The organism is Pseudoxanthomonas japonensis (assembly GCF_010093445.1).
In the GTDB taxonomy this organism is placed as follows: Bacteria; Pseudomonadota; Gammaproteobacteria; order Xanthomonadales; family Xanthomonadaceae; genus Pseudoxanthomonas_A; species Pseudoxanthomonas_A japonensis.
Window position 1 is genome coordinate 1 of the sequence record NZ_PDWW01000008.1, and the last position, 114,919, is coordinate 114,919.

General features: G+C 67.1%; 103 protein-coding genes and 1 other RNA gene (1 of these 104 cut by a window edge). 48 read left to right on the forward strand and 56 right to left on the reverse strand.

The window, feature by feature from the left end:
• Positions 1–576 precede the first annotated feature (576 nt).
• The 5 genes from CSC78_RS07700 to CSC78_RS07720 all read right to left on the reverse strand — a co-directional run bounded on the left by CSC78_RS07700 (position 577) and on the right by CSC78_RS07720 (position 6,912).
• Positions 577–1,233 (reverse strand): HEPN domain-containing protein, encoded by a 657-nt coding sequence (locus CSC78_RS07700; RefSeq protein WP_162337329.1) that lies wholly within the window; start codon positions 1,231–1,233, stop codon positions 577–579.
• Positions 1,234–1,323: 90 nt separating this feature from the next.
• Entirely contained in the window at positions 1,324–1,749 is a 426-nt protein-coding gene (locus CSC78_RS07705) for a DUF4124 domain-containing protein (RefSeq protein WP_162337330.1), read from the reverse strand.
• Between the two features lie 231 nt (positions 1,750–1,980).
• Positions 1,981–3,696 carry a sensor domain-containing diguanylate cyclase gene (locus tag CSC78_RS07710; protein ID WP_162337331.1) on the reverse strand — a complete coding sequence of 572 codons (1,716 nt, stop codon included), beginning with the start codon at positions 3,694–3,696 and terminating at the stop codon, positions 1,981–1,983.
• Positions 3,697–3,812: 116 nt separating this feature from the next.
• Positions 3,813–4,613 carry a formate dehydrogenase accessory sulfurtransferase FdhD gene (fdhD, locus tag CSC78_RS07715; protein WP_162337332.1) on the reverse strand — a complete coding sequence of 267 codons (801 nt, stop codon included), beginning with the start codon at positions 4,611–4,613 and terminating at the stop codon, positions 3,813–3,815.
• Positions 4,603–6,912, reverse strand: a complete 2,310-nt coding sequence (locus tag CSC78_RS07720; RefSeq protein WP_162337333.1) for an FdhF/YdeP family oxidoreductase — start codon at positions 6,910–6,912, stop codon at positions 4,603–4,605. Before CSC78_RS07720 ends, fdhD begins: the two co-directional genes overlap by 11 nt.
• A 174-nt stretch (positions 6,913–7,086) precedes the next feature.
• Here CSC78_RS07720 and CSC78_RS07725 point away from each other — a divergent pair, with 174 nt between their 5' ends.
• Together CSC78_RS07725 and hemN are read left to right on the forward strand one after the other, a co-directional pair.
• On the forward strand, positions 7,087–8,322 hold the full coding sequence (locus tag CSC78_RS07725) for an MFS transporter (RefSeq protein WP_162337430.1): 1,236 nt from the start codon (positions 7,087–7,089) through the stop codon (positions 8,320–8,322).
• A 44-nt stretch (positions 8,323–8,366) separates the two neighbouring features.
• Positions 8,367–9,782 (forward strand): oxygen-independent coproporphyrinogen III oxidase, encoded by a 1,416-nt coding sequence (gene hemN, locus CSC78_RS07730; protein ID WP_202924143.1) that lies wholly within the window; start codon positions 8,367–8,369, stop codon positions 9,780–9,782.
• Between the two features lie 9 nt (positions 9,783–9,791).
• Here hemN and CSC78_RS07735 read toward each other — a convergent pair whose 3' ends face one another.
• Positions 9,792–10,241, reverse strand: a complete 450-nt coding sequence (locus tag CSC78_RS07735; RefSeq protein WP_162337334.1) for a hypothetical protein — start codon at positions 10,239–10,241, stop codon at positions 9,792–9,794.
• 157 nt (positions 10,242–10,398) lie between these two features.
• Between CSC78_RS07735 and CSC78_RS07740 the strand changes: the two genes are divergently transcribed.
• A complete protein-coding gene (locus tag CSC78_RS07740) occupies positions 10,399–10,773 on the forward strand; it encodes a DUF4345 domain-containing protein (protein WP_162337335.1) in 375 nt (124 codons plus the stop codon).
• Between the two features lie 7 nt (positions 10,774–10,780).
• On the opposite strand, the gene CSC78_RS07745 is transcribed toward CSC78_RS07740, so the two are convergent.
• The 9 genes from CSC78_RS07745 to CSC78_RS07785 all read right to left on the reverse strand — a co-directional run bounded on the left by CSC78_RS07745 (position 10,781) and on the right by CSC78_RS07785 (position 20,848).
• Positions 10,781–12,322: a transporter gene (locus CSC78_RS07745; protein ID WP_238391197.1), complete on the reverse strand. Its 1,542-nt coding sequence runs from the start codon at positions 12,320–12,322 to the stop codon at positions 10,781–10,783.
• 52 nt (positions 12,323–12,374) lie between these two features.
• Positions 12,375–12,848 (reverse strand): hypothetical protein, encoded by a 474-nt coding sequence (locus CSC78_RS07750; RefSeq protein ID WP_162337336.1) that lies wholly within the window; start codon positions 12,846–12,848, stop codon positions 12,375–12,377.
• Positions 12,849–12,879: 31 nt separating this feature from the next.
• Positions 12,880–13,584, reverse strand: a complete 705-nt coding sequence (locus tag CSC78_RS07755; RefSeq protein WP_162337337.1) for a C39 family peptidase — start codon at positions 13,582–13,584, stop codon at positions 12,880–12,882.
• A complete protein-coding gene (locus CSC78_RS18995) occupies positions 13,581–13,997 on the reverse strand; it encodes a hypothetical protein (RefSeq protein WP_238391198.1) in 417 nt (138 codons plus the stop codon). Before CSC78_RS18995 ends, CSC78_RS07755 begins: the two co-directional genes overlap by 4 nt.
• Positions 13,998–14,113: 116 nt before the next feature.
• A complete protein-coding gene (locus CSC78_RS07765; RefSeq protein WP_162337338.1) occupies positions 14,114–15,640 on the reverse strand; it encodes a hypothetical protein in 1,527 nt (508 codons plus the stop codon).
• Positions 15,641–15,846: 206 nt separating this feature from the next.
• Positions 15,847–16,254 carry a fluoride efflux transporter CrcB gene (crcB, locus tag CSC78_RS07770; protein ID WP_379609293.1) on the reverse strand — a complete coding sequence of 136 codons (408 nt, stop codon included), beginning with the start codon at positions 16,252–16,254 and terminating at the stop codon, positions 15,847–15,849.
• Positions 16,255–16,282: 28 nt separating this feature from the next.
• Positions 16,283–17,602 carry a replication-associated recombination protein A gene (locus tag CSC78_RS07775; protein WP_162337340.1) on the reverse strand — a complete coding sequence of 440 codons (1,320 nt, stop codon included), beginning with the start codon at positions 17,600–17,602 and terminating at the stop codon, positions 16,283–16,285.
• A gap of 96 nt (positions 17,603–17,698) precedes the next feature.
• Entirely contained in the window at positions 17,699–18,322 is a 624-nt protein-coding gene (lolA, locus tag CSC78_RS07780; RefSeq protein ID WP_162337341.1) for an outer membrane lipoprotein chaperone LolA, read from the reverse strand.
• 162 nt (positions 18,323–18,484) lie between these two features.
• On the reverse strand, positions 18,485–20,848 hold the full coding sequence (locus CSC78_RS07785; protein ID WP_162337342.1) for a DNA translocase FtsK: 2,364 nt from the start codon (positions 20,846–20,848) through the stop codon (positions 18,485–18,487).
• Between the two features lie 289 nt (positions 20,849–21,137).
• Between CSC78_RS07785 and trxB the strand changes: the two genes are divergently transcribed.
• The 6 genes from trxB to CSC78_RS07815 all read left to right on the forward strand — a co-directional run bounded on the left by trxB (position 21,138) and on the right by CSC78_RS07815 (position 25,782).
• Positions 21,138–22,091: a thioredoxin-disulfide reductase gene (trxB, locus tag CSC78_RS07790; protein WP_162337343.1), complete on the forward strand. Its 954-nt coding sequence runs from the start codon at positions 21,138–21,140 to the stop codon at positions 22,089–22,091.
• Between the two features lie 24 nt (positions 22,092–22,115).
• Entirely contained in the window at positions 22,116–23,003 is an 888-nt protein-coding gene (locus CSC78_RS07795) for a metallophosphoesterase (protein WP_162337344.1), read from the forward strand.
• 11 nt (positions 23,004–23,014) lie between these two features.
• The gene (locus tag CSC78_RS07800) at positions 23,015–24,139 is read left to right on the forward strand and encodes a GNAT family N-acetyltransferase (protein WP_162337345.1); all 1,125 of its coding nucleotides are present in this window, start codon (positions 23,015–23,017) and stop codon (positions 24,137–24,139) included.
• A 42-nt stretch (positions 24,140–24,181) separates the two neighbouring features.
• Positions 24,182–24,928 (forward strand): leucyl/phenylalanyl-tRNA--protein transferase, encoded by a 747-nt coding sequence (gene aat / locus CSC78_RS07805; RefSeq protein ID WP_162337346.1) that lies wholly within the window; start codon positions 24,182–24,184, stop codon positions 24,926–24,928.
• Positions 24,929–25,013: 85 nt separating this feature from the next.
• Positions 25,014–25,232 (forward strand): translation initiation factor IF-1, encoded by a 219-nt coding sequence (gene infA, locus CSC78_RS07810; RefSeq protein WP_055943174.1) that lies wholly within the window; start codon positions 25,014–25,016, stop codon positions 25,230–25,232.
• Between the two features lie 184 nt (positions 25,233–25,416).
• Positions 25,417–25,782 (forward strand): hypothetical protein, encoded by a 366-nt coding sequence (locus CSC78_RS07815; RefSeq protein WP_162337347.1) that lies wholly within the window; start codon positions 25,417–25,419, stop codon positions 25,780–25,782.
• 67 nt (positions 25,783–25,849) lie between these two features.
• Here the strand turns inward: CSC78_RS07815 and clpA are convergent, their stop codons facing one another.
• Both clpA and clpS read right to left on the reverse strand, forming a co-directional pair.
• The gene (gene clpA, locus CSC78_RS07820) at positions 25,850–28,129 is read right to left on the reverse strand and encodes an ATP-dependent Clp protease ATP-binding subunit ClpA (RefSeq protein ID WP_162337348.1); all 2,280 of its coding nucleotides are present in this window, start codon (positions 28,127–28,129) and stop codon (positions 25,850–25,852) included.
• A 150-nt stretch (positions 28,130–28,279) separates the two neighbouring features.
• Positions 28,280–28,600, reverse strand: coding sequence for an ATP-dependent Clp protease adapter ClpS (gene clpS / locus CSC78_RS07825; protein ID WP_162337349.1), 321 nt, complete (start codon positions 28,598–28,600; stop codon positions 28,280–28,282).
• A gap of 90 nt (positions 28,601–28,690) precedes the next feature.
• Here clpS and CSC78_RS07830 point away from each other — a divergent pair, with 90 nt between their 5' ends.
• From CSC78_RS07830 to hflD, 4 genes are read left to right on the forward strand one after another with little or no spacing between them, the layout of a single operon-like run.
• On the forward strand, positions 28,691–29,170 hold the full coding sequence (locus CSC78_RS07830) for a hypothetical protein (protein ID WP_162337350.1): 480 nt from the start codon (positions 28,691–28,693) through the stop codon (positions 29,168–29,170).
• Positions 29,171–29,632, forward strand: coding sequence for an NUDIX hydrolase (locus CSC78_RS07835; protein WP_162337351.1), 462 nt, complete (start codon positions 29,171–29,173; stop codon positions 29,630–29,632).
• A complete protein-coding gene (mnmA, locus tag CSC78_RS07840; RefSeq protein WP_162337352.1) occupies positions 29,629–30,747 on the forward strand; it encodes a tRNA 2-thiouridine(34) synthase MnmA in 1,119 nt (372 codons plus the stop codon). The genes CSC78_RS07835 and mnmA overlap by 4 nt, the downstream gene beginning before the upstream one ends.
• Positions 30,744–31,355 carry a high frequency lysogenization protein HflD gene (gene hflD, locus CSC78_RS07845; protein ID WP_238391199.1) on the forward strand — a complete coding sequence of 204 codons (612 nt, stop codon included), beginning with the start codon at positions 30,744–30,746 and terminating at the stop codon, positions 31,353–31,355. The genes mnmA and hflD overlap by 4 nt, the downstream gene beginning before the upstream one ends.
• Before the next feature lie 18 nt (positions 31,356–31,373).
• Here the strand turns inward: hflD and CSC78_RS07850 are convergent, their stop codons facing one another.
• The 4 genes from CSC78_RS07850 to CSC78_RS07865 form a co-directional block, all read right to left on the reverse strand.
• Positions 31,374–32,528 carry an acyltransferase family protein gene (locus CSC78_RS07850; protein ID WP_162337354.1) on the reverse strand — a complete coding sequence of 385 codons (1,155 nt, stop codon included), beginning with the start codon at positions 32,526–32,528 and terminating at the stop codon, positions 31,374–31,376.
• A 142-nt stretch (positions 32,529–32,670) separates the two neighbouring features.
• On the reverse strand, positions 32,671–35,262 hold the full coding sequence (gene acnB / locus CSC78_RS07855) for a bifunctional aconitate hydratase 2/2-methylisocitrate dehydratase (RefSeq protein ID WP_162337355.1): 2,592 nt from the start codon (positions 35,260–35,262) through the stop codon (positions 32,671–32,673).
• 52 nt (positions 35,263–35,314) lie between these two features.
• Entirely contained in the window at positions 35,315–35,716 is a 402-nt protein-coding gene (locus CSC78_RS07860; protein ID WP_162337356.1) for a type II toxin-antitoxin system VapC family toxin, read from the reverse strand.
• Entirely contained in the window at positions 35,713–35,919 is a 207-nt protein-coding gene (locus CSC78_RS07865; RefSeq protein ID WP_162337357.1) for an AbrB/MazE/SpoVT family DNA-binding domain-containing protein, read from the reverse strand. The genes CSC78_RS07860 and CSC78_RS07865 overlap by 4 nt, the downstream gene beginning before the upstream one ends.
• Before the next feature lie 213 nt (positions 35,920–36,132).
• On the opposite strand from CSC78_RS07865, the gene acnA reads away from it, so the two are divergent.
• Entirely contained in the window at positions 36,133–38,898 is a 2,766-nt protein-coding gene (acnA, locus tag CSC78_RS07870; protein ID WP_162337358.1) for an aconitate hydratase AcnA, read from the forward strand.
• A gap of 67 nt (positions 38,899–38,965) precedes the next feature.
• Here the strand turns inward: acnA and CSC78_RS07875 are convergent, their stop codons facing one another.
• On the reverse strand, positions 38,966–41,425 hold the full coding sequence (locus CSC78_RS07875; RefSeq protein ID WP_162337359.1) for a prolyl oligopeptidase family serine peptidase: 2,460 nt from the start codon (positions 41,423–41,425) through the stop codon (positions 38,966–38,968).
• 27 nt (positions 41,426–41,452) lie between these two features.
• Here CSC78_RS07875 and CSC78_RS07880 point away from each other — a divergent pair, with 27 nt between their 5' ends.
• Positions 41,453–42,031 carry a hypothetical protein gene (locus CSC78_RS07880; protein ID WP_162337360.1) on the forward strand — a complete coding sequence of 193 codons (579 nt, stop codon included), beginning with the start codon at positions 41,453–41,455 and terminating at the stop codon, positions 42,029–42,031.
• Here the strand turns inward: CSC78_RS07880 and CSC78_RS07885 are convergent, their stop codons facing one another.
• Positions 42,032–42,472, reverse strand: coding sequence for a nuclear transport factor 2 family protein (locus tag CSC78_RS07885; RefSeq protein WP_162337361.1), 441 nt, complete (start codon positions 42,470–42,472; stop codon positions 42,032–42,034). It abuts the gene before it with no gap.
• Positions 42,473–42,586: 114 nt separating this feature from the next.
• On the opposite strand from CSC78_RS07885, the gene CSC78_RS07890 reads away from it, so the two are divergent.
• Together CSC78_RS07890 and CSC78_RS07895 are read left to right on the forward strand one after the other, a co-directional pair.
• Positions 42,587–44,266 (forward strand): long-chain fatty acid--CoA ligase, encoded by a 1,680-nt coding sequence (locus CSC78_RS07890; protein WP_162337362.1) that lies wholly within the window; start codon positions 42,587–42,589, stop codon positions 44,264–44,266.
• Between the two features lie 265 nt (positions 44,267–44,531).
• On the forward strand, positions 44,532–45,398 hold the full coding sequence (locus CSC78_RS07895; RefSeq protein WP_162337363.1) for a crotonase/enoyl-CoA hydratase family protein: 867 nt from the start codon (positions 44,532–44,534) through the stop codon (positions 45,396–45,398).
• Between the two features lie 179 nt (positions 45,399–45,577).
• Here CSC78_RS07895 and CSC78_RS07900 read toward each other — a convergent pair whose 3' ends face one another.
• From CSC78_RS07900 to prfB, 4 genes are all read right to left on the reverse strand, one after another.
• Complete coding sequence (locus CSC78_RS07900) at positions 45,578–47,773, reverse strand: ATP-binding protein (protein ID WP_162337364.1); 2,196 nt, start codon at positions 47,771–47,773, stop codon at positions 45,578–45,580.
• Positions 47,774–47,776: 3 nt separating this feature from the next.
• Positions 47,777–48,862, reverse strand: a complete 1,086-nt coding sequence (locus CSC78_RS07905; protein ID WP_238391202.1) for a response regulator — start codon at positions 48,860–48,862, stop codon at positions 47,777–47,779.
• A 405-nt stretch (positions 48,863–49,267) separates the two neighbouring features.
• Positions 49,268–50,779: a lysine--tRNA ligase gene (lysS, locus tag CSC78_RS07910; protein WP_162337366.1), complete on the reverse strand. Its 1,512-nt coding sequence runs from the start codon at positions 50,777–50,779 to the stop codon at positions 49,268–49,270.
• 103 nt (positions 50,780–50,882) lie between these two features.
• A protein-coding gene (prfB, locus tag CSC78_RS07915) for a peptide chain release factor 2 (protein ID WP_162337434.1) occupies positions 50,883–52,008 on the reverse strand; the annotation gives its coding sequence in 2 pieces (ribosomal slippage) (positions 50,883–51,932 and positions 51,934–52,008; 1,125 coding nt in all).
• A gap of 128 nt (positions 52,009–52,136) precedes the next feature.
• Between prfB and CSC78_RS07920 the strand changes: the two genes are divergently transcribed.
• Positions 52,137–54,065: a GGDEF domain-containing protein gene (locus CSC78_RS07920; RefSeq protein WP_162337367.1), complete on the forward strand. Its 1,929-nt coding sequence runs from the start codon at positions 52,137–52,139 to the stop codon at positions 54,063–54,065.
• Here CSC78_RS07920 and CSC78_RS07925 read toward each other — a convergent pair whose 3' ends face one another.
• A complete protein-coding gene (locus tag CSC78_RS07925) occupies positions 54,066–54,950 on the reverse strand; it encodes a LytTR family DNA-binding domain-containing protein (RefSeq protein ID WP_162337368.1) in 885 nt (294 codons plus the stop codon). It lies immediately after the preceding gene.
• 154 nt (positions 54,951–55,104) lie between these two features.
• Here CSC78_RS07925 and CSC78_RS07930 point away from each other — a divergent pair, with 154 nt between their 5' ends.
• Entirely contained in the window at positions 55,105–56,313 is a 1,209-nt protein-coding gene (locus CSC78_RS07930) for an acyltransferase family protein (protein ID WP_162337369.1), read from the forward strand.
• Positions 56,314–56,320: 7 nt separating this feature from the next.
• Here the strand turns inward: CSC78_RS07930 and recJ are convergent, their stop codons facing one another.
• The 13 genes from recJ to hrcA form a co-directional block, all read right to left on the reverse strand.
• A complete protein-coding gene (gene recJ / locus CSC78_RS07935; protein WP_162337370.1) occupies positions 56,321–58,048 on the reverse strand; it encodes a single-stranded-DNA-specific exonuclease RecJ in 1,728 nt (575 codons plus the stop codon).
• A complete protein-coding gene (locus CSC78_RS07940) occupies positions 58,045–58,998 on the reverse strand; it encodes a phosphoglycerate mutase (RefSeq protein WP_162337371.1) in 954 nt (317 codons plus the stop codon). Before CSC78_RS07940 ends, recJ begins: the two co-directional genes overlap by 4 nt.
• 7 nt (positions 58,999–59,005) lie before the next feature.
• Complete coding sequence (gene greA / locus CSC78_RS07945; RefSeq protein ID WP_192271214.1) at positions 59,006–59,470, reverse strand: transcription elongation factor GreA; 465 nt, start codon at positions 59,468–59,470, stop codon at positions 59,006–59,008.
• A gap of 8 nt (positions 59,471–59,478) precedes the next feature.
• Positions 59,479–62,724 carry a carbamoyl-phosphate synthase large subunit gene (gene carB, locus CSC78_RS07950; RefSeq protein WP_162337373.1) on the reverse strand — a complete coding sequence of 1,082 codons (3,246 nt, stop codon included), beginning with the start codon at positions 62,722–62,724 and terminating at the stop codon, positions 59,479–59,481.
• Positions 62,725–62,742: 18 nt separating this feature from the next.
• A complete protein-coding gene (locus CSC78_RS07955; RefSeq protein WP_162337374.1) occupies positions 62,743–64,641 on the reverse strand; it encodes a S9 family peptidase in 1,899 nt (632 codons plus the stop codon).
• Positions 64,642–64,714: 73 nt separating this feature from the next.
• Positions 64,715–65,848 carry a glutamine-hydrolyzing carbamoyl-phosphate synthase small subunit gene (gene carA / locus CSC78_RS07960; RefSeq protein WP_162337375.1) on the reverse strand — a complete coding sequence of 378 codons (1,134 nt, stop codon included), beginning with the start codon at positions 65,846–65,848 and terminating at the stop codon, positions 64,715–64,717.
• A gap of 222 nt (positions 65,849–66,070) precedes the next feature.
• Positions 66,071–66,790: a 4-hydroxy-tetrahydrodipicolinate reductase gene (dapB, locus tag CSC78_RS07965; RefSeq protein WP_162337376.1), complete on the reverse strand. Its 720-nt coding sequence runs from the start codon at positions 66,788–66,790 to the stop codon at positions 66,071–66,073.
• A 57-nt stretch (positions 66,791–66,847) separates the two neighbouring features.
• Complete coding sequence (locus tag CSC78_RS07970) at positions 66,848–68,158, reverse strand: sensor domain-containing phosphodiesterase (protein ID WP_162337377.1); 1,311 nt, start codon at positions 68,156–68,158, stop codon at positions 66,848–66,850.
• 141 nt (positions 68,159–68,299) lie between these two features.
• Positions 68,300–69,403 carry a prephenate dehydrogenase gene (locus CSC78_RS07975; protein WP_162337378.1) on the reverse strand — a complete coding sequence of 368 codons (1,104 nt, stop codon included), beginning with the start codon at positions 69,401–69,403 and terminating at the stop codon, positions 68,300–68,302.
• A 55-nt stretch (positions 69,404–69,458) separates the two neighbouring features.
• Positions 69,459–70,577, reverse strand: a complete 1,119-nt coding sequence (dnaJ, locus tag CSC78_RS07980; protein WP_162337379.1) for a molecular chaperone DnaJ — start codon at positions 70,575–70,577, stop codon at positions 69,459–69,461.
• A 94-nt stretch (positions 70,578–70,671) separates the two neighbouring features.
• Positions 70,672–72,591 carry a molecular chaperone DnaK gene (dnaK, locus tag CSC78_RS07985; protein WP_162337380.1) on the reverse strand — a complete coding sequence of 640 codons (1,920 nt, stop codon included), beginning with the start codon at positions 72,589–72,591 and terminating at the stop codon, positions 70,672–70,674.
• A 110-nt stretch (positions 72,592–72,701) separates the two neighbouring features.
• Complete coding sequence (gene grpE, locus CSC78_RS07990; protein WP_162337381.1) at positions 72,702–73,223, reverse strand: nucleotide exchange factor GrpE; 522 nt, start codon at positions 73,221–73,223, stop codon at positions 72,702–72,704.
• 42 nt (positions 73,224–73,265) lie between these two features.
• A complete protein-coding gene (hrcA, locus tag CSC78_RS07995; RefSeq protein ID WP_162337382.1) occupies positions 73,266–74,315 on the reverse strand; it encodes a heat-inducible transcriptional repressor HrcA in 1,050 nt (349 codons plus the stop codon).
• A gap of 85 nt (positions 74,316–74,400) precedes the next feature.
• On the opposite strand from hrcA, the gene recN reads away from it, so the two are divergent.
• Entirely contained in the window at positions 74,401–76,068 is a 1,668-nt protein-coding gene (gene recN, locus CSC78_RS08000) for a DNA repair protein RecN (protein ID WP_162337383.1), read from the forward strand.
• 108 nt (positions 76,069–76,176) lie between these two features.
• On the opposite strand, the gene fur is transcribed toward recN, so the two are convergent.
• Entirely contained in the window at positions 76,177–76,581 is a 405-nt protein-coding gene (gene fur / locus CSC78_RS08005) for a ferric iron uptake transcriptional regulator (RefSeq protein WP_162337384.1), read from the reverse strand.
• 103 nt (positions 76,582–76,684) lie between these two features.
• Between fur and CSC78_RS08010 the strand changes: the two genes are divergently transcribed.
• The gene (locus tag CSC78_RS08010) at positions 76,685–77,080 is read left to right on the forward strand and encodes an outer membrane protein assembly factor BamE (protein ID WP_162337385.1); all 396 of its coding nucleotides are present in this window, start codon (positions 76,685–76,687) and stop codon (positions 77,078–77,080) included.
• 2 nt (positions 77,081–77,082) lie between these two features.
• Here CSC78_RS08010 and CSC78_RS08015 read toward each other — a convergent pair whose 3' ends face one another.
• Entirely contained in the window at positions 77,083–77,331 is a 249-nt protein-coding gene (locus CSC78_RS08015; RefSeq protein ID WP_162337386.1) for an RnfH family protein, read from the reverse strand.
• A 1-nt stretch (position 77,332) separates the two neighbouring features.
• Positions 77,333–77,761: a type II toxin-antitoxin system RatA family toxin gene (locus CSC78_RS08020; RefSeq protein ID WP_162337387.1), complete on the reverse strand. Its 429-nt coding sequence runs from the start codon at positions 77,759–77,761 to the stop codon at positions 77,333–77,335.
• 41 nt (positions 77,762–77,802) lie between these two features.
• On the opposite strand from CSC78_RS08020, the gene smpB reads away from it, so the two are divergent.
• From smpB to CSC78_RS08050, 6 genes are all read left to right on the forward strand, one after another.
• Positions 77,803–78,291, forward strand: a complete 489-nt coding sequence (smpB, locus tag CSC78_RS08025; RefSeq protein ID WP_162337388.1) for an SsrA-binding protein SmpB — start codon at positions 77,803–77,805, stop codon at positions 78,289–78,291.
• 222 nt (positions 78,292–78,513) lie between these two features.
• Positions 78,514–78,867: a transfer-messenger RNA gene (gene ssrA, locus CSC78_RS08030) on the forward strand.
• A gap of 120 nt (positions 78,868–78,987) precedes the next feature.
• Complete coding sequence (locus CSC78_RS08035; RefSeq protein WP_407072268.1) at positions 78,988–79,665, forward strand: DUF3348 domain-containing protein; 678 nt, start codon at positions 78,988–78,990, stop codon at positions 79,663–79,665.
• Complete coding sequence (locus CSC78_RS08040; protein ID WP_162337390.1) at positions 79,662–81,749, forward strand: DUF802 domain-containing protein; 2,088 nt, start codon at positions 79,662–79,664, stop codon at positions 81,747–81,749. Before CSC78_RS08035 ends, CSC78_RS08040 begins: the two co-directional genes overlap by 4 nt.
• Complete coding sequence (locus CSC78_RS08045) at positions 81,746–82,387, forward strand: OmpA family protein (RefSeq protein ID WP_162337391.1); 642 nt, start codon at positions 81,746–81,748, stop codon at positions 82,385–82,387. The genes CSC78_RS08040 and CSC78_RS08045 overlap by 4 nt, the downstream gene beginning before the upstream one ends.
• On the forward strand, positions 82,387–83,019 hold the full coding sequence (locus tag CSC78_RS08050) for a DUF2894 domain-containing protein (protein WP_162337392.1): 633 nt from the start codon (positions 82,387–82,389) through the stop codon (positions 83,017–83,019). The genes CSC78_RS08045 and CSC78_RS08050 overlap by 1 nt, the downstream gene beginning before the upstream one ends.
• 84 nt (positions 83,020–83,103) lie before the next feature.
• Here CSC78_RS08050 and CSC78_RS08055 read toward each other — a convergent pair whose 3' ends face one another.
• On the reverse strand, positions 83,104–83,493 hold the full coding sequence (locus CSC78_RS08055) for an OsmC family protein (protein WP_162337393.1): 390 nt from the start codon (positions 83,491–83,493) through the stop codon (positions 83,104–83,106).
• A gap of 210 nt (positions 83,494–83,703) precedes the next feature.
• On the opposite strand from CSC78_RS08055, the gene CSC78_RS08060 reads away from it, so the two are divergent.
• Positions 83,704–84,174 carry a helix-turn-helix transcriptional regulator gene (locus CSC78_RS08060; RefSeq protein WP_162337394.1) on the forward strand — a complete coding sequence of 157 codons (471 nt, stop codon included), beginning with the start codon at positions 83,704–83,706 and terminating at the stop codon, positions 84,172–84,174.
• Positions 84,132–84,518: a nuclear transport factor 2 family protein gene (locus tag CSC78_RS08065; protein ID WP_162337395.1), complete on the forward strand. Its 387-nt coding sequence runs from the start codon at positions 84,132–84,134 to the stop codon at positions 84,516–84,518. Before CSC78_RS08060 ends, CSC78_RS08065 begins: the two co-directional genes overlap by 43 nt.
• A 13-nt stretch (positions 84,519–84,531) precedes the next feature.
• Here the strand turns inward: CSC78_RS08065 and CSC78_RS08070 are convergent, their stop codons facing one another.
• Positions 84,532–85,845 (reverse strand): exo-beta-N-acetylmuramidase NamZ family protein, encoded by a 1,314-nt coding sequence (locus CSC78_RS08070; protein ID WP_162337396.1) that lies wholly within the window; start codon positions 85,843–85,845, stop codon positions 84,532–84,534.
• A gap of 131 nt (positions 85,846–85,976) precedes the next feature.
• On the opposite strand from CSC78_RS08070, the gene CSC78_RS08075 reads away from it, so the two are divergent.
• Positions 85,977–88,028 (forward strand): N-acetylmuramic acid 6-phosphate etherase family protein, encoded by a 2,052-nt coding sequence (locus CSC78_RS08075; RefSeq protein WP_162337397.1) that lies wholly within the window; start codon positions 85,977–85,979, stop codon positions 88,026–88,028.
• A 179-nt stretch (positions 88,029–88,207) separates the two neighbouring features.
• A complete protein-coding gene (locus CSC78_RS08080; RefSeq protein WP_162337398.1) occupies positions 88,208–89,950 on the forward strand; it encodes a hypothetical protein in 1,743 nt (580 codons plus the stop codon).
• Between the two features lie 45 nt (positions 89,951–89,995).
• On the opposite strand, the gene CSC78_RS08085 is transcribed toward CSC78_RS08080, so the two are convergent.
• The 10 genes from CSC78_RS08085 to CSC78_RS08130 form a co-directional block, all read right to left on the reverse strand.
• Positions 89,996–92,359: a Tex family protein gene (locus CSC78_RS08085; protein ID WP_162337399.1), complete on the reverse strand. Its 2,364-nt coding sequence runs from the start codon at positions 92,357–92,359 to the stop codon at positions 89,996–89,998.
• 150 nt (positions 92,360–92,509) lie between these two features.
• Positions 92,510–93,184: an OmpA family protein gene (locus tag CSC78_RS08090; RefSeq protein ID WP_162337400.1), complete on the reverse strand. Its 675-nt coding sequence runs from the start codon at positions 93,182–93,184 to the stop codon at positions 92,510–92,512.
• 107 nt (positions 93,185–93,291) lie between these two features.
• Positions 93,292–94,752 (reverse strand): WS/DGAT/MGAT family O-acyltransferase, encoded by a 1,461-nt coding sequence (locus CSC78_RS08095; RefSeq protein ID WP_162337401.1) that lies wholly within the window; start codon positions 94,750–94,752, stop codon positions 93,292–93,294.
• 59 nt (positions 94,753–94,811) lie between these two features.
• Complete coding sequence (locus CSC78_RS08100) at positions 94,812–96,230, reverse strand: cryptochrome/photolyase family protein (RefSeq protein WP_162337402.1); 1,419 nt, start codon at positions 96,228–96,230, stop codon at positions 94,812–94,814.
• A gap of 30 nt (positions 96,231–96,260) precedes the next feature.
• The gene (gene alr / locus CSC78_RS08105) at positions 96,261–97,457 is read right to left on the reverse strand and encodes an alanine racemase (protein WP_162337403.1); all 1,197 of its coding nucleotides are present in this window, start codon (positions 97,455–97,457) and stop codon (positions 96,261–96,263) included.
• A gap of 42 nt (positions 97,458–97,499) precedes the next feature.
• Complete coding sequence (locus CSC78_RS08110) at positions 97,500–98,900, reverse strand: replicative DNA helicase (protein WP_162337404.1); 1,401 nt, start codon at positions 98,898–98,900, stop codon at positions 97,500–97,502.
• Positions 98,901–99,105: 205 nt separating this feature from the next.
• A complete protein-coding gene (gene rplI / locus CSC78_RS08115; RefSeq protein WP_055943002.1) occupies positions 99,106–99,555 on the reverse strand; it encodes a 50S ribosomal protein L9 in 450 nt (149 codons plus the stop codon).
• Positions 99,556–99,716: 161 nt separating this feature from the next.
• Complete coding sequence (gene rpsR, locus CSC78_RS08120) at positions 99,717–99,947, reverse strand: 30S ribosomal protein S18 (protein WP_055942998.1); 231 nt, start codon at positions 99,945–99,947, stop codon at positions 99,717–99,719.
• An 11-nt stretch (positions 99,948–99,958) separates the two neighbouring features.
• On the reverse strand, positions 99,959–100,384 hold the full coding sequence (rpsF, locus tag CSC78_RS08125; RefSeq protein WP_162337405.1) for a 30S ribosomal protein S6: 426 nt from the start codon (positions 100,382–100,384) through the stop codon (positions 99,959–99,961).
• Between the two features lie 170 nt (positions 100,385–100,554).
• A complete protein-coding gene (locus CSC78_RS08130; RefSeq protein ID WP_162337406.1) occupies positions 100,555–100,893 on the reverse strand; it encodes a HesB/IscA family protein in 339 nt (112 codons plus the stop codon).
• A 111-nt stretch (positions 100,894–101,004) separates the two neighbouring features.
• Here CSC78_RS08130 and asnS point away from each other — a divergent pair, with 111 nt between their 5' ends.
• From asnS to CSC78_RS08215, 17 genes are all read left to right on the forward strand, one after another.
• Positions 101,005–102,405: an asparagine--tRNA ligase gene (asnS, locus tag CSC78_RS08135; protein WP_162337407.1), complete on the forward strand. Its 1,401-nt coding sequence runs from the start codon at positions 101,005–101,007 to the stop codon at positions 102,403–102,405.
• A 126-nt stretch (positions 102,406–102,531) separates the two neighbouring features.
• Positions 102,532–102,837: a hypothetical protein gene (locus CSC78_RS08140; protein ID WP_162337408.1), complete on the forward strand. Its 306-nt coding sequence runs from the start codon at positions 102,532–102,534 to the stop codon at positions 102,835–102,837.
• Positions 102,834–103,142 carry a hypothetical protein gene (locus CSC78_RS08145; protein WP_162337409.1) on the forward strand — a complete coding sequence of 103 codons (309 nt, stop codon included), beginning with the start codon at positions 102,834–102,836 and terminating at the stop codon, positions 103,140–103,142. The genes CSC78_RS08140 and CSC78_RS08145 overlap by 4 nt, the downstream gene beginning before the upstream one ends.
• 7 nt (positions 103,143–103,149) lie before the next feature.
• Complete coding sequence (locus CSC78_RS08150) at positions 103,150–103,794, forward strand: FMN-binding negative transcriptional regulator (protein ID WP_162337410.1); 645 nt, start codon at positions 103,150–103,152, stop codon at positions 103,792–103,794.
• Positions 103,795–103,918: 124 nt separating this feature from the next.
• Entirely contained in the window at positions 103,919–104,704 is a 786-nt protein-coding gene (locus CSC78_RS08155; protein WP_162337411.1) for an SDR family oxidoreductase, read from the forward strand.
• A gap of 44 nt (positions 104,705–104,748) precedes the next feature.
• On the forward strand, positions 104,749–106,170 hold the full coding sequence (locus CSC78_RS08160; RefSeq protein ID WP_162337412.1) for an aldehyde dehydrogenase: 1,422 nt from the start codon (positions 104,749–104,751) through the stop codon (positions 106,168–106,170).
• 15 nt (positions 106,171–106,185) lie between these two features.
• Complete coding sequence (can, locus tag CSC78_RS08165; protein WP_162337413.1) at positions 106,186–106,860, forward strand: carbonate dehydratase; 675 nt, start codon at positions 106,186–106,188, stop codon at positions 106,858–106,860.
• Positions 106,853–107,284 carry a RidA family protein gene (locus tag CSC78_RS08170; protein WP_162337414.1) on the forward strand — a complete coding sequence of 144 codons (432 nt, stop codon included), beginning with the start codon at positions 106,853–106,855 and terminating at the stop codon, positions 107,282–107,284. The genes can and CSC78_RS08170 overlap by 8 nt, the downstream gene beginning before the upstream one ends.
• Before the next feature lies 1 nt (position 107,285).
• Positions 107,286–107,834: a 3-hydroxyanthranilate 3,4-dioxygenase gene (locus tag CSC78_RS08175; RefSeq protein ID WP_162337415.1), complete on the forward strand. Its 549-nt coding sequence runs from the start codon at positions 107,286–107,288 to the stop codon at positions 107,832–107,834.
• Between the two features lie 44 nt (positions 107,835–107,878).
• Positions 107,879–108,520 carry a nucleotidyltransferase domain-containing protein gene (locus CSC78_RS08180; RefSeq protein ID WP_162337416.1) on the forward strand — a complete coding sequence of 214 codons (642 nt, stop codon included), beginning with the start codon at positions 107,879–107,881 and terminating at the stop codon, positions 108,518–108,520.
• Positions 108,504–108,911 (forward strand): hypothetical protein, encoded by a 408-nt coding sequence (locus CSC78_RS08185; protein WP_162337417.1) that lies wholly within the window; start codon positions 108,504–108,506, stop codon positions 108,909–108,911. Before CSC78_RS08180 ends, CSC78_RS08185 begins: the two co-directional genes overlap by 17 nt.
• Positions 108,912–108,990: 79 nt before the next feature.
• The gene (locus tag CSC78_RS08190) at positions 108,991–110,001 is read left to right on the forward strand and encodes an amidohydrolase family protein (RefSeq protein WP_162337418.1); all 1,011 of its coding nucleotides are present in this window, start codon (positions 108,991–108,993) and stop codon (positions 109,999–110,001) included.
• 105 nt (positions 110,002–110,106) lie between these two features.
• Positions 110,107–111,381 (forward strand): kynureninase, encoded by a 1,275-nt coding sequence (gene kynU / locus CSC78_RS08195; protein ID WP_162337419.1) that lies wholly within the window; start codon positions 110,107–110,109, stop codon positions 111,379–111,381.
• Between the two features lie 69 nt (positions 111,382–111,450).
• The gene (locus tag CSC78_RS08200) at positions 111,451–111,750 is read left to right on the forward strand and encodes a GIY-YIG nuclease family protein (RefSeq protein ID WP_162337420.1); all 300 of its coding nucleotides are present in this window, start codon (positions 111,451–111,453) and stop codon (positions 111,748–111,750) included.
• A 57-nt stretch (positions 111,751–111,807) separates the two neighbouring features.
• Positions 111,808–113,163 (forward strand): FAD-dependent oxidoreductase, encoded by a 1,356-nt coding sequence (locus CSC78_RS08205; protein WP_379609123.1) that lies wholly within the window; start codon positions 111,808–111,810, stop codon positions 113,161–113,163.
• The gene (sbcB, locus tag CSC78_RS08210) at positions 113,160–114,599 is read left to right on the forward strand and encodes an exodeoxyribonuclease I (protein WP_162337422.1); all 1,440 of its coding nucleotides are present in this window, start codon (positions 113,160–113,162) and stop codon (positions 114,597–114,599) included. Before CSC78_RS08205 ends, sbcB begins: the two co-directional genes overlap by 4 nt.
• A gap of 59 nt (positions 114,600–114,658) precedes the next feature.
• Positions 114,659–114,919 carry the 5' portion of a DUF2461 domain-containing protein gene (locus CSC78_RS08215; RefSeq protein WP_162337423.1) on the forward strand. Its footprint extends 426 nt past the window's final position, so 261 of the gene's 687 nt are visible here — the first part of the coding sequence; it begins with the start codon at positions 114,659–114,661; its stop codon lies beyond the right edge, outside the window.

A 114,919-nucleotide genomic window follows, 5' to 3' on the forward strand; every position in this document is an offset into this window, starting at 1 on the left:
ATCGGTATGCCTGGCATGTTGAAGGCGATCGCGGCCTGAGAATCGCGATGCCATCAACCAGACAAACGTAGGTCGAGCATCGGCAAAGCGCCAGCGATCTGCCGTCGGACGTTTTTACACAGCCTCGACCAGAAGCGGACGTCACTCTTGCCACTACTGGCCGTACCAAGTTATAGGATTTGGCCAGAGGTGGTCAGGAGTTTCAGCGCTTCGTCCATTCCTGTAGAGGAAATCTAGCATCGTGCAGCATTGCGCTAGATCATCTGCGACTGGCCACGTTGAAGAACGGTCGAACAAGTGCACTACGCCCAAATAGAAACAATTACTTACTGAAACTCGACATTTCCACGGTGGACACCCCGAGCGCATGCGCGGGATCATATGGCGGATGGACGCCGAGACCCACCGGGACAATGCGCGGGCTCGCAACGCCAAAGCGAAAGTTTCGCAGGGATGCGTCAAGGTCGTTGTCGTGGAGCTTGCAGACTGGCAGGCCGGCCACTTCGGCGGCCGAGCCGGCTAAGAGCCCGCTCCTTCCTGTCCTGTTCACCGTGACAGCCAAGCCGTCACAAATGCTTACTTGTTGAGCCCCACATACTTGACCGTCGACCAAGGTGCGGCACCCACAAGGCTGACGACGTGCGCGTGTGTGGCATTGTTCGTTTTCTCGCCAAGTCTACCGATAAGCTCGGCCGCTTCGCGTACGTCCTTCTTCCACACTTTATTAGCGTGCTGGACTCTATGTGCGATGGACCCGCGCAACTCAATCAACTGCTCAAGAGCGGCTATGCACTTGGTATTGGATCGACCCTTCCAGTACCAATTCTTGGACATCTGACTTAAGCCGATTGTTTTCAAGAATAAATCATCTACTTGAGCCGGCTTGGGAGTGTTGAGCTTACCTGTCGTAGTTGAGAGAACCTCGCTAAAGTTGTCTCTGAGGGCCTGACGCCATCCATCGCCAGCAAGTTTCCAAGAATTAAGTCCCTGATTCTTGTTGGCGACTCTCTCAAGCACGTTGTTCGGAAAGACGTTGTGACGTCCTCCAGCTTCAATCATGAAAGACAATGCGGAGCTAGCGGTGTCCTCGACATACGCCTCCCAGCTGGCGACCACCAAAATGATCGCGCTTTTATTGAGAACCTCGACACCGACTTTTCTGCCTGGACCACTTCCAGCTGCTTTTTCATGAATCTTCAAAAGTGTGAGGCTTTCTTTGATATTGGCAACCAACGACGCCAGATGTGGCGCGTGCTTAGAAGACGGTTGACTCTTCCTTCTAGTAGCCATTCATTACCTCATTGAAGACGGAACGCTCTTGGATCAATTGCAGGCATCCCACACGGATTGATCGAAAGCACGAGAGCCAGCGAATGTACGGTTGTTACCCATCCGCTTGTAGTGAGCATCACGTCGGTCGCGTGCGGATTGGTACGAGGTGGTGACGCTAGGAATCGAAGCGCCGGATGCCCTGCGACCACCGGTGCCGATACCAACCGAGACAGGCTGCTGCGCGGCATTTCGCTGCCGGACCTCGCGCCGGTCACGTTGGATAGACGCCTCGGCGGCTTGGCGCCTGTAGTGATCGTCACACGTATAGTCGCGCGGCTGCGTATCCCAGCGCTTCTCAGCGTCCGGACACGGCTGTGACTGGTAGACCGCCCCACCCTTCGCATCACGGCACTTGTAAATCGACTGAGCCGACGCCGGCACCGAGGCCAGCACGGCCGCGAGAAAGATCCATTTCATTGCGCACCCCTACGCTTCCGTGGCCGAGGATAGCGCCAAATCCGCCCAGGAGTGACGAAACGGGCCCGGTGTCGGTCTTGCTGGCCTTAGCCGCGTAATCGATCGTGACGCCTGAGCGATCGGCGCTGCCTGCTTCACTTGCTACGCTCGTGCTTTCGGTCGACGAACCACACGTGGATGGAGTGACAAGGACCCTCCAGATTGGCACCGCGCCCTCTCCCGGGCGGCTCGTCAGCTCTCCACCCGGTTGCGTCCAGCATGCTTTGCCCGGTACAGGGCCTCGTCCGCCGCGATCAGTACGGTGGCCACGTCCTCACCCGCCCTGCCCTGTGCCACCCCCACGCTGATGGTCATCATGCCGGTGGCCGAATCCTGGTGCGGAATGGACAGTCGCCTTGCCGCTTCGCAGACGGCGATGCCCAGGGACGTGGCGTCAGGGCATGTCGCCGTCGGCACTATCAGGAGAAATTCCTCGCCTCCCGATCGGGCCAGACAGCCAGGGGAGTCATCCAGCAATCCGGATACGGCGCCCGCCAGTCGGCGCAGCGCGGTATCGCCCGCGGCGTGACCGTACCGGTCGTTGTAGGCCTTGAAGTGATCGACATCGAACGCGATCGCCGTGATGGGCTCGAACAGTTCTCCACGATCATCGCTCCACGAAGACAGGCGTTTCTGGAGGCCCCTGCGATTGAGGCACCCTGTCAGGGCATCCGTCTGGTTCAGTCGATCCAGCGCCTCGACCGCGGCCTGCAACTCCGCTGTCCTGGCGGCCACTTCCGATTCGGTCTGCTGCAACGAGTCCTGCAGGGAAAGCGCGAGGTTCCGCTGTTCCTGCAACGATGCCTGCAGGTCGGTGTTGGTGCTTTCCAGTCGCTGCGAAAGATCCCTGATGGCCCGGCCAAGCGGCTGGAATTCATCGGGCAGCGACGCGATGCGTGAGATGGTGTTCCCGCCATCGGCCGCCAATCCTCCCAGCGACTCGACGAGCCTCTTCAGTGCGGCGTTGAACCGCCGCATCTGCCACCGGTAGGCGAACCACACGCCCAGCAACACCAGCGTCATGATCCCGAAAGACGTCAATGCCCTGCGGTAAAGGAAACTCCAGAGTTCCGTTTCGGGAGCAAAGACGATGAGCGTCCAACCGGACTCCAGCCTTGCCTGCGACATCCAGGCACCCCGCCCGTCGCGCATGACATCGCTCATGAAGACGGCAGGCGTCGAACGCCGTCCAGACACGGGGTCCTCGAATGCCACGCGATCGCCGGCGTCCTGGAGGAACGCATACGGAATACCGTCGGACGCGTGGATGACCCGGTGGCTGCGATCCACGATGAGCAGTTCCATGCCACGTCGCTGGATCGCCGAGGTGCGTGTCGAGACGAAGGCACTGACCGGAATCGATCCCTCGACGACACCCATGAATCTGCCGTCCGCCATCAGGGGCGCGGAGACCGCGACCAGCGCGTCGTTCCCGAGGCGACGGCCCACGAAGGCATCGGACACGTAGGGCCGGTGCGAGCGCTGCGGCACGCGGAAGTATTCCCTGTCCCTGACGCCTGACGACGGCGCGTTGGCCGGTGGTTCCGGCGACGTGGCCAGGACGGTGCCATTCCCGTCGGCGACCAGCGCACTGATGAAGTGCGGATAGCGTTCACGCAGTTCGCCCAGGCGCGCCCGCCAGCCGTCCGCCTTCACCACGGTTCCAAGGTCAGCGAGCAGTGCCACGCTGGACAGCTTCGCCTGCACGAACTCGTCGACGGCGGCGCCGCTCAACGCGGCCGTCACCTCGACGCGATCGCGAAGATATTGGGTCTGGCTGCGGTACGCCGCCACCTGGTCCGCGAGTCCCAGGCCCACGGCGGGCAATACCGCGGCCAGGATGACGGCGCGGGTGAACTTGCGTTGCAGAGAGGGAGGAGGCGCTGCGTCGGGGACAGTGTCCGCCATGGTCAAGCCTTGCAGGGGTGGGATCCCGCTCGCTGGGATTATCGGCCAAGAGATCCTTACATTGAGCCCGGCGCATGCCACGAAGGCAGTGACGGGATGGGCACCACCGGGCCGGCTCAATCCACGCTGAGCCGGCCCGCATGGCTGTAGACGACATGCCGTCTGCGCCGGAGGAATCCCACCAGTGTCAGGCCGCACCCTTCCGCCAGGTCCACGGCCAGTGCGGTAGGCGCCGAGATCGCAGCCAGCAGCGGCATGCCGGCTGTCGCCGCTTTCGCCACCATCTCGTAGCTCGCGCGACTGGTGACCAGGACGAAGCCCGATGCCGCGTCGATGCCTTCGTGCAGCATCGCGCCGATCAGCTTGTCCAGCGCGTTGTGGCGGCCCACGTCCTCGCGGATCAGCATCAGCGTGCCGTCAGGCCTTGCCCAGGCGGCGGCGTGGATGGCGCCGGTGGCCGCGTTCAACGGTTGACGCGCTTCGAGTTGCGCCAGTGCGACGGCCAGCGCCGACGTCGCGATGGCACTTCCCTGCCCCACCGCGTCCGGTTGCCTGACCACGTCTTCCAGCGACCGGTTGCCGCAGATGCCGCAGCCGCTGCGTCCCGGCAGCCAGCGTTCCGGACGCGCCGCGAGCGGCTCGCGAGTCTCCAGATCGATCCGGATGCCCTCCAGCAGTGCCTGCACCGTTACGGATACCAGGGTGTCGCCGGACACGCCGAGTTCGGTCAGTGCGAAACCACGCGCGAAGTCCTCCAGGTCGCACGGCGAGCCCATCATCACCGCCAAGGGCTCGCCGTTGGCGTGGATGGCAAGCGGCACTTCTTCGGCCAGCAGGTCCTGGCGCGAGGTGGCCACGCCGCCGGTGAGATCGACGACCCCGCGACGCGCCACGCCTTCGGTGCGGTCAACCGGCATGCGGATCCGGCACGGACAGCTTGCGTACCCGCACCGGGACCGACTTGTAGGCGGGCGTGCCGGACTGCGGATCGTGGCTGTCCAGCGGCACCAGCCGGTTGCCTTCCGGGTAATACATGGCAGCCGATCCACGCGGCAGGTCGTACTCGACGGCGATGAAGCCCGACACCGTGCGTGTCGCCGCCTGCTCGCGCGACATGCACGATTCCACGTCGATGCGGTCGCCCTGCTGCAAGCCGCGCGCCTGCATGTCGTGGCGGTTCATGAACACCACGTCGCGCCGGCCACTGACGCCGCGGTAGCGGTCGTCGAAGCCGTAGATGGTGGTGTTGTACTGGTCGTGCGAGCGGAGGGTGGTGAGCGTCAGCAGATCGTCGCGGTCCTCGCGCGGATCCTCGTCCAGGCCGGGCGCCACCAGGAAGCGGGCCTTTCCGGCAGGACCCCAGTCGCGTTCGGACGCAGCGACGTACAGCCGGAAACCGCCGGGTTCGCGCACGCGACGGTTGAAGTCCCCGAACATGGGGAACACGGCCTCGATGTCGTCGCGGATGCGGTCGTAGTCGGCGACCAGGCCGTCCCAGTCCACCTTCGTCTCCGGCAACGTCGCTTTCGCGATGCCGGCGACGATGGCGGGTTCGGACAGCAGGTGTTCCGAGGCAGGCGTCAGGCCGCCCTGCGAGGCGTGCACCATCGACATCGAGTCCTCCACCGTCACCGACTGCAGTCCGCTGGCCTGCACGTCGCGCTCGGTGCGGCCCAGGCACGGCAGCAGGAAGGCCTGCTTCGCCGGGATCAGGTGCGAGCGGTTCAACTTGGTGGCGATATGCACGGCCAGGTCGAGCGTGCGCATCGCGGGGATCGTCGTCTCCGGGTCCGGCATCGCCACGGCGAGGTTGCCGCCCATGCAGACCAGTGCGCGCGAGCGGCCGTCGCGGATCGCACGCACGGCTTCCACCGCATCGTGGCCATGCGTCAGCGGGAACTCGAAGCCATAGCGTTGCCTGATGGCATCGACCAGCGCCTGCGTCGGCTTCTCGGTGATGCCGACGGTGCGGTCGCCCTGCACGTTGGAGTGGCCGCGGATGGGCGCGATGCCGGCGCCGGGCTTGCCGATGTTTCCGCGCAGCAGCAGCAGATTGGCCATCTGCTGCACGTTCTGGGTGCCGCGCCGGTGCTGGGTCATGCCCATGCCGTAGCAGAGGATCACGCGCTCCGCTTTCGCATACAGGGCGGCGGCCGCGGCGATGTCCTCGTACGACAGGCCGGAATGCTCGACGACCTCCTCCCACGTCGTGCGCGCCAGGTCGTCGCGCAGCGCGTCCAGGCCCTCGGTGTGTTCGGCAATGAAGGCATGATCGAGCACGCCGGCGCCACCGGCGGAGAGATCGTCCGCATCCGCCTGCAGCAGCCACTTCATCATGCCCTTCAGCAGCGCGAGGTCGCCGCCGATCTTCACCTGGTAGTAGGTCTGCGCGATCGGCGTGGCGGTGTTGGTCAGCATCTCCGACGGGTGCTGCGGCGAGGTGAAGCGCTCCAGTCCGCGTTCGCGCAGCGGATTGACCGCCACGATGGGCACGCCGCGCTTCGATATGTCGCGCAGCGTGGTCAGCATACGCGGATGGTTGGTGCCCGGGTTGTGGCCGAAGCTGAAGAGCGCATCGCACTGCGCGAAGTCGTCCAGCGTCACCGTGCCCTTGCCAACGCCGAGGGATTCCGGCAGGCCGACGCTGGTCGCCTCGTGGCACATGTTGGAGCAGTCGGGGAAGTTGTTGGTGCCGTACTCGCGCACCATCAGCTGGTAGAGGAAGGCGGCTTCGTTCGACGTGCGGCCGGACGTGTAGAACTCCGCCATGTCCGGATGCGGCAGTGCGCGCAGCGCCTCGCCGATGCGGGCGAACGCATCCTCCCAGCTGATCGGTACGTAGCGGTCCGCACCGGCGTCGTACACCAGCGGATGCGTCAGGCGACCTTCGTCCTCCAGCGCGTGGTCGCTCCACTCCCACAGTTCGGAGAGGGTGTGGCCCGCGAAGAATCCGGGCGTCGCCCGCCTGCCGGTCGCTTCCCACGACACCGCCTTGGCGCCGTTCTCGCAAAATTCGAACGACGAGGTGTGCTTGGGATCAGGCCAGGCGCAGCCGGGACAGTCGAAGCCGGTCGGCTGGTTGACGCGGCGCAGCGCCGACGTCTCGCGGCCGACGGCCATCTGGCTTTTCACGGCCCGTGCGACCGCGGCAAGTGCGCCCCAGCCACCGGCCGCGCCCTCGTACTCGTCGATGCCCGGAACCTTGCGCTCAGTCATCGGACTATCCCGTCATTGCGTGCGGTTGCAGATATCGCGGCAGGATACCCGAAGGCCTCCCGCAGCATGCGTGCGATGCGCCTGCGGCCACGTGTGAACCGCCCGCTCAGCATCGGATTGATAGCATGTGTGGCCTCGCTCCCAGGAAACACCTCCCGCCCCGTGCTCCGCATCGTGCTTCCCATCACCGCCCTGCTCGCCAGCGTCGCCCTGCTGCTGGGCGGCAACGGATTGCTGGGCACGCTGCTGGCGATGCGCAGCCAGGCCGAGGGATGGGGCGAACGGACGACCGGGCTGGTGATGTCGGGCTATTTCGTCGGCTTCTTCCTCGGCACGTTCACGGCACCGCCGTTGATACGCCGCGTCGGCCATATCCGCGCGTTCGCCTTCCATGCCGCACTGGCTGCCGCTGCCGTGCTGGTCTATCCGCTGTGGATGGAGCCGGTAGGCTGGATGCTGCTGCGCGTGGTGACCGGCATGGCGCTGGTAGGCCTGTGCACGGTGATCGAGAGCTGGCTGAATGCGCAGGCGGCGCCGGAGCATCGCAGCCGCGTGTTCGGCGTATACATGGTGGTGTCGCTGCTGGCGCTGGCCGCGGGCCAGTTGCTGCTGGACCTGCAGCCGCCGCGCAGCGCGGTGCTGTTCAGCGTGGTGGCGATCCTGTTCGCGCTGGCGATCCTGCCGGTCAGCGCCACCCGCCTGGTGCCGCCGGTGATGACCGTGGCGCCGAAGATCCATCTGCTGCAGATCTGCCGCGCCGCGCCGAGCGCCGCGGCGGGTGCCGTACTCGCCGGACTGGCGCTGGGTGCGTTCTGGGGCATGGGCGCGGTGTACGCCGCGTCGCTGGGCCTCGACCGGTCGGGTATCGGCACGTTCATGGCGGTCACCATCGTCGGCGGCGCCGCGTTGCAGTTGCCGATTGGCCGCCTCTCGGACCGCGGCGACCGACGCAGCACGCTGGCGCTGGTCGCCGCGGCGGGTGCTGCCACCGCGTTGCTCGCGCTGCGTTTCGATGCGCAGGCGCATGCGCTGTTCTTCCTGTTCGGTGGACTGGCGTTCGCGCTGTATCCGCTGGCGGTGGCGCACCTGCTGGATCGCCTGCCCGCGGAACAGTTGCTCGCCGGTTGCAGTGCGTTGCTGCTGCTCAACGGCATCGGTGCCGCCATCGGCCCTGCGGTGGCGGGTGCATTGATGCAGTGGTCGGGGCCCTCGGCGCTGCCGCTGTTCTTTGCCGGCACGCTGGGTGTGCTGGCGGTGGTGGCGGGCGGCCGGCGCCTGTTCAAGGTGCGGGAACTGCTGCATGCGGGCAGGTTCCATCCGATGCTGCGCACCACCCCGGCCGCGCTGGAGATGCTGCCCGAGATTCCCGATGCGCCCGAGGCCGGGTCGCACGATTCACGCGTGAATTGATCCCGATCAATGCGGCAGGACATGGCGCGCCCTAGCCTGTGCGCATGGGCATCGTCTCCCCTTCTCCTCTCTTCGACGCGGACCTGCTTCGGCGCTACGACACGCCGGGGCCGCGCTACACCTCCTATCCGACGGCGCCCCAGTTCAGCGCGCGGTTCGGTGCCGAGCAGCTGCGCACCCATGCCGCCGCCACCAACCGTCAGGACCACGCCCGTCCGCTGTCGCTGTACGTGCACGTGCCGTTCTGCACCAGCCCCTGCTTCTACTGCGGCTGCAACCGGGTGATCACGCGCGACAAGGCACGCGGCGAGCTCTATCTCGACTACCTGTACCGCGAGATCGCGCGGATGGCGCCGCTGTTCGACAGCGGACGCCCGGTGGTGCAGCTGCACTTCGGTGGCGGCACGCCGAATTTCCTGACCCCGGCGCAGATCGCGGACTGCGTGGCGGAGCTGCGCAGCCAGTTCAGTTTCGCCACCGACGGCAGCATGGACTTCTCCATCGAGCTGGATCCGCGCTTCGTCACGCCAGCGGACATCGGCGAACTGGCGCGCGTCGGTTTCAACCGCGCCAGCCTGGGCGTGCAGGACTTCGACCCGGACGTACAGAAAGCCGTCAACCGCGTGCAGGGCGTGGACGAGACGCTTGCGATCGTCGCCGCGTGCCGGGAGCACGGCATGCGCTCGGTCAACATCGACCTGATCTATGGCCTGCCGAAGCAGACGCGCGACGGGTTCGAGCGCACGCTGGACATCGTGATCGAAGCGCGCCCGGACCGCATCGCGGTGTACAGCTATGCGCATCTGCCGCAGCTGTTCAAGCCGCAGCAACGCATCGCCGCGGAAGACCTGCCGACGCCGGAGGAAAAGCTTGCGCTATTGCAGTGCGCGATAGAGCGCCTGGTCGCGGCGGGCTACGTCTACATCGGCATGGACCACTTCGCCCTGCCCGAGGACGAACTGGCGCGTGCGCAGGAGCGTGGCGACCTGCATCGGAACTTCATGGGCTACACGACGCATGCGGAGAGCGACCTGCTCGGATTCGGCGTCAGCGCCATCAGCCACATCGGCGACAGTTTCAGCCAGAACCCGCGCGACATCCCCAGTTGGGAACGCGCCATCGACGATGGGCGCCTGCCGGTCTGGCGCGGCATGCCACTGGACCGCGACGACGTGCTGCGGGCCGACGTGATCCAGGAACTCATGTGCCATGGTCGACTGGACTATGCGCGGATCGGAAAGCGGTTCGACATCGAGTTCCGGGAGTACTTCGCCGACGCCCTGCCCCGGCTGCAGGCGCTGGCCGAGGATGGCCTGCTCACCTTCAACCGCGTCGGTTTCCAGGCCACGCCGAAGGGCCGCCTGCTGTTGCGGGTGATCGCCATGTGCTTCGACCGTTACCTGCCCGCGACGCCTGCGCCGGACGCCCCGGACGCACCGCGGTTCTCGCGGACCGTCTGAACGGCGCCGTCAGCGGCAGGCGTCGTTGACGCGGTCGTCGAGCTTCCGGCTCGTCGCGAAGTCGCGTTTCAGGCCCAGTCGGGCGTAGGCCTGGTCGCGCGCCTTCTTCGCCCGCTCGCAGGCGGAAGGATCGCGATGCAGGGAGATCACCGCACCCCTGCGAGCGCCTTGTCCGCGCCGCGGTCCGGTGCGGGCCGAGCGCACCGGGCGACGTGCCGTCTCCGCTTCGCGTGTCGCCGGGCGGGAGGCCGGCGTGGCCGTTGTTGCAGCAGGCCCGGCCGGGTAGTCGCGCACCCACTCCGTGCGTTGTTCCGGCGCGCATGCCGTGGCCTGGTAGTACGACCGGCCATCGGTACCGCGACACTTGTGGACGGCGTTGCCACTCCCCGCGGCCACGCACGGCACCAGCAGGGAACCCAGCAGCAGGACGTACCGGGCGCAGGACGGAACTCGGGACATGACAGGCTCCAGCAAGGAAGTCGCCTGAGGATCCGGTACGGACTGGCACGCCTGCGATCGGCGCACGTCCCGATGGGCTGTCGGACTTCGCCGTACCTTCACCGCTCCATCACTGCGGCACATGCATGAAGGACGCTTCTTTGCTGGCGGAACGCACATGGCATCGGTCTATCTGTATCTCAACGCCGCGGTCTACCTGCTGCTGGCCGCGTGGTGCGCGGTGGCGCCGGCACGCACCGCGGCCGCGGTGGGCTACACCTCGCTGAGCCGCTCCGGGCAGACCGAATACCTGACCATCTACGCGGGACTCCAGTTCGGCCTGGCATTCCTGTTCGCGTGGTTCGCCTGGAGCCAGCAGATGCGTACGGGGCTGGTGCTGGCCCTCGCGCTTTACCTTCCGATCGTCCTCTTCCGCAGCATAGGCCTGCTGCGCTGGTGGCCGGTGGAAACCGCCACGCTGGTGCTGGCCGCCGTCGAGTGGCTGATGCTGTTGGCCGGCCTGTGGCTGTGGTGGCAGGGCCGGCCCGGGTGACGCGCCGTCAGAAGTTGATCGGCACGCGCGCAGTGAACGTCATGTCCGGCGTATCGCGGGTAATGCCTACGCCGAGTGCGACGTTGAGCGACATGCGGTCGCTGAAGCGGTAGGTGCCACCCAGCAGCAGCGTGCCCAGGGTGGTACGCACGGCGCCCGCGACTTCCTCGCCGTTCTGCCTGGTCTTGTCGACGATGCTGGTGTCGTAGCCGATGCTGATGGCCGCCTTCTCGTTGAGTGCCAGGCCCATGCCGAGGTTGAAGCCGAGGATGTCGCCGGCCTTGATGTCGCCGAGGAACTCGGTCTGGCCGCCCAGCACGCGCCGCGACACGTCGCTGCGCTTGACGTTGTGCAGGTAGCTGAGGCTGCCGAAGAACACGACCGGATCGGACGGATACAGCCAGGTGATGCCCGGCTGGATCGCGTTGAACCCGCTGCCGGTGGGCAAGTCCAGCGGCAGGCCGGTGCCCGTGGTGTTGGCGACGCAGCGCGTCACGCAGTCGGTGGTCACGTCGAACAGGTCGCGACCCGTGCGGCTCTTGTAGCGCAGCCAGGCGATGTAGAACGGCTTGTCGGCGCCGCCGCGGTTGAGCTGGTAGCGGCCGGTCAGTTCCACGTCGCCCAGGCCGCTGCCGCGCGCGTTGAACACGCGGTCCTGCGCGGAGCCGGTGAAGATCTCGCGGCTTACGGTATCGCTGTGGATGTAGACGTAAGGCAGCTTGGCTTCGACTTCCATGCGCCGGCTGACGCCGTAGCGTCCGGTCAGCGTGGCGACCGCGGTGGTGGTCTTGACCTGGCGCACGTCGATCAGGCCAATCAGGATCGCCGGAATGATGGTGTAGCCCACCAGTGCCACCCGGTCGTTCGCCGAGTAGCCGTACTGGATGGCCGGTTCCACCACCAGCTTGCCCTTGGGCGTCAGCACGCCGGGCTGGTCGAAGATCTGTGCCACCTCCGGCGGCCGTGAATCGCTCTCCGGCGCCTGCCCCACGCGCTGTGGTGCCTGTCCATCACCGGCGGTGGCCGGCGCGGTCTGCGCCTGCGTGCCCTGCGGACTGCGCGCCGGCGTGCCGGCCTGCGCCACCTGCATGCCGGTGTCCTGGGCCGGCACGACGTCGCCCGTCGCCGGTGTGGAAGCGGAATCGGAGGCCGGTGCGGGACCGACGACGAGGTAGGTCGGCGAACCCGCAGGCGCATCGCGGAACGTCGGCGCCTGGTTCAACGACGGCACGATGACCGGCGCAGGCGCGCCACGCGCACGCGCGTTGGCCAGGATCTCGTCGTTCAACGCGTTCTGCAGGCTGAAGATCTGCTGTTCTTGCGCCTGCATCAGCTCGCGCATCTGCTGCAGGCGCTGGGTCTGTTCGTTGAGCTGGCGCTGCAGAGCATCCAACCGCGCGTCGGCGGTGATCTCGTAGGGCTGGGTCGGAACCGGGGGTGCCTGTGTCGCCGGCAGCGGGACGTCCTGCGCCCTCGCCTGCCCGGCCTGCACGCCCAGTCCGACCGCCAGCGCCAGCGGTGCGACCTCGATCAGAGACGTCCCTTTCATGATGTTCCCCTTGTCGTGTGCGATGGTCGCGGTGGACGGCGCGAGACGCGCGTCAGGGCCCGCCGGGCGCGCGGATCAGCGCGTCGGTGAGCGCGCCGCTCGCATTGAGGTTCTGGTATGCCCCCAGCGTGTCGACGCCGACGTCGATGCGGGTGACGGTGCGGATGTCCTGCCCGTCGAGGGTGTTCTGGATGACCAGCCCACCGGCGACCTGGGCGGGATCGAAGCGGTTGCCGTCGCCGATCTGCACGACGAGTCCCCGATTGAAGTCGGCCAGCGCCTGCGCCTGTTCCGGTGTGATGCGCGCCACGTCCGGGACCTGCACCGCGATGCGCGCGGTCAGTTCGCCATTGAGGAAGACGACGCGTTCGATGCCGAACGACAGCATCATGCCGGTCGGCATCTGGAAGCCGCCGCGCATCTGCGCCAGCCGTGCCGGATCCACCGGCTGCCAGTCGCTGCCGAGGTCGCCGCCGTGCCCACGCGCGCCGAGCGGTGCCAGCAGGATGGCGAACAGGAGTGCCATGCGTCGTGGCGCGCGTCGTTTTCCGTCCATGTCAGATGTCTCCCGGACCGCGCCTGGGCACGGTGATGTTGCGCAGGCCATCGCGCTGGATTCCCATGTCGAGCGGCGCCGGAGGTGCGGTCTTCCAGTCGCTGGCCTGGTTGAAGCGCGCGCGTTCGCGCCGGTTGTGCACCACGAACATCACCCGGTTGTCCCACAGTGTCTCGAAGCGCGAACGCGGCATCGCGCGCGTGCCGCGGGCCGGATCGCCCAGCAGCACGCGGCCGTCGCGCAGGCCTTTCACCACCACGAAGTGCCGGTAGCCGCGGTCGTTGAGCAGCACGATGGCGGGCACGTTCTCTTCCTGCAGCTTGTCGAGGGGCAGTTCGAAACCGTCGGCTTCGTAGCCCTTCGAGCGCAGGTAGCGCCGCATGTCCAGCAGCGAGAACCCTTCCTTGCGGATGCGTGCCTGGTCGCCGTTGTTGTACATCTGCACGAACACGTCGACCTCGCTGACCGGATGGCCGTACTGGTGCGTCAGCAACGTCGCGGTGGCCGCCGAGCCGCAGCTGAAGTCGTACTGCTGAGGCAGCGTGGTCTTGAAGCGGGCTTCCTTGAGGCTGGTCAGCCGCACGCTGTAGGCGCCGCCGGGCACGCGCAGGTCGCTGGTCGCGGCCGACGCGCCGCCCAACCCGGCGAACGCGCAGGCCAGCGCGGCGTAGACGGGCCAACGCCAGCGTCGCGTGCCGGGTTTCATTGCGGGCCGCCGACGAAATCGACGGTCACGATCATCGCGTTCTGGATCAGCACGTTGCTGCCGGTGTTCTGGATCACCGTGTTGATGCCGCTGGCGTTGTTGAATGCGCCGTCGGCGATGCTGTTCGACCCGCTGGTGATGTGGTGGGCGGTGTTGTCGTCGACAGAACCGTCGACATCGATCAGGTTCTCCGTCTGGCTCGCGTCGCCCCCGCGCATCGCCGACAGCCGCCCCATCGCGACGGGATGCCCGAGCTCGCTGATGGCGGCAACGGGCACGTCCGGCGCCGGCATGGCGACGGCGAGGCGTGGCGCGTCGACCGGTATGGCGGCGTCCTGCGCCGCTGCGCCGAACACGACGGCGAACATTCCCCAGGTGGCGAAGCGCAGCCTGGCCTGCTGGTGCGTAAGCATGGTCGGTCTCCCTCGACATGCGTCCGCCGCGCAGCCGTGCGGTGTCCCGCGTCCTGCAGGACACCGTCGCCCACGCGGAACGTCCCGGTCGTGAAGCCGGGACGTCTGCGGAGCGCTTATGGGCCTACGGTCAGGTTCGCCTGGACGGTGATGCCCTGCTGGATCAGCGAGGCCATACCGCTGTTCTGCGCGGCCACCATGATGCCGGCGGCGGACTGGCCGACGCTCGACATGGTGTTGGACATGTCGAACGCACCGGCATCGACCGCGACGGAACCGCCTGCGCCACCGGCACCGCCGGTCGCGCCGTTGCCGACGCCGCCATTGCCGTCGCCGCCCATGCCGTCGCCGCCGTTGCCCACGCCGCCTGCGCCGCCGGTCGCACCGACCGCGCCACTGGCACCGTTGCCGGCCGTGGCATCGCCATTGCTCGCGCTGGACGAGGCGCTGCCGTTGCTGGCATCGCCATTGCTGGCATCGCCGCCGTTACCGCCATTGCCAGCCGTCGCGGTCACGCTGCCACCCGCACCGCCCCAGCCGTTGCCGGCACCGCCGGTCGCGGTCGCGTCCCCGCCCGTGCCGGAACCTGCGCCGCCGGTCCCGGAACCTTCACCACCGGAGCCCGTGCCGTCGCCGGAGGTGCCTGCACCTGCCGTGGCGGTGCTCGCCCCGCCGGTCGCGGTGGCATCACCGGACGTACCGGCTCCACCCGTTGCCGTGCCGTCACCGCTGGTGCCATCGCCGGCGCCGCGTTCGCGCACGTTGCCGCTGCCTGCGCCGGCATCGCCACCCGATGCGCCTGCCATCGCGCCACTGTCGCCGCTGACGCTGCCGGCGTCGCCGCCGGACGCCCCGCTGGCGCCGTCGCCGTCACCGCCCCAGCCACCGGCATCGCCACCGCGGCCACGACCGTTGCCGGCGGTCGCGTTGCCGTCCGCGCCCCAGCCGCTGCCGTTGCCGCCGTTCGCGCCGCCGGTATCGTTGGCGTTGCCGCCGCGCCCGCCGTTGCCCGCGGTCGCATCGCCGATGCTGGCGCTGCCGTTGGACGAATCGCCCGCGGTCGCATCGCCGATGCTGGCGCTGCCGCCGCTGCCGCCGTCGCCGCCGGCTCCACCGTTGCCACCGTCGCCGCCACTGCCGCTGCCGCCACCGGCTTCGCCGCCATAGCCGTCGCCGCCGTGGCCGGCACCGCCGCGACCACCGCTTCCGCCATTGGCATTGCCCCAGTTCTGGGCGACGTTGCCGATGTCGTGCACGGTCACGCCGGACACCGAACCGATCAGCTTGGTCTCGGCCACCGCCTTGCTCTGGTTGAACGAGTTGGAGAAGGTCGAAGTCGCCGTGCTGCCGTTGTTCGCGGCCGTGGAGCCGTAGCCTTCCGCAGTCGCGTGTCCGCGGTTGTCGCGGTTGTCGCCATCGTAGGAACGGTTGTCGCTGTTGTCCGAACTGTCGGAATTGTCCGAGTTGTCGCTGTTGTTGGAGTTGTCGGTGTTGGTGCTGTTGTTGCTCATATCCGCAGCGAGATTGACCAGGATGTCATCGCCGGTCCCGTTCTCGGTGTTGGTCTGCTGGGCGAAGGCCTGTCCCGTCATGCCGAGCGCCAGCAGTACCGCTGACGCGATCAGAGTCTTGCGTGTGCACATGTTGAGTCTCCTTGTGGCCGCTCCGGAGCCCAGGGGAAGCCCCTAAAAAGCGACGCGGGTCACACTTGCACACGATTCGTTAGCGCGTTCCGGCACGCAGGTTAAAAATTCATTAGCGCCATGACCGTCCGTCCGCAGGTAATCGGGACTGTCACAAGGCGATTGCCGCGAAGGCAGGAAGGCCCGGACATCGTCCCGGGACAGGCTCACCAGGCCGGAGGACGGATCGCCCCTGCGGTGCGCGCGCCCAGCCAGACCAGCAGAAGGCCCAGTACCAGCGTCACGGCAAGATAGCCGAGGGCGGCAACCTGCCGCTCCGACCGCGCCAACATCAGGCACTCGAGCATCAGCGCCGAATAGGTGGTCAGCGCACCCAGCACGCCGACGATGAGGAAGGCGCGCCAGTAAAGCGCCGAGGGTCCGCGTCCTTCGAGCCAGAGGGCGAGGAAGCCGACGGCGAACGAACCGATCATGTTCACCGCGAACGTGCCCCACGGAAATCCGCTGCCCAGCTGCCGCAGCAGCAGGCCGCCCAGCCAGAACCGTGCCGCAGCCCCTAACGCGCCGCCCGCCATCACCAGCATCAGCTGTTGCCACCACGTCCAGGTCTGCACCGGCATGCGTCGTATCCCGTCGAAAGGCTCAGTCGCCGTGACCGGCCTGCTTGCGCGCCAGCCTGCGCGCCTCGCGCAGCCTGTCGAGTTTTTCCTTCAGCTTGATTTCCAGCCCACGATCGACCGGCGCGTAGTACACACGCTCGCCCATCGCCTCCGGGAACGCGGTCTGGTCCAGCGCGATGCCGCCCTCCGCATCGTGGTCGTACTGGTAGCCGGTGCCGTAGCCCAGCGACTTCATCAACTTGGTCGGTGCGTTGCGCAGATGCATCGGCACATCCTGCGTGCCGTACTCGCGTACGTCCGCCTTGGCGGCATTGAAGGCCATGTAACCCGCGTTGGACTTGGCGGTGCTCGCCAGGTAGATCACCAACTGCGCCAGCGCCAGGTCGCCCTCCGGGCTGCCGAGGCGGTCGTAGGTGTCCCAGGCATCGATTGCCATCTGCAGGGCGCGCGGATCGGCCAGGCCGATGTCCTCCACCGCCATCCGCGTCATCCGCCGTGCGAGATAGGCCGGGTCGCAGCCGCCATCCAGCATGCGCGCGAGCCAGTACACGGCGCCGTCGGGATTGGAGCTGCGCACCGACTTGTGCAGGGCCGAGATCTGGTCGTAGAACTGTTCGCCGCCCTTGTCGAAGCGGCGCGTGCGGTCCGCCAGCACCTGCGCCAGCGTCTGCGGCGTGATGCGGCCACCTTCGTCGGCCGCCAGTTCCGCCGCGATTTCCAGCAACGTCAGCCCGCGACGCACATCGCCGTCGGCGGCGGTGGCGATTTCCAGCAGTGCTTCGTCATCGACCGTCACCGCCAGATCGCCGAGTCCACGCTCGGCATCCGATAGCGCCAGCCGCAATGCATGCCGGATATCGTCCGGCGACACCGCTTCCATCACGTGCACGCGACAGCGCGACAGCAACGCGGAGTTGAGCTCGAACGATGGGTTTTCGGTCGTCGCGCCGACGAAGATGATCGTCCCGCGTTCGATATGCGGCAGGAAGGCATCCTGCTGCGCCTTGTTGAAACGGTGCACCTCGTCGACGAACAGCACCGTGCGGCGACCACCTGCGAACCGCTGCGCGGCCTCGGCCAGCACCTGGCGCACCTCGGGCAGGCCGGACAGCACGGCCGAGATCGCCTTGAATTCGGCATCGGCATAGCGCGCCAGCAGCAGCGAGAGCGTGGTCTTGCCGCACCCCGGCGGACCCCACAGGATCATCGAATGTACGTGGCCGGATTCCACCGCGCGCCGCAGCGCGCTGCCCGGCGCCAGCAGGCGCCGTTGCCCGACCATCTCGTCCAGGGTGCGCGGCCGCATGCGCTCGGCCAACGGCCGCAGAGCGTCGGTGTCCATGCTCAGCAGGTCGACCTGCGGTTCAAGAGGGGTACGTGTCCTGGCCACGCTTCATTGTAACGTCGCGGCCCTTCGGGTCCCGCCCCCGCTTACCGGTCAGGGACCGCCGACGACATCCACGCCCTTCGCGGGCGCGTACTTGAAGGTGCCGCCAGCGAACGCCGGGTTGCGCTTCCAGCCGCTGAAGCTGATTTCGGTACGCTGACCGACGGCGTCCTTCACTTCCATCTTCACCAGCGTGCCGCCCGAGAAGGCGAGCCGCGCGGTCTGGAAGCTGGCATCGCCTTCCTGCTTCGGCGTCAGGGTGAGCCACTGCACGCCACCCTGCCCCGCCGCTTCAGCCACCTTGAACTGCTGGTCCAGCTTGCCCGGATCGATCAGGGCCGCGAGCGGGCTGTTCTCTTCTTCGATGCCCTGCTCGCGAACGGTGGCCTGCTGCAGGTCCGGGTCGTATACCCACACCTGCTTGCCGTCGGCGACGATCAACTGCTCGTACGGCTTGTTGTACTCCCAGCGGAACAGGCGCGGCGCCGACAACGCAACGCGACCGTTCGAGGTCTCCTTGAGCTTGCCGCCACCGTCGTAGACCTTCTGGGTGAACTGGCCATCCAGCCCCTTCAGGCCGGTGGTGAAGGTCTTCAGTTCGTCACGCGCACCGGCAAAGGCGCTGGTGGCGAGCAAGGCGATGGCGAGGACGGCGTAGCGTGCGGTGCGGAGCATGGTGCGTTCCGGAGGAAGGACGTTGGGCGGAGTGTGGCCGGGCGAAACTGAACGGGGGGTGGGCGTCCGCCGCTTGTGGGAGCGACGTCATCCGCGATTGAGTCCCGACGACGTGCCATCGCGACTGACGTCGCTCCCACGACCAGCCTCCCCTGCGCCGGATCAGCGTGGCGGAGGCGGCGCCAGGACCTGGCGGTCGCCGTTGTGTTCGGGCGGACTGACCACGCCGGCGGCTTCCATCGCCTCGATCAGGCGTGCCGCACGGTTGTAGCCGATCTTCAGGCGACGCTGCACGCCGGAGATCGAGGCGCGCCGGCTCTCGGTGACGATCTTCACCGCCTCGTCGTACAGCGGATCGGACTCGTCGCCGCCACCGCCCCCGGATTCCGGCAGGCCGGTCGGACCGACGACGATGCCGTCGCCCATCGTCTGGATCTCTTCCAGCACGCCCTCGATGTAGTCGGCGCTGCCGCTGGCCTTCAGGTGTTCGACCACGCGGTGTACTTCTTCGTCGCTGACGAAGGCGCCGTGGATGCGCTCCGGCATCGCGGTGCCCGGCGGCAGGTACAGCATGTCGCCGTGGCCGAGCAGCGTTTCCGCGCCGGACTGGTCGAGGATGGTGCGCGAGTCGATCTTGGAGCTGACCTGGAAGGCGATGCGGGTCGGGATGTTCGCCTTGATCAGGCCGGTGATGACGTCCACGGAGGGACGCTGGGTGGCCAGGATCAGGTGGATGCCGGCGGCGCGCGCCTTCTGCGCCAGTCGGGCGATCAGTTCTTCGACCTTCTTGCCGACGATCATCATCATGTCGGCGAATTCGTCGATGAAGATGACGATGAACGGCATCGGCTCCAGCGGACGCGGCGCTTCGGCCAGGTCGGGGTTCGGCTTGAACAGCGGATCCATCAACGGCTGGCCCGCGTCCATCGCATCCTTGACCTTCTTGTTGAAGCCGGCCAGGTTACGCACGCCCACCGCGCTCATCAGCTTGTAGCGGCGCTCCATCTCCGCCACGCACCAGCGCAGGCCGTTGGCGGCCTCCTTCATGTCGGTGACCACCGGCGCCAGCAGGTGCGGGATGCCCTGGTAGACGCTGAGTTCCAGCATCTTAGGGTCGATCATCAGCATGCGCAGGTCTTTCGGCGACGCCTTGTACAGCAGGCTCAGCACCATCGCGTTGACCGCCACCGACTTGCCCGAGCCGGTGGTGCCGGCGACCAGCAGGTGCGGCATGCGCGCCAGGTCGGCCACGGTCGGACGACCGGCGATGTCCTTGCCCAGTGCCAGTGTCAGGACGCTGCCGGACTTGTCGTATTCCTTCGAGCGCAACAGCTCGGACAGGAAGATCATCTCGCGGCTGGTGTTCGGGATTTCCAGGCCGATCACCGACTTGCCCGGGATCACGTCGACCACGCGCACCGACTTCACCGACAGGCCGCGGGCGATGTCCTTGTCCAGCGAACTGATCTGGCTGACCTTCACGCCGGGTGCGGGCTCCATCTCGAACCGGGTGATGACCGGACCCGGATAGGCACCGACCACCTGCGCGTCGATGCGGAAGTCCTTGAGCTTGAACTCGATCTGCCGCGACAGCGTTTCCAGTGTCTCTTCCGAATAGCCCTTGGTCTGCGGCTTCGGATCGTCCAGCAGCGACAAGGGCGGCAGACCGGATTCGTCGCCGCCGGTGCCGTGGAACAGCGGGATCTGCTGCTCACGCTTGGCGCGTTCGCTCTTCTCGATCACGGCCGGTGCGGGAGGCTCGATCTTCACCGGTTCGCGCTTGGCACGCGCCACGGCATCGGTCTTGCGGACGATCTCGCGTTCCTCGCGCATCGCGCGCGTCTGCTGCCACTCGTTGGCCTGCTGGCTGCCACGGCGGAACAGGTCCGGCAGCATCAGCACGTACTTGCCGATGCGCTCCATCACCGCGAACCACGACAGACCGGTCGCCAGCGTCACCGAGGTCAGGAACAGCACGAGCAGGAACAGGTTGCCGCCCAGCCCGCCGAACAGCTTCAGCAGCGACTTGCCGACCAGCGTGCCGAGGATGCCACCCGCGCCGGCGGAGAAATGCTCGGCCGGCACGCCACGGAGATGCAGCAGGCCAGTGGCCGAGATCAGGAAGCCCACCATGCCGATGAGGCGCAGCGCAGGTCCGAGGTCGGCTTCGCCATCGCCGTCGGTATCCATGCCGAACAGCGCGATCCACGCGACCGCGCCCAGGATGACCGGCAGCAGGAACGCCACGTAGCCGAACAGCCACAGCAGCAGGTCAGCTAGATACGCACCTGCCAGCCCGCCCATGTTGTGGACCGATGCGGTCAGGCTGCCCGACTGCGACCAGCTGGGATCGCTCGACGAAAAGGTGAAGAGACTCGCCAGCAGATACAGCAGCAGCGGCGCGATCGCGATCAGCGCGAGATCGCGCCACAGGCGCTGCCGGCGCGGATTCGGCGGCGACGCCTGCTTGCGCGACGCCGCATTACCACCCTTGGATTTGCCGTTGTCCGGGAGCTGCTTCGCCACCTTTGGACCAGACCTTAGGAAATTTCTGTTAGTGATTGATAGTAAACGAATCGTGTGCGCCGCAACAGCAGGACCTTTGGGCCAGGGCCAACGATTGGCGGACGCCGGATAGCAAAAACGCCGCGCAGTCGCGCAGCGTCTTCGTTTGATCGGTCCCGGCCCCGTTCTGCATCACCGCTTTCCATCTGCGCGCCTTGATTCGCCGGATACGCAACGCCACTCTATGTGCCTGCGGACGATGCGGAAGCGCGTCGTTGCCTGCCCGATCACCACCTTTTCGCGAGTATACATGAGCACTTCGAAGCACTGCCGCCTGTTGATCCTCGGCTCCGGCCCCGCCGGCTGGACCGCGGCCGTCTATGCCGCCCGCGCCAACCTCAAGCCTGTCGTGGTCACCGGCCTGCAGCAGGGTGGTCAGTTGATGACCACCACCGAAGTCGACAACTGGCCCGGCGACGCGCACGGCCTGATGGGCCCGGATCTCATGGCGCGCATGCAGGAGCACGCCGAGCGCTTCGAAACCGAGGTGATCTTCGACCATGTCCACACGGCCGACCTGTCCAAGCGTCCGTTCAAGCTGATCGGCGACAGCGGCGAGTACACCACCGACGCGCTGATCATCGCCACCGGCGCCACCGCCAAGTACCTGGGCCTGGAGTCCGAGGAGAAGTTCAAGGGCCGCGGCGTGTCGGCCTGCGCGACCTGTGACGGCTTCTTCTACCGCGACCAGGACGTGGCGGTGATCGGCGGCGGCAACACGGCCGTGGAAGAAGCCCTGTACCTGTCCAACATCGCCCGCAAGGTCTACCTGGTGCATCGCCGCGACACCTTGCGCGCCGAGAAGATCATGCAGGACAAGCTGTTCGCCAAGATCCAGGCCGGCAAGATCGAGCCGGTGTGGCACCACACCGTCGACGAGGTGCTGGGCAATGATGCGGGTGTCACCGGCATCCGGGTGAAGTCGGTGCAGGACGGCAGCACGCGTGACATCGACGTGCACGGCTTCTTCGTCGCCATCGGCCATACCCCGAACACTGGTCTGTTCGAGGGCCAGCTGGACATGAGCAACGGCTACCTGAAGATCCGTTCCGGTATCGAGGGCAATGCCACTGCCACCACGATTCCCGGCGTATTCGCAGCCGGCGACGTGACCGACCAGCACTACCGCCAGGCGATCACGTCGGCGGGCTTCGGTTGCATGGCAGCGCTCGATGCGGAACGTTTCCTGGACAAGGACGCCTGACCCGGAGGCAGGCATCCGCCTGGGATGGACAAGCTGCTGATCAAGCACTGCCTGTTCTACGGGAGTTGGCTGGTCTGGCCGTTCATCGCATGGCTGGTCTGGCGGCTGCGGAAGCGCCGTGGCCGCACGCTGGTCGTCCTTCTGCTGGCCGGCTGCCTGTTGTTCGCGTGGGCACGGTTTGTCGAACCGCAGCGCATCCGGGTGCAGGAGACCGTGCTGGCCGGCACCGGTGCGCAGGCGCGGCTGGTACTGATCAGTGACATCCATCTGGGTGTGTACAAGGACTCGGCCTATCTGCAGCGGCTGGTTGAGAGGATCAATGCGCTGCAGGCCGACGCCGTGGTGATCGCGGGCGACTTCACCTACGAACCCCAGGGGCATTCGCTTGCCCGGCTGTTCGCCCCGTTGTCGGCGCTGCGCATGCCCGCCTACGCAGTGTTGGGGAACCATGACCAGCAGGCGCCCGGTCCCGATGTCGATGCCGAACTGCGGGCTGCATTGGCGAAGCACGGTGTCCGCGTGATCGAAGGTGAGGTCGTCGCGGTGCGTGGATTCCGCCTCGCCGGCCTCGGCGACCGCTGGGCCGGTCGGGACGATCCGGGCGTCCTGACGTCCAACCCTTCGTCGCTCCCCACCCTCGTGCTGACCCACAACCCGGACAGTGCGATCGACCTCGCCCCGGACATCGCGACGCTGGTGCTGGCGGGCCATACGCATGGCGGCCAGATCCGCATTCCGTGGCTGTACCGCTACGCGATTCCCAGCCGGCATGGCTTCGATCGCGGCGAACAGTTCCTGGCGACGCCGCGCGGACCCGTGCGTGTCTACACCACGGTCGGTACGGGCGAAGTCGGCCTGCCCATGCGCTTGTTCAATCCCCCCACCGTCGACGTGCTGGACCTGCGTCCGTAGCATCGGTGCCGATGGCCGTCCGCTTCCTTCCCTCGCTCGCCGACGTGCCCGCACCTGCCTGGGATGCACTGCACGACGGCCGCAATCCCTTCGTTTCGCACGCGTTTCTGCATGGGCTCGAGGTCCATGGCTGCCTGCGTGAAGACTGGGGGTGGACACCGCACCACGCCACGTTGTGGGAACGGGACCGTCTGCTGGCCGCAGCCCCTGGCTACCTGAAGGACAACTCGCACGGCGAGTTCGTGTTCGACCACGCATGGGCGCACGCGTACGCGCAGCACGGCCTCGACTACTACCCGAAATGGCTGGGCGCCGTGCCCTACTCCCCCGTCACCGGCCCGCGTCTGCTCGCACGCGATGACGCGGCGCGCGATGCCCTGCTTGTCGCGATACAGGAAGAGACCGGGCGGCTCGGCCTGTCATCCGCGCACGTCAATTTCCCCATGCCCGCCGAGGATGCCGTGTTTCCCGGTGCCTGGCTGCCGCGCATCGACGTGCAGTACCACTGGCGCAACCCGGGGCACTGGCACGACTTCGCCGGCTTTCTGGCCGACTTCGACCACAAGCACCGCAAGAACATCCGCCAGGAGCGCGCGAAGGTGCAGCGCGCCGGCGTGACCTTCCGTATCGTGCACGGCGACGAGGCCAGCGAGGCCGACCTGCAGGCCATGTTCGGCTTCTACCTGCAGACCTTCCACGAGTACGGCAACCCGCCGGCACTGACGCTCGATTTCGTCCGGCACCTCGCACGCGCCATGCCGCGCAACCTGGTGATGTTCCTGGCGGACCACGATGGGCGAACCGTCGCTGGCGCTCTGTGCCTTCGCGGCTCCGACACGTTGTACGGTCGTTACTGGGGAGCCACGGCGAGCATTCCCGGCCTGCACTTCGAGACCTGCTACTACCAGGGCATCGACTACTGCCTGCGCGAGGGGCTGGCCGGGTTCGAGCCCGGCGCGCAGGGCGAGCACAAGATCGCGCGCGGCTTCCTGCCGACCTTCGTGCACTCGCGGCATTGGATCGCCCATCCGGACTTCTCGGCGGCACTGGCCCGCTGGTGTGCGGAAGAGACCACGGCGGTGCGTCGCTATGCCCGCACGCTGCACGCACATACTCCCTTCAAACACCGCGAGTGAGTCCCGCGATCACGGTCGCAGGATGCCCCCTACAATCCCTGCATGCGCCAGCGGCCATTCGTCCTCTCCACCGATCCCCATGCCCCCTTCCCGCCCGCCGACAGCGCGATGCGTGACCCGGACGGCTTGTTGGCCATCGGCGGCGATCTCTCCCAACCGCGCCTGCTCAATGCTTACCGGCATGGCATCTTCCCGTGGTTCTCGGCGGGACAGCCGCCGCTGTGGTGGTCGCCAGACCCTCGCATGGTGTTCCGCACGGACAGCGTGCGCCTGTCATCGCGGTTCCGACGCGAGCTGAAGCGGAGCACCTGGCGGATCCGCGCGGATACCTGCTTCGAGAAGGTCATCACCGCCTGCGCGCAATCGCCGAGACCGCGCCAAGATGGCACGTGGATCACGTCAGGCATGCGGCAGGCCTACATCGACCTGCACAGGCAGGGACACGCGCACTCGGTGGAGGTTTTCGATGGCGACCACCTGGTCGGCGGCATCTATGGCGTGGCCATCGGCCGCATGTTCTTCGGCGAAAGCATGTTCAGCCATCGGTCCGGCGGCTCGAAAGTCGCGCTCGCCGCATTGGCCGCGCGCTTGTGCGAATGGAGCTGGCCGCTGATCGACGCGCAGGTCGAGAACGACCATCTGCACTCTCTCGGCGGTTGCCTAATGCCCCGACAGACCTTCCTGGAACAGATCGGCCGCCTCGTCGACCAGCCCTCCCCCGAAGGCGCCTGGACCCACCGGTTCGGAGTTCTCGCAGCCGCCTCGCTGTCGCAAGCCTCGGTGCCATAACGGAATTTTTGCACCATGGGCGCGGCTGGCGTACAATGCCCGGCTTCATGGCACCCGCCATTCTCGCGGCACAGCACAGGCATACATGTCGAAAGACGATTCCATTGAATTCGAAGGCACCGTTGCCGAGACGCTGCCCAACACCATGTTCCGGGTCAAGCTGGAGAACGGGCACGAAATCATTGCCCACATCTCCGGCCGCATGCGCAAGAACTACATCCGCATCCTGACCGGCGACAAGGTGAAGGTCGAAATGACCCCGTACGACCTCACCAAGGGTCGAATCACCTATCGCATGAAGTAATGCAGCTAAGGCATTGAAAGTAAAGCGGCCGATGGCCGCTTTTTTTCGTTTTTCCCTAGCCTTGGCGCCATGACCTCACGTTCAGGCGGACCGATCGTCATGGCCACCAACGGCAGATGCCCCGCCATCGCCCGGCTCCTAGAGTGCGCACGACCACTTCCGGTCGCCCTATCGATGGACCGCCATGAACGCACGACACGCAGCGCTCTCCCTACTGTTCTGCCTTTGCCTGAGTCCGGCACTCGCCTCGGCCCAGGAACCCGTGACGGAATGTGTCAGCCTGGGCGACGATCAGGAGATCGTCCGCGGCGGTGACGGAGAGGAAGTGTTCCTGCGCAACGGCGACGCGCACTACCGCCTGGGCTTCAGCCGCAACTGTGGCGCGGTACTGATGACGCGCACGATCACGATCAGCACCGACGATCAGGCCGACAGGTTGTGCCCGAGCGGCAGCAAAGTCCGCGCGCGCCAATCCACATGCCAGATTGCCACGGTCGAGACCATCACTTCAGACGATTTCGCCAAGCACAAGCAGCGGCATCGCCGCTGAGCCTCGGCATGACGTGATAACAGGGGCGGCCTGGAGCCGCCCTTTTCGTAGCCGGTATTCTCTCGTATCAAACGGTCGCAGGCAGCAGCTTCGCGGGCTCCGCCTGCGCGTCGACGACCAGCTCGCCATCGCGCACGTCGATGCTGACCCGACCGCCGTTGACCAGCTTGCCGAACAGCAGTTCGTCGGCCAGCGGGCGCTTGACCTTGTCCTGGATCAGGCGGGCCATCGGACGCGCGCCCATCAACGGATCGAAACCGTGCTGCGCCAGCCAGTCCCGCGCCGCCGGCGTGGCCGACAGGCTGACGTGCTTCTCCTGCAACAGCATTTCGAGTTCGATGACGAACTTGTCCACCACCCGCAGGATGTGGTCGAAGCCGAGGCCCTGGAACTGCACGATGGCATCCAGCCGGTTGCGGAACTCCGGCGTGAAGCTGCGGCGGATCACTTCCATCGCATCCGTCGAATGGTCCTGCTGCATGAAGCCGATGGTGCGGCGCGACGCCTGCGCGGCGCCGGCATTGGTGGTCATCACCAGGATGACGTTCTTGAAGTTCGCTTCGCGTCCGTTGGTATCCGTCAGCACGCCGCGGTCCATGACCTGCAGCAGGATGTTGAAGATGTCGGGATGCGCCTTCTCCACTTCGTCCAGCAGCAACACGCAATGCGGCGTCTTGACGATCTTCTCGGTCAGCAGGCCGCCCTGGTCGAAGCCCACATAGCCCGGAGGCGCGCCTATCAGGCGGCTGACCGAATGCGGCTCCATGTACTCGGACATGTCGAAGCGCACCAGCTCGATGCCCAGCTGCAGCGCCAGCTGCTTGGTCACCTCGGTCTTGCCGACGCCGGTGGGGCCGGCGAACAGGAAGTTGCCGATCGGCTTTTCGGGATTGGCCAGGCCGCTGCGCGCCAGCTTGATCGACGACGCCAGCGTCTCGATGGCGGGATCCTGCCCGAAGATGACCATCTTCAGGTTGCGCTCCAGGTGCTGCAGCACGTCCTTGTCGGACGAGGACACCTGCTTGGCCGGGATGCGCGCCATCTTGGCGACGATGGTTTCGATCTCTTCGACGTCGATCAGTTCCTTGCGGGTGCCTTCGGGCAGCAGGCGCTGCCGCGCGCCCGCTTCGTCGATGACGTCGATCGCCTTGTCCGGCAGCAGGCGGTCGCCGATGTGCTTCACCGACAGGTCCACCGCCGCCTGCAACGCGTCGTCGGCGTAGGTGACACCGTGGTGCGACTCGTACTTGGGCTTCAGGCCCTGCAGGATCTCGTAGGTCTCGCCCACTGTCGGCTCGACGATGTCGATCTTCTGGAACCGGCGAGCGAGTGCGCGATCCTTCTCGAAAATGCCACGGTATTCCTGGAACGTGGTCGAGCCGATGCAGCGCAGCTCGCCCGAGGCCAGCGCAGGCTTGATGAGGTTGGACGCATCCATCGTGCCGCCACTGGCCGAACCGGCGCCGATGATGGTGTGGATCTCGTCGACGAACAGGATGGCGCCGGGGATCTTCTTGATCGCCGCCAACACGCCCTTCAGGCGCTTCTCGAAGTCGCCGCGGTACTTGGTGCCGGCGACCAGCGCGCCGAGGTCCAGCGAGTAGATGACGGCGTCCAGCAGCACGTCCGGCACCTCGCCCTCGACGATGCGCTTGGCCAGGCCCTCGGCCAGCGCGGTCTTGCCCACGCCGGCCTCGCCGACGTAGAGCGGATTGTTCTTGCGGCGGCGGCACAGGACCTGGATGGTCCGCTCGATCTCGTCGCCACGACCCACCAGCGGGTCGATCCGGCCCTGGCGCGCCATGTCGTTCAGGTTACTGGCGAATTCGGTCAGGGCATCGCCCTTGCCTTCGCCCTCGGCGCCCTCGGCCTTGCCCTCGCCTTCCGGCTGGCCACCCGCTTCGTTCTCTTCACCCTGCTTGGCGATGCCGTGGGACAGGTAGTTGACGATGTCGAGGCGGGTGACGTCCTGCTGGTTGAGGAAATACACCGCGTGCGAATCCTTCTCGCCGAAGATCGCGACCAGCACATTGGCGCCGGTGACTTCCTTCTTGCCCGAGGACTGCACGTGGTAGACGGCGCGCTGCAGCACGCGCTGGAAGCCGAGGGTCGGCTGCGTATCGCGGCCATCGTCCTCCGCGAGGCGCGACACCGAGGCCTCGATCGCCTGCTCCAGGTCGGCGCGCAGGCGATTGGCGTCCGCGCCGGTCGCTTTCAGGACGGCCTGGGCCGACGGGTTTTCGAGGAGCGCGAGCAGCAGGTGCTCGACGGTCATGAATTCGTGCCGAGCTTCACGGGCGCGCTTGTAGCACTGGCCGATGGTCTGCTCGAGGTCTTTGCTGAACATGGTTGCCTCCGGGGCCTATGCCGACAATATGCGGCTTGGCGGGCGGTTTTCCATCACCCTACCGGATTTCAGTGTTCAGGGATCGTTGACTTGCGTCGAGCTGATGACGCCCCCACACCGTAACCGGTCCGGCGTACCCGTGCCGGCCCCTCAGGACTTCTCCATCGTGCACAGCAGGGGATGCTGGTTCATACGTGAAAACTCGTTGACCTGGGCCACCTTGGACTCGGCCACCTCGCGGCTGTACACGCCGCAGACGCCGCGGCCGCGGGTATGGACATGCAGCATCACCTGGGTCGCCTTCTCGAGGTCCATCGTGAAGAACTGCTGCAGGACGGTGACCACGAAATCCATCGGGGTGTAATCGTCGTTGAGCAGCAGGACCTGGTACAGGGGCGGCGGCGCGACCTCGGGCCGGCTGGTCTCCACCATCAGGCCGTGGTCGCGTTCGTTTTCGTTCTTGCGTGACATGCCGTAATTATAGGCGCCAGCCGCCCTCGCCCGCATGGACGCCATGCGTGACCCCCGCCACAATGCACGCTCCGAACCCAAGAGCCGATCATGAAGCCGATCCTCCCCCGACTGTCTCCCGCCCTCCTGTGCGCCGCCGCCCTCGCCTTCCCGGCATTCGCCGCCGATGCGTCGGTGGAGGCGCGCCTGCAGGCCCGCGGCGTGCAGTTCGAGGTGGACGGGGACGGCGACTACAAGGTCACCTATTCGTACCAGCAGGAGAACCGTACCCAGCTGGTCTTCGTGTCCGGCCGCACCGAACAGGTCAACGGCATCACGGTTCGCGAAGTCTTCTCGCCCGCCGGCCGCGTCGCCGCCGACCAGATCGACGGCGCCAAGGCGCTGGCGCTGCTCGCTGACAGCCGTAGCAAGAAGATCGGTGCCTGGGAGATGTCGGGCGACGTCCTCTATTTCGTCATCAAGCTGCCGGACAGCGTCGACGCCGCCGCGCTGGAAGCCGCGATGGATATCGCGTCGGAAACCGCGGACAACAAGGAGATCGAACTCTCCGGCGACAAGGACGAGCTGTAAGTGAGCTACCGCGAGGGACGCTTCTGGCAGCCTGACGTCACCGTGGCCACGGTCGTGGTGCGTGACGGCAGATTGCTGATGGTGGAGGAGCGTGCGCAGGGTCGCCTGGTCTTCAACCAGCCCGCCGGACACCTGGAGCCGGACGAAAGCCTGCTGGAGGCCGCCCTGCGCGAGACGCTGGAGGAAACCGGCTGGGAGGTCGCGCTCACCGCCTTCATCGGCGCCTACCAGTGGAAGGCCGAGACCGGTCGCCATTACCTGCGTTTCGCCTTCGCCGCCGAACCGGTACGCCACCTGCCGGAGCGCCCGCTCGACGATGGCATCGTGCAGGCGCTGTGGTTGACGCCGGCAGAACTGCAGGCGCAGTCCGGACGCCATCGCAGCCCGCTGGTATGGCAGGTCGTGCAGGACTATCTGTCCGGGCGCCGCCTGCCGCTGTCGACGCTGCAGCAGATCGGATGAGTGCGCCACGCGTCATCGTCGGCGTCTCCGGGGGTGTGGATTCGTCCGTCGCCGCCCTGCAGCTGGTGCAGCAGGGCGAGCCGGTCGCGGGCCTCTTCATGCAGAACTGGGCCGATGACGGCAGCGGCGACTGCCGCGCCGAGGACGACCGCCGCGATGCCGTCGCAGTCTGCGGTCGCCTCGGCATCCCGTTCCACTTCCGCGACTTCTCCAGCGAGTACTGGCAGGGCGTGTTCGAGCACTTCCTTGCGGAGTACGCCGCCGGCCGCACGCCCAACCCCGATGTACTGTGCAACCGTGAAGTGAAGTTCAAGCACTTCCTCGATGCTGCCCGTGAACTGGGTGCCGAGAAGATCGCCACCGGCCATTACGCGCGTGTCGACCGGCACGACGGCCGGTGGCGCCTGCTGCGCGGCGTGGACCGCGGCAAGGACCAGAGCTATTTCCTGCACCAGCTGGGACAGGCGCAGTTGTCGGCCACCCTGTTCCCGATCGGCGAACTGCAGAAGACCGCGCTGCGGCGCATCGCGCGCGAGGCCGGGCTGCAGACGCACGACAAGAAGGATTCCACCGGCATCTGCTTCATCGGCGAGCGCGACTTCCGCGAGTTCCTCGGGCGTTACCTGCCGGCGAAGAAAGGCGAGATGCGCGACCCGTCTGGCCAGGTGATCGGCGAGCATCCCGGCGTGTTCTATTTCACCCTGGGCCAGCGCGAAGGCCTGCAGATCGGCGGTGTGCGCGGGCGTCCGCAGGCGCCGTGGTACGTCGTGGGCAAGGACGTGGCGGGCAACGTGCTGTACGTCGACCAGGACACGCAGAGTCCCCATCTGATGTCGACGCAACTGCGGACCGAAAGCGCCCACTGGATCGCCGGCGACCCGCCCGCCGCACGCTTCACCTGCACGGCGCAGACGCGCTACCGCCAGCCCGATGAGGCGTGCGAGGTGCATGTCCTCGACGACGGCACGGTGTCCGTGCAGTTCCCGCACCCCCAGCGCGCCGTCACGCCAGGACAGTCGCTGGTCCTCTACGCTGGCGACGAATGCCTGGGGGGCGCCGTCATCGCGCGGACGAACGCCCCCCTCGAACTGAAACTCGCGGAGCAAGCAGCTTGAGCAACCGATATTCCGACCGCGTGCTGGCCCTCGCCGGGCTGGCGCAGGCCCTCCACCAGGTCCGCCGCATCGCGGAGACCGGCCAGTCCGAAGGCGCGGCCGTGCAGGCATCGCTGGACAGCGTGTTCCGCATCGACGCGGCCACGCCCTTGGCCGTGTACGGTCGCGTGGGCGATGTCGCTCCCGGCCTGCGCGTGTTGCGAGGCTATCTTGCGAAGGAAGCCCAGGACGGCGGCCTGTCGCGGCTGGCGATGGCCGTGCTGCAACTCGAGCGCCGCTTCGTGCGCGAAGAGAACACCGTGCATGCGGTCACCCGCGGGTTGACCGAGATCGCGCCGCGTGCCGAGCAACAAGGCAGTACGCATCCCGATGTCGTGTCGGCACTGGGTGGCCTGTACGCCGACACGATCAGCCACCTGCGCCCGCGCGTGATGGTCCAGGGCAACCCCCACTACCTCGGGCAGCCGGGGGTGGTCGCGGAAATCCGCGCGATCCTGCTCGCCGCCGTGCGCTCGGCGGTCCTGTGGCGCCAGATGGGCGGCACGATGTGGGACTTCGTCTTCAGCAGGCGGCAGATGCTCGAGGCCGTGGACGGCTGGCTGGACTAGGCCGGTGACGCCGCCGCATCATCCCGCGGACGGCGCTCGTGCTTTTCCGGGCTGGTACCGATGCCGCAGCGAAAGCCAGGGCGTCTCCCAGTAGCGCCAGCTGAGCTCGGCCAGCACCATGGTCAATACGGCCGTGATGACCCACGTGGACAGGATGCCGTCCAAGGGGTCTGAGCCGTGCGCTTCCAATACGCGCTGGGTCCCGATGGCGATCGGGAAATGGAGCAGATACGCCGCGTAGCTGCGCGCGCCCAGCCACCGCATCACCGGGTTGACGAAGAGCGCCCGCACGATCGGTCCGTTGTCGCGGAATGCCAGCAGCGACAGCAGGCCCGCGCCGAACACGATGTTCGCGGTGTAGCCGAACATCTGCACCACCGGGTCGAGCAGCCAGTACTTCCCACGCACGGCCCAGATCACTGCGACGCCCGCGAGACCTGCCAGCATGAGGCGGTACGCCCAGCGCGCCAGCACCTCCCGGCCTGCCGCCGAACTGGCGATCAGCGCCAGCAGCGAGCCGGCCGCCAGGTCGTCCAGACGCGTGAACAGCAGTACGTAGATGGCGACGCCCGAGAAACCGGTCAGCACCATTGTCACGCGCAGCAGGATGGCCAGGAAAAACAGGCCGATCAGGATCCACCACAGTCGCCGGACCGGCAGCATCAACACCAGCAGGGGCCACAGCAGGTAGAACTGCTCCTCGACCGCAAGCGACCAGAGGTGCGTGACGGGGCGGAAGTCGCCCCACCCGTTCCGTGCAACGTAGAAGTTCTGCAGGTACACCCAGAACGACAGGTGCGATTTTTCCGTCATGGCCCTGATGCTGCCGGCTTCCCACACCCACCACACCGCGAGCAGCGCCAGCACCAGGTAGTAAGGCGGGAAAATCCGCAACGACCGGCGAAAATAGAACGTGCGCGTGGCATAACGGATACCGCGCATCTGCAGCAGGATGCCGGTGATCAGGAAGCCGGACAGGATGAAGAACATGTCCACGGCCATCCACGACCACTGCAGGCCCGCATAGGCCAGCCCGAGGACGGAAGGCAGCGGAAGATGATTCCAGACCTCCAGCACATGCAGCGACAGGATGCACAGGAAGAAGATCCCGCGCGCGCCGTCCAGCGCAATGTAATACCTGCCCTGTGGTGCAGGACCTGGTGCGGTGCCCATCTTTTCCCCTGAGGTTCCCCTGCCTCAGGTCACGTAAATTGAGTTCTGAAAAGGACAAGCGGATCGCGCCGGACCGCGGCCGGCCCCCAAACGCAGACGAGCCCGGCAATGCCGGGCTCGTCGTTGCTGGTGCACCTCGGGGTCAGGCCGCGACGGTCTTCGCCACGTCCTGGTACTCCTCGATCTGGTCGAAGTTCATGTAGCGGTAGATCTCGGCGCCCTTCTCGTTGATCACGCCGATGTCGGCCATGTACTCGGCCTTGGTCGGGATCTTGCCCAGGCGCGAGCAGATCGCGGCCAGTTCCGCCGAGCCCAGGAACACGTTGGAGTTGCGGCCCAGGCGGTTCGGGAAGTTGCGGGTCGAGGTGGAGAACACCGTCGCGCCCTCGCGCACCTGCGCCTGGTTGCCCATGCACAGCGAGCAGCCCGGCATTTCCATGCGCGCGCCGGCGGTGCCGAACGTGCCGTAGACGCCTTCCTTGGTCAGCTCCGAGGCGTCCATCTTGGTCGGCGGCGCGACCCACAGGCGGGTCGGGATGTCGCGCTTGCCTTCCAGCAGCTTGGCGGCGGCACGGAAGTGGCCGATGTTGGTCATGCACGAACCGATGAACACTTCGTCGATCACCGTTCCGGCGACGTCCGACAGCGTCTTCACGTCGTCCGGATCATTCGGGCAGGCCAGCAGCGGCTCGTGCACGTCGGCCAGGTCGATGTCGATGATCGCGGCGTACTCGGCGTCGGCATCCGGCTCCAGCAACTGCGGGTCGGCCAGCCAGGCTTCCATCTTGGCGATGCGGCGGGCCAGCGAACGGGCGTCGGCATAGCCTTCGGCGATCATCCACTTCAGCAGCGTGATGTTGCTGGTCAGGTACTCGATGATCGGCTCCTTGTTCAGGCGCACCGTGCAACCGGCGGCCGAGCGTTCGGCCGAGGCGTCGGACAGCTCGAACGCCTGCTCCACCTTCAGGTCCGGCAGGCCTTCGATCTCGAGGATGCGGCCGGAGAAGATGTTCTTCTTGCACGCCTTGGCCACGGTCAGCAGGCCGGACTTGAGCGCGTAGTACGGAATCGCGTTGACCAGGTCGCGCAGCGTCACGCCCGGCTGCAGCTCGCCCTTGAAGCGCACCAGCACGGATTCCGGCATGTCCAGCGGCATCACGCCCGTGGCCGCGGCGAAGGCGACCAGGCCCGAGCCGGCCGGGAACGAGATGCCCACCGGGAAGCGGGTGTGGGAGTCGCCGCCGGTACCGACGGTGTCGGGCAGCAGCATGCGGTTGAGCCAGCTGTGGATCACGCCGTCGCCCGGACGCAGCGAAATGCCGCCGCGGGTGGAGATGAACTCCGGCAGCGTGTGGTGCGTCTTCACGTCGACCGGCTTCGGATAGGCCGCGGTGTGGCAGAAGGACTGCATCACCAGATCGGCGGAGAAACCCAGGCAGGCCAGGTCCTTCAGCTCGTCGCGGGTCATCGGGCCGGTGGTGTCCTGCGAGCCCACCGAGGTCATCTTCGGTTCGCAGTAGGTGCCCGGACGCACGCCCTGACCTTCCGGCAGGCCACAGGCGCGGCCGACCATCTTCTGCGCCAGCGAGAAGCCCTTGCCGCTGTCGACCGGCTGCTGCGGCTGGCGGAACAGGTCCGTCGCCGGCAGCTTCAGCGCTTCGCGCGCCTTCGCGGTCAGGCCGCGGCCGATGATCAGCGGAATGCGGCCACCGGCGCGCACTTCGTCGAACAGCACGTCGGACTTCACCTGGAACTCGGCGATCACCTGCCCGTCCTTCAGCGCCTTGCCGTCGTACGGGCGCAGTTCGACCACGTCGCCGTGGTTCATCTGCGACACGTCGAGTTCGATCGGCAGCGCGCCGGCGTCTTCCATCGTGTTGTAGAAGATCGGGGCGATCTTGCTGCCCAGGCAGACACCGCCGAAGCGCTTGTTCGGGATGAACGGGATGTCCTCGCCGGTGAACCACAGCACGCTGTTGGTCGCCGACTTGCGCGAGGAACCGGTACCGACCACGTCGCCGACATAGGCGACCAGGTGGCCCTTGTCCTTGAGCGACAGGATTTCCTGGATCGGGCCGCGCTTGCCGTCTTCTTCCGGCAGGAACGGTGCGTCGGGGCGCTTGTTCTTCAGCATCGCCAGCGCGTGCATCGGGATGTCCGGACGCGTGGTGGCGTCGGGCGCCGGCGACAGGTCGTCGGTATTGGTTTCGCCCGGCACCTTGAACACGGTGATGGTCAGGCTCTGGGGTACTTCCGGCTTGCTGGTGAACCACTCGGCGTCGGCCCAGCTCTGCAGCACGGCCTGTGCGTGGGCGTTGCCCGCCTCGGCCTTTTCCTGCACGTCGTGGAAGCTGTCGAACATCAGCAGCGTGTGCTTCAGGCCTTCGGCGGCGGTCGCGCCCAGGTCGGCGTTGTCCAGCAGTTCGATCAGCGGATGGATGTTGTAGCCGCCCAGCATGGTGCCCAGCAGTTCGGTCGCGCGCTGTGCGGTGATCAGCGGGGTCTTCTCGGTGCCGAAGGCGACGGCGGCCAGGTACGACGCCTTGACCTTGGCGGCATCGTCCACGCCGGCGGGGACCCGGTTCGTGATCAGGTCGACCAGGAAGGCCTCTTCGCCGGCCGGCGGGTTCTTCAGCAGCTCGATGACCTCGGCCGTCTGCTGGGCCGACAGCGGCAGCGGCGGGATGCCCAGCGCGGCGCGCTCGGCTACGTGGTGGCGATAGGCTTCCAACATGGGTGGCTCCGGTCGTTCGGTGGTGCGGTGGAATGGGAAAACGGGGTGATGCTTATTCGTTCGCGGGCACGATCAGCTTCAGGCCCTTGAAATAATCGCGGTGGAAGGCGGTGTCGAAGGTGATCAGGCCATCGCACTGCAGCAGCGCGTGCGCGCCGACCAGGAAATCGGAGATCGGTCGCGCCTCGCCGTCGCGCTGGCGATGCCGGCGTTGCATCTCGCCCGCACGCAGCGCGGACTTGGCCTCGACGGCGCTGAAGTGGACGCCCATCTCTTCCAATGCGGCCAAGGCGTCGGCGCCGTTGCGCAGGGAGGCGCACAACTGCGCCAGCGCGGCATCGCAGACGACCACGCGGCCACTGCCCAGGCTCTGGCGCAGCCCGGCTTCGACCGCATCGGCGCGCGCGCCATCGGTCAGCAACTCGATCAGGACGGGAGCGTCGACGGCGATCATTCGTTCGTGGCGCCCGGCGTGCCGTCGGCATCAAGGGCGAACTTGCCGCGCACGCGCGAAATCGCGTCGTCGACGCTCTTCCGCAACACGATGCGGCTACCTTCCAGTTCGACCTTCAGTACGCTGCCCTTGGTCAGGCCCAGCGCATCGCGCACGGCCTTCGGCAGGGTGATCTGGCCGCGCTCGGCAACGGTGGCTTCCATCAGCGGGCCCTCTTGAGTATGGAGGAATTATACATACTTTACTTGGCATACCCCAACTTAGAGGCCTACCATCGTGCGGGTTGCCTGCCCCTTTGGTCGGATCACCGCCGTCTCACTCATGACGGATAATCCGGGCAAGCCTCGACAAGACACGCAGCGCCGGCCGCTTATGCTCGTGCCCTGCCCCTTCCCCCAGCTACAGGAGCCTCCGCGATGAGTGATTCCTTCGCCACCCGCCGTTCCCTGGACATCAACGGCACGTCCTACACCTACTACAGCCTGCCGGTCCTGGCCGAACGGCTGGATCCGAAGGGGGGCTTCGCCCGCCTGCCCTACTCCATGAAGATCCTGCTGGAGAACCTGCTGCGCTGCGAGGACGGCGTGACGGTCCTGCCGGAGCACATCCAGGCCGTCGCCAATTGGGAAGCGGCCAAGGAGCCGGATACCGAGATCGCGTTCATGCCGGCGCGCGTGGTGCTGCAGGACTTCACCGGCGTGCCCTGCGTGGTCGACCTGGCCGCGATGCGCGACGCCGTGGTCAAGCTGGGCGGCAGCCCGGACCAGATCAACCCGCTGATCCCGTCGGAGCTGGTGATCGACCACTCGGTGCAGGTGGACGTGTTCGGCAGCCCCGATGCGCTGGACCTCAACGGCAAGATCGAATTCGACCGCAACAAGGAACGCTACGGCTTCCTGCGCTGGGGCCAGAAGGCGTTCGACAACTTCAAGGTGGTGCCGCCGAACACCGGCATCGTCCACCAGGTGAACCTGGAAAACCTTGCCCGCGTGGTGATGACCGGCGAGAAGGACGGGCAGGCCATCGCCTACCCCGACACCGTGTTCGGTACCGACAGCCACACCACGATGATCAACGGCATCGGTGTGCTGGGCTGGGGCGTGGGCGGCATCGAGGCCGAGGCCGCGATGCTGGGCCAGCCGTCGTCGATGCTGATTCCGCAGGTGGTCGGCTTCAAGCTGACCGGCAAGCTGCCGGAAGGCGCCACCGCCACCGACCTGGTGCTGACGGTCACCCAGATGCTGCGCAAGCTGGGCGTGGTGGGCAAGTTCGTCGAGTTCTACGGCGACGGCCTGCAGCACCTGCCGCTGGCCGACCGCGCCACCATCGGCAACATGGCGCCGGAGTACGGCGCGACCTGCGGCATCTTCCCGATCGACCACGAATCGTTGAACTACCTGCGACTGTCCGGCCGCAGCGAGGAACAGATCGCGCTGGTCGAGGCCTACGCGAAGGCACAGGGCCTCTGGCACACGCCCGAGAGTCCGCACGCCGAGTACAGCGCCACGCTGCACCTGGACATGGGCGACGTGAAGCCGTCGCTGGCCGGCCCCAAGCGCCCGCAGGACCGCGTGCTGCTGCAGGATGTGAAGCAGAACTTCCGCGACAACCTGGTGCCGTTCGCCGATGCGCGCCGCAAGCGCATCGATCTGGTACAGGAAGACCGCCTGAAGAACGAAGGCGGCGGGGGTACGGCCGTCGGCGCACAGGAAGCCTCTCGCGAATCCGCACCCGATAGCGGCACCAAGAAACTGCGCGACGGCGACGTGGTGATCGCCGCCATCACCTCATGCACCAACACCTCGAACCCGGCCGTCATGCTGGGCGCCGGTCTGCTCGCCCGCAATGCGGTCGCCAAAGGGCTGAAGGCGCAGCCGTGGGTGAAGACCTCGCTCGGCCCGGGCTCGCGCGTGGTGACCGATTACCTCGAAAAGGCCGGCGTGCTCGACGACCTGGAGAAGCTCGGCTTCTACGTGGTCGGCTACGGCTGCACCACCTGTATCGGGAACTCCGGCCCGCTGCCGGACGACGTGTCGGCGGCGATCGCGGCCGACGATCTGGTCGCGGCATCCGTGCTGTCCGGCAACCGCAACTTCGAGGGCCGCGTGCATCCCGAAGTGAAGATGAACTACCTGGCCAGCCCGCCCTTGGTGGTGGCCTATGCCATCGCCGGCACCACCGACATCGACCTGACCACCGAACCGCTGGGCACCGGCAGCGATGGCAAGCCTGTCTTCCTGAAAGACATCTGGCCGACCAACAAGGAGATCGGCGACTTCATCGCCCGCACGGTGGGGCCGGAGATGTTCGCCAAGAACTATGCCGACGTGTTCAAGGGCGATTCGCGCTGGAACACCATCGCCTCGCCCGATGGCGACCTGTACGCCTGGGATGGCGACTCGACCTACATCAAGAACCCGCCCTACTTCGACGGCATGTCGATGGAGGTCGGCAGCATCGACGACGTCCACGGTGCGCGCGTGCTCGGCCTGTTCAGCGATTCGATCACGACCGACCACATCTCGCCGGCCGGCAACATCAAGAAGGACTCGCCCGCGGGTCGCTTCCTGATCTCGCGCGGTGTGCAGCCTGCGGACTTCAACAGCTACGGCAGCCGCCGCGGCAACGACGACGTGATGGTGCGCGGTACCTTTGCCAACATCCGCATCAAGAACCTGATGTTCGGCGGCGAGGAAGGCGGCAACACGCTCTACTTCGGCAGCACGCCGCCGGAGAAGATGTCCATCTACGACGCCTCGATGAAGTACCAGGCCGAGGGCGTGCCGCTGGTCGTCATTGCCGGCAAGGAGTACGGCACCGGCTCATCGCGCGACTGGGCAGCCAAGGGCACCAACCTGCTGGGCGTGAAGGCGGTGATCGCGGAAAGCTTCGAGCGCATCCACCGCTCCAACCTGGTCGGCATGGGTGTGCTGCCGCTGCAGTTCAACGACGGGGACAACGCGCAGTCGCTGGGCCTCGACGGCTCGGAGGTTTTCGATGTCACCGGGTTGCAGGACGGCGCCTCGAAAGTCGCCAAGGTCACGGCGCGCAAGGCCGACGGCAAGACCGTCGAGTTCCAGGTCAAGGTGCTCATGCTGACGCCGAAGGAAGTCGACTACTTCCGCCACGGCGGCCTGCTGCACTACGTGCTCCGCCAGCTGGCTGCACGCAAGACCGCCTGAGAAGCGGAGAGCGGAATGCAAAGAAGAAGGCCGCCCGAGGGCGGCCTTCTTCTTCAACAACGCACGCTCATCGATCCGCTGTGGCGGGTGCGGATCCGCCGCCCTGCCCCTTGTGCTTGACGTAGCGTTCCAGCCACTGGTCCTGCTCCCACAGCAGATGCAGGATCGATTCCTTCGCTGCATAGCCGTGGCTTTCCTTCGGCAGCAGCACCAGCCGCGTCGGCGCGCCAAAGCCCTTCAGCGCATTGAAGTAGCGCTCGCTCTGCATCGTGAACGTGCCGGAGTTGTTGTCCGCTTCACCGTGCACGAGCAGCAGGGGCGTCTTCATCTTGTCCACGTGCATGAAGGGCGACATGCCGTTGTACACCTCTGGCGCCTCCCAGTAGTTGCGCTCTTCCTGCTGGAAGCCGAACGGCGTCAGCGTACGGTTGTAGGCGCCGCTGCGCGCGATACCGGCGGCGAACAGGTCCGAGTGCGTCAGCAGGTTCGCGGTCATGAAGGCACCGTAGGAGTGCCCGCCCACCGCCACGCGCGTGCGGTCGATGTAGCCCAGCGCATCCACGGCATCGATCGCCGCCTTCGCGTTCGCCACCAGTTGGGTGACGAAGGAGTCGTTCGGCTCCTCCTTGCCCTCGCCGACGATCGGGAACGCGGCGTCGTCGAGTACCGCGTAGCCGCGTGTCACCCAGTAGATCGGCGAACCGTAGCTCGGGAAGATGAACTCGTTCGGGTTCGTGGTGTTCTGGCCCGCGCTGTCGCGGTCCTTGTACTCGGCCGGATAGGCCCACATCACCAGCGGCAGTTTCTGCGACTTCGTCGTGTGGTCGTAGCCCGCCGGCAGATAAAGCGTGCCGGTCAGCGGCAGGCCGTCGGCACGCGTATAGGTCAGGACTTCCTTGTGCACGCCCTGCAGGCCCTTGAACGGATTCCCGAAGCGCGTCACCGGTACCGGCGCGATGCGCTGCTTGAGATGGCGGATGTAGTAGTTCGGGAATTCGGTCGGCGACTCCAGCCGCACAAGCACGGTGCCCGCCTCCGGATCCAGCAGGGCCTGGATCGCTTCCTTCTGCCCGGTCAGGCGCGAGGTATACACGCGCTCCTTCCTGCCGGTCGCCAGATCCATGCGGTCGATGAAGGGGAACTGGCCCTCCGGGGTGAAGCCGTCGCCGATCAGGTGCGCCTGGCCGTCGTCCAGCGCCAGCACGCGCTGGCCCGCCGCGTTGCGACGGGTCTCGAACTCACCCGGATCGCTGTACTGGTCCTGGTAGTTGCGGCTGGCGAGTTCGCGCAGCGGCTCACCGGCTTGCGATGGATCGAACAGGTAGGTGCGCGTGTTGCGCGTGTTCCACCAGTAGTCGGTGACGATGGCATGGCGATCATCGCCCCACAGCACGCCCTGCACGCGATCGATGGTCTTGAAGATCGTGCGCGGCGCCGCGGTGAACGGCGCTTCCCAGGCGTAGGCTTCGTCACGGAACGGCACGTCCACCGACGGGTCGCCCTTGTCCAGCGCCTCCACCCACACCAGCGTCGCCGGCTGGTCCGCGCGCCATTCGATATCGCGCCGACCCGCGCGCACGGCCATGAAGCCTTTCGGCAGGTTCTCGGCGAGCGGCGCGTCGACGACCGTCACGACCGGCTTTCCGGTGGTCTCCACGACGTCGGCGCTGAACGGGAAACGGCTGTAGGGCACCAGATACGAGAACGGCTTCTTCAGCGTCCGCAGCAATACATAGCGACCGTCCGGCGAGAACGACTCGCCGGTGTACATGCCGGCGCCGCGCCACAGCGTCGCACGGCCCTTCAACGGCACGCGATGGAGTTCGGATGTCGCCAGCACGGCGAAGTTCGCTTCGTCCTGCGGGTTCTTCAGCAGGTCCTGGTAGGTGCGGTTCTGCGCCCTGCTGCCATCGCTGACGGACACGGTGGGGCCGGTCGGCACCTGGCGCGAGGTGTCGACCAGCGCAGGACGTTGCGCGGGCAGCATGCGCACCAGCAGCGCCTGGTTGTCGCGGAACCAGGTGAGCGGATTGCCGGCGTTGCCATTCACGCGCGCCTCGGTAAGCCGCGTGGCGCGCGCGGAGGCCAGTTCCAGCACCCACACTTCCACGCCGGTGCGCGTGGTGTGGGTGAAGGCGAGCCGCGTTTCATCGGGCGACCAGACGAAGTTGGCCAGGCGCGGCGCGGCCGGCAGGCCGGTCACCTGCAGCGGGCTGCTTCCCGCAAGCTCCTGTACCTGCAGGTTGTTGAAGTAGGTGGCCGTGCTGGCGATGTTGGTGCGCGGATTGACCCGCAGGCCACCCAGCCGCAGCTCCTCGTCGGACAGTTCCGCCAGCGACTTGAACGCATCGCGATAGAACAGCACCAGCCGCGTCTTGCGGCTGTCGGTCACCACGCTGGGCGGTCGCTGCACGTCCGCCAGTTGCAGGATCTCCGCAGGCGGCGTCTGGTAAGGCAGCGCGTCCTGCGCGAGGGCGGTGCCGGCGGCCAGCCATAGGCACGCCAGGAGTGTCCAGCGAATCGACATGGAGGTGTTCCCCTGTTGGATATCCCGATGATCCCGTCCCTGTCGCGCCACGGCAACCCGACCGGTTGCCGGTTCCGTGCTTTCCCTGCGTTGCGGGTCATGAAGGCCTTCTTCCGGAGGCCATGGGGAACGGCCATGAACCGACGTATCCCGCGTTTGCCTGCGCAGTGCGCCGGACTGTGCGTTGGGGTGCTGATCGCCACCAGCGGCATCGCGGCACCACCCGCGGCGGACCAGGCGAAACGGATCGCCGAGCAGTTCGTCACCGGCAAGCAGCCCGATGGACAGGAGAGTTACGAAGCGACGGAGGTGGTCACCAGCGACTTGAACGGCGACGGTCAGGATGAAATCGTCGTGCTGTGGACCCTGTATGGCCCGACCTACTGGAACCATGGCGTCGCCGTGCTTGAAAAACAGGGAGCGCGCTATGTCCCCGCCGGCGAAACACAGGATGCGCTCGGACTCGTGGAAGGGATGACCGTCGCGGATGGCATCATCCAGCTGAAGACGAAATGGCCCGGCCCCAACGATGCACGCTGCTGCCCCACCGTGGCCAAGACGCTGCGTTATCGATGGACGCCAGGGAAGCTCACACCGGCGAAGTGATCACTGCCCGCGCCGCCAGCGGGCGTGGTACACGCGCCAGTCGCCATCCTCGCGTCGCCATGCCGTCGTGACGCGATAGGTGCCGGCCTGGTTCGGCAGCAGGCGTCCGCTGCTGGAGGTCAGCAGCACGTCGAACGCGACCTCCGCGTTCTCGCCATCCACCCTCACGTCGAGCGGCCCGGTGGTGGCGCCGATGCGCGCATTCATCAGCGTGTGCGCACGGATCATGTTGTGCAACGCAGCACGATCGAGCCCGTCCTCACCCGTGAAATCGGGACTGACGCCCTCGATGAAATCGCCCGCCTTGCCGGCCTCCACCGCTGCCTGCATCGCATCGAACTGCTGCCGCAACTGCGCTTCCGGCGTACCGCCGGCACAGGCAACCAGCGCCAGCATGCAGGCGAACAGGCAACCACGCGCGATGAACCCGGTCTTCCTCATCGAAACCTTCGCCTTTTCCATCCGGAACGGTATGCTCCCGACAGGCGCCATCTCCGGCGTTTGCCCATTGAACGCCGCGAGGCGACCCGAAGACCCTGGGGAGGGATTGGAACGATGAGTCAGGAACGTCCGTGGTTCAAGAGCTATCCGCAAGGCGTACCGCAGCAGGTGGACCTGGAGCAGTACCGCTCCATCGTGTCGGTCTTCGATGAGGCGATCAGCAAGTACCGCGACCGTCCTGCGTTCCGCAACTTCGGCAAGACCCTGACCTACGGCGAGGTCGACACGCTCAGCCGGCAGTTCGCGGCGTACCTGCTCGGCGAGCTCAAGCTCAAGAAGGGCGACCGCGTCGCCATCATGATGCCGAACTGCCTGCAGTACCCCATCGCGATCTTCGGCGTGCTGCGCGCCGGCCTGACGGTGGTCAACGTCAACCCGATGTACACCCCGCGCGAGCTGAAGCACCAGCTGGTGGATTCGGGCGCCAGCGTGCTGCTGGTCGTCGACAACTTCGGCAAGACCGCGCAGGAAGCCCTCGCCGGCACGCAGGTCAAGCAGGTGGTCACCACCGCGCTCGGCGACATGGTCGGTTTCCCCAAGGGCGCGATCGTCAACTTCGTGCTGAAGTACGTGAAAAAGATGGTGCCGGACTACGACATCCCCGGTGCCGTGCGTTTCAAGGACACGCTCACGCTGGGCCAGTTGCATACGTTGCCCGAGGTCGACATCGACTCCGGCGACATCGCCTTCCTGCAGTACACCGGCGGCACCACCGGCGTGGCCAAGGGCGCGATGCTGACGCACCGCAACCTGGTGGCGAACATGCAGCAGGCCGGCGTGTGGGTCGGCACCGGACTGGATTACGGCAACGAGGTGATCATCACCGCGCTGCCGCTGTACCACATCTTCGCGCTGACGGCGAACTGCCTGGTCTTCATGAAGCTGGGCGGCCTGAACCACCTGATCACCAATCCGCGCGACATGCCGGGCTTCGTGAAGGAACTGAAGGCCACGCGCTTCACCGCGATCACCGGCGTCAACACGCTGTTCAACGGCCTGCTCAACACGCCGGGTTTCGACGAAGTGGATTTCTCCAACCTCAAGATGACGCTCGGTGGCGGCATGGCCGTGCAGCGCGCGGTCGCGGAGAAGTGGAAGAAGGTCACCGGCGTGACGCTGGTCGAAGCCTACGGCCTGACCGAAACCTCGCCTGCCGCCTGCATCAATCCGATGGACCTGCACGACTACAACGGCGCCATCGGCCTGCCCGTCCCGTCCACCGACGCCTGTCTCAAGGACGACGATGGCAACGTCGTGCCGGTTGGCGAGGTCGGCGAGTTGTGCATCAAGGGTCCGCAGGTGATGAAGGGCTACTGGCAGCGTCCCGAGGAAACGGCGAACGTGATGGATGCCGATGGCTGGCTGCACACCGGCGACATGGCCAAGATGGACGAGAACGGCTTCTTCTACATCGTCGACCGCAAGAAGGACATGATCCTGGTGTCCGGTTTCAACGTGTACCCGAACGAGGTCGAGGACGTGATCGCCGGCCTGGACGGCGTGCTGGAAGTCGCCGCGATCGGCGTGCCCGATGAAAAGTCGGGCGAAGCGGTGAAGGTCTTCATCGTGAAGAAGGACCCTGCCCTCACCGCCGAACAGGTCAAGGCGTTCTGCCGCGACAACCTGACGGGCTACAAGCAGCCGCGTCACATCGAGTTCCGCACGGAGCTGCCGAAGACCAATGTCGGCAAGATCCTGCGCAAGGAACTGCGGGAGCCTGCGAAAACCGCGTGACGCCCTGTTCAGCTTCTTGTGGAAGGCCGGCCATGCGCCGGCCTTTTTCTTTTGGTTCAGGACTTTAGGGGTGAATTCTAGACGCCTGTCACAATTATCGGGACTGGGGGCGGCCTGGTGCCGTCAAGTTGCCGCAAGCGCGTATGTGCACTGGATTTTAATTATTCGTTCAGGTGTAGGATCGGCGCGTGATGCCACCTGCGTCACATTAATCCGTCACCCGCTTCCCCTGCCGCGCGGGCACTACCCCTCCAAGGAGCTCTCCATGAACAACGTCGAAAAACTGCAGCGTACCCGTGCCTTCCCGACCATCCGCGTCGAATCCGAACCGAGCGGCGATGCGCACTGGATGTATATGCATTCGGATGTCGCGCCGGGCGTGCGCCCCTGCTTCCGCAGCCAGATGCTCGACGACGTGCTGAGCTTCATGAACTCCATCACCCTGCGCGAATCCCAGCGCCAGCCCGGCAAGCTTCGTCACCTGGTCGTCGCCTCGGATGCGAACGCGTTCAACCTGGGTGGCGACCTGGAACTGTTCTCGCAGCTGATCCGCGAGAACAACCGCGACCGCCTGCTGAGCTACGCGCGCCGCTGCATCGATGGCGTCCATCATCTCAACACCGGCCTCGGCGGCGACGTGCGCACCATCGCGCTGATCCAGGGCGATGCGCTGGGCGGCGGCCTTGAGATCGCGCTGTCGTGCCACACCATCGTGGCCGAGGAAGGCGTGGACATGGGCCTGCCGGAAGTGCTGTTCGGACTGTTCCCGGGCATGGGCGCCTACTCGTTCCTGTGCAAGCGCGTGTCGCCGCAGGTGGCCGAGAAGATCATCCTGGAAGGCAACATCTACACCAGCGACGAGTTGTACAGGCTGGGCGTGGTCGACGTGCTGGTGCCGAAGGGCCAGGGCGCGGCGGCCGTGCAGACGATCATCGACAAGCAGCGCCGTTCGCCCCATGCGCACCTGGCCTTGAACGCCTGCCGCAACCTGGCGCAGCCGGTCGGCTACGACGAACTGATGGGCATCACCGAAGTGTGGGTCGACACCGCCCTGACGCTCGGCGACAAGTCGCTGAAGATGATGGAACGCATCGTCCGCGCGCAGGAAAAGCGTTCCATCCGCGCAGCCTGACGACCTGCAAGACCCTGCTTCCATCGCAGGGAACCACAGGGGAAATCAGGGGGTTGAAGCGCGCTTCGCGTCTTCAAGGGCGAGTCCGGGTCACCGTACTCGCCACGGACCCACGGATCCGCCGGTTCACCGCACGACATCTGCCACCCACCGGCCGTCATCGGCGGCCGGCAGGCGCATCACGGCGATGAGCTTTCGTTGCCCTTGTCGACCGCACTGCGGACACGCTGCCGGGCATCGAGCGCGGCACGGCCGTGGCTCAGGTGGGAGTTCAGCGCCGCCAGGCGATGCCGCCATTCGCGCGTGATCTGCCAGTCGGCCAGGCTCATCATCTCGCCCGCCGCCGCCGCCAGTTTCACCAGGCCCAGGTTGCTGGCCACGCCCTTCAGCGCGTGCGCATGCTCGCGCAGGTGTTCGCCATCGCCGCGCTCCATCGCATGCGCCATGGCGCCGATGCATCCGTCGGCGTCGTTGAGGCACTGCTCGATGAATTCGCGTTCGAACGCTTCACCCATGCCGAGCGCCGTCAGTTCGTCCAGCACGCTGACGTCGAGCACGCCGTCCGAGACTTCCACCGCGCGCGCGGGCGCCATGGAGACCGCAGTGGCAGTGACCCGGCCGGAGGTCGCGATGTCCGCCAAGGCGTCCAGCAGGCGGGTCGCGACGACCGGCTTGGCCAGGAACGCCCGCGCACCGGCCTGTTCGCAACGCTGGATGGATTCGGGCGTGACGTCCGCGCTGAGGATCAGCACGGGGGTGCGGCTGCCGCTGCCCGCTTCCATCACGCGCAGCTGCTTGAGCAGGTCGAGGCCGCTGAGGCCGGGCATGTGCAGGTCGCAGATGACCGCGTCGTAGGAGGCCGACTCCAGCGCGTCCAGCACTTCTTCGCCGCCGTTGACGCAGGTGATCCGATGGCCGGCCTTCTGCAGCAGCCGCTGGACGACCATGCGATTGGCTTCGTGGTCGTCGGCCACCAGGATCTGCATGCTGCGCACGCGGGCGCGATGACGCAGGAACGGATCCGAGAACGCGATGATGTTCTCCGCGCCCGAGGTTTCCGGTTCTTCCTGCAGCCACTCCGCATGGCCGTGCACCGCGGGTACCACGACGCGCTCGGGCACCGCTTCGAACGGAAGTTCCACCCAGAAGCAGCTGCCACGCTGTTCATGGCTCTCGAACCCGATGGTGCCGCCCATCGCTTCGGTCAGGCCCTTGGCGATCGTCGTGCCCAGGCCAGTGCCGCCGTAGCGGCGCGACAGGCTGACGTCGGCCTGCTCGAACGCCTCGAACAGGCGCTCGCGCAGTGCGAGCGGTACGCCGATGCCGGTATCGGTGACGGTGAAGCGCAGGCGCACCTGGCTGCCCTCGACCAGGGATGGCGTGACGACCACGCGCACTTCGCCCTCGTCGGTGAACTTGACCGCGTTGCCGGCGAGGTTCAGCAGCACCTGGCGCAGGTGGCCGGCGTCGCCGCGCAGCTTGAGCGGGATCGCGTCGTCGACGACGCCTTCGTAGCGCACCTGCTTGCCGCGTGCCTGTGGCATCAGGATCAGGCCGATGTTGTCGACCAGTTCGCGCGGCGAGAACTCCACCACGTTGAGCTTGACCTTGCCCGCTTCGATCGCGGAGATGTCCAGCACGTCCTCGACCAGCCCCAGCAGCGTGCGCGTGGAGGCCTGGATGGTGGACAGGCATTCGCGCTGCTCGGCATCCAGTCGCGTGGTCGCCAGCAGTTCGGACATGCCCGCCAGCCCGTTCAACGGCGTGCGGAACTCGTGGCTCATGTTGGCGAGGAAGCGGCTCTTGGCCTCGTTCGCGCGACGCGCCTCGTCGGTGGCGCGGGTCAGGTCGCGCAGCAGGCCGGACAGGTACATCGGCACCGCGATCAGGCCGAGCACCAGGCCCACGCCCAAGGTCAGGTTGCTGCGCCAGTAGTCGTTCATCGCGACCACGGCTGCGAATGCCGTGCTCGCCATCGCCACCGCCACCACCAGGTACCGGTTGCCGTAGCGCAGGCCGTTGCCGACCGTGATCCACATCAGCACCACGTAGGCCCACGACAGCGGTTCGCCCATGCCGTTCATCGCGGCGGCCAGCAGGCCGTAGTCGGCGATCATGCCCAGCGCACGGCGCGCGTGCGACTTGCCCGGCTGCACCAGCAGCCACGCGAAGATGCCCAGGCTGTTGACCAGGCCCGAGGTGATGATGGTCAGGACGATCGCGTACTCGCCCGGCGGCAGCGCCGCGCGCGAGGACGGCAGCAATGCGTACGTCAGGATGATGGAGATCAGGGCGACACGGATCAGCGCCTGGCCGTGTTCACTGTCGCCGCGATGCGCCAGTCGGGACTTGATCCAGCCGATGGGATTGGTCATGGCTCACTCCATCCCTGGACGGTTCTGCACCGTCGAGTAGCGTTCGCAGATGTCGTCCAGCCGCGCCCGCCCTCGGATCAGCGCGTCGACACATGCGGGGTCGAACAGGCGACCGCGCTGCGCATACAGGTAAGCCAGTGCGGCGTCCTTGTCCCACGCCTTCTTGTAAGGCCGCGGCGAGATCAGTGCATCGAACACGTCCGCCACCGCCACTATCCTCGCTTCCAACGGGATCTGCTCGCCGACGAGGCCATCGGGATAACCGCTGCCGTCGTAGCGTTCATGATGCCGCAGCGCGATCAGCGCGCCGGTCTGGATGAAGCGGTTCTGGCTGCCCGAGAGCAACTGGTGGCCGATCTTCGGGTGGCGGCGCATGACCTCGGTTTCGTCCGCGGTCAGCGGCCCAGCCTTCATCAGCACCGAATCGGGGATCGCGATCTTGCCCATGTCGTGCAGCGGCGCGGCCATCTCGATGGTGCGTACTTCGTCTTCCGGCAGGCCGAGCTGCTCGGCGATCAGCCCGGCCACGTGGGCCATGCGTTCCAAGTAGGCGCTGGTGCCGCTGTCGCGGTACTCGATGGCGCGCGCCAGGCGCGACAGCGTCTCGCGTTCGCGCTCCTCCACCTCGTGCATGCTGGACAGCAGGCGCTGCTCCAGCGACAGGGCGCGCTGCTTGACGTTCTCGGACTGCTGGCGGAGCTGCAGCAGGTTGCGGCAGCGGGCGCGCAGTTCGCGCGGCCGCACCGGCTTGACCAGGAAATCGATGACGCCGGCTTCCAGCGCGGCCTGGCGGATCGGCTCGTCGCCGACCACGGTGATCAGGATGATCGCGATGTCGCGATGCATCGGCAGCCGGCGGAAGCGGCGGGCGAACTCCAGCCCGTCCATGCCCGGCATGCGGTAGTCCAGCAGCAGCAGGTCGGTGCGGTTCTTCTCGCACCATTCCAGTGCGGCCAGCGGATCGCCGAAATCATGGACGGCCAGCTCGGACGCGATGTCCTCGATGACATGGCGCAGCATCGTGCGCGCAGACGTCTGATCGTCGACGATGACGATGTTCAAAGCGTTACCTACCCCTTGGGGCCACATCACGTGGCTGTCGGGCAAGGATACTCCGGCGGGGCTCGCATCCAACATGTCGTCAGTCCTGTCCGGTGGCACGGGCCCGGGCGGGGTCCGTGAACCACGAAGGGAACCGATGCGAATCACGGGGCCCCCTCCCCTGATCTCTATCGGCGCGGGCGGAGGAAAATTGACCGCCCTGCGCGTGAAACGACGCAGGAAGCGTGCCAGCCGTCGCAATGGCCTGTCGGGGCTCAGCAAATTGATCTCCGTCACGGATTTGCGGTCTTCCCGACCGGTCCGTGGCGGGCTGCTGACGGGAAGGCGACCATCCTGGGACAGCCCTTCCCGCAGCAGTGGTCCCGCCGCGTCATCCCGACGGGTGCGTATGCTGCCCCGGAGCGTCACTTCGTCGACGCGCCGGGGTTCGTTTCAACCCTGGCTTTCAGGACGCATGTAAGGGAACAACAGCACGTCGCGGATCGAATCGGAGCCGGTCAGCAGCATGACCAGGCGGTCGATGCCGATGCCCAGCCCGCCGGTCGGCGGCAGGCCGACTTCCAGCGCGCGGATGTAGTCGGCGTCGAAGTGCATGGCCTCGTCGTCGCCGCCTTCCTTGGCCTGGACCTGCGCCATGAAGCGCGCCGCCTGGTCCTCGGGGTCGTTCAGTTCGGAGAAGCCGTTGGCGATCTCCTTGCCGTTGATGAACAGCTCGAAACGGTCCGTATAGCCCGGCTGGTCGTCGTTGGCACGGGCCAGCGGCGACACTTCGACCGGGTGGTCGGTGATGAAGGTCGGTTGCACCAGGGTGTGTTCGACCGTCTTCTCGAAGATCTCCAGCAGCAGCTTGCCCCAGCCGTAGGACGGCTTGACGTGGATCTTCAGGCGTTCGCAGTGGCGCGCCAGCGCATCGCGGTCGGTGCAGTCGGCGGCGCTGATCTCGGGGTTGTGGTGGCGGACGGCCTCATCCATGCGCCAGCGGCGGAACGCCGGCTCCAGGTCGATGTCCTGCCCGTCCCACGCCACCTGGCCGGTCCCGAGCACTTCATGCGCCACGTCGCGGATGACGCCCTCGGTCAGGTCCATGATTTCGGTGTACGTGGCGTAGGCCTCGTACAGTTCGAGCATGGTGAATTCGGGGTTGTGGCGGGTGCTGACGCCCTCGTTGCGGAAGTTGCGGTTGATCTCGTACACCCGCTCCAGGCCGCCGACCACCAGGCGCTTCAGGTACAGCTCCGGCGCCACGCGCAGGTACAGGTCCAGGTCCAGCGCGTTGTGGTGGGTGGTGAACGGCTTGGCCGCGGCACCGCCGGGAATGTAATGCATCATCGGCGTCTCGACCTCGAGGAAGCGCCGGGTATCCAGCCACTCGCGGATCGCGCGGATGATGCGCGAGCGCTTGATGAAGACCGCGCGCGCTTCCGGGGTGACGATCAGGTCGACGTAACGCTGGCGGTAGCGCTGCTCCACGTCCGACAGCCCGTGCCACTTGTCCGGCAGCGGGCGCAGCGACTTGGTCAGCAGGCGGAGGGTGTCGGCCTTCACCGACAGTTCGCCGGTACGGGTGCGGGTCAGACCGCCCTCGACGCCGATGATGTCGCCGATGTCCCAGCCCTTGAACGCATCGTAGGTTTCGCCCAGCGTGTTGGCCTGCAGGAACAGCTGGATGCGGCCGGACTCGTCCTGGATCTGCACGAAGCTCGCCTTGCCCATCACGCGCTTGGCCATCAGGCGGCCAGCCAGCTTCACCTGCCGCCCGCTGCCTTCCAGTGCCTCGCCGGTCCACAGGTCGGCGTCCTCGTACTGCGTCTGCAGGTCGCCTGCGTAGTCGCTTCGCCGGAAGTCGTTGGGAAACGCGATGCCCTGCCCGCGCAGCGCGGTCAGTTTGGCGCGACGCTCGGCGATGAGGCTGTTCTCGTCCTGCGGAGGCGTGTGGTCGGTCATCGGTTCTTATCGTGTTCTTGGACGTGGGAGCGACGTGAGTCGCGAGCTGTTTCGGTGCACCTTCGCGACTCACGTCGCTCCCACAAGGGAGCTTCCGATCGCGTCAGGCGTCGATGCGTTTGGAACCGGCTTCCAGGCCGGATTTCAGGCTGGCCTCGACGAACTCGTCAAGATCGCCATCCAACACCTTCTGTGTATCCGAACGCTCCACGCCGGTGCGCAGGTCCTTGATGCGGCTCTGGTCCAGCACGTAGTTGCGGATCTGGCTGCCCCAGCCGATGTCGGACTTGGTGGCTTCCACCGCATCGCGCTCGGCGTTGCGCTTCTGGATCTCCTGCTCGTACAGCTTGGCGGCCAGCATCTTCATCGCGTTGTCGCGGTTCTGGTGCTGGCTGCGGCCGGTCTGGCAGGCGACGACAATACCGGTCGGCACGTGGGTGATGCGCACCGCCGATTCGGTCTTGTTGACGTGCTGGCCGCCGGCGCCGGACGAGCGGTACACGTCGGTCTTCAGGTCGGCCGGATTGATGTCGATGTCGATGTTGTCGTCGACTTCCGGCGACACGAACACCGACGTGAAGCTGGTGTGGCGGCGGTTGTCGGAGTCAAACGGCGACTTGCGCACCAGGCGGTGCACGCCGGTTTCGGTCTTCAGCCAGCCATAGGCGAAGTCGCCTTCCACCCGCAGCGTGGCCGACTTGATGCCGGCGACGTCGCCGCCGCTGGCTTCCATCAGTTCGGTCTTCCAGCCGCGCGATTCGCACCAGCGCAGGTACATCCGCAACAGGATTTCCGCCCAGTCCTGCGCCTCCGTGCCGCCGGCACCGGCCTGGATGTCGACGAAGGCGTTGGAGCTGTCCATCTTGCCGGAGAACATGCGCTGGAATTCCAGCTTGTCCACGTGGACAGCGTAGCGCTCCACGTCGGCCACCACGGCGCTCGCGGTGTCCTCGTCGTTCTCCATCTCGGCCAGTTCCAGCAGTTCGCCGGCGCCGGTCAGGCCTTCCTCGATGTCGCGGATGCCGTTGACCGTCTTGTCCAGCAGCGAACGCTCACGGCCGAGCTGCTGGGCGTATTCGGCGTTGTTCCAGATGTCCGGGCTTTCCAGCTCGCGGTTTACTTCTTCCAGGCGCTCGCGCTTGGCATCGTAGTCAAAGATACCCCCGGAGCGAGGCCAGCCTGTCCTGCAGGTCGGCGATGCGCTGGCGGATGGGATTGAGCTCGATCATGGGTCGTGGGGCGGGGCTGGAAACGGTCGGCAAGGATACCAGAGGCATGCGCGGCGCCGTGCCGGGGCCCGCTGCGTGGAACGGGACTTGCATCGTTGCGGGCGCGTCCTTCCGAGAGCCGTCCGCGCATGCCGACTCCCGCCACTCCCCTGCCCGTCCCGTTGCTGCCGTGGCTGCTCGGCCTCGCGCTGCTGGCCGGCCTGCCGTCTTCGCGCGCCCAGGGTACGCAGCCGGTCGTGGACCAGCGTGCCGACGAGGTGAAGCGCTGCCTGCAGTTGCGGCGCGATGCTCCCCTGGTCGCGGTCGCACTGGCGGAGTCGCTGCTGCGCGAGCCCGACCTGGCAGTCGAGGACGAAGTGAAGATCTACAGCTGCCTCGGCATCGCGGCCGGGTTGTCGGGCGACAGGACCCGCGCCGTGGAGGCCGGTGCGCAGATGGAGCGCCTGGTAAAGGAGCACCCCCGCCTGCCCGCGCAGTTCCGTGCACGCGCCTATTCGCAGGCCGGCTCGGTGTTCCACGGCGCGGGCCAGATCCGTCGCGCCGAAGCCGCCTATCTGGACGCACAGGGTCTGGCTGCGCAGCTGCCGGCCGAGGAGGCCGCGCTGTTCCAGGCCACCACGCTGGCCAACATCGGCCTGATCCATACGGACTACCTGGATTCGCCGGAGATCGCGGATGGCTATTACCGCAAGGCCTTGGCGGCCGCGGACTCGGTCGGCCTGGAGGATCCGCTGATCCTGCATAACCATGCCCTCAACCTGGTCGCACTTGGCCGTACCGACGAGGCGATGGCCGTGATCGACCACGGCGAAGCGGTGGCGCGACGCAAACAGGCGCAATCCGTGGTCGATCGCCTGCGGGCCGAACGGGCGGGCCTGTGGATCGCGCAGGGCCGCCTCGCCCAGGCCAGGCCGCTGCTCGACGCCGTCATCAGCGCCCAACAGGCCAGTGCCGACAAGCCTGGCCTCGCCGGGTCGCTGGCCAAGCTGTCGACGCTGCAACGCCTGTCCGGCGACTACGCCGGCGCTTTGGCGACCGCCAAGCGCGCCTGGTCGAACGTGGATGGCACGCCTCAACCGCAGAAGCAGCGCGAGGTACTGCGTGCCTGGATGGCCGCGCATGCCGCGCAAGGCCAGGCCGACGACGCCATGGACGTCGGCGCGCGCCTGCATGCACTGGACATGCAGGCGCTGAAGGAACAGCGACTCGAGCTGCTGGCCGACCTGCAGGCCCGCAGCGAAAGCGCCGCCGCACAGCGCGAACTGGCCACGATGCGCCACCAGGCGCAGATCCGTGTGCTGAACGACGAGAAGTCGACGTTGCTGCGCCGCTACGGCATCGCCCTGCTGGTGTTGCTGGTGCTTGCCGGCGTCGGTTTCGGCCTTCTGCAACGTCGCAAGAACCGGCAGCTGCGCAAGGTCAGCGCCACCGATCCACTGACCGGCCTGCGCAACCGGCGCGCCGCGACCGAGGCGATGAAGGCGATCTCGTCGCAACGCCCGGTGGCCGGCACCCGCCACGTACTGTTCCTGATCGACATCGACCACTTCAAGAAGGTCAACGACGGCTTCGGCCACCATGCCGGCGACCAGGTGCTGATCGCGCTGGCGCACCGCCTGCGCGAGATCGGCCGCGTGGACGACGTCATCGCCCGCTGGGGTGGCGAGGAATTCCTGATGGCCTGCGCCGACCTTACCGAGGCGCAGGCCTGCACCGTCGCGTCAAGGCTGCACGAAGCCCTGTGCGAAGTGCACGAACTGGCGCCCCGTCAGCAGTGGCCGTTGACCGTGTCGCTGGGCTTCGCGCCCTTCCCGTTCTTCGACAACGCGACCGGCGGCTGGGACTACGCATTGCGCATGGCCGACCGCGCTCTGTACGCCGCCAAGGACCGTCGTAACGCCTGGGCCGGCCTGTGGGGGCGCACGTTGCCGGCGGGTGCCACGCTGCAGGCGCTGCTGGAAGCACCCGAGGAGGCCGTCCGCAGCGGCGCCATCGAACTGGTCGCCAGCTATGCGGTGGAACGCCTGCCACAGGTGCCGGCATCGCGCGCGGCCTGATCAGGCGGCTTCGGCGCCGGTCCGCTGGCGCAGGTCCTGCCGGTAACGTCGGCTGCATGGCAGGGCGCTGCCATCCTTCATGTGCACGCGCGCGTCGCCGGTATCCAGCGGTTCGATCGACACCACCTGGTCGAGGCTGACGATGTAGCTGCGATGGATGCGGGCGAACCGGCGCGGATCCAGCCGCGCCTGGATGCCGGCGACGGTGCTGCGCAACGGGTAGTCGTGGCCGCGGACGCGCAGGTTGACGTAGTTGCCTGCCGCCTGCAGCCACTCGATGTCGTTGGCGGCCACCAGGAAATCGCGGCCGAGCTTGCGCACCAGGAACCGGTCCGGCTGGTCCACCGGTTCCAGGGGCGGCCCCTCGTCGGGCTCGGCGAGCAGGCTGGCCTCGCCCTGCCAACGCCGCAGGAGCAGCCGATAGGCCTCCATGGTCAGCACGATGTAGGCGAAGCTCCGGATGTCCTTCAGGTATTCGTAGAACAGTTCGCGCGGCCACGGCCCGAAGTCGTAGCTCATTCCCTGAAGGCGGTAGGCCAGTATGCGCAGCGCCACCATGCCGACCACATGCACCACGCAGACCACGAGGCTGGCACCGACATACCGCGCCATCTGTCGGCGCCAGTCGCCCCACAGGAAGGGAAAGCGGCGGGTAAACCAGGCCATCGCCGGCAGCACGACCAGCAGCCACATCACCGCGCTGCTGGCCTCCCAGACCGCCGGCTCCCACGCCTGCACGCCGGATTCGCCGCGCCGGAAGTCCATCAGCGTGGTGATGCTGTTGGCGATGCAGTTCGCCCCGATCATCGCTACCCAGAAGCCGGCCTCGGCCCAGCGCTTCCAGGGCAGATAGCGTTCGTAGGTCAGCGTGGCACGTTCGGTCATGCACGCATTCTAGCGGTCGCCCCGGCGTGCACCCTCCGCGATCCGTCCCTCGATGCCGGCCATTGGCCCCTCCGCGACCGCCATGCGTCCCTTCGCGGTGGAAGCGCGCAGCCCGGCATCGGACGCTGGCCGCCGACAACACAAGGAGACGATCATGCAACGCCGCCACGATCTGGACTGGGTCCGCGTCTGCGCCTTCGGGCTGCTGGTGCTCTACCACGTCGGCATGTACTACGTGACCTGGGACTGGCATGTGAAGAGCCCGGACGCCAGCGATGCGCTGGAGCCGTTCATGCTGCTCAGTTCGCCGTGGCGCCTGTCGTTGCTGTTCCTGGTATCCGGTGCGGCCACCGCCTTCCTGCTCGGCAAGGCACGTCAGGCAGCGGACGCGACGGGAACGCGCACCCGCTTCCTCGGCGCCCGCTCCTGGCGGCTGCTGGTGCCGCTGGTCTTCGGCATGCTCGTGATCGTGCCCCCGCAGGCCTACTACGAAGTGGTGGAACAGCTGCCGGGTGGCTATCACGAGGGCTACATGGCGTTCTACGGACGCTACCTCACCGCCTACGACGGCTTCTGCGACGCCGACGGCTGCCTCAGGATCCCGACCTGGAACCATCTGTGGTTCGTCGCCTACCTGTGGGTCTATACCGTGGTCCTGTGGCTGCTGTGGCGACTGGCGCCGCGGGTGCTCGACGCCAGCCGCCACCTGCTCGCCACGCGGCTGTCGGGGCTGGGGGTGCTGATCTGGCCGGTCCTGTTCCTGGGCGTGGCCCGGGTGTTGCTGGTCGGCCGCTTCGAGCAGACACACGCGCTGGTCGACGACTGGTACAACCATGCGCAGTACTTCGGCGTGTTCCTGTTCGGCTTCCTCGTCGCGCGCGCCGACGGGGTATGGCAGGCGATCGACCGGCTGCGCTGGCCCGCGCTGGTGACCTGGCTCGCCAGCTGGGCGGGACTGATCGCCTATTTCACCCGCTTCGCCGATGTCGATCCGCCGGACACGCTGCGCATGGCGATGCGGTTGGCCTGGGCGCTGAACCAGTGGTGCGCCATCGTCGCGGTGCTCGGTTTCGCGCACCACTGGCAGCCGGGCGACAGTCGCGTGCTGCGCTACCTGGTGCCTGCCGTCTTCCCGGTCTACATCCTGCACCAGACCGTCATCGTGGTGGTGGCGCATCACCTGAAACCGTTGGCGATTCCGCCGCTGGTCGAAGGTCCTCTGCTGGTCGCGATCACCTTCGCCACATGCTTCGCCGGCTACGAAGGCATCCGGCGCGTCGGCTGGCTGCGGCCGCTGTTCGGTCTGGCGCAAAAGCAGACGCCGCGCGCGGAGGCAGCGGCGGCGGTCGCGGAGCGGCCGTGAGCCAGGCTCAGGCGAGCGGCAGCCAGTGCCGCAGCAGCAACTGGATGCCGCGACGGTCCTTCCAGTCGTCGGTATCCAGTTGATAGGCCGCCTGGATGCGCGCCGGCGGCGGCACGTCCTGCCAACCGTTGAAGTGGATGGCGTTGAGCGCAGAGGATTGACCTGGCGGCCGCAGCGAGAACTTCAGGTGCTTCTCGCCCACGACCCGCCAATCCAGCACGTCGAACACGCCATCGAACACCGGTTCGGGAAAGCCCTGCCCCCACGGACCGGCGCCACGCAGTACGTCGGCATGGGTCCGATCGAGCTCAACGGGCGAGAGTTCGCCATCGCTCAGGATCTCCTCGCGCAGCAGATCCTCGTCGAGCATCGTGGATGCGTACTGGTGGAAGGCCGCGCGGAACGACGGCAGTGCGCTTTCGTCCAACGAAAGCCCCGCCGCCATCGCATGGCCACCGAAGCGCTGGATCACGCCGGGATGCAGTGCATCGACTGCCGCGAGCGCGTCGCGGATGTGGAAGCCCGGGATCGAGCGAGCCGAACCACGCAGGGTGGTGCTGCCGGGCTCGGCGGGCGCAAACGCGATCACCGGCCGATGCAGCCGTTCCTTGATCTTGGAGGCGACCAGACCGACCACGCCGGGATGCCACTCCGGATCGAACAGGCACGGTGCCAGCGGCACCGGCGCGCCGTCGGTGCTTTCGATGCGTGCGAGCGCCGTATGCGCCTCGTCGACCATCTGCTGCTGCACGCCACGCCGTTCGGCGTTGATGCCGTCGAGCACGCGCGCCATCTCATCCGCCTGGGTGGCGTCGTCGGTCAGCAGGCAGGCGATGCCGAGCGCCATATCCTCCAGCCGTCCCGCCGCATTGAGGCGCGGCGCGATGGCGAAGCCGATATCGGCGGCGGTCAGGCGTGCCGGGTCGCGTCCGGCCACGCGTATCAGTGCCTGCAGGCCGGCGCATCCCTGTCCGGCGCGCAGGCGTCGCAGGCCGGCGCCGACGAGGGCGCGGTTGTTGGCATCCAGCGGCACCAGGTCGGCGACCGTGCCGATGGCGACGAGGTCGAGCAGCGTGGAGAGATCCGGCTCAGCGCCCGAGAACGCGGCGCGCTCGCGCAGCACCCGGCGCAGCGCCAGCAGCACATAGAACATCACGCCGACGCCGGCCAGCATCTTGCTGGGGAACGGATCGCCACGCAGGTTCGGATTGACGATGACATCCGCTGGCGGCAGTCGATCTCCCGGCAGGTGATGGTCGGTGACCAGCACCTGCCAGCCACGCGCTTTCGCTTCGGCAATACCGGCATGACACGCGATGCCGTGGTCGACCGTCACCAGCAGGTCGGGCTGCAATGCCGCCAGTTCGTCCACCAGCGACGGCGACAGGCCGTAGCCGTGAACCATGCGGTTGGGCACCGCTGGCGTCACCCGGCGCGCGCCGAGCAGGCACAGGCCGCGCACGCCGACCGCGCAGGCGGTGGCGCCGTCGCAATCGAAATCGCCGACGATGACGATGTGCCGGTCCTGCGCGATCGCATCGGCCAGCAGCGCGGTGGCCGCATCCAGGCCACCCAGCGAATCCGGGGCCAGCAACTGCGCGAGCCGCGGCTGGGCCTGGTCGATCGACAGCGCGCCGCGAGCCTCGTAGATCCGGCGCAGCAGAGGCGGCACGCTGTCCGGCCATTGCCCGCCCGCCACGATGGCGCGACGGCGGATACGCGGGGATGGCGTCATGCCGGAACGTGGTCCGGGCGCGCCGTTTCCAGTCGCTGCAGCGCACCGCGCCACAGGCGCCAGCGCTGGTCGCGGCGCAGGGAGAACAGGGCGCCGTCTTCGAAGTCGAGGTTCAGCGCATCCAGTTCGCGCTTGCGCAGCGCATCGAGCAACGGGCGCAACGCATCGGTGCACAGCAGATCGAGATTGCGCAGGTGGCGCAGGTCGATCAGGGCATCGACACCGCCCTCCCCGTTGGCATGCGTGGCTTCGACACCAGCCACCTGCGCGAGCGACTGCAGCAGCACGTCGTTACCCTTCACCTGGCGGAAGCCGGTACTCACAGCGTCCGGGAGCACGCCGCCGCCCCAGAACCACAGCGAGTTCACCGGCGGCTTGCCCAGCGCTGCACGTTGCGCGTTCCACGGATGGTTGTGCAGCAGCACCTGCGCTTCGCTGAGCAGCGCACGCCAACGCCGGCCAGCATCGCCTTCCGGCAGGTGCGCAAAAAGATCGTCGCCGAGGACCTCGCTGGCCGGCGCGAATGCGGGCAGCTTCGCGTCAAGGGGCAAGCGCAGGTACCAGCGCGACGGGTCCGGCGCATCGAGCAGCATGCCGGCATCGCCGAACAGGGGCTTCAAGGCCGGCAGCAGCTGCGTGGTGTCGTCGTCCGTGAGTGCGAGCGCTTCGCCGTAGGCGAGCATGCGCGCGCCGGTCATGTCGGGCGACACGCGCGCCGGATCGGCGCGGAGCCAGGTCGCACCGGCCGCATCGCGCGCGTCGCGTTGCCGGGTCAGCGCCGCGACCGGCCAATGGTCGGGCACCAGCCGGAACTGGCGGCGCAGCTGCGCGCGCTCGCCCGCCTCGCCTTCCGCGCGGTCCGCACGTCCGAGCGCCTTGGCGATGTCGGGCGGCAGCACCTGCCCGACCAGGCGGGTCCGCGCAGGCAGCAGCAGGGTGGCCTGGGCCATCGGTCCGTCAGTCGGCGTAGGAGACGCTGACGATTTCGTACTCGCGCTGGCCGGCGGGCGCATCGATGGTGACGCTGTCGCCTTCGTGCTTGCCGATCAGGGCGCGCGCCAGCGGCGAGGAAATCGCGATCAGGCCCAGCTTGATGTCGGCTTCCAGGTCGCCGACGATCTGGTAGCGCTTTTCTTCATCGGTATCCACGTCGGCCAGCACCACCTTGGCGCCGAACACGATGCGCGAACCGGCGTTGAGCTTGCTGACGTCGATGATCTCCGAATGCGACAGCTCGCCTTCCAGCTGCTTGATGCGGCCTTCGATGAAACCCTGCTGCTCGCGCGCAGCGTGATACTCGGCGTTCTCCTTCAGGTCGCCGTGCGCACGCGCTTCGGCGATAGCCGTGATCACCTCGGGACGCTTGACCGTCTTCAGCAGATCCAGTTCCTGGCGCAGGCGCTGCGCGCCTTGCATGGTCAATGGGGCTCTCACCCTTGAAGCTCCTTGTGCAGTTCCTGCAACGCCAGCACCGGGCCCGTGCCGCGGTATTCCAGCGAATGCACCAGCGCCTTGGCGCCGGCGACGGTCGTCGAATAGGTGACGCGGTGCTGCAGGGCCTCGCGCCGGATGGAGAAGGAGTCGGCGATCGCCTGGCGTCCTTCCGTGGTGTTGACGATATACACGATTTCGCCGTTCTTGATCAGGTCTACGACGTGCGGGCGGCCTTCCAGCACCTTGTTGATCTGCTCGCAGGCGATGCCGTGCTCACCCAGCCACGCCGCCGTGCCCGCCGTGGCGACGATGCTGTAGCCGCGGCCGACCAGTTCCTGCGCCACCGGCAGCACGCGCTTCTTGTCCGGGTCGCGCACCGAAATGAACACCTTGCCCACCGGCGGCGCCTTGATGCCACCGGCTTCCTGCGCACGCGCCATGGCCGCACCGAAGCTGCGGCCCACGCCCATCACCTCGCCCGTGGAGCGCATCTCCGGGCCGAGGATCGGGTCGACGCCCTGGAACTTGGCGAACGGGAAGATCGCTTCCTTGACCGAGTAGTAGTCCGGCACGATTTCCCTGGTGGCGCCCTGCCCGGCCAGCGTCCTGCCGGCCATGCAGCGGGCCGCTATCTTCGCCAGCGGCATGCCGGTGGCCTTGGACACGAACGGCACCGTGCGCGAGGCGCGCGGATTCACTTCCAGCAGGTAGATGATGTCGTCATTGCCGTCTTCGCCAAGCTGGATGGCGAACTGGGTGTTCATCAGGCCGACGACCTTCAGGGCCTTGGCCAGCTCGACCACCTGGCGGCGCAGCTCGTCCTGCGTCTTCGCCGACAGCGAGTACGGCGGTAGCGAACACGAGGAGTCGCCCGAGTGCACGCCCGCCTCTTCGATATGCTCCATCACGCCGCCGATCAGCACGTTGCCCTCGGCGTCCGCAATGATGTCGACGTCCACTTCCACCGCGTTGTCGAGGAAGCGGTCCAGCAGCACCGGCGAATCGTTGGAGACCTTCACCGCGTCGCGCACGTAGCGGGCCAGGTCGGATTCGCCATAGACGATCTCCATCGCGCGGCCACCCAGCACGTACGACGGACGCACGACCAGCGGGTAGCCGATCTCGCGCGCCAGCAGCAGCGCCTCCTGGTCGTTGCGGGCGATGCGGTTGGGCGGCTGCTTCAACGCGAGCTTGTCGACCAACTGCTGGAAGCGCTCGCGGTCCTCGGCCAGGTCGATGGAATCCGGGCTGGTGCCGATCACCGGCACGCCATTGGCCTCGAGCGCACGCGCGAGCTTCAGCGGCGTCTGACCGCCGTACTGCACGATGACGCCCTTCGGCTGCTCCAGTTCGACGATCTCCAGCACGTCTTCCAGCGTCAGCGGCTCGAAGTACAGGCGGTCGGGGGGGTCGTAGTCGGGGGGGACGGTTTCCGGGTTGCAGTTGACCATGATGGTCTCGAACCCGTCCTCGCGCAGCGCCAGCGCGGCATGCACGCAGCAGTAGTCGAACTCGATGCCCTGGCCGATGCGGTTGGGACCGCCGCCGAGGATCATGATCTTGTCGCGGTTGGTGGGCAGCGCCTCGCACTCGTCCTCATAGGTCGAATACAGATAGGCGGTGCTGGTGGCGAACTCGGCCGCGCAGGAGTCCACGCGCTTGTAGACCGGCTTCACGCCCAGCGCCTTGCGCAGCACGCGCACGGCGGCCTCGTCGGTGCCGGCCAGCTGCGCCAGGCGCGCATCGGAAAAGCCCATGCGCTTCAGGCGACGCATGCGCGCCTTGTCGAGCGAGCCCAGGCCGTCGGTGGCGAGCTGCTGCTCGGCGGCGATGATCTCTTCCATCTGGTCGAGGAACCACGGGTCGATAAACGACAGCGCGTGCACCTGCTCCACCGTCATGCCGGCGCGGAACGCATCGGCCACGTAGAACAGGCGTTCCGGGCCCGGCGCCTTCAGTTCGCGCCGCAGCGTGGCCAGGTCATCCTCGTCGGCCAGGTCGAGGCCCGTGGGGTCGAGGCCGACCTTGCCGGTCTCGAGCCCACGCAATGCCTTCTGCAGCGATTCCTGGAAGGTGCGGCCCATCGCCATCACCTCGCCCACCGACTTCATCTGGGTGGTCAGGCGCGCATCGGCCTGCGGGAACTTCTCGAACGCGAAGCGCGGGATCTTGGTAACCACGTAGTCGATCGCCGGCTCGAACGAGGCCGGGGTCAGGCCGCCGGTGATCTCGTTCTTCAGTTCGTCCAGCGTGTAGCCCACGGCCAGCTTGGCCGCGACCTTGGCGATCGGGAAACCGGTGGCCTTGGAGGCCAGCGCCGAGGAACGCGATACGCGCGGATTCATCTCGATGACGACGACGCGACCGGTCTGCGCATTGATCCCGAACTGCACGTTCGAACCGCCGGTGTCCACGCCGATCTTGCGCAGCACGGCGATGGACGCGTCGCGCAGGCGCTGGTACTCCTTGTCGGTCAGCGTCTGCGCCGGCGCGACGGTGATGCTGTCGCCGGTGTGCACGCCCATGGGATCGAGGTTCTCGATCGAGCAGACGATGATGCAGTTGTCCGCGGTGTCGCGGACTACTTCCATCTCGAATTCCTTCCAGCCCAGCACCGATTCTTCCACCAGCACTTCGGTAGTCGGCGACAGTTCGAGGCCGCGGGTGACGATGTCGACCAGTTCCTCGCGGTTGTAGGCGATGCCGCCGCCGCTGCCGCCCAGCGTGAAGCTGGGACGGATGATGGTGGGATAGCCGACGCGGGTCTGGATCTCCAGCGCTTCTTCCAGCGTATGGGCAACGGCGGCCTTCGGGCATTCCAGCCCGATCTCGCCCATCGCCACGCGGAACAGCTCGCGGTCTTCGGCCATGCGGATGGCATCGCGCTTGGCGCCGATCAATTCGACGCCGTACTTCTCCAGCACGCCATTGTCGGCCAGGTCCAGCGCACAGTTCAGCGCGGTCTGGCCGCCCATCGTCGGCAGCAGCGCGTCGGGCTTCTCCTTGGCGATGATCTTCTCGACCGTCTGCCAGTTGATCGGCTCGATGTACACCGCGTCCGCCATCTCCGGGTCGGTCATGATGGTCGCGGGATTGCTGTTGACCAGCACCACCCGGTACCCCTCCTCGCGCAGCGCCTTGCAGGCCTGCGCGCCGGAGTAGTCGAACTCGCAGGCCTGGCCGATGACGATCGGGCCTGCGCCGATGATGAGGATGGTCTTGAGGTCTTGACGCTTGGGCATGGGGGACTGCTTCCAGGGTTACGGGGCCGAGGCGGTCTTCGCGTTCGGCCCGATGTACTTGTCAAAGAACGCCAGCATCTTGGTGTAGAGATTGACGTTGTTCTGCAGGTCGCGGAATCCGTGCGCTTCCTTCTTCTCCACGATCACGTCCTCGGGCTTCTTGCCCACCTTGGCCAACTGGGAAATCAGGAAGTGCATGTTCTTGATCGGCACGCGCACGTCTTTCTCGCCGTGGACCAGCAGGATCGGCGCCTTGATGCGCTCCACGCCGTAGGCAGGCGACTGCGCCATGCGCTCGGCGGCGGTCGGCGGGTAGACGTCCTTCAGGTAGTTGCGACCGCTCTCGTGTTCCATGAAGTCCGCACTACGCTGGGCATCCAGGTCGTAGACGCCCACGTAGCCGACGGTGCAGCGGTAAAGATCCGGCTCGCGCACCACGCTCATCAACGCAGCATATCCGCCATAAGACGCGCCGTAGATGCAGACGCGGTTGGGATCGGCAATGCCCTGCGCAACCGCCCACCGGACCGAGTCGGTGAGATCGTCCTGCATGGTGGTACCCCACTTGCGGTAGCCCATGCCCTCGAACGCGTTGCCGTAGCCGCCCGAGCCGCGATAGTTGATCTGCAGAACGGCGTACCCACGATTCGCGAACAACTGGACTTCGGGATTGAATCCCCAATCGTCGCGCGGGCCGTGCGGGCCACCATGCGGGTTGATGATGAGAGGCAGCTTCTTGCCTTCGCTGTTCTTCGGGATCGTGATGTAGCCGTGAAGCGAAAGACCGTCCCGCGCCTTCACCACGATCGGCTTCATCGGCGACATTTCCTCGGGCTTGATCCAGTCCATGCTGGCGGCGAGAAACTTCGCCTGGCCGGCATCACGGTCAAACAGGTAAGCCTCGGAAGGCATCGTGTCTGCGTAGACGCGCATGGCGAAGTAACGCCCATCCTGCGACGGCCGCAGGAAGCGGACCGCCTTGCCCGGAAACGCTTTCACCAGTCCCGCGTAAACCTTGGTTTCGGGATGGTCTGGTGCGACCCAGTCCCAGTAGGGAACGCCATCCTCGTACCACACGCCCAGCAGCGTCTTCTCGTCGCTGCTCCACAGGTAGGCCGACGGGCTGACGATGCCATTGCTCGACAGGACAGTCTCCGAGCGCGTGTCCGGGTCCAGAAGCACGATGGTTTCCGGCTTTCCCTGCTCGCCCTTCGCCATGTAGACGCGCTTGTTCTCGGCGTCGAAACCGAGGGGGAAATATGTAGCGCCGTTGCGTTCGCTCTCATGGACAAGGGTCCACTTGTCGCCGTCCCGGCGATAGGTGACGTTGCGGCCATCGTTCATGGCGCCCGATACGAAACGGACTTTCCGCTCATGGTCCACGAGGAAGCTGCCCTGCTCCACGGGTGCCGTCGCAACGGTCGTCGTCCGGCCATTGTTGACGTTCAATTTGAACAGGAACGACGTTTCGACGGACCGTTCGACCAGGATGGTGTCCGGATCCTCCGGCGTCAGGTCGACGATGTTGTAGTAGTTGCCGTTGGGAATATCGAGCCGACCCGTGCCGTCGATGTTGGAAGCGTACAGGTCGCCCTTCGAGGTCTCGAAGTCGAAGCGGCCTGTCTTGAAGGTCACGAAGAACAGCAGGCGATTGTTGTTCGCCCAGAGAACTTGCCGGAAGTGCCTATTCTCGCCGTAATCCCACTTGCCGACGACGCCTTGATCCGAGACGCGCAGCACCGCCAGCACGGTCCGGTCATCCTGCGGCACCGTAACGGCCATGTGCTTGCCGTCCGGCGATACACTGATGGAGGTGAACTCAGGATCCTTGAAGAAGTCCTGGATAGGCACCTCACGCGCGAAGCCCTGCAAAGGCAACAGCGCAAGCAGCAACAACAGACGGACCATCACTTTCATCTTCCACTCCCTGAGATGGGGCGGCATCCACTGCGACCCCGTACGGACACTCGATGGCTTGGCGCCATCCCCCTCACGATGACCGTGTCTGCTCCATGCAGGCGACGAACCGGTCGAACAACGGTGCAACGTCATGCGGACCCGGCGAGGCTTCCGGATGTCCCTGGAACGAGAACGCTGGCGCGTCGGTCAGTTCGATGCCCTGGTTGGTGCCGTCGAACAGCGAGCGGTGGATGACGCGCACATTCGCCGGCAGCGAGGCTTCATCGACGGCGAAGCCGTGGTTCTGCGAGGTGATCATCACCCGGCCGCTGTCGAGATCCTGCACCGGATGGTTCGCGCCGTGGTGGCCGTGGCCCATCTTCATGGTCTGCGCGCCGGCGGCGAGCGCCAGCAGCTGGTGACCCAGGCAGATGCCGAAGGTCGGGATCTTCTTCGCGATGAACTCGCGGATGGCGGTGATGGCGTAGTCGCACGGCGCCGGGTCGCCCGGGCCGTTGGACAGGAACACGCCATCGGGCTGCAGCGCCAGCGCGTCGGCGGCGCTGGTCTGCGCCGGTACCACGGTGACGTCGCAACCGCGCTCGGCCAGCATGCGCAGGATGTTGTGCTTCACGCCGAAGTCGTAGGCCACGACCTTGAGCGTCGCCGGCGCCTGCACGAAGGCGTTGCGGTCCAGATCCAACTGGCCGTCGCGCCATGGATACGGTGTGTCGGTGGTGACCACCTTGGCCAGGTCCATGCCCTTCAGGCCGGGGAACTTGCGTGCGGCTTCGAGCGCCTTCTCGACATCGACATCGTCGCCGGCCATCAGCGCGCCGTTCTGGGCGCCGCGCTCGCGCAGGATGCGGGTCAGCTTGCGGGTGTCGATGCCGGCGATGGCCACGATGCCGCGCGTGGACAGCCACTCCGGCAGGGCCTGCTGGTTGCGCCAGCTGCTGGGGCGGCGCGGCACGTCACGCACGATCAGGCCGGCGCACCAGACCTTGGACGCTTCGTCGTCCTGGTCGGTGCAGCCGGTGTTGCCGATATGGGGATACGTCAGGGTGACGAGCTGGCGGGCGTAGGACGGGTCGGTCAGGATTTCCTGGTAGCCGGTCATCGCGGTGTTGAACACCACTTCGCCGACCGAAAGGCCGTCTGCGCCTACGGATTCGCCCTCGAATACGGTGCCGTCTTCGAGTACGAGAATTGCGGGTCGTGTCACGGGGTTCGCCTTGGGGTGGAGGAACCCTGTCCCACCGGCTTGCGGCTGCAAGAAACCGCGAACGCGGCGTTGATCCGGTCCGTGGCGATGGGTAACAGGCGAGCGGGAATTGTACGGAAACGGCCTGTTCAGCGCCACCGTTTTTTTACCCGTCAGACCATTGGCAGACCGCTGCCGGCATGCGTGTTCAGTTTCCGGGATAACGTTCGCGTTCCCGCCGCTTCAGTCCAGCAGGTCACGCACCCGGTAGTCGCCGGCCGGCCGGTCGAGCAGCTTGCGCGCCACATGCAAGGCGCCGCGGGCGAACACGTCACGATGCGTCGCGCGGTGGACCAGCTCGATGCGCTCGCCCAGGCCGGCGAACTGCACCGTATGCTCACCGACGATGTCGCCTGCACGCAGGCTGGCGTAGTGCACCTGCGCGCCCGCACTGGCGGCCGCCTGGCCCAGCGTCAGCGCGGTACCCGACGGTGCGTCCTTCTTGTGCACGTGGTGCGACTCCACGATATCGATGTCCCAGCCGGGCAGCGCGGATGCCGCACGCTCCACGAGTTCCGCCAGCACGGCGACGCCGAGGCTGAAGTTGGTCGCCCAGACCAGAGGAATGGTGGTAGCCGCCGCCGCCAGCGCGGACTGCTGCGCGGACGAGATGCCGGTGGTGCCCGATACCAGGGCCGCCTTGCGCTCGACGCACAGTGCGAGGACCGGATCGAAGCCTTCAGGCAGGCTGAAATCGATGGCGACATCGAACGCCGGCACGCCCGCCAGTTCGCTGGCTGCGAAATGCGGCACGCCATCGACGACGCGTGGCGACGGTGTGCGTCGCGTCACGGCGCCGACCACCTGGTAGCGCTCGGGCTCGGCAGCCGCAAGACGGAGTAACGCCTGGCCCATCCTGCCGGATGCGCCATGGATCAGGAGACGGGTCGGTGAGGTGTTCATGGCCGCATGGTAGCCGCGGTCCGCCGGGCTGGCGACCGCCTGGGTGCGCTCCCGGGATCAGGGAACCCGCGGATGACCCAGATGGTAGCCCTGCGCGTAGGGCACGCCGAGCGTCTTCAGCGTCTGCAGCTGCTCCGCGGTTTCCACGCCCTCGGCCACGAGTTCGGCCTGCGTACCACGCGCGAACGTCAGCAACGCGGCGATCAGGGCCTGCATGCGTGGCCGCTGGTCGACCTCGCGCACCAGCGTGAAGTCGAGCTTGATGATGTCCGGCGCCAGGCGCAGTACGTGCCGCAGGCTTGAAAAGCCGGCCCCGGTATCGTCCACGGCGATGCGCAGGCCCAGCGCCTGCAGGGCGGAGAGGCAGGCATTGAGTCGCCCGTAGTCTTCCACCGGGGTGTGCTCGGTGATCTCCAGCACCAGACGGCGCATGTCGTGGGCCTCGAGCATCGACTTCAGCTCGTCGCTGCAGACCGTTTCCGGCGACGCGTTGATCGCCAGGTAGGCGTCGGCCGGAATCCGGGCGAGTTGGTCCAGTGCGACCCGGGCCGCCGCCAACTCCAACCGGATGCTCATCCCGTGCCGTGCGGCCTCCTCGAACCAGCGACCGGTCGACAGGTCGTACTCCACCGGGAAGCGCGCGAGCGCCTCGTAACCGACGACCACGCCATCGGCGATGCGCACGATGGGTTGCAGGGCAGCCGTGAGCTGCGCGCCCTCCAGCACCGCCTCCAAGCGTTCACGTCCTTCGCGGGATTGCTGGCGGTCGCGATCGCCCTGGCCTTTCCTCTGTTCCAGCGCGGCCCGCATCTGCGCATGCTCGATGGCGTTGTAGAGGCTGGCGGCCACCAGCGTACTCAGCTGGTCGAGGGTGCGCTGGTCGGTGTCGCCGTAGGCGCCGGGGGTCGTCGAGACCACCTTGAGCACGCCCACGGCCTGGCGGCGGAAATACAGCGGCGCCACCAGCATCGAGCGGAGCCCCACGCTGCGGCAGGCTTCGCGGTTGACGCGCGGATCGGTCTCGCTGTCGTCGCAACGCATGACGCGCCCTTCCTCCAGGCACCGTCCCGACAAGCTGCCCTTCACCGGCAACATCAAGCCGACCTGATTGCCCGCGATGCCGCTGGCCGACCAGTAGCGCATGTGCTCGCCATCCTGGATCTCCAGCACGGCACCCGCCGATCGCGTCAGTTCCTGCGCGCGGTACGTGATCGCATCGACGACATCCTGCGGGTCAGGCCCGGCGGCGGCGATCTCGCTTTGAGCCGCCACGATCCGCGTCAGCAACGCGACCGCATCTTCATCGGTCATCGCCGGGACCGGTGGCCGGGCCGACGCGATCGGAATCAGCTTGTGGTTGCGTGCCATGTCCGTCGCTCCCTGCGGATGATGATGGATGCGCACGCGTCCACGCACCCCGATGGGACCGATGCTAGGCCCCTCATCTCACAGTTGTCGAGTAAACGGGTTTACCACGTGTCGGGCTTCGCGTGATCGCCAGACGCGCGGCTACGGCAGGATGCGACCGAGTCCCTGCGCCACGATGTCGAACACGGTTCTTTCCAGGGCGACGCGATCAACGTCGTCGAATCCGATGCGGAAGTGCACGTCTCCGCCGGGAGTACGCGAAGAGTGGATCGACGACAGGCTGACGCCATGCCGCTCGAAAACATGCAGCAAAGCGCGCAGCGATCCGGGGCGATCCTCTGGCAGGTGCACGCTGAGCGCCTGGCCGGCCGCCAGATCGGCCAGCAGGTAACCGATCCGTTCGTAGCTGTAGTTGCCGGCGGCCAGCGTGGCCTCGCCGATCGCGCTGCGGTTGTCGTGGAGGAATTCATCGCGGAAGGTCGCGCGCGCCGCATCGCTGCCCTCGCCCACCAGTGCGGCCATGCGCGTGATCTGCGCGCCGAGTGCCTGCAGGACCTCGCCGGCGTGCGGATTGCCGAACTGGATGTCCTCGTAGATCGCGGGATTCAACGACAGGATACGCGCGATGATCGCCGCGTCCATTTCGAAGGATGCCGACCGGAATGGCATCACCGCGGCCAGGTCCCCCACCTGCGCCGCCTGCTCCTTCAACACGCCCGCCTGCGCAAGGTGCGTGGCATGCACCATCGCCTGCACGAGCGCCATGACGCGGTCGTGCTGCACCGGCGTCGCGTGTACGCACTCGGCCTCGAGCGCATGCAGCAGGTCGTCGAGCCAGGGGCGCCAGCGCCCGATGCGCGCCTCGCAGACGACCATCACCCTGCCCTTCAGGGTCGGCGCCTTGGGCGGCGCGGTCATCGGATGCAATCCCGCGACCTCCGCATGCGAGCACAACATCGCGTCCACCGGCGCGGACTTGATCGAGGTGACGTCGAGCCACAACTTGCCGGCCTCGCTGCCGTCCGCCAGCGCCACATACCGGGCGATCAGCGACGCCGTGTGGCGGATGGGTGCGGCGAACACCAGCACGTCGGCGCGACGCACCAGTTCGGACTCGCCCGTCGACGACGCGTCGGCGGGGTCATGGCCGATGACGTCCAATCCCATCCGGGCGCGGAAGAACTGCTGCAGCCAGCGGCCGTAGGCGCCGGCGATGCCGACAATACCAATGAGGGGTGCGGACACGAAAAGGGCTCCACGAGGGAGCCCTATTCTAGAAGCATGTCGGAACCGCGGAACCTCAGGACGTCATGCGGTCCCAGAATCCTTTCACGCCGTCGAGGAACGTGGCCGACTTCGGCGAGTGCTTGCGCGCTTCTTCGCCACTGAAGGTCGCTTCGAACTTATCCAGCAACTCGCGCTGCTCGGACGTCAGGTTGACCGGCGTTTCGACCACCACGCGGCAGTACAGGTCGCCCTCGCTGCGGCTGCGCACGGACTTGACGCCCTTGCCACGCAGGCGGAACAGCTTGCCGGTCTGGGTTTCGGCCGGAATGCGGATCTCCGCTTCGCCCTTCAGGGTGGGCACGCGGACGGTGTCGCCCAGCGCCGCCTGCGAGATGCGGATCGGCACTTCGCAATGCAGATCGTCGCCATCGCGCTGGAAGATGTCGTGCTCGCGCACGCGCACTTCCACGTACAGGTCGCCCGGCGGCGTACCCGGCGGACCGGCTTCGCCCTCGCCCGTCAGGCGGATGCGGTCGCCGTTGTCCACGCCCGCCGGAATCTTGACCGACAGGACCTTCTCTTCCTCGACCCGGCCGGCACCGTGGCAGTGCGTGCAGGGATTCTTGATGGTCTGGCCGCGCCCGCCGCAGGCGGGACAGGCTTGTTGCATGGCGAAGATGCCGCGCTGCATGCGCACGTTGCCGCGTCCGCCGCAGGTCGTGCAGGTTTCGATCTTGCCGTCCGCCGAGCCGGAGCCGTTGCAGGGCTCGCAGGGCGCCAGCGACGGAATCTCGATGCGCTTCTCGACGCCGGCGACGGCCTCTTCCAGGTCCAGCTCCATGACATAGCCGACATCGGCACCGCGACGCGCGGCACGCGCGCCGCCGCCACCGAAGATGTTGCCGAAGATGTCGCCGAAGATGTCGCCCATGTCCGGGCCGCCGGGACCGCCGCCGCCCATGCCATGCTCGAATGCGGCATGTCCGTGGGCGTCGTAGGTGCGGCGCTTGGCGCCGTCCGACAGGACTTCGTAGGCCTCCTTGCATTCCTTGAAGGCGGCTTCGGCGGCGGCATCGCCGGGATTGCGGTCCGGGTGATGCTTCATCGCGCAGCGGCGGTAGGCCTTCTTCAGGTCTTCATCGCTGGCGTCGCGGGCCACGCCCAGGACTTCGTAGTAGTCGCGCTTGCTCATGTGCTGTCAGGCTGATCTCGCTGGGGCGCCGGATGGCAAAACGGGAGGCCGTGGCACGCCACGTCTCCCGTCCGCCGCATCCCGTGGGTCGGGATTACTTCTTGTCGTCCTTCACTTCGGTGAACTCCGCGTCGACGACGTCGTCGGCGGGCGCGGACGCGCCCCCGGCCGGGCCGCCGGCACCGCCCTGGTCGGCCGATGCCGCCGCGTACAGCGACTGGCCAGCCTCTTCCAGCGCCTTGGCCTTGGCCTCGATCTGGGCCTTGTCGTCGCCCTTCATCGCGGTATCCAGCTCGGCGATCGCCGCTTCCACGCGACCGATCACGTCGCCGCCCACCTTGCTGCCATGCTCGGCGATGGCGCTGCGGGTGGCGTGCAGCAGGCCGTCGGCGTGGTTGCGCGCCTGCACCAATTCCTGGAACTTCTTGTCTTCCTCGCGGTGCGCCTCGGCGTCGGCGACCATGCGCGCGATCTCGTCCTCGGACAGGCCCGAACCGGCCTTGATCTCGACCTTCTGCTCCTTGTTGGTCTTCTTGTCCTTGGCCGACACGTGCAGGATGCCGTTGGCGTCGATGTCGAACGACACTTCCACCTGCGGCATGCCACGCGGGGCCGGTTCGATGCCCGACAGGTCGAACTTCGCCAGCGACTTGTTGAAGCGGGCCTGCTCGCGCTCGCCCTGCAGCACGTGCACCGTCACCGCGGACTGGTTGTCCTCGGCGGTGGAGAAGGTCTGCGACGCCTTGGTCGGGATGGTGGTGTTCTTCTCGATGATCTTGGTGAACACACCGCCCAGCGTTTCGATGCCCAGCGACAGCGGGGTCACGTCCAGCAGCAGCACGTCCTTGACGTCGCCGGCCAGCACGCCGCCCTGGATCGCGGCGCCGAGCGCCACGGCCTCATCGGGGTTGACGTCCTTGCGCGGCTCCTTGCCGAAGAACTCGGCCACCGCCTGCTGCACCTTCGGCATGCGGGTCTGGCCACCGACCAGGATCACCTCGCCGATGTCGCTGGCGCGCAGGCCGGCGTCGTTCAGCGCGATGCGGCACGGCTCGATCGTCTTCTTCACCAGGTCTTCGACCAGCGCTTCCAGCTTGGCGCGGGTCAGCTTGATGTTGAGGTGCTTCGGGCCCGACGCGTCGGCCGTCACGTACGGCAGGTTCACTTCGGTCTGCTGCGAGCTGGACAGCTCGATCTTGGCGCGCTCGGCGGCATCCTTCAGGCGCTGCAGTGCCAGCGGATCCTTGCGCAGGTCGATGCCCTGGTCCTTCTGGAACTCTTCTACGAGGTAGTCGATGACGCGCTTGTCGAAGTCTTCGCCGCCCAGGAAGGTGTCGCCGTTGGTCGCCAGCACTTCGAACTGCTTCTCGCCGTCGACGTTCGCGATCTCGATGATCGACACGTCGAAGGTGCCGCCGCCCAGGTCGTAAACGACGATCTTGCGGTCCGCCCCACCCTCGCCCTTGTCCAGACCGTAGGCCAGCGCGGCGGCGGTGGGTTCGTTGATGATGCGCTTGACGTCCAGGCCGGCGATCTTGCCGGCGTCCTTGGTCGCCTGGCGCTGGCTGTCGTTGAAGTAGGCCGGCACGGTGATGACCGCTTCGGTGACGGTCTCGCCCAGGAAGGCTTCGGCCGTCTTCTTCATCTTTTCCAGCACGCGCGCGGAGATTTCCTGCGGCGCCATCTTCTTGCCGTCGCTGGTCTGCACCCAGGCGTCGCCGTTGTCGTGCGCGACGATGCCGTACGGCACCAGGTCCAGGTCCTTCTTCACTTCGGCGTCGGTGAACTTGCGGCCGATCAGGCGCTTCACCGCGTAGAAGGTGTTCTTCGGATTGGTCACGGCCTGGCGCTTGGCCGAGGCGCCGACCAGCACTTCACCGTCCTTCGTGTAGGCCACGATGGAGGGCGTGGTGCGGTCGCCTTCCGAGTTTTCGATGACGCGGGCCTTGCCGCCGTCCATGATCGCCACGCACGAGTTCGTCGTGCCCAGGTCGATGCCGATGATCTTGCCCATGATGGATCTCACTCCCTAGCGAATGCTGATGTTGGACCCGGCGATCGGCCGGGTGGATGGTCCCGATATAGGGATGCGATGGCGCGGTTCAAGCGCCGTCGCGAGGGTGTTCAGTCGTGCTTCGCGACTACGACCAGCGCCGGGCGCAGCAGGCGGCCGTTGAGCACGTAGCCCTTCTGGAACACCTGCACCACGCTGCCGGGCGCGGCGCCGGGGGCATCGGCCTGGCTGATGGCCTGGTGATGCTCCGGGTTGAAGGCTTCGCCGGTCGGATCGATCAGGCTCAGGCCGTTGTCGCCGGCCACCTTGAGCAGCTGCTTGAAGGTCAGCTCCAGGCCGTCCTTCAGCGGGCTGGGCTCGGTGCCGGCGGCGGCCAGGCCGGCATCCAGGCTGTCGAACACCGGCAGCAGGTCGCCGAGCAGTCGCTCGTTGGCGAACTTGCGGGCCTGCTCGATGTCACGGGCCACGCGCTTGCGCTGGTTTTCCAGGTCGGCGCGCTCCAGCAGCGTGGTGGCGCGCAGCTGGTCCAGCTCGTTGCGCAGCGTTTCCAGCTCGGCCAGCAGGGCGGCGTCGGTATCGGTGGGCTCGGGCGCCTGGCCCTGAGCGGTGTCTTGATCGTGCTGTTCGTTCATTTCGGTTCCCTGGCGGCAGGTCCGGCCGCCCGACCCGGGAACCTATGGGGCCGCGGAATCCGGATTCAAGGCCGCGCCTAGGACATCGGCCGCTGCCTGCACCACCGGAATGACGCGGTCGTAGGCCATCCGCGTGGGACCGATCACGCCCAGCACCCCCAGCACCTGCCCGCCGGCCATGTACGGCGCGGTCACCACCGACACGCCATCGTGCGGCGCCAGCCCGGTGTCCTCGCCGATGAAGATGCGCACGCCGGGCGCGCGGATCGTGCGCTCGAGCAGTTGGAGGATCTCGCGCTTGCGGGCGAAGGCTTCGAACAGGTCGCGCAGCCGTTCGAGGTCCGACAGCTCCTGCACGCCCATCAGCCGGGTCTGGCCGGCCAGCACCACATCGTCGCCCGGCGGCGTCAGCGCCTGCTCGGCCAGTTCGATGGATTCGGCCAGCAACCCTTCCATTTCGGTCTGCGCCCGACGCAGGTCGCGCAGCAGGTTGGCGCGGATCTCGGACAGCGGGCGGCCGGCGAACTGGGTATTCAGGTAGTTGGCGATGCGCTCCAGCTCGGAGCGCTCGTATGGGCGCCTCGTTTCAATAACCCGGTTCTGCACGTCGTTGTCGGCGAACACCAGGATGGCCATCACCCGCTGCCCGTCCAGCGGCACGAAGTCGATGTAGCGGAACGCGAACTGCTCGCGCCGGGGCACGCTGACCACGCCGACGAAATGGGTCATCGCCGACAGCAGCTCGGACGCGTTCCCCAGCAACGCCTGGGTGCCGGCGCCGGCCGACAGCTCGGCACGCAGGCGCGCGACCTCACCGTCGCCCAGCGACTTCACCTGCACCAGGCTGTCCACGAACACCCGGTAGCCCTGTGCCGTCGGGATGCGCCCGGCCGACGTGTGCGGCGAACTCAGCAGCCCGACCTCTTCCAGCTCCGACAGGATGTTGCGGATGGTCGCCGGGCTGACTTCCAGCCCTGCATGGCGGGCAAGCGTCTGCGACCCCACCGGCTCGCCGTCACGGATGTACCGCGAGATCAGCGTGCGCAGCAGCTGGCGGGCGCGCGGATCCAGCGGGGGCGATGGCGTGTTCATCGCAGCTAGATAACGTCGCGCCGTCGCCTTTGCAAGCCGGAAGGGTGTCTCAGTCGGTGAGCCGGCTGCGCTTACAATCCGCCGCATGCTCAGACATCTCGCCCTGAAGGACTTCGCCGTCGTCCGCGCCGCCGAACTGGAGTTCGGTGACGGCATGACCGTCATTTCCGGTGAAACCGGCGCCGGCAAGTCGCTGCTGGTGGACGCGCTCGGCTTCCTGTCCGGCCTGCGCGCCGACAGCGGCGTCGTCCGCCATGGCGCGGAACGCGCGGAACTGTCCGCCGAGTTCGCCGCCGCCGCCGGGTCGCCCGCGCAGGCCTGGCTGGCGGACAACGAGCTGGACGACGACGGCCAATGCCAGCTGCGCCGGGTCATCCGCGCCGACGGCGGCTCGCGCGCCTGGATCAACGGGCGCAGCGTGACCCTGTCGCAACTGGCCGAGCTTGCGGGCCGGCTGGTCGAGATCCACGGCCAGCACGAGCACCAGGCCCTGCTCGCGCGCACCAGCCAGTTGGACCTGCTCGATGCCTTCGCCCGCAACGACGGCGAGCGCGCCGCCGTCCGCGAGGCAGCCCGCCGATGGACCGCGCTGCTGCGCGAACGCGAACAGCTCTCCGGCCAGGGCGATGTCTCCGACAGGATCAACTACCTGGAACACCAGCTGGCGGAACTGCAGCGCGAGGACCTTGCGCCCGCCGCGCTTGAAGCGCTGGTGACTAGCCACCGCCGGCAGGCGAACGCGGCCGGTCTGATCCAGGCCTGCGATGCCGCGCTAGGCCAGCTCGCGGGCGACGAAGCGCCCTCGTTGACCCGTCAGCTGCAGCAGGTCCGGGCCGATCTCGCCCGGCAGGCGGAACACGAACCGCGCCTTCGCGACGTGGATGCGCTGCTGGACGGTGCCGCTATCCAGATCGAGGAAGCCCTGTCCCTGCTCGGCCAGGTGCGCGACGACCTTGACGCCGAGCCTGTGCAGTTCGATGCGCTGGAGCGCAAGCTCGCCCGGGTGCACGACCTCGCGCGCAAGCACCGCGTGCCACTGGACGGCCTGCAGGAGCAGCACGACCGCCTCGCCGCTGAACTGGACTCGCTGCGCGGCGCCGGCGAGCGCCTGCTGCTGCTGAACGGCGAGATCGACGCCGCCAGGGCGCAGTGGCGCGATGCCGCCGCCACGCTGACGCGCACGCGCCAGCGCGCCGCGAAGACGCTGGGGGACACCACTACCGCACTGATCGCCGAACTGGGCATGGGCGGCGGCCGCTTCGAGATCGCGCTGGAACCGCAGGACGGCGAACGGCCCGACCCGACCGGTGCCGAGCGCATCGAATTCCTGGTCTCCGCCAATGCCGGCCAGCCGCCGCGCGCCTTGCGCAAGGTCGCGTCGGGCGGCGAACTCGCCCGCATCTCGCTGGCGATCGAAGTCGCCGCGCTCGGCCTGGATGCCGTGCCCACCATGATCTTCGACGAAGTGGACACCGGCATCGGCGGCGCGGTAGCTGAGATCGTCGGGCAGAAGTTGCGCGCGCTCGGCGCGGAGCGGCAGGTCCTGTGCGTCACCCACCTGCCCCAGGTCGCCGCGCAGGGTCATGCCCACTATCGGGTCAGCAAGGCGCCCGTGGACGGCATGACCCAGAGCGCGGTCGAGAAGCTCAACGCGAAACAGCGCGAAGAGGAACTCGCCCGCATGCTGGGGGGCGTGGAAGTCAGCAAGGAAGCCCACGCGGCGGCCAAACGGCTGCTGGCGAACGCGGTCTGACCACTCTGCTGTTTAATGTGGGAGCGACGTAAGTCGCGATGAGGCATTACCCATGCTGCTTCGCGACTTGCGTCGCTTCCACATCCTGAAGCAGGAAATTTCCGACCGTCAGCGATTCTTGCGCACGTAGAGCACCAGCGAATGCTCTTCCAGGATGTAGCCGTGCCTGGCGGCGATCTCGCGCTGCAGTTTCTCGATCTCGGCGCTTTCGAACTCGATGATCTTGCCGGTATCGACATCGACCATGTGGTCGTGGTGGCCGCCGCGATCGAGTTCATAGACGGCCTGGCCGCCTTCGAAATTATGCTTCAGCACCAGGCCCGCCGCCTCGAACTGGGTCAGCACTCGGTATACCGTCGCCAGGCCGATCTCGTCGCCGTGTTCGAGCAGCTGGCGATAGATGTCTTCCGCGCTCAGGTGGTGCTGCGCGTTCTTCTGCTCCAGTAACTGGAGGATGCGCATGCGCGGGTGGGTGACCTTGAGGCCGACTTTGCGTAGATCCTGCGATTCCATGGCGTCTCCGTTCACTCTCGGTTTAGCGCCAGCTGCCTGAAGCTCGGTTGCGGCGGTCCGCGGGAGTGTATCATCGGCCCGGTTTCCCACCGTACCTGTCCCAATGCGCAAATTCCTGCTGGTTGCCGTCCTCGCTTCCGCCACCACTGGCTGCGGCATCCTCTACAAGCAGCCGATCTACCAGGGCAACCTGATCGAAAAGACGGCGGTGGACCAGTTGCAGGCAGGACAGAGCAAGCAGCAGGTGCAGTCGTTGCTGGGCAGTCCGTCGATCGCCGACCCCTTCCATGCCGACCGCTGGGACTACACCGCGAGCAACCGCACCAACCGCCGCGGCACCACCGAGATCAAGAACCTCACCCTGATCTTCAACAACGGCACGCTCGCCAGTTGGGAAGGCGAATACTTCCCCGAAGCCGACTCGCAGCTGTCGCGCGACGTGCGCAAGTTCGGTCCCAACCTCGCCAAGGACAAGAAGAAGGGCGGCCGCCGCCGCTGAGTTCAACCGCGCGCCCGACGTCGGCGCGCTTCCTTGGGATCGATCTGCAACGGCCGCAGCACTTCCACGCGATCGCCTTCATTCAACACCGCCGTGGTCGTGGCGCTCACGCCGTGCACCGCGACGCCGGTGTGTCCGGCATCGGCGAAGCCGCTGGCCGCCAGCGCATCCGCCACGGTGGCCCCGTCCGGCAACTCCAGCACCGCCGACTCGAACCGGTGCGGCCATGCCCGGATCACCTCTACCCGCACGTCATTCGCCCCGGTCGGCGGCGCGCACGAAATCGTCGACCATCCGGTCCGCCAGTCCCTGGAAGCCAAGCGCCATCGCCGGCGCCAGCAGGCGGCTGGACGGCTCGAATTCCAGCGTCAGTGTGACCTTGCAGGCCGATTCGTCCAGGGCGTGGAAATCCCAGCGGCCGTGCAGCTTGCGGAACGGCCCGTCGACCAGGTCCATGTCGATGCGGTGCGGGCGGTCCAGCGTGTTCTCGGTGGTGAACCAGGTCCGCAGCGAGCCCAGCCCCAGGTCGAGCCGCGCGACCAGCCTCGCCTCGCCCTGCTCGATCAGTTCGGCCGCGCTGCACCAGTCGAACCGGCGCGGGTACGCCGCCACGTCGTTGACCAGGTCGAACATCAGGGTGGCCGAGTGGTCGACCAGGGCGCTGCGGCGGATCGTATGCATGTGACTCGCGTAGGGTTCCGCCTTCGGCGACAATAGGACGGATGGCAAAGAAACCGGACAAGAATAAAGCAACGGGCACGATCGCGCTGAACAAGCGCGCCCGGCACGAGTACCACTTCGAGGAGCGCCATGAGGCGGGCCTCGCCCTGCAGGGATGGGAGCTGAAGGCGATCCGTGCCGGCCGCGCCAACATCACCGAGGCCTACGCGATCATCCGCCATGGCGAGATCTTCCTGTTCGGCGCGCAGATCACGCCGCTGATCCAGGCCTCCAGCCATGTGGTGGCCGACGACCGTCGCACCCGCAAGCTGCTGCTGCACCGGAACGAGATCGACAGCCTGATCGGCAAGGTCGAGCGCGACGGTTACACGCTGGTGCCGACCTCGCTGTACTGGAAGGGCAACAAGGTGAAGGCCGAGATTGCGTTGGCCAAGGGCAAGCAGACCCACGACAAGCGCGCCAGCGAGAAGGACCGCGACTGGGCACGCGAGAAGTCCCGCGTGATGCGCCAGCACAATAAAGATGCGTGAGGGTCAGGCGGGAGCGACGTCAGTCGCGATCGCTTCCTGCCGGCTGACTAACGTGCGAAACACGCGATCTCTCGCGGGTCTTCGACCAAGAGCTCGCGACTGACGTCGCTCCCACATCGGGGCCCGGCCAAGTGAAGCTTGGTTGACCCAGACTCAGCCCGAACCTTGTCTCGGCCCCACCCCGCCCCTACACTCCGTATCGTCAGGTTGTTTCTGACTCCCGGGGGTGCACTGGCTTCGACGGGGGTTGCGAAGTTGCCTGGTGCATGCCGAGGGGGCAGCTTTCCTCGTAAATCCAGCGGCAAAACTCTAGTTGCCAACGACGACAACTACGCTCTCGCCGCTTAAGGCGTAAGCCCTGAAACTGCTTGTGTCCGTGCTCGCAGCGTAAGGTCATTATCACGGAATCGCCGGGAGTGGCTGCCTGTCAGCACCCGGTCAACCTAAAACAGGCTGGTCCTGCGGTGCGCTTCGCCCACCGTGCTGTCGCAGGACGAGATCCAACGGCGGGATAAGCATGTAGTACCGGGGATGGAGTGCCTTCGGACGGCGGTTCAATTCCGCCCACCTCCACCATTCAGGAAGCCGGAACCGCAAGGTTCCGGCTTTTTCTTTGCCTGTCGTCCCGCGCTCACCTCAGATTGGCCCACATGCGGGCCAGCCCGCTTGGCGCTTCCTGTAAAATCGTCGTCTTTTTTGAGCGTCAGCGTGGCATTACCGCATTCCCGGGCGGCCGTCTCGGCCCCCGCCTTCGTCCGGCGCCTCGCGCGTCTGGGCGAGGTCGAGCTGCCTCCCTCGGGGCCCGGCCTGTCCGACCGGCTGGGCCAGTGGCTCGACTGGAACCGCGCCGTCGCGCTGTCCCGGGCGCTCGATTCGACCCCGTCCGCCGGTACGCCGTCCGATCCCGCCGCCGCCGAAACAGCGTGCGTGCGTGCGCGGGCGACCCTTGTCGCCGCGATCACGCGCCCGGAGGCCGCCGGCATCGCGGCCGAGGCGGACTTCGCGCCGTTCCGGCGGAAATGCCTGGACCTGCAGCGCGCAATGCAGGCGTCCACCGGCCAGTTGCGTGGCCCGCTGCGCGACGCGCTGGCGAAAGGCTCGGCCGAGCAGGCGCGCCTGGCCGAGGTGGATGCGGTCATGGAGATGACGCTGAGCCCGCGCGAGCAATCGCTGCTGGCCGCCACCCCTGCCCTGCTCGGCCAGCATTTCGACCGGTTGAAGCAGGCCAATGCCGACACTCCCGGCGATGCCTGGCTCGGCCAGTTCCGCTGCGACCTGCAGGACGTACTGCTCGCCGAGCTTGATGTCCGCTTCCATCCCATCGACGCGCTGCTCGCCGCGCTTCGTTCTTCCCCTGTTTCCGGAACACCATGAACCGACATTTCCTCCTCGCGCCCCTGTTCCTGCTGGGCCTCGCCATTGTCACCTGGATCGGGGCCGGCTACGTCGGGACGCATGCGCTGGGCGTGGTGGTCACGCTGGTGATCGGCGCGTGCTATGTCGCTGGCGCGATCGAACTGCACCGCTACCGGCAGGCGACCGACACCCTGCTGCGTGCCGTCGCGGACACCTCCGCCGCCAGGGACGGTCTGTCCACGTGGCTGTCGTCGCTGCATGCCAGCCTGCGTCCGTCGGTGCGCCAGCGGATCGAGGGCGAACGCGTCGCCCTGCCCGCCCCCGCACTCACGCCGTACCTGGTCGGCCTGCTGGTGCTGCTGGGCATGCTTGGCACCCTGCTCGGCATGATGGCCACGCTGCGCGGCACCGGCCTGGCGCTGGAAAGCGCCACTGACATCGACGCGATCCGCGGCTCGCTCGCGGCGCCGGTGAAAGGCCTGGGCTTCGCGTTCGGCACCTCGATCGCCGGCGTGTCGGCCTCGGCCGTGCTCGGCCTGCTCGCCGCGCTCTGCCGACGCGAGCGGCTGCACGCGGTGCACCTGCTCGATGCGGAAATCGCCACCTCGCTGCACACGCATTCGCAGGCGTTCCAGCGTGAGGAATCCTTCCGCCTGCTGCAGCAACAGGCTGCACTGATGCCCGATCTGGTCGAACGCCTGCAGGCGATGGTGGCGTCGATCGAAACGCAGAACGCCGCCGCCGGCGAACGGCTCGTGGCCAGCCAGAGCGCCTTCCATGAGCGCAGCGAAGCCGCACAGGCGCAGTTGGCCGGCATGCTGGAGAACGTGCTGAAGACCGGTGTCGATGCGAGCGCGCGGGCCGTCGTTGCCGCCCTGCAGCCGTCGACCGAAGCGACCCTCGCTGGGCTCGCCCGCGAAAGCGCCGCGATGCAAGCCACGGTCACCGAGGCCGTTCAGCGCCAGCTGGATGGCCTGAGCGCCGGCTTCGGCGCCGCCACCAACGCAGCCGCGGCCAGTTGGGCTACGGCGCTCGAGCAGCAGCGGCAATCGAATGACGATCTGTCGTCGAACATGCAGACGCTGGCCGATCGCCTCGCCACCGCCTTCGAGGAGCGTTCGACCGCGCTGGTCGACACGGTCGCGTCGCGCATGGAAGACAACACGTCGGCGTTGGCCGAACGCTGGGACCAGGTCCTGTCGCGCCAGGACGCCAGCCATGCCGGCATCGCCGAGCGCAACGAGCAGGCTTTGGCCGCCAACGCCGCGGAGGTGCAGCGCCATGCGACCGCGCTGCTCGACGCGATCGCCGCCTCGCATACCGATGTCCAACGGGCGCTCGCCGCGCAGGACGAACAGCGTCTTGCGGCCTGGGCAGAACGGCTGGCCGCGACCGGCGCCACCCTGCAGACCCAGTGGGAACAGGCCGGCGCGCGCACCGCGCAGCTGCAGCAGGAGATCTGCGATGCCCTCGCCCGCAGCGCGCAGGACATCACCACCCAGGCGCAGGCGCATTCCACCCAGACCATCGCCGAGATCTCGCAACTGGTGCAGGTCGCGTCGGAAGCGCCGCGCGCGGCGGCCGACGTCATCGCCGAACTGCGGCAGAAGCTCTCCGACAGCATGGTCCGCGACACCGCCATGCTGGAGGAGCGCAACCAGCTGATGGGCACGCTGCAGACCCTGCTCGATGCGGTGAATCACGCCTCCACCGAACAGCGCAGCGCCATCGATGCGCTGGTCGCCACCTCGGCCGACCTGCTCGACCGCGTCGGCACCCGTTTCACCGACCACGTCGAAGCCGAGACCGGCAAGCTTGGCGGCATCGCCGCGCAGGTCGCCGCCGGTGCCACCGAAGTCGCCAGCCTCGGCGATGCGCTCGGCACCGCCGTGCAGGCGTTCGGCCAGTCGAACGAGGCACTGCTGGTGCGCCTGCAGGCCATCGAAGGCGCGCTCGACCGCTCGCTGGCGCGCAGCGATGACCAGTTGGCCTACTACGTGGCGCAGGCGCGCGAGGTCATCGACCTCAGCCTGTCCGCGCAGCGGCAGATCACCCTCGACCTGCAGCAACTGGGCGGCACGCAGCCGGCGGAAGCCGCGTGAGCGTCGAGACCGGAGACGACACCGACCTTGGCGCGCCCGTCTGGGCCAGCTTCGGCGACCTGATGTCGGTGCTGCTCGGCGCGTTCGTGCTGGTGCTGGTCGGCGTGATCGCCGTGCAGGCGCAACTGTCGCAGCGGCTGGACGAGGAAGTGAAGCGGCGCGAGCTGGAAGCGCAGCAGCGCAAGGCGCTGGAAGAGGCCCTCGCCGAACCGCTGGCCGAAGGCCGCGTGACCATCGTGGACGGCCGCATCGGCATCCGTGGCAACGTGCTGTTCGCACTGAATTCGGACCAGTTGCAGCCGGAAGGCCGTGAGCTGCTGAAGGGGCTGGCCGCGCCGCTGGCCCGCTACCTGCGCACGCGCGACGAGATCCTGATGGTCAGCGGTTTCCCCGACGCCCGCCAGGTGAGCGGCAACAACCGCCAGTTCGCCGATAACTGGGAACTGTCGGCGCAGCGGTCGCTGACCGTCACCCGTACGCTGATCGCCGACGGCGTGCCGTCGTCGTCGGTGTTCGCCGCCGCGTTCGGTGCCGAACAACCGGTCAGTGCGAACGACAGCGAGGACGGCCGCGCACGCAACCGCCGTGTCGAGATCGCGCCCATCCCCCGCCCCGCCAAACACAAGGCAGCCCCCTGATGGACGGCAACGCCCTGCCCGTCGCCGCGCAGTTGCAAGCCTGGCGCGCGCGCGGCGCCGAGCGCATGGATCCCGTGCGTTTCGCCTTCCTCGACGCGCTGGCGACGCGTGCACTGGCGCATGAAGGCGCGGCCCGCCGCCTGCTGGACGCGCGCCTGTCCGGCCTGGTCGCGACCTACACCACCGATCTGGCGGCATGGACGCCGACGCCATCACGCCAGACCACGCCATCCGATGACGGCGCACTGCGTCTGCTGGTGACCGCACTGCAGTCGCGCAGTCCCGCGCAGCCACCCGCGGACACGCATGCCGGTACGCCGGCGGGTCAGGCACCGGCCGTGCTGGAGGAAGCCCGCCGCGTGTGGACGCAGGTGCGCACCGACAGCCAGGTGCGCGCTTCGCTCGACGACGTGCCCGCCGATGCCGGTCCGCTCAACTCGGGCATGCTGGTCCATCGGGCGCTGCATCTCATGCGCGGCGTCTCACCGGGCTACCTGCAGCACTTCATTGCCTACACCGACACGCTGTCGTCGCTGGAGCGTCTGCAGTCGCAGCTCGGCGCGCCAACGCCCGCAGCCTCGGACTCCGTCAAGCCCGCCGGGCGCAGCCGTACGCGCAAGCGCCGCGCCTGAGGTCCGTTCCACCCGCCTGCCGCGCTGCGCTCCCAGTAAGAACACAGGCCGCGCATTACCACCGAAGCGCCGGCGGGCGTTCCCTCATGCGCGTGCGCTGGTGATGACGGCGCCTTCGCGCATCACCAGTGTCACCGGTGTGCGGGCGACGACGTCCAGCAGGCGCTCCCACTGCGCGTCGGTCAGTGGTGCCGAGGCGCCCAGTGCGCGATGTACATGCAGCTTGCCTGTCTCGTCCCGCTGCGAGGAAAGCGATGCGCTGAACTCGCCCAGTTCCCATCCCTTCTTCTCGGCGTACATGCGCAGGGTGATCGCCGTGCAGGCGGCCAGCGAGGCCAGGTAGAGATCGAAGGGCGCCATGCCCTGGTCCCCGCCACCCAGCGATACCGGTTCGTCGGCCGTCAGGGCATGTCCGCGACTGGTGATCCGGTGCGCGTAGGGCGTTGCCGTCGATACCACCTGCACATGGGCCATCGTCTGTATCTCCTTGTCTGTCGGTGATGCGGCCCGACACGGGGCCGCGAACGTTTGCGACACCGCCGCTCAGTGCCGCCGCCCGACAGGTTACCCCGCTGTCGCCCGTCGCCCGCGTTCCAGAAACCGCAACACAGCTCGTCGTGGAATGGTGCTACCGCGACGCGCGCGGGAGTGACAAGGTTGTGCTTTCCCTAAACAAGGCGGCGAATGTACGGATGTGGGCATGACGAGAACGACATCGCTCCAGCGCAACAGGGATCAAGGGAGCGTTCCGTCGCCCGCGCCATCGCGTACGTCGAAGCCCATTTCCGCGAGCCGCTCTCGCTGGCCCGGATCGCAGCGGAAGCGCATGTGAGCAAGTTCCATTTCGCGCGGATGTTCCGCCGGAACGTGGGTCTGAGTCCGATGCAGTACGTCCGTTGGCGGCGCATCGTGGAGGCCAGGCGCCTGCTCCACGCCGGTCACGCGCCGACCGTGGTCGCCGGCGGCCTGGGCTACTTCGACCAGAGCCATTTCACCCGTGCATTCCGCGCCGCCACCGGCCTTACGCCGCACCAGTACATGGTCCGCAGCGCGCCGGACGGCGACGCGGCTTCGTCCGTTCCCGCCGTCCCTCCCACCAACCAGGAGCACGCATGCCCGCCTCCCCCGACGCCGCCATCGATTACGAACGCCTGATGCAGGCCAACCTCACCCGCGTGTTCGGCGAGCGCGATGCATCACTGCGGCTGCAGGCCATCCGCGGCCTGTATGCCGACGATGCCGTCCTGAACGAACCACACGCCAGCGTGCGCGGACATGACGCCATCTGCGATGCCGTCACCGCCCTGCTCGCCAGCCTGCCGCCCACCTTCGTGTTCACCGCAGCGGGGCCGGCCAGCGGTCATCACGGTGTCGGTCGGCTGGCGTGGCGTGCCGGCCCCGCGGGCGGCCCGGTGGCCGTCACCGGCATGGACATTGCGCAGATCGAAGCCGACCGCATCCGCACACTCACCGTATTCGTGGACGTTCCGTCGTCGTAGGAATGCGTGTGGGTCAGTCCACACGGGCGGACCGCGCCTCGTACAGCAGGTGACGCTGTCGGACGGCCTGGAACGCCGCCAACCCCGGCTGCCAGCGCGCCTCGATAGCCTCGATGCTGTCGCCGCGCAGGATGGCACCGCGCAGCCAGGGAACCCCAGCCAACCGGTCGAAGAACGGCGGATCGCCGGGCAGGAACGCGAAATCCTTCGGATGCTGATCGTGCAGCGCCTTCAGCACGGCGATACCGGTGCGCACAGGACGGAAGGCGGCGCGGTCGGTGACATGCAGTTGCACGCCTGCGCAGGCCGAGCCGGCATGCTTGGAGAACGTGGGCGTGAACCAGGTGGGACGGAAACGCACGCCAGGCAGCTGCATGGCGTTGAGTCGCTCCGCGAGCGCAGGCGCGTCGACCCAGGGGGCGCCCAGCGTCTCGAACGGCCGCGTCGTGCCACGTCCTTCGGACACGTTGGTGCCTTCGAGCAGACCGGTACCCGGATAGACCAGCGCGGTGTCGGGCGTGGGCATGTTGGGCGACGGCGGCACCCACGGCAGTGGGCCACGCAGCGGCTCGTCGCCCCGCCGCCAGCCCTGCATCGTCACCACGTGCAGGTCGGCGCCGATACCGAATTCGCTGTTGAACAGCATGGACAGTTCGCCCAGCGTCATGCCGTGGCGCAGCGGGATGGGGAACATGCCGACGAACGAGGCCAGCGCGGGCTCCAGCACCGGGCCTTCGACCAGGTCGCCGCCCACCGGATCGGGACGGTCGGTGACGACGACGGGAATGCCGGCGCGCTTCGCTGCGCGCATCACGCCCGCCAGCGTGTAGGGATACGTGTAGAAGCGCGTGCCGACATCCTGCATGTCGAACACCAGCACGTCGATGCCGTCGAGCATCGCGGGCGTGGGCTCGCGATGTTCCCCGTACAGGCTGTGCACCGGAAGGCCGGTGACGGCATCGCGCGTGGACGCGACCTTGTCGCCGGCCTGTACGTCGCCGCGGACCCCATGTTCGGGGCCGAACAGCGCCACCAGCTCGAACGCCTGCTGTGCAGCGAAGCGGTCCACGCTGCTGCGCAACTCCCCGTCCACGCCGGTGGCGTTGGTCACCAGCCCCACGCGCTTGCCACGCAGCAGGTCCAGGCGATCCTCCAGCAGCACGTCGATGCCGAGGCGCGGCGCATCGACCGCGCAGCAGGCGCCATCCGTGGCGGCCATCGCCGCAGACGGCAGGGGCACCGCGAGGCTGGCGCAAAGCAGCGCGAGTGCCGTCGCATGGACCGTGGGGCGCAGTGCAGCGTGCAGCGGACGCAGGAACCGGGGCATAGTGCCGTCACCGTTTGCTATCGTTGTCACGACGATAGCAGCCTGCGTCCGCGACCGTGCGACATGCCGGTCGCGCCGCATTCTTCCGTTGTCAGGTGGGGAATCCGATGTCCCGTACGGCGAAACGCATCATGCGCAGCGTGTCTTTCCTTGTCATGGCCGGCGTACTGGCCCCCGCAGCGGCCCAGCCCGCATCGAACCGGCTGGGCGTATCGCCCTCGGCGCAGTCGCAGGACTTCGTGGCGAACAAGCAGCAGTTCCAGCTGCACAGCCTGCTGACCGAGCAGCGCCATCCGCGCAGTTTCGACCTGAGCGCCCGCATCGCCGCCGACACCGCCGATGGCCTGTCCTCCCTGCTGGCGGTGGACGAGGACATTGCGAAAGCACTGCAGGGCGTCGCCGACGATCCCGCGCGGCTGGCTGCGCTGGAGGCCGCATCGCGCGAGATCACCCGTGCGCTGCGCGAAGGCCATCGCCTGTACTTCTACGGCACCGGCTCCACCGGTCGCCTGGCCGAGACCATCGAAAGCGGCCTGTGGCGTCCATTCTGGCAGCGCACGGCGACCTCGCCGGTGATGGCGAAGATCGATGCGCGCTACCCCGGTCTGGGCGAGCGCGTGCGTGGCGAGATCACCGGCGGCGACCGTGCGCTGATCGCCTCGCTGGAAGGCTTCGAGGACATTCCCGAGATCGGTCGCCTGCAGCTTCAGGACAACGGTATCCAGCCGCAGGACCTGGTGTTCGCCGTCACCGAAGGCGGCGAAACCTCCGCGGTGATCGGCACCGCACTCGCGGCCGCCGACCAGGCCGGCGCGGACGCGCGGCGCACGTGGTTCGTCTACAACAATCCCGACGAGGTGCTGCGCCCGTTCGAACGCAGCCGCCGCGTGCTGGACGACGCGCGCATCACCAAGATCCCGCTGCCGACCGGACCGCAGGCGATCACCGGCTCCACCCGCATGCAGGCCACGACGACCAGCCTGTACGTGCTGGGCGTGGTGCTGGAAGACGCCACCCGCGCACTGCTGCGTGAATTGCTGACCACCGACGAACTGGCGGCGCTGGGCTTCAACGATGCCAGTATCGCCGACCGCCTGCGCGGCTTTACCACGCTGCAGCAGACCGCAGCGGTGGCGGCGCCGAAGCTCGCCGCATGGACCGACCGCGAGGCCGCCAGCTACGCGAACGGCCGCCGCGCCACCTACCTCGCCACGCGTGCGCTGATGCCGGTGTTCGTGGACGTCACCGAGCGCGCACCGACGTTCCGGCTCGGCCCGCTCGATCCGGTCAACGCAAGCGAACGGCGTTCCTGGATCCAGGTGTGGACCCCAGCCACCGACGGCGCCCAGGCCTGGCAGGCGCTGCTGCACCGTCCCTTCCATGGCTTGGACAAGGCGCTGTACCTGCCACCGTTCGAGACCGGCATTCCCGACCCCTACCTGCGCGAAGCCGCGCTTCGCGGCCTGTCCAACGCTGGCGATGAGCAGCAGGCGCTGTACGACCTCTCGTACTCGGCGGCGAACATGCAGCGCAATGCACCGGCCGCGGGCGACTCGGGCGCACTGATCCTGCTCGGCGATGAAGCGCACCAGCAGGCCAACCAGCAGTGGCTGGACGCCGCCACTGCGGCTGGCGCGGAACTGGTACTGTTCTCCGTGTCCGCGCGTCCGCTGGATTCGGACGTGCTGCGCGATGTCGCCGCCCTGCCCCGTCCGGTGCCGGTGATCGCGGTGACCGTGCCGCAGCGCGATGCGTTCGAGCTCAACCAGACCATCGTGCTGAAGATGCTGCTCAACGCGCATTCCACCGGCGTGATGGCCAAGCAGGGGCGCGTGGTCGGCAACACCATGACCAGCGTGCAGCCGGGCAATCTGAAGTTGATCGGGCGCGCGACGTGGTTGATCCTCTCGCACGTCAACGGTGTGCTGGAAACACCGGCATGGCGCGATGCGCACGGCACGACCGCGCCGTTGTCCTACGCGGAAGCCAATGCGGTGCTGTTCGAGGCCATCGAACAGCGGCGCAACGCCGCCGGCGCGTCCGGCCTGCCTGAAGTGGAGCTGTCGGTGGTCGCCGTGCTGGACGCGCTGAAGACCGGTACGCCGGTCGACTGGACCGCCGCGGCCACGACGTTGCGTGCCGGTGGACTGAACCGCTACCTGGCGCCGTACGCCGCACGCTGAACGGCGCTGACCGGTGAGGCCGACGATTGCATCGGCCTCGCACGGCGCATCACTGTAGGAAAAGCCTGATTTTTCGTGAACAGGGCGCATCGCGCCGTGCTGCATGTCCGTCGTGTGGATATCCGGGCGTTGTCCTTCATGCAGGAGGGATCCCCAGCCACACCGCCAAGGACAGCATCATGCCCATCATCGATACACCCCTGACGATAGAAAACCTGCGCCACCTGGAGCTGCGCGAACGCTTCCGCGACGACTGGCGCCTCAACCCCGAGATCTACTGGCCGTTCCTGCGTCCCTGTACGGTCAAGCTGTTGCTGGTCGCCGACGGCGGCCTTGATTTCTCCGAAGGCGACTTCGGCCTGTCCACCTTCGTACGCTCGCTGCTCGCCATGCCGGGGCGCCACGCGCGCTTCGAGATCACGCTGGCGCATATCAACAACGTGGCCGGCAGCCAGCTGATGTCGGCCGAAACCCGCGTCGCCCAGCGCATTCCGTCATTCAAGTTCGACAATGCCGCGCATTTCGGCACGGGCATGTACGACGCCGTGTTCCTGTTCGGCATCGACAGCAGTTTTGGCAGTCGCGGCGCCGGGTATCCGTCCGATCGCCTGTCCGACAACGAACTGCGTGCCGTGACGCAGTTCATGAATGCCGGTGGCGGTGTCTTCGCCACGGGCGATCACGGTTCGTTGGGACGTGCGCTGTGCCATGCGATCCCGCGCGCACGCGGCATGCGCCTGTGGCAGTCCACGCCCGGCGTCGGCGGTCTGGATGAGGTCAGCATGGGCGGAGCGCGCCGCAACGACACCAATCGGCCGCCCGGCACGTCCTCGTTCTCGGACCAGTCCGACGACGTGCCGCAGACCATCCAGCCGCGCATGTACGCGCGGCGCAACGGCCTGTTCCGCTACACCTATCCGCACCCGCTGCTGTGCGGACCGCGCGGCGTGATCCGGGTGATGCCGGACCATCCGCACGAAGGCGAATGCGTCGAGCCCTCCGCGACCGGCGCGAATCTCAACTTCGGTGGCGCCTTGGGCGCGGAGTATCCGGCCGCCATCGACGGCGGCCCGCGCCCGCTGCCGGAGCTGATTTCCACCAACAGCGTGCTCGGCGGCACGCGCTCCGGCAAGGACCCGACGCAGTCGCAGACCTTCGGCGGCATCTGCGCCTACGACGGCCACCGCGCCGGCATCGGCCGCGTGGTCACCGATGCGACATGGCACCACTTCGTCAACGTCAACCTGATCGGCCTGTTCAATGACAGCGGCCTGACGCCCGGGCACGTGTGGCGCAACGGTTTCCTGTCGTCGGCCAGCGGACAGGCGCACTTCGAGGAGATCAAGTCGTACTACCGCAACCTCGCGGTCTGGCTGTCGCGGCCGGAGCGCATCCGCTGCATGAATTCGCGTCTGTACTGGACACTGCTGTGGGACGAGCGCGTGATGGAAGCGGTGCTGACCGCGACCGACATTCCGCTGGCCAAGCTCGACCTGGGCGCGATCCGCCTGATCGGCCAGCATGCGCGCGACGTGCTCGGCCGCTTCGCCGGGCGTTGCCAGGGCGTTCGCCTGGCGCTCGATCTGCTGTACGAACGCCTGCCGCCATTGATTCCCGAGATCGATCCGTGGTGGCCCGAGCCGGACCCGCTGCGCGAGAAGTTCGATGGCGTGGAATGGCTGGACGGCACGCAACTGTTCGACATCGCCATCGGCAGCGCACTGGTGGCACTGCGCGAAGCCTTCCCGGAGCCCGACGAGAAGACGGTGCGCAAGCTGGAAGGCGAGCAGATCGAGAAAGTACTGCGCGAAGGTGCCGGCACGGGCGTGCAGCGCGCACTGGAATCGATGGTCGCGTCCGCCGAGCTGCTGGCCTCGGTGTCGAAGTTCACGGCGGCGCAGAAGCCGCGCAAGAAGCGCTGAGCCGGGTCGCGGGACATCGGCAGATGCCGGTGTCCCGCGGTCTTGTCAGGACTTGTCGCGGGCGCGGGCGAACGCCGCGGCCAGCGCGTTGTCCGCCGGTGCAGCGGTCGTCTTCGCGGGTGCCGGACCACGCCGCGGGTCGCGCGGATTGCCGCGGTCCTGCCCGCGCGGCGGACGCGGATCGTTGCCGCGCGCCTCGCGTGGCGCCTGCGGCGCGGGCGCGTCGTCCAGGCGGCGCGTCAGCGCGATGCGCTTGCGGGCCACGTCGACCTCCAGCACCTTCACCTTGACGATGTCGCCCGCCTTCACCACCTCGCGCGGATCCTTCACGTAGCGGTCGGCCAGCGCGGAGATGTGGATCAGGCCGTCCTGGTGCACGCCGATGTCGACGAAGGCGCCGAACGCGGCGACGTTGCTGACCACGCCTTCCAGGATCATGCCTTCACGCAGGTCCTTGATGTCTTCCACACCCTCGGCGAAACGCGCCGCCTTGAACTCGGGGCGCGGGTCGCGGCCGGGCTTCTCCAGTTCCTTGAGGATGTCGCGGATGGTGGGCACGCCGAACCTGTCGTCGGTGTACTGCTCGGGCTTCACCCCACGCAGGAAGACGATGTCGCCGACGATCTGCTTCACCTGCCGGCCGCTGCCGGCCAGGATGCGCTCGACCACCGGATAGGCTTCCGGATGCACCGAGGAAGCATCCAGCGGCTCGTCGCCGTCGGCGATGCGCAGGAAGCCGGCGCATTGCTCGAAGGTCTTCTCGCCCAGACGTGGCACGCCCAGCAGCGCTTTGCGCGTGCGGAACGCCCCGTGCTCGTCGCGGAAGCGCACGATGTTCTCGGCCACCGTCGACGATAGGCCGGACACCCGCGTCAGCAGTGCGGCCGAGGCGGTGTTGACGTCCACGCCGACCGCGTTGACGCAGTCCTCGACGCGCGCATCCAGCGCACGCGCCAGGCGGAACTGGTCGACGTCGTGCTGATACTGGCCGACGCCAATCGCCTTGGGCTCGATCTTCACCAGCTCCGCCAGCGGATCCTGCAGGCGGCGCGCGATCGACACCGCGCCACGGAGGCTGACGTCGAGGTCGGGGAATTCCTTCGCCGCGAACTCGGACGCCGAGTACACCGACGCGCCCGCTTCACTGACGACGATCTTGTCCATCTTCAGCTCGGACGCCTGCTTGATGAGGTCGCCGGCCAGCTTGTCGGTCTCGCGACTGGCGGTGCCGTTGCCGATGGCGATCAGGTCGACCTGGTGCTTGATGCAGAGCGCGCGCAACACGTGCAGCGACTGGTCCCATTGGCGTTTCGGTTCGTGCGGATAGATGGTCGCGGTGTCGACCAGCTTGCCGGTGCGGTCGACGACGGCGACCTTCACGCCGGTGCGCAGGCCGGGATCGAGGCCGAGCACGGCCTTCGGCCCGGCGGGCGCGGCCAGCAGCAGATCCTTGAGGTTGTCGCCGAACACGGTGATGGCCTCGGCTTCGGCCTTCTCGCGCGCCTGGTTGAACAGGTCCAGCAGCAGGTGCATGTGCAGCTTCGCCTTCCAGGTCAGGCGGCAGGCATCCAGCAGCCATTTGTCGGCGGCGCGGCCCTGCGCCGACACGCCGGCGTGCACGGCCACGCGACCTTCGGCCTGCAGATGGCCGGTCTCCGCCTCCATGCCGGGATCGAGGTCGAGCAGCAGGATCTCTTCGCGACGCGCGCGGAACAGTGCCAGCAGGCGGTGCGAGGGGATCTTCGCCAGCGGTTCGGCGTGGTCGAAGTAGTCGCGGTACTTCGCGCCTTCGTTCTCCTTGCCTTCGGCCACCCTGGCGCGGATCACGCCGACGCCGGTCATCCACTCGCGCAGTTCGCCCACCAGCGCGGCGTTCTCGCCCCAGCGCTCCATCAGGATGGCGCGGGCGCCGTCGAGTGCAGCCTTGGCGTCGGCGACGCCCTTTTCGGCATCGACGTAAGCGGCGGCGGCGGCTTCCGGCACCTGGGTCGGATCGGCGAGCAGGCCGTCGGCGAGCGGCTCCAGGCCGGCTTCGCGGGCGATCTGCGCGCGCGTGCGGCGCTTCTGCTTGTACGGCAGGTACAGGTCTTCCAGGCGCGCCTTGCTGTCGGCGGCTTCGATGTCGGCACGGAGTTCGTCGGTGAGCTTGCCCTGCTCCTCGATGCTGGCGAGCACGGCGATACGGCGGTCTTCCAGTTCGCGCAGGTAGGTCAGGCGCGTTTCGAGGTTGCGCAGCTGGGTGTCGTCCAGCCCGCCGGTGACTTCCTTTCGGTAACGCGCGATGAAGGGCACGGTGGCGCCTTCGTCGAGCAAGGCGATGGCGGCCTTGGCCTGGGCGGTCTGCGCGCCGATCTCAGCGGCGATGGTGGCGGCGATGTGCTGGGCGATCTGGGGATTGCGGTCTTGCATTGCGTCCGTACTGGAAATCCCGATGGACCGGGAGGGATGCCGATTGTGGCAACGGATGGCGGCGCTGGAAACGGGTTGACAGCGCGCATCGGCCTCGCAAAAGAAAACGGGCCGCTTTCGCGGCCCGCTCCTGCTACCTGTGGCGAAGGCTTACGAACGCACCGGCAGCACGCGGACTTCCACGCGACGGTTCATCGCACGGCCCGACTCGGTGTCGTTGCTGGCGATCGGATAGCGCTTGCCCATGCCGACGATCTCGAAGCGCTCGCGCTGCAGGCCCTGGCCGATCAGGTAGTTGCCGACCGACGCGGCGCGCTGCTCGGACAGGCGCTGGTTGACGGCATCGGAGCCGACGCTGTCGGTGTGGCCGCTGACTTCCACGATGGTCTGGTTGTACTCGCGCAGCGTGGCGGCGACGTTGTTGAGGGCGGGATAGAACTGCGACTTCAGGTCGGCCTTGCCGAAGTCGAAGGTCACGCCGTCGGGCAGGTTGAGCTTGATGACGTCGCCGTCACGGCTGACATCGATGCCGGTGCCGGCGGTCTGACGGCGCAGTTCGGCTTCCTGGCGGTCCTGGTAGGCACCGATGGCGCCGCCGGTGAGGCCGCCCACGCCGGCACCCACCAGCGCACGCTGGCGGCGCTCGGTGGCGTCGCCGCCACTCAGCAGGCCGGCGACCGCGCCGATGCCGGCGCCGATCAGCGCGCCACGCTGGGTACGGTTGGGGTCGTTGGGATCGTTGGTCTGGCCGGTGTAGCTGGCGCAGCCGCCCAGCATCGTCACGGTGAGCGCCGCAAGGGCGCCGGTCTTCAGCATCGCATTCATGGGTTTCTCCTGGGTGGCTTGCGGTGGAGCGGAACGGGGGCAAGCCTAACCAGCGAAATGTTCACAACACGCGATTTGAGCCCTGTTCATTCAGGTGGCGGCGGGGATCAGGACAGCAGTGCACTGGCCGCCGGCGCATCCAGGGTCTGTTCCCAGCTGCCCATCAGCGACAGGTACAGCAGCTTCTCGAACTCGGGGCCGAAACGGCGGATCACCGCATCCGGATCGGGGATCAGCTTCGCGTCGGCGATCAGGCCGAAGTGCACGCGGCCGTTGTAGCTGAGGATGGACACGCCGATGCCGATCGACCCCGTCTGCGGCACCCAGAACATCATGTCCCGGAGGCGCGAGCCGCCCATGTAGAGCGGTTGCTGGGGACCGGGGACGTTGGTCGCCACGGCGGTCGCCTTGCGCGAGAACAGCTCAAGCGCGACGCCCTGGATCGCGGACGGCGCCATGCCAAGCGCGGCAAGAAGTCCAAACGCAACAACGGCTTGGCGTGAATTCTTCAGGTCGCGCATGCACTCTGCGACACGCTCGAGACGGCGGACCGGATTGTCCTCGCCGACCGGCAGGTCGAGGAACACGAGCCCGAAATGGTTGCCGAGCTTGCGGGCGTGTTCGAGCGGACGCAGGTTGACCGGCACCGTGGCGCGCAGCGTCACGCCATCGAGTTGTTCGCCACGTTCCAGCATGTAGCTGCGCAGCGCGCCCGCCGCGGCGGCCATCAGCACGTCGTTGACCGTGCAGTCGCAGGCGCGCCCCACCGCCTTCACCTCTTCCAGATCCAGCGGCTCGGCCCAGGCGACGCGCTTGCTGACACCCAGCTTGCCGCGCAGCAGCGTCGGCGGGTCGTCCGACAGCGACAGCGCATGCAGCAGTTCGCGGCCGATCTCGCCACCCTCCTTCGCCAGCATCGTCGCCAGCGTGGGGTCCTGCATCATCTCCATGCCCTTGCCGAGGACCTTGCCGCCGATCTGCACATAGCGGTCGATGGCGCCGACGCGGCGGACGACCTCCGCGCCATCCTTCTTCAGCCAGGCCGAGCGCAGGTCCTTGCCCGCGTCCGGTTTCCGGCTGGTGTCGGTCAGCGACAGCAGCACCTGCACCAGCGCGATGCCGTCCGCGTAGCTGTGGTGGATGCGCGCGACCAGCGCCGAGCCGGTGCCATAGCATTCGATCAGGTGGAACTGCCAGAGCGGCTTGGTCTTGTCGAGCGGCGTGGACGCCATCTGGCTGGTGAAGCGTTCCAGCGCCTTCTTCTCGGATTTCGGGTCGTGCCGGCCCGGCAGCGCGGACAGGCGCACGTGCCAGTCGAGGTCGAAGTCCGGATCGGTGACCCACGAGGCGCCCGCGGGCGTGTCGACCGCCTTCTGCAGGAAGCGCGGATAGGCGAGGAAGCGCTTCCTGATCACCTGCTTGAGCGTGTCGAGCGTCATCGGCTCGTCGAACATCAGCACGCCGGTGATCATCATCGGGTTGGTCGGACGGCACATCCGCAACCAGGCGGTATCCACCCGCGACATCGGCTCGCGACGCGGTTTCGCCGACGCTTTCTTCGTGGCCATGCTTGCCCTCCTCTCCCACGCCGAGTGAAGCACGCGGCGCGGAAAGGCGTCAACGCGGCTCAGTCGCCGGTCTTGCGATATGCGGCCAGCGCGCCGTCGCGTCCGGCGGCCAGGTCAGCGATGGGATGGCGTGGATACTCGGGCGCGACCTTCGCCAGCACGTCGGGCTTCTGCCATGGCGCGAAGCGCAGCGGCACCGGGATGTCGGCCAGCTCCGGCACCCAGCGGGCGATGTACGTGCCTTTGGGGTCGAACTTCTCCGCCTGCGTCACCGGATTGAACACACGGAAGTACGGCGCGGCGTCGGCACCCGTGCCGGCGACCCACTGCCAGCCCAGCGTGTTGTTGGCCAGGTCGGCATCCACCAGCGTGTCCCAGAACCAGCGCGCCCCGTGCAGCCAGTGGTAGCGCAGGTGCTTGGTCAGGTAGCTGGCGACGATCATGCGCACACGGTTGTGCATGTAGCCGGTGGTCCACAGTTCGCGCAGGCCGGCATCGATGATCGGCACGCCGGTGCGCCCGCGCTGCCAGGCCTCCAGCGCCACCGGGTCGACCTTCGCCCAGTCGAAGTGCTCGAAGCGTGGATTGAGGTTCTGCGTGGTGGTCTGCGGGAAATGGTGTAGCAGGTGGTAGGCGAACTCGCGCCAGCCCAGCTCGCGGATATAGCCGTCCATGTCGGCGCTGTTGGCGGCGGTGCGGGCGCGCTCGAGTTCCGCGGCGATACGCCAGGGCGCGATCTCGCCGAAATGCAGGTGGGGCGAGACCCGGGAGGTACCGACGCGATCAGGACGGTCGCGGTCGGTGCGGTACCCATTGAGTGCGCCATCGACGAAGACCTCCAGCGCCTCGCGCGCGCCGGCTTCGCCCGGCGTCCAGGCATCCCAGAAGCCGGCATCCCACCCGAGGTCTGGCAACAAGCGCCAGTCGTCCAACCGATCGCTCTGCAGCGCGGCATCGATGGACGGCAACCGGTCGGGCGCCTCCCACGGCGACGGTGCGCGCCATTGCGCCAGGGCGGAGCGCCAGAACGGCGTGAACACCTTGTAAGGATTGCCCTGCTGGGTGGCGAGATCCCAAGGCTCGAACAGCAGGCTGCCGTTGAAGCTCTCGACCTGCAGTCCGCGTTCGCGCAGGGCTTTCTTCAGCGCGGCATCGCGCGGCTGGGTGGCGGGCTCGTACTTGCGGTTCCAGAACACCGCCTCAGCGCCGGTCTGCTCGATCAACGCATCCAGTGCAGCGGCGCTTCCCCCCCGGCGCAGCAGCAGGCGCGATCCGCGCGCCTGCAGTCTGGCATCGAGCGTCGCCAGCGACTTGTGCAGCCAAGCCCTCGATGCCCCACCCGGCGGCCACTCGCCCTCCTCTTCCGGTGCGAACACGTACACCGGGATGGGCGTGAAGCCGCCATCGAGCGCGGCGCGCAACGCAGGGTTGTCGTCCAGCCGGAGATCGTGGCGGAACCAGACGAGCGCGTTGGGCATGCAGGAAAGCTCTTGGCGGGACCGGACCGCTTACGTGGCGGATCTCGGGATGGATGCACCGCCGACATACTCGCGCGGGATGCGTGCATTGAGTCCGGTCAGGATCTCGTAGGGGATCGTCCCGGCCGTCGAAGCCACCGCCTCGCAGGTGATCGCGTCGTCGCCCTGGCGACCGATCAGCACGACCTCGTCCTCGTTGTACGCCGTACCTGCCGGGCCGAGATCGACCATGAACTGGTCCATGCAGACCCGGCCGACGATGGGGTGGCGCTCGCCCCGCACCAGTACCTCGCCGCGCGACGACAGCGAGCGGGGATAACCGTCGCCGTAGCCGATGGGCACCGTGATCACCCGGGTGTCTTCGCTCGCGGTCCAGGTGGCGCCGTAGCTGACGGTGCGGCCCGCCTTCACCACCTTGAAGTAGACCACCTTGGACACCAGCGACAGCGCCGGCTTCAACGCCACCGTCGGACGCGAGGCGGGATCGGGCATCACGCCGTACAGCGCGATGCCCGGACGCACCATATCCAGACAGACCTCAGGGAAATGCAGCACACCGCCCGAGTTGGCCAGATGGCGGACCGGCATCGGCGCGCCGATGCGGTCGAAGTAGCTACAGGCGTGCAGGAAGCGCTGCAACTGCTCGTGCGTCATCGGCGATGCCGGATCGTCCGAGCACGCCAGGTGCGAGTAGATGCCCTTCACGGCGCACCAGCGCGACGACACCGCGGCGTCGATGAAGGCGCCCGCGTTCTCGCTGTGCACGCCGATGCGCTCCATGCCGGTATCGACCTTCAGGTGGATCACCGCCTTGCGACCAAGCGATTCGGCTGCCTGCTCGACCTGCCGCAGCTTGGCGATCGACGACACGGTCACCTCCAGATCGCAGGCCAGGAACTGGCTGACCTGCGGCGCGTGGATACCGCCCATGACGAGGACGGGCACAGTGACTCCCGCGCGCCGCAGTGCGAGCCCCTCCTCCACCAGTGCCACGCCGAGCTGGCCGATGCCCTGCGCCTGCAAATACAGGGCCACCGGCACCAGGCCGTGCCCGTAGGCATTCGCCTTGACGATGCCCATCACCGGCGCGCCGGCATGCGCCTGCAGGGCACGGAAGTTGTGGCCGATCGCGTCCAGATCCACGCGGATGCGCGTGGGCCGGTCGTTGGCTTCGGGGCGGAACGAGTCCGCCGGATCCGTCATGTCGGGAAGGTTGGCACCTGGCATGCCGCGATTGTAGCGGTGCCGTGGCGGAGGCCGCAGGGGCCGTTACTCGAACGCGCCGATGTTGTCGTGACTTAAGTTGTCGAAGCGGGTGTATTCGCCGAAGAACCGCAGCTTGCACGAGCCGGTGGGGCCGGAACGCTGCTTGCCGATGATGATCTCGGCCAGGCCTTTGTCCGGCGAGGTTTCCTTGTTGTAGTAATCGTCTCGGTAGATGAAGACGATCATGTCGGCGTCCTGCTCGATGGCGCCCGATTCGCGCAGGTCGGCCATCACCGGGCGCTTGTCGGTGCGCGTTTCCAGCGAGCGGTTGAGCTGCGACAGCGCGATGACGGGGACGTTGAGCTCCTTCGCCAGGCCCTTCAGCGAGCGCGAGATCTCCGAGATCTCGGTGGCGCGGTTCTCGCTGTTGCCCGGCACCGACATCAGCTGCAGGTAGTCGATGACGATCAGGCCCAGGTCGTGCTCGCGCTTCAACCGGCGCGCCTTGGAGCGCAGCACGTCGGGCGACAGGCCGGGCGTATCGTCGATGAAGACCTTGGCCTGGTCCTTGAGGATGCGGATGGCGCTGGTCACGCGGCTCCAGTCCTCGTCTTCCAGCGCGCCGGTGCGCAGGCGGGTGGCGTTGATGCGACCGACCGACGAGATCAGGCGCATCGCCAGCTGGCCGGCGGACATTTCCATCGAGAAGACCGCGACGGCCTTCTTCGATTTGATCGCCGCGTACTCGGCGATGTTCAGCGCGAACGTGGTCTTGCCCATCGCCGGGCGCGCGGCCAGGATCACCAGGTCGGTCGGCTGCAGGCCGGCGGTCATCTGGTCGAACTCGGTGTAGCCCGTCGGCAGGCCGGTCACCGTGCCGCCGCTCTCCGAGCGCACGCGCAGGACCTCGAAGGCGTCCTTCAGCGCGTCGTTCATCGCCACGAAGTCGGTACGTCCGCGCGCGCCCTGCTCGGCGATGGCGAACACCTTCTGCTCGGCCACGGCCAGCATCTCGTCGCTTTCCTTGCCATCCGGCTGGAACGCGTCGTTGACGATCTCGGTGCCCACCTCGATCAGCTGGCGCATCACCGCCTTGTCGCGGACGATCTCGGCATAGGCGGTGATGTTGGCGGCCGACGGCGTGGTGCTGGCCAATTCGACGAGGTAGGCGCCGCCGGCGATCAGCTCCATCTGGCCCTGCGATTCGAACCACTCGCCCAGCGTCACCGCATCGAACGGACGATTGCGCTCGGCCAGCTCGCCGATGGCGCGGTAGATCAGCTGGTGGTCGCGCCGGTAGAAATCGTTCGGCGTCAGCTTGTCGTTGATGCGGTCGTAGGCCTCCGGCGCCAGCATCAGTCCGCCCAGCACCGCCTGTTCCGCCTCGATGGAACTCGGCGGTACGCGCAGCTGTTCGATGCGCGCGTCATGGGGATCGGAACGGAAGCTCGTGCGTGCTGACATGTGCGGGGCAAACTCCTGCGGCGCATGCGTGGCGAACGCCAGCACGGCCGGACATGGTAGGCAGTCCATGCCCAGGGGTGTTGCAGATAAGTGTGTGGATAACCGGTGGGAATCTCACCGCGTGAGACACCGTTCGGCCCCTGAAAACAGGACGGGCGCCTTGCGGCGCCCGTCTGTCGGCATCACGGATGATGCGCGGGGTGGATCAGGCTTCGGCCTGCACCACGACCTTGACGGTCGTCTGCACGTCGGCGTGCAGCTTCACGACGATGTCGTACTCGCCGATGTTGCGCAGCGCGCCTTCGCCCATGATGACCTCGCTCTTCTCGAGCGGCAGGCCGGCGGCGGTGAAGGCGTCAGCGATGTCGCGCGGGCCGACCGAGCCGAACAGCTTGCCTTCGGTCGCGGCATTGGCCGTGATCGTGACGCTGGCGCCTTCCAGCTTGGCGGCGCGGGCTTCGGCGTCGTCATGAACGGCCTTGGCCTTCGCTTCGTACTCGGCGCGCTTGGCTTCGAACTCGGCGACGTTGGCGGCGGTGGCCGGCACGGCCTTGCCCTGCGGCACCAGGAAGTTGCGGCCGTAGCCCGGCTTCACGTTGACCTTGTCGCCCAGGACGCCCAGGTTGGTCACTTTCTGCAGAAGAATCAGTTCCATCGTGTATCTCCAATTCGTTAGCGGCCGCCGTGCGACCGCAACTGGTTGCTGTCCGAATGGACGGGATTTTGAAGCCAGGAGTGAGCGGAGAGGAGTGAGAAGTGAGGGAAAGCCACTCACTTCTCACTTCTTGCGGCGCGAGCCGCCACTCACTTCTCCGCTCAGACGTCGTGGTTGTCCGTGTACGGGATCAGCGCCAGGAAACGGGCGCGCTTGACCGCGGTGGACAGCTGACGCTGGTAACGGGACTTGGTGCCGGTGACGCGGCTCGGCACGATCTTGCCGTTCTCGGTCAGGTACTGGCGCAGGGTGTTGAGATCCTTGTAGTCGATCTCTTTCACGCCTTCGGCGGTGAACTTGCAGAACTTGCGGCGACGGAAGAACTTGGACATGGGGGTGCTCCTCAGGCGGCTTCGGCGGTGTCGGAATCGGTCGAGGCGGCTTCGTTGCCGGCCTCGTCGTCGTCACGGCGGCGACGCTCGCCACGCTCGGGCTTGTCGCCCTTCTCGTCCTTGTTCTTCATGATCAGGGACTGCTCGGTGTCCGGGCCATCGCGCTTGATGACCAGGTTGCGCAGCACCGCATCGTTGAAGCGGAAGCTTTCCACCAGCTCGTTCAGCACCGCCTGGTCGGCCTCGATGTTGAGCAGGACGTAGTGGGCCTTCACCAGGTTCTGGATCGGGTAGGCCAGCTGACGGCGGCCCCAGTCTTCCAGACGGTGGATGGTGCCGTTGCCGCCTTCGATCAGCGCCTTGTAGCGCTCGATCATGGCCGGCACCTGCTCGCTCTGGTCCGGGTGGACCAGGAATACGACTTCATAGTGACGCATCGTTTTTACCTTTCGGATGTGGGTCCGGCCACGAAAAAGGCCGGACTGGACAGCCCCCCGATGACCGGATCGGACACGGTGGGGCGAGGAACCGGGGGCCTGACGGGCCTCCGGGAGCAGGAAAGTATGACAGGTCAACCACTTAGGGGCAACCTGCCCCTGCGGACGCGTCAGGCGGCGTCGGCCGTGGTGGTGAAGCTCTCGCCGCAGCCGCATTCGGCCGCGGCATTGGGGTTCCGGAAGATGAAGGTCTCGGACAGGCCCTGCTTGGCGAAATCGATCTCGGTGCCGTCGACCAGCGGCAGGCTGGTGGCGTCCACGTAGATCTTCACGCCGGCGAACTCGAACACGGTATCGCCCTCGCGCTCGTCGCGGGCCAGGTCGGCCACGTGGCCCCAGCCGGAGCAGCCGGTGCGGGTCACACCGAAGCGCAGGCCCAGCGCGGCCGGGGTCTGCTCGACGAAGCGCTGCACGCGCTCGAGTGCGACCGGGGTCAGGGTGATGGCCATGCGTGTCTCCTGTGCGACGCTGACGATTATAGCCTTCGGCATGCCGAGGCCTGCGCGGCTCTTGTAAACTCCGCGTTCCATTAATAAGTCTGTTATCGAAGGATTCAAGCCATGACGGTGGTGAGCGTCGAACATGCGCTGGCGGGCAAGCTCCCGGCCGGCGGCGAAGTCACGGTGCGCGGCTGGGTGCGCACGCGGCGCGATTCCAAGGCGGGCCTGTCCTTCGTCAACGTCAGCGACGGCTCGTGCTTCGCGCCAATCCAGGTGGTGGCGCCCGACTCGCTGGGCAACTACGAATCCGAGATCAAGCACCTGACCACCGGCTGCGCGGTCGTCGCCACCGGCACGCTGGTCGCGTCGCAGGGCCAGGGCCAGAGCTTCGAGATCCAGGCCTCGTCCGTCGAGGTCGTGGGCTGGGTGGAAGATCCCCTCACCTACCCCATGCAGCCCAAGCAGCATTCGCTGGAGTACCTGCGCGAATTCGCCCACCTGCGCCCGCGCACCAACCTGTTCGGCGCGGTCACCCGCATCCGCAACTCGCTGGCACAGGCGGTACACCGGTTCTTCCACGAGAACGGCTACTTCTGGATCAGCACGCCGATCATCACCACGTCCGATGCCGAAGGCGCCGGCCAGATGTTCCGCGTGTCCACGCTGGACCTGGTCAACCTGCCGCGCGACAAGGAAGGCGCGGTGGATTTCTCGCGCGACTTCTTCGGCAAGGAAACCTTCCTGACCGTGTCGGGCCAGCTCAATGCCGAGGCCTATGCGCTGGCCATGAGCAAGGTCTATACGTTCGGCCCGACGTTCCGCGCCGAGAACAGCAACACCACGCGCCACCTGGCCGAGTTCTGGATGATCGAGCCCGAGGTCGCCTTCAACGACCTGGCCGCGAACGCACAGCTGGCCGAGGACTTCCTGAAATACCTGTTCCGTGCGGTGCTGAGCGAGCGCGCCGACGACCTGGCGTTCATTGCCGAGCGCGTCGAACCGACCGCGCTGACCCGCCTGGAAGCCTTCGTCAACTCGCCGTTCGAGCGCATCGACTACACCGATGCGATCTCGCTGCTGCAGAAGTCGGGGCAGAAATTCGAGTTCCCGGTCGAATGGGGCCTGGACCTGCAGACCGAGCACGAGCGCTGGCTGACCGAGCAGCACGTCGGCCGCCCGGTGGTGGTGACCAACTATCCCGAGCACTTCAAGGCCTTCTACATGCGCCTGAACGACGATGGGAAGACCGTCGCCGCGATGGACGTGCTGGCGCCCGGCATCGGCGAGATCATCGGCGGCAGCCAGCGCGAAGAGCGCCTGGATGTGCTGGATGCGCGCATGGCCCAGTTCGGTCTGGATCCGGCGCATTACGGCTGGTACCGCGACTTCCGCCGCTACGGCTCGGTGCCGCACGCCGGCTTCGGCCTCGGTTTCGAGCGGCTGGTGGTGTACGTCTGCGGCCTGAGCAATATCCGCGACGCCATCGCCTACCCGCGCGCGCCTGGCAACGCGGAGTTCTGAACAACCTCGTCATTCCGGCGTACGCCGGAATCCATTTCCGCTTGCCGCCAAGAGTCTACATGGCACAAGCAACATGGATCCCAGCCTTCGCTGGGATGACGGAAATCCTCTCGGGAGTGACCTTCGGTGATCCTCTTTTTCGCCCTCTGCTTCGTCGGTGTCGCCATCGCCGGCTTCTGCGCCTTCGTCATCTTCTGGCCGCTGACGCTGGTGCACATCCGCGACCGCCATGGCGCACTCGGCGCGCAATGGGGCGAAGGCGCCTTCCTCAAGCCGGTGGCACTGCGCTGGCTGCTGTCTGGCGACTACCGGCAGATCACCGACACCTCGCTGTCCGGCCTGGCGACGCCGGCGCGGATCTCGCTGTGCGTCATCATGTTCGGGCTGACGATGGCCGGCCTGCTGGCGCTGTGGGCGGAGGCCTTCGCATGAATCCGTTCCTCCGTGAAGGCTGGTACCTCGCCTCGCTCGGCCGCACGCTGATCTGGGCACGCCTGCGCCTGCTGGAGGCCGGCACCGCCGAGGTGCTGGACAGCGACGGCAATACGCTGGCCTACGACAGCGAGGACAGTGCCCGTGCGGCGCTGTTCGACGCGGAGTTCGTCGCCTTCGACGGTCTGGACGAAGACGATGCGCTGGCGCGCGGTTTTTCGCTCGCGGGCGTACAGCCCCCGCAGGGCGACGACGATGCCGCGCTGGTGCCACAGATGGTGCAGTCGCTCGGCGCCCGCGCCTGATACGTCCATGTACACGCCGCGCGCGTTCGTCGACACCGATCTGGCCGAACTCGACCGGCTGATCGCGCGCGACGCGTTCGTCACCCTGGTCACCGTCGCCGACGGCGTGCCCGTGGTCAGCCACCTGCCCGTGCTCTATGCACGCGACGGCGACCGGATCGTCATCGAAGGCCATTGGGCGAAGCCGAATCCACAGGCGCGCCATACGGGCCCTGCCCTGCTGATCGTGCACGGCCCGCATGCCTACGTGTCCCCGGGCTGGTACGCGGACAAGGAAGAAGCCGCGCGCGTGCCGACCTGGAACTATGCGGTCGCGCACCTGCATGGGGTGCTCGACACCACGGAAGACACCACGGCGTTGGCTTCGATCGTGGATCGCCTCAGCCAGGTCAACGAGGCCCATGTGGGCAACGACTGGCGCTTCGGGCACGACCGCGAAGACCACGTCCGCCAGCTGCGCGGGATCGTCGGTTTCCGCTTCGACGTCGAACGCGTCGAGCTGAAGTTCAAGCTCAGCCAGAACCATCCGGTCGCCAACGTCGAGAGGGCGGCGGCCGCGCTGCAGCGACTGGGCGGCGAAGACAACACCTTGGTATCCGAGCTGATGCTTGAGCGCCTGACCCGTCGGAAGCAGGATGTGGGAGCGACGTAAGTCGCGAAGCGGGATCTCTGTCCCGCACATCGGCGCGGCAAAAAAGCATCGCGACTTACGTCGCTCCCACGCCCGACATCATGCAGGGCTACACTCGACGCACAAGACCTTCTGGAAACGATGCATGGACCTCAATCTCGCCGGCCGGCACGCGCTGGTCTGTGGCGCCTCCGAGGGCATCGGCCGCGCGGCGGCCCATGAGCTGGCCCTGCTGGGCGCGGACGTGACGGTGCTGGCCCGACGCCCCGAGGCGCTGGCCGAGGTGGCTGCTGCACTGCCTCGCGTCGCGAGCCAGCAGCACGCAACCATCGCCCTCGATGTGGCCGATGCCGTGGCTCTGCGGGAGACCGTCGGTCGCCTCGTGGCGACGCGGCCGGTGCATATCCTCGTCAACAACACCGGCGGACCGCCCGGCGGTCGCGCCCTCGATGCTGGCGCCGACGACTACCTGGCAGCATTCCAGCGCCATCTCCTGGCCAACCAGGCGCTTGCGCAGCTCACCGTCCCCGGCATGCGTACCGCCGGCTGGGGACGCATCGTCAACATCGTGTCGACGTCGGTGAAGGAGCCCATTCCCAACCTCGGCGTCTCCAACACCATCCGGGGCGCGGTGGCGAGCTGGGCCAAGACGCTGTCCAGGGAACTGGGTGCCGACGGCATTACCGTGAACAACGTGTTGCCCGGCTACACGCGCACGCAGCGACTGGAACAGATCCTTCACGACCGCATACAGGCGACGGGCAAGGACGAAGCCACCGTCAGCGCCACGATGCTCGCCACGGTCCCGGCCGGCCGCTTCGCGGAAGCGCACGAGATCGCCGCCGCTATCGCCTTCCTCGCCTCCCCCGCCGCCGGCTACATCAGCGGCGTCAGCCTGGCGGTCGACGGCGGCCGCATGCAATCCATCTGACCCGGCGGGACGGGGGGCTTGCCAGCCGGGTTAAGCTAATGGGCATGGACCGCTTCGGCCACTTCATCGACGGCGAACCGCGCCCCGGCAGCGCCTGGCGTCCCGTGTACGAACCGGCGTCGGGCGAGGTCTACGCCGAGGTCGCCGATGGCAGCGAACACGATGCGCTGCTGGCCGTGCAGGCGGCCGAAGCGGCATTCCCCGCCTGGTCGGGACTGACGACGAGCGAACGATCGCGCTGGCTGGAACGCCTGGCCGATGCGCTCGAGCAACGGCGCGAGGTGTTCGCCGCCACCGAATCACGCGACACCGGCAAGCCGCTCGCGCTGGCGCGCGATATCGAGATCCCCCGCGCCATCGCCAACCTGCGCTTCTTCGCACACGCCGCTACCCAGTTCGCCAGCGAATCGCACCACGGCGAGGCCGGACTGAACTACACGCTTCGACAACCGCTGGGTGTGGTCGCGGCGATCTCGCCGTGGAACCTGCCGCTTTACCTGTTCACCTGGAAAATCGCGCCCGCCTTGGCGGCCGGCAACACGGTCGTGGGCAAGCCGTCTGAAATCACCCCGGCTACCGCCACGATGCTCGGTGAACTGGCTGCCGAGATCGGTCTGCCACGCGGCGTGCTGAACATCGTGCACGGCACCGGACCGGCAGTCGGCGAGCCGCTGGTGCTGCATCCTGCCGTCAAGGCGGTGTCGTTCACAGGCAGCACCTCGGTGGGCCGCCGCATCGCCGGACAGGCCGCGCCGCACCTCAAGAAAGTGTCGCTGGAACTGGGCGGCAAGAATGCGACGCTCGTGTTCGCCAACAGCGACTGGCGCTCGCACCTGGACACCCTGCTCCGCTCGGCCTTCCAGAATGCGGGTCAGATCTGCCTGTGCGGTTCGCGCCTGCTGGTGCAGCAGGCGATCTACGACGAATTCCGTACGGCCCTGCTGGAACGCGTTCACGATCTGAAAGCCGGCCCGCTCGACGATCCCGGCACGCGTCTCGGTGCGCTGGTGTCGCAGGCGCACTTCGACAAGGTGCTGGCGTGCATCGCGCGTGCGCGCTTCGAAGGCGGGCGTGTCCTCGCCGGTGGCCACGCGCTTGAACGGCCGGGCTGGTACATCGCGCCGACCGTGATCGAGGGCCTGGGACCGGAAGCCACCACCAACCGGGAAGAGATCTTCGGGCCGGCGGTGACCTTGCAGCCCTTCACCGACGAGGCGCATGCGCTTGCACTCGCCAATGCCGGCGACTACGGCCTGGCGGCGACGGTGTGGACGCGCGACCTGGACCGCGCCCATCGCCTGGCCGCGCAATTGCGCGCCGGCATCGTCTGGATCAATACCTGGATGACGCGCGACCTGCGCACGCCGTTCGGCGGCACGGGCGCGTCTGGCCTGGGCCGCGAAGGCGGGCTGGAGGCCATGCGTTTCTTCACCGAACCCAAGAACGTCTGCGTGGCGTTGCGCTGAGGACGAATACACACGATGTCTGATCAATCCGAACTCGAGAAGCTGCTGCAGAACAACCGCGACTGGGCCGCCCGCATAAAGCAGGAGGATCCCGGCTTCTTCAAGCGGCTGTCGCAGCAGCAGTCGCCACGCTACCTGTGGATCGGCTGCTCCGATTCGCGCGTGCCGGCGAACCAGATCCTGGGCCTGGACCCGGGCGAAGTGTTCGTCCACCGCAACATCGCCAATGTCATGTCGCACGGCGACCTCAACGCCCTGTCGGTGATCCAGTTCGCCGTGGACATCCTCAAGGTCGAACACATCCTGCTGGTCGGCCACTACGGCTGCGGCGGCGTGCATGCGGCCATGACCGGCCTGCGTGTGGGCCTGGCCGACAACTGGCTGCGTCATGTCGCCGACGTGGCACTGAAGCACCAGACACTGCTGGACCAGGTGGACACCGAGTCGCTGCGCCACGCGCGCCTGTGCGAACTCAACGTCATCGAGCAGGTGTTCAATGTCTGCCAGACCACGGTCGTGCAGGACGCATGGGCGCGCGGTCAGCCGCTGGCGATCCACGGCTGGGTATACAGCCTGTTCGACGGCCGCGTGCGCGAGCTGGGCATGGACGTGGCGGCGCAGGACGAACTGCAGCCCTCCTACCAACGCGCCCTCGCCGGCGTGCCGCCGAAGGGCAAGCGCGATGAGTGAGGCCGTGCAGGCCGGTGGCGCGCCGAAGCCCGTGGGGCACTACCCGCATGCGCGGCGCGTGGGCGACCTGCTGTTCCTGTCCGGCATCGGTCCGCGCGATCCGGTCAGCAATGCCATCGTGGGCAACGTGCACGATGCCGATGGCCGATTGATCAGCTACGACATCGATGCGCAATGCCGTGCCGTCTTCGCCAATGTCCGTGCGGTGCTGCAGGCCAGTGGCGCTCACTGGGAAGACCTGGTGGATGTGACGGTATACCTCACCGACATGGACCACGACTTCAAGACCTACAACCAGGTATGGGCGGAGTATTTCCCCGACGCAGCGACCGCTCCCTGCCGGACTACGCTGGGCATCGGCTCCCTGCCAACCCCGATCGCCATCGAACTGAAGTGCATCGCGCACCTCCCGGAGCGCCGCTGACATGTTGCCGAATCCGCTGAACTTCCAGGCCTGGATCGACGAACACCGCCACTTGCTGAAGCCGCCGGTCGGCAACAAGGTCATCTACGACGGCGACTTCATCGTCATGGTGGTGGGCGGCCCGAATGCGCGCACCGATTACCACTGGGACGAAGGCCCCGAGTGGTTCTACCAGTTGGAAGGCGAGATGGTCCTGCGCATCCAGGAAGACGGCGCCGTCCGCGACATCCCGATCCGGGCCGGCGAGATCTTCCTGCTGCCGCCGCGCGTACCCCATTCGCCGCAGCGCATGCCGGGCTCGGTCGGCCTGGTGATCGAGCGCAAGCGCCTCCCGCACGAGGACGATGGTCTGCTGTGGTTCTGCGAGCGCTGCAACCACAAGGTGTACGAGGAGTACTTCCACCTCAACGACATCGAGCAGGACTTCTTCCGCGTCTTCGAAGCCTTCTACCGCAACGACGACCTGCGCACCTGCAAGGCCTGCGGCCACCTGAACCCGCGCCCGAGCCGCTACGAAATGCAGGCGGACTCGCAGGCCGACATCACCTGAGCTTGCGCTTGCCCAATCTGGGCATTATCGTGCCCGATATGGGCATGAACAATTCATCGAAATCCGGGCGAGTCAGTGAGGCGGCGGCGCGCTACGCCACCGCCAGCCTGTCCGGCGCCCTGTTCACCACTACCCAGCAGCGCGTGCTGGCCTGCCTGTTCGGCGAATCCGGCCGCAGCTACGCGGTCAACGAGCTGATCCAGGCCACTGGCGCCGGCAGCGGCGCCGTCCAGCGCGAGTTGGCCCGGCTGGCCGGTAGCGGCCTGCTGACCGTCGAGCATGTCGGCAACCAGAAGCGCTACCGCGCCAATCCCGACGCCCCGATCCACGACGAACTGGTCTCCATCGTCCGCAAGACCTTCGGTTTGGCCGAACCGCTGCGCGAAGCACTGGCACCGCTGGCCGACCGCATCCATGCCGCATTCCTCTACGGTTCTATCGCCAAGGGCAGCGACACCGCCCGCAGCGACATCGACCTGATGGTGATCGCGGACGACCTGGCTTATGCCGAGGTGATGCTGGCGCTGCACCCGGTGGCGGAACGGCTGGGCAGGCAGATCAATCCCACCGTCTACGACCGTGACGAGCTGCGCAGCCGGATCGAAGGCGGCAACAGCTTCGTCACCCGTGTACTGGAGCAGCCGCGGCAATGGCTGATCGGGGGCGACGATGACCTCGCCGCTTGAGAAGCTGGCCACCCACAGCGGCCCGCTCAGCGCCGAACCGCCCGACAGGAAGGAAACCGCCGGCCTGCTGCGCTCCGGGCTGGCGCGGCTGGCCGACGCCCACAACGAGGCGCTGTCGCTGGAGAGCCGCTTCGACCTGGCCTACAACGCCGCCCATGCGCTGAGCCTGGCGGCGCTGCGCCGTGCGGGCTTCCGCGCGCGCCACCGCTACATCGTCTTCCAGGTGCTGCCGCACACGCTCGGTCTCGGCCCCGAGGTCTGGCGCGTGCTGGCCAAGGCGCACGACCTGCGCAACCTGGCCGAGTACGAAGGCCACGTCGAGGTGGACCGCCGCCTGGTCAACGACCTGATCGCCGCCTGCGAACGCGTCTCCGACGCGCTGGAACGATGAACGTCGACGCTGCACACGTTCCTGTTACATCGCGGCACTGCAGCGCGAATCCCCGGCAGGCAGCCCCTACAATCCGACGATGCTGAAGATCGACACCCATGCGCATTTCCTGCCCCGCGACTGGCCCGACCTGGCGGCCAAGTACGGCGATGTGCGCTTCCCGGTGATCCACCACGGCGAAGACGGTCGCCACCGCATCTACAAGGACGGTAAGTTCTTCCGCGAGATCTGGCCCAAGACCTGGGATCCGGAAGAACGCATCGCCGACTACGCGCAATTCGGCGTGCAGGTGCAGGTGATCAGCACGGTGCCGGTGATGTTCAGCTACTGGGCCAAACCGCACCACGCCTTGGAATTGCACCAGGCGCTCAACGACCACACCGCCGCGGCCTGCCGCGACTACCCGCGCCACTACGCCGGCATCGGCACGGTGCCGCTGCAGTCGCCGCGCCTGGCCGTGCAGGAGCTCGAACGCTGCATGGACCAGCTGGGCCTGCAGGGCGTGCAGATCGGCAGCCATGTCAACGACTGGAACCTGGACGCACCCGAGCTGTTCGAGTTCTTCCAGGCGGCCAGCGAGTTGGGCGCCGCGATCCTCGTGCATCCGTGGGACATGATGGGCGCTGCGTCGATGCCGAAGTACTGGCTGCCCTGGCTGGTCGGCATGCCCGCCGAACAGTCGCGCGCCGCGTGCAGCCTGATCTTCGGTGGCGTGCTGGAGCGGGTGCCGCAACTGAAGGTCTGCTTCGCGCACGGTGGCGGCAGTTTCCCGTACACCATTGGCCGCATCGAGCACGGCTTCAACATGCGGCCCGACCTCGTCGCCACCGACAACCCGCGCAATCCGCGCGACTACCTGGGCCGCGTGTACTTCGACTCCTGGGTCGCCGATCCGCGCGCCCTGCGCTACCTGCTGGACACGGTAGGCCACGAGCGCGTGATGCTCGGCACCGACTACCCGTTCCCGCTGGGCGAACAGGAACCTGGCGCCGGCATCGCCGCGTTGGGTCTGGACGACGCACAGCAAGCGCGCCTGTACCACGGGACCGCGCTGGAATGGCTGGGCCTGTCCGCCGCGAGGTTCCTGTGACGCCCTACCTGTGGGAGCGACGCAAGTCGCGATCAGCCGCCATCGCTGACGCTTCGTCGCGACTTACGTCGCTCCCACACCCTTTTATCTAGTCCATCGACGCACATGACCGACCCGTTGTCCCGTACCCACATCATCGCCCTCGACGCCGCCGATCCCCTGCGTGCGATGCGTAATGAGTTCCTGATTCCCCGTCACAAGCACAACGACCAGATCTATTTCTGCGGCAACTCGCTGGGCCTGCAGCCGAAGGGCGCACGCGTCCACCTCAACGAGGCCCTGGACAAGTGGGCGAACGAAGCCGTCGAAGGCCACTTCACCGGCAACGCGCAGTGGATGACCTACCACGAGTTGGTGCGCGAGCCGCTGGCGCGCGTGGTCGGTGCCGAACCGGCCGAGGTGGTGGCGATGAACACGCTGACCACCAACCTGCACCTGATGATGGTCAGCTTCTACCGCCCGACCTCCGAGCGGCCGGCGATCCTGATGGAGGCCGGTGCGTTCCCGTCCGACCGTCACGCGATGGAGTCGCAGGTGCGTTTCCATGGCTTCGATCCGGCCACCGACCTGATCGAGGTCGAACCGGACCATCCCGACGGCACGCTGTCGATGGCCGCGATCGAGCGCGCCATCGCCGAGCACGGCCCGCGCTTGGCGCTGGTGCTGTGGCCCGGCATCCAGTACCGCACCGGGCAGGCCTTCGACCTGGCCGAGATCACGCGCCTGGGCCACGCACAGGGCGCCGTCGTCGGCGTCGACCTGGCCCACGCCGTCGGCAACCTGCCGTTGCGCCTGCACGACAGCGGCGTCGATTTCGCGGTGTGGTGCCACTACAAATATCTGAACTCCGGTCCTGGCGCCGTGGCGGGCTGCTTCGTGCATGCACGCCACGCGCATACGGACCGGCCGCGCTTCGCCGGCTGGTGGGGCCACGAGAAGGAAACCCGCTTCCGCATGGCGCCGGAGTTCGTACCCACACCGGGCGCCGAAGGCTGGCAGCTGAGCAACCCGCCGATCCTGGGCCTGGCGCCGCTGCGCGCGTCGCTGGAACTGTTCGAGAAGGCCGGCGGCATGGAGGCGATCCGCGCCAAGTCGCTGAAGATCACCGGCCTGCTCGAGGCGTTGATCCAGGCACGCTTGTCGGATGTTCTGCAGATCATCACGCCGGCCGACGCCGCCCAGCGCGGTGCGCAGCTGTCGTTGCGCGTGATCGGCGGACGCGAGCGCGGGCGCGAATTGTTCGAGTACCTGTTGTCGGTCGGCACCGTGGGCGACTGGCGCGAACCGGACGTGATCCGCATCTCGCCCGCCCCGCTATACAACCGCTACATGGACGTCCACCGCTTCGTCGAGGAAGTCGAGACGTGGCGGGGGTTCTGACGGTGAGCCAGTGATTCGTCGTCCCCGCGAAGGCGGGGACCCAGTGACGTTGTTTCGATTGGATTGCTTATGGAAAAGCAGCCCGCCACTTATATGCTGGCCAGCGGCAGGAATGGCACGTTGTACGTCGGAGTTTCCAGCGATCTCATTGGACGCATCTGGCAACACCGCACGCATGCTGTACCTGGCTTTACAGACCGCTATCGTGCGACCCGGTTGGTATGGTACGAACTACATCCGACCATGGAAGCGGCGATTACACGAGAGAAGCGCATCAAGAAGTGGAATCGTGCATGGAAGATCAGACTGATCGAAGCATCCAATCATTACTGGAACGATCTCTGGCCCTACATCATCGGACAACGCTAAGTCACTGGATCCCCGCCTGCGCGGGGATGACGGGGTATTGAATTGAGCATCGGAGAATTGCGACACATCACCATCATCGGCGCCGGCCTCGCCGGTGCACTGCTGGCCACGCTGATGGCGCGCGCCGGTTGGCGCGTGGACGTGTTCGAGAAGCGCGGCGACCCGCGCGTGCAGGGCTATGCGGGCGGGCGCTCGATCAACCTGGCGCTGACCGAACGCGGTCGCCATGCGCTGCGGATGGCCGACGCCGATGACGCGGTGATGCGGCAGGCGGTGATGATGCGCGGCCGCATGGTGCATGCGCTCGACGGGCGGCTGCAGTTGCAGCGCTACGGTCGCGACGACTCCGAGGTGATCTGGTCGATCCATCGCGGCGATCTGAACATCACGCTGCTGGACCTGGCGCAGAAGGCCGGCGCGACACTCCACTTCGATCGTCGCCTGGATTCCGTGGACTTCGACGGCTCCGTCGCCCGCTTCGCCGATGAGCAAGCCGGCGGTTTCCATGACATCGGATTCGCCGCACTGATCGGGGCCGACGGGGCCGGATCGTCGCTGCGTGGCGCGATGCAACGCGAGGAGAATCTCGGCGAGCGCACCGAGTTCCTGGACCATGCCTACAAGGAACTCGAAATCCCGCCATCCGCCAACGGTGGCTTCATGATGGAGCCGAACGCGCTGCACATCTGGCCGCGTGGGCATTACATGTGCATCGCGTTGCCGAACGATGAACGCACGTTCACGGTGACGCTGTTCCTGCCCAACCAGGGCGACCCCAGTTTCGCCAGCGTGCGCAACGGCAGAGAGGCGAAAGCGCTGTTCCTGCGCGATTTCGCCGATGCCGTGCCGCTGATTCCCGAACTGGAGCAGGACTGGGACGCCAACCCCACCGGCCTGCTCGCCACCCTGTACCTGGACCGTTGGCACCTCGGCGGCCAGGCGGTGCTGCTGGGCGATGCCGCCCACGCGATGGTGCCGTTCCACGGCCAGGGCATGAACTGCGCCTTCGAGGACTGCGTCTCGCTCGCGCGCCACCTGGAGGCAACCGACGACCTGGCCGACGCGTTCGCCGCGTTCGAGGCCGAGCGCAAGCCGAACGCGCTCGCCATCCAGGAGATGGCGCTGGAAAACTACGTGGAGATGCGCGACAAGGTGGACGACAGCGGCTTCCTGCTGCAGCGCGAGCTGGAGCTGGCGCTGCAGCAGCGCCATCCGCAGCGCTTCGTCCCGCATTACACGATGGTCAGCTTCATGCGCATCCCGTACGCGCTGGCGCAGCACCGCAGCCACGTGCAGCGCGACCTGCTGGTGCGGCATACGGCCGGGCGTGCATCGCTCGATGGCGTCGACTGGGCGGCGGTGGATGCGGATGTGCATGCGCAGCTGCCGGTCCTGGAGGAGATCGAGGGGTGAGCGCGAGCTTCCTCTTCTACGATCTCGAGACCTTCGGCGCGGACCCGCGCCGCAGCCGGCTGGCACAGTTCGCGGCGGTACGCACGACGCCGGCCCTCGAAGTGATTGACGAGCCGATCAGCTTCTTCGTGCAGCCAGCGGACGACCTGCTGCCCTCCCCCGTCGCCACCCTGATCACCGGCATCACCCCGCAGCGGGCGGTGGCCGAGGGCGTCAACGAGGCCGAAGCCTTCGCCCGCATCGCCGACGAGATGGGACGGCCAGAGACCTGCACGCTGGGTTACAACAGCCTGCGCTTCGACGACGAGTTCGTGCGCCATGGGCTGTTCCGCAATTTCCACGAACCCTACGAGCGTGAATGGCGCGGCGGCAATTCGCGCTGGGACCTGCTGGACGTGATGCGGCTGATGCATGCGCTGCGGCCGGACGGCATCATCTGGCCCAAGCGCGACGACGGCGCCACCTCGTTCAAGCTGGAACACCTCGCCCTCGCCAACCGCGTGCGCGAGGGCGATGCGCACGAGGCGCTCTCGGACGTGTATGCCACCATCGGCCTGGCACGGCTGATGCGCCAGTCCCAACCGCGGCTTTGGGAGTATGCGTTGCAGCTGCGCGACAAGCGCTTCGCCGCGCGACTGCTCGACACGACGGCCATGCTGCCGGTGCTGCATGTCTCCCAGCGCTATCCCGCGCACCGGCTGTGCGCGGCACCGGTGCTGCCGCTGGCGAGGCATCCCCGCATCGACAACCGCGTCGTCGTATTCGACCTGGACAGCGATCCCACGCCGCTGCTGTCGATGTCGCCGGAGGACATCGCCGACCGTCTCTACACGCCTGCGGCCGATCTTCCCGAAGGCGAGCAACGCATTCCGCTGAAGGAAGTGCATCTGAACCGTGCGCCGGCGCTGGTGGCCTGGTCGCACCTGCGTCCGGCCGACATGGAGCGCCTGGGCATCGATCCGGTACGCAGCGAGCGCCATGCCGCGATCCTGCGCGAAGCCGGGCCCGATCTGGCCGAAACGGTGCGCCGCGTGTTCTCGACCGAGCGGAGTTTCCAGGCGGGCGATGTCGATGGTTCGCTGTACGACGGCTTCCTGGCCGACGCGGACAAGCGCCGCTTCACCGACGTTCGCACCACGCCCCCCGCGCTGCTGGGCGAGCGCGATTTCGGCTTCCGCGATGTGCGGCTGCCGGAACTGCTGTTCCGCTACCGCGCCCGCAACTGGCCCGACACGCTGTCCCACGACGAACGCCAGCGCTGGGACGATTACCGCCGCCAGCGGTTGACGATGGACAACGGCTTGTCGGAGTACAGCTTCGAGACCTTCGATGCCGAGATCGCGCACCTGCGGCAGGCGGAGGCCGGAAACGCCGACCGGCTGGCGCTGCTGGACAGGATCCAGCAGTGGCGCGACGGGATCCAGGCGACCCTGTAAACCGACATCGAGGGCAGCCTTGTCGATGCCATGACACCGGCTTGTCTAGAATGCCGGGCATGGCTACCTACTTCTCCGATGCCAGTTTCAAATTCCTGCGCGGGCTGGCGCGCCACAACGACAAAACCTGGTTCGCCGACCACAAGGCCCAGTACGAAGACCACGTCCGTCAGCCGTTCCTGCGGTTGCTGACCGACCTGCAACCGGACCTGGCCGCGGTCAGCCTGCATTTCCGCGCCGACCCGAAGACCGTCGGCGGCTCGCTGTTCCGCATCTACCGCGATGCGCGTTTCTCCAACGACAAGTCGCCCTACAAGTCG

Bases quoted from the DNA above. Each gene is read 5' to 3' on its own strand.
- CSC78_RS07880 (WP_162337360.1), top strand. From the start codon at position 41,453: ATGATCCCGTCCCTGTCGCGCCACGGCAACCCGACCGGTTGCCGGTTC.
- recN (WP_162337383.1), top strand. From the start codon at position 74,401: ATGCTCAGACATCTCGCCCTGAAGGACTTCGCCGTCGTCCGCGCCGCC.
- CSC78_RS08075 (WP_162337397.1), top strand. From the start codon at position 85,977: ATGCGCAGCGTGTCTTTCCTTGTCATGGCCGGCGTACTGGCCCCCGCA.
- dnaK (WP_162337380.1), bottom strand. From the start codon at position 72,591: ATGGGCAAGATCATCGGCATCGACCTGGGCACGACGAACTCGTGCGTG.
- rpsR (WP_055942998.1), bottom strand. From the start codon at position 99,947: ATGTCCAAGTTCTTCCGTCGCCGCAAGTTCTGCAAGTTCACCGCCGAA.
- hemN (WP_202924143.1), top strand. From the start codon at position 8,367: ATGGGCATCGTCTCCCCTTCTCCTCTCTTCGACGCGGACCTGCTTCGG.
- acnB (WP_162337355.1), bottom strand. From the start codon at position 35,262: ATGTTGGAAGCCTATCGCCACCACGTAGCCGAGCGCGCCGCGCTGGGC.
- CSC78_RS08010 (WP_162337385.1), top strand. From the start codon at position 76,685: ATGCGCAAATTCCTGCTGGTTGCCGTCCTCGCTTCCGCCACCACTGGC.
- CSC78_RS07830 (WP_162337350.1), top strand. From the start codon at position 28,691: ATGAAGCCGATCCTCCCCCGACTGTCTCCCGCCCTCCTGTGCGCCGCC.
- CSC78_RS08145 (WP_162337409.1), top strand. From the start codon at position 102,834: ATGAATCCGTTCCTCCGTGAAGGCTGGTACCTCGCCTCGCTCGGCCGC.
- hrcA (WP_162337382.1), bottom strand. From the start codon at position 74,315: ATGAACACGCCATCGCCCCCGCTGGATCCGCGCGCCCGCCAGCTGCTG.
- asnS (WP_162337407.1), top strand. From the start codon at position 101,005: ATGACGGTGGTGAGCGTCGAACATGCGCTGGCGGGCAAGCTCCCGGCC.
- CSC78_RS07745 (WP_238391197.1), bottom strand. From the start codon at position 12,322: ATGAAAGGGACGTCTCTGATCGAGGTCGCACCGCTGGCGCTGGCGGTC.
- CSC78_RS07815 (WP_162337347.1), top strand. From the start codon at position 25,417: ATGAACGCACGACACGCAGCGCTCTCCCTACTGTTCTGCCTTTGCCTG.
- CSC78_RS18995 (WP_238391198.1), bottom strand. From the start codon at position 13,997: ATGCTTACGCACCAGCAGGCCAGGCTGCGCTTCGCCACCTGGGGAATG.
- rpsF (WP_162337405.1), bottom strand. From the start codon at position 100,384: ATGCGTCACTATGAAGTCGTATTCCTGGTCCACCCGGACCAGAGCGAG.
- fur (WP_162337384.1), bottom strand. From the start codon at position 76,581: ATGGAATCGCAGGATCTACGCAAAGTCGGCCTCAAGGTCACCCACCCG.
- CSC78_RS07925 (WP_162337368.1), bottom strand. From the start codon at position 54,950: ATGACCGAACGTGCCACGCTGACCTACGAACGCTATCTGCCCTGGAAG.
- CSC78_RS07735 (WP_162337334.1), bottom strand. From the start codon at position 10,241: ATGTCCCGAGTTCCGTCCTGCGCCCGGTACGTCCTGCTGCTGGGTTCC.
- CSC78_RS08150 (WP_162337410.1), top strand. From the start codon at position 103,150: ATGTACACGCCGCGCGCGTTCGTCGACACCGATCTGGCCGAACTCGAC.
- CSC78_RS07895 (WP_162337363.1), top strand. From the start codon at position 44,532: ATGAACAACGTCGAAAAACTGCAGCGTACCCGTGCCTTCCCGACCATC.
- CSC78_RS07900 (WP_162337364.1), bottom strand. From the start codon at position 47,773: ATGACCAATCCCATCGGCTGGATCAAGTCCCGACTGGCGCATCGCGGC.
- kynU (WP_162337419.1), top strand. From the start codon at position 110,107: ATGACCGACCCGTTGTCCCGTACCCACATCATCGCCCTCGACGCCGCC.
- CSC78_RS07705 (WP_162337330.1), bottom strand. From the start codon at position 1,749: ATGAAATGGATCTTTCTCGCGGCCGTGCTGGCCTCGGTGCCGGCGTCG.
- CSC78_RS08175 (WP_162337415.1), top strand. From the start codon at position 107,286: ATGTTGCCGAATCCGCTGAACTTCCAGGCCTGGATCGACGAACACCGC.
- CSC78_RS07920 (WP_162337367.1), top strand. From the start codon at position 52,137: ATGCCGACTCCCGCCACTCCCCTGCCCGTCCCGTTGCTGCCGTGGCTG.
- CSC78_RS07970 (WP_162337377.1), bottom strand. From the start codon at position 68,158: ATGGCACGCAACCACAAGCTGATTCCGATCGCGTCGGCCCGGCCACCG.
- CSC78_RS07755 (WP_162337337.1), bottom strand. From the start codon at position 13,584: ATGAAACCCGGCACGCGACGCTGGCGTTGGCCCGTCTACGCCGCGCTG.
- CSC78_RS08155 (WP_162337411.1), top strand. From the start codon at position 103,919: ATGGACCTCAATCTCGCCGGCCGGCACGCGCTGGTCTGTGGCGCCTCC.
- CSC78_RS07885 (WP_162337361.1), bottom strand. From the start codon at position 42,472: ATGAGGAAGACCGGGTTCATCGCGCGTGGTTGCCTGTTCGCCTGCATG.
- CSC78_RS08065 (WP_162337395.1), top strand. From the start codon at position 84,132: ATGCCCGCCTCCCCCGACGCCGCCATCGATTACGAACGCCTGATGCAG.
- CSC78_RS08100 (WP_162337402.1), bottom strand. From the start codon at position 96,230: ATGCCCAACGCGCTCGTCTGGTTCCGCCACGATCTCCGGCTGGACGAC.
- clpA (WP_162337348.1), bottom strand. From the start codon at position 28,129: ATGTTCAGCAAAGACCTCGAGCAGACCATCGGCCAGTGCTACAAGCGC.
- CSC78_RS07765 (WP_162337338.1), bottom strand. From the start codon at position 15,640: ATGTGCACACGCAAGACTCTGATCGCGTCAGCGGTACTGCTGGCGCTC.
- CSC78_RS08060 (WP_162337394.1), top strand. From the start codon at position 83,704: ATGTACGGATGTGGGCATGACGAGAACGACATCGCTCCAGCGCAACAG.
- CSC78_RS07795 (WP_162337344.1), top strand. From the start codon at position 22,116: ATGGACAAGCTGCTGATCAAGCACTGCCTGTTCTACGGGAGTTGGCTG.
- trxB (WP_162337343.1), top strand. From the start codon at position 21,138: ATGAGCACTTCGAAGCACTGCCGCCTGTTGATCCTCGGCTCCGGCCCC.
- CSC78_RS08080 (WP_162337398.1), top strand. From the start codon at position 88,208: ATGCCCATCATCGATACACCCCTGACGATAGAAAACCTGCGCCACCTG.
- grpE (WP_162337381.1), bottom strand. From the start codon at position 73,223: ATGAACGAACAGCACGATCAAGACACCGCTCAGGGCCAGGCGCCCGAG.
- CSC78_RS08180 (WP_162337416.1), top strand. From the start codon at position 107,879: ATGAACAATTCATCGAAATCCGGGCGAGTCAGTGAGGCGGCGGCGCGC.
- CSC78_RS07775 (WP_162337340.1), bottom strand. From the start codon at position 17,602: ATGGACACCGACGCTCTGCGGCCGTTGGCCGAGCGCATGCGGCCGCGC.
- CSC78_RS08040 (WP_162337390.1), top strand. From the start codon at position 79,662: ATGAACCGACATTTCCTCCTCGCGCCCCTGTTCCTGCTGGGCCTCGCC.
- CSC78_RS07850 (WP_162337354.1), bottom strand. From the start codon at position 32,528: ATGGGCACCGCACCAGGTCCTGCACCACAGGGCAGGTATTACATTGCG.
- CSC78_RS08050 (WP_162337392.1), top strand. From the start codon at position 82,387: ATGGACGGCAACGCCCTGCCCGTCGCCGCGCAGTTGCAAGCCTGGCGC.
- carB (WP_162337373.1), bottom strand. From the start codon at position 62,724: ATGCCCAAGCGTCAAGACCTCAAGACCATCCTCATCATCGGCGCAGGC.
- CSC78_RS07905 (WP_238391202.1), bottom strand. From the start codon at position 48,862: ATGTGGCCCCAAGGGGTAGGTAACGCTTTGAACATCGTCATCGTCGAC.
- infA (WP_055943174.1), top strand. From the start codon at position 25,014: ATGTCGAAAGACGATTCCATTGAATTCGAAGGCACCGTTGCCGAGACG.
- CSC78_RS08185 (WP_162337417.1), top strand. From the start codon at position 108,504: ATGACCTCGCCGCTTGAGAAGCTGGCCACCCACAGCGGCCCGCTCAGC.
- aat (WP_162337346.1), top strand. From the start codon at position 24,182: ATGCGCCAGCGGCCATTCGTCCTCTCCACCGATCCCCATGCCCCCTTC.
- CSC78_RS07930 (WP_162337369.1), top strand. From the start codon at position 55,105: ATGCAACGCCGCCACGATCTGGACTGGGTCCGCGTCTGCGCCTTCGGG.
- CSC78_RS07865 (WP_162337357.1), bottom strand. From the start codon at position 35,919: ATGGAAGCCACCGTTGCCGAGCGCGGCCAGATCACCCTGCCGAAGGCC.
- smpB (WP_162337388.1), top strand. From the start codon at position 77,803: ATGGCAAAGAAACCGGACAAGAATAAAGCAACGGGCACGATCGCGCTG.
- CSC78_RS08160 (WP_162337412.1), top strand. From the start codon at position 104,749: ATGGACCGCTTCGGCCACTTCATCGACGGCGAACCGCGCCCCGGCAGC.
- CSC78_RS08110 (WP_162337404.1), bottom strand. From the start codon at position 98,900: ATGTCAGCACGCACGAGCTTCCGTTCCGATCCCCATGACGCGCGCATC.
- CSC78_RS07860 (WP_162337356.1), bottom strand. From the start codon at position 35,716: ATGATCGCCGTCGACGCTCCCGTCCTGATCGAGTTGCTGACCGATGGC.
- CSC78_RS08085 (WP_162337399.1), bottom strand. From the start codon at position 92,359: ATGCAAGACCGCAATCCCCAGATCGCCCAGCACATCGCCGCCACCATC.
- CSC78_RS07875 (WP_162337359.1), bottom strand. From the start codon at position 41,425: ATGTCGATTCGCTGGACACTCCTGGCGTGCCTATGGCTGGCCGCCGGC.
- recJ (WP_162337370.1), bottom strand. From the start codon at position 58,048: ATGACGCCATCCCCGCGTATCCGCCGTCGCGCCATCGTGGCGGGCGGG.
- CSC78_RS08055 (WP_162337393.1), bottom strand. From the start codon at position 83,493: ATGGCCCATGTGCAGGTGGTATCGACGGCAACGCCCTACGCGCACCGG.
- CSC78_RS07800 (WP_162337345.1), top strand. From the start codon at position 23,015: ATGGCCGTCCGCTTCCTTCCCTCGCTCGCCGACGTGCCCGCACCTGCC.
- CSC78_RS08190 (WP_162337418.1), top strand. From the start codon at position 108,991: ATGCTGAAGATCGACACCCATGCGCATTTCCTGCCCCGCGACTGGCCC.
- mnmA (WP_162337352.1), top strand. From the start codon at position 29,629: ATGAGTGCGCCACGCGTCATCGTCGGCGTCTCCGGGGGTGTGGATTCG.
- CSC78_RS07955 (WP_162337374.1), bottom strand. From the start codon at position 64,641: ATGAAAGTGATGGTCCGTCTGTTGTTGCTGCTTGCGCTGTTGCCTTTG.
- CSC78_RS07940 (WP_162337371.1), bottom strand. From the start codon at position 58,998: ATGGCCCAGGCCACCCTGCTGCTGCCTGCGCGGACCCGCCTGGTCGGG.
- CSC78_RS07720 (WP_162337333.1), bottom strand. From the start codon at position 6,912: ATGACTGAGCGCAAGGTTCCGGGCATCGACGAGTACGAGGGCGCGGCC.
- CSC78_RS08095 (WP_162337401.1), bottom strand. From the start codon at position 94,752: ATGGCCACGAAGAAAGCGTCGGCGAAACCGCGTCGCGAGCCGATGTCG.
- CSC78_RS08070 (WP_162337396.1), bottom strand. From the start codon at position 85,845: ATGCCCCGGTTCCTGCGTCCGCTGCACGCTGCACTGCGCCCCACGGTC.
- acnA (WP_162337358.1), top strand. From the start codon at position 36,133: ATGAGTGATTCCTTCGCCACCCGCCGTTCCCTGGACATCAACGGCACG.
- dnaJ (WP_162337379.1), bottom strand. From the start codon at position 70,577: ATGAGCAAGCGCGACTACTACGAAGTCCTGGGCGTGGCCCGCGACGCC.
- lolA (WP_162337341.1), bottom strand. From the start codon at position 18,322: ATGCTCCGCACCGCACGCTACGCCGTCCTCGCCATCGCCTTGCTCGCC.
- clpS (WP_162337349.1), bottom strand. From the start codon at position 28,600: ATGTCACGCAAGAACGAAAACGAACGCGACCACGGCCTGATGGTGGAG.
- rplI (WP_055943002.1), bottom strand. From the start codon at position 99,555: ATGGAACTGATTCTTCTGCAGAAAGTGACCAACCTGGGCGTCCTGGGC.
- CSC78_RS08170 (WP_162337414.1), top strand. From the start codon at position 106,853: ATGAGTGAGGCCGTGCAGGCCGGTGGCGCGCCGAAGCCCGTGGGGCAC.
- CSC78_RS07890 (WP_162337362.1), top strand. From the start codon at position 42,587: ATGAGTCAGGAACGTCCGTGGTTCAAGAGCTATCCGCAAGGCGTACCG.
- dapB (WP_162337376.1), bottom strand. From the start codon at position 66,790: ATGAACACCTCACCGACCCGTCTCCTGATCCATGGCGCATCCGGCAGG.
- CSC78_RS08200 (WP_162337420.1), top strand. From the start codon at position 111,451: ATGGAAAAGCAGCCCGCCACTTATATGCTGGCCAGCGGCAGGAATGGC.
- fdhD (WP_162337332.1), bottom strand. From the start codon at position 4,613: ATGCCGGTTGACCGCACCGAAGGCGTGGCGCGTCGCGGGGTCGTCGAT.
- CSC78_RS08090 (WP_162337400.1), bottom strand. From the start codon at position 93,184: ATGAATGCGATGCTGAAGACCGGCGCCCTTGCGGCGCTCACCGTGACG.
- lysS (WP_162337366.1), bottom strand. From the start codon at position 50,779: ATGACCGACCACACGCCTCCGCAGGACGAGAACAGCCTCATCGCCGAG.
- can (WP_162337413.1), top strand. From the start codon at position 106,186: ATGTCTGATCAATCCGAACTCGAGAAGCTGCTGCAGAACAACCGCGAC.
- CSC78_RS07750 (WP_162337336.1), bottom strand. From the start codon at position 12,848: ATGGCACTCCTGTTCGCCATCCTGCTGGCACCGCTCGGCGCGCGTGGG.
- CSC78_RS07740 (WP_162337335.1), top strand. From the start codon at position 10,399: ATGGCATCGGTCTATCTGTATCTCAACGCCGCGGTCTACCTGCTGCTG.
- CSC78_RS08130 (WP_162337406.1), bottom strand. From the start codon at position 100,893: ATGGCCATCACCCTGACCCCGGTCGCACTCGAGCGCGTGCAGCGCTTC.
- alr (WP_162337403.1), bottom strand. From the start codon at position 97,457: ATGCCAGGTGCCAACCTTCCCGACATGACGGATCCGGCGGACTCGTTC.
- CSC78_RS08020 (WP_162337387.1), bottom strand. From the start codon at position 77,761: ATGCATACGATCCGCCGCAGCGCCCTGGTCGACCACTCGGCCACCCTG.
- CSC78_RS07710 (WP_162337331.1), bottom strand. From the start codon at position 3,696: ATGGCGGACACTGTCCCCGACGCAGCGCCTCCTCCCTCTCTGCAACGC.